Source organism: Mycobacterium syngnathidarum (genome assembly GCF_001942625.1).
Classification (GTDB): Bacteria; Actinomycetota; Actinomycetes; order Mycobacteriales; family Mycobacteriaceae; genus Mycobacterium; species Mycobacterium syngnathidarum.
Map to the genome: position 1 here is coordinate 169,237 of NZ_MLCL01000062.1, position 113,753 is coordinate 282,989.

Annotated in this window: 107 protein-coding genes, 1 tRNA gene and 3 pseudogenes (2 of these 111 only partly in view); 56 read left to right on the top strand and 55 right to left on the bottom strand. The window is 66.3% G+C overall.

Features of this window, described 5'->3' with window-relative positions; all coding sequences use genetic code 11:
* The 3 genes from BKG60_RS16400 to BKG60_RS16410 form a co-directional block, all read left to right on the top strand.
* Nucleotides 1-794, top strand: the 3' portion of a protein-coding gene (locus BKG60_RS16400) for an RNA polymerase sigma-70 factor (protein ID WP_070944566.1). 142 nt of this gene lie to the left of the window's left edge; only the last 794 of its 936 coding nucleotides appear in the window; its start codon lies beyond the left edge, outside the window; it ends in the stop codon at nt 792-794.
* Between the two features lie 90 nt (nt 795-884).
* Nucleotides 885-2,120, top strand: coding sequence for an aminodeoxychorismate synthase component I (locus BKG60_RS16405; protein WP_070944565.1), 1,236 nt, complete (start codon nt 885-887; stop codon nt 2,118-2,120).
* Complete coding sequence (locus BKG60_RS16410) at nt 2,117-2,488, top strand: DUF1330 domain-containing protein (protein ID WP_070944564.1); 372 nt, start codon at nt 2,117-2,119, stop codon at nt 2,486-2,488. The genes BKG60_RS16405 and BKG60_RS16410 overlap by 4 nt, the downstream gene beginning before the upstream one ends.
* On the opposite strand, the gene rsmI is transcribed toward BKG60_RS16410, so the two are convergent.
* Nucleotides 2,478-3,320, bottom strand: a complete 843-nt coding sequence (rsmI, locus tag BKG60_RS16415) for a 16S rRNA (cytidine(1402)-2'-O)-methyltransferase (RefSeq protein ID WP_070944563.1) — start codon at nt 3,318-3,320, stop codon at nt 2,478-2,480. The genes BKG60_RS16410 and rsmI overlap by 11 nt on opposite strands.
* Before the next feature lie 117 nt (nt 3,321-3,437).
* On the opposite strand from rsmI, the gene BKG60_RS16420 reads away from it, so the two are divergent.
* Nucleotides 3,438-4,895, top strand: a complete 1,458-nt coding sequence (locus BKG60_RS16420) for a dolichyl-phosphate-mannose--protein mannosyltransferase (protein ID WP_207549559.1) — start codon at nt 3,438-3,440, stop codon at nt 4,893-4,895.
* Nucleotides 4,896-5,004: 109 nt separating this feature from the next.
* Here BKG60_RS16420 and arcA read toward each other — a convergent pair whose 3' ends face one another.
* Nucleotides 5,005-6,201: an arginine deiminase gene (gene arcA / locus BKG60_RS16425; protein WP_075909798.1), complete on the bottom strand. Its 1,197-nt coding sequence runs from the start codon at nt 6,199-6,201 to the stop codon at nt 5,005-5,007.
* 45 nt (nt 6,202-6,246) lie between these two features.
* Here arcA and soxR point away from each other — a divergent pair, with 45 nt between their 5' ends.
* Nucleotides 6,247-6,678: a redox-sensitive transcriptional activator SoxR gene (gene soxR / locus BKG60_RS16430; RefSeq protein ID WP_070944560.1), complete on the top strand. Its 432-nt coding sequence runs from the start codon at nt 6,247-6,249 to the stop codon at nt 6,676-6,678.
* Between the two features lie 34 nt (nt 6,679-6,712).
* Nucleotides 6,713-7,309, top strand: coding sequence for an alpha-ketoglutarate-dependent dioxygenase AlkB (locus tag BKG60_RS16435; protein ID WP_070184843.1), 597 nt, complete (start codon nt 6,713-6,715; stop codon nt 7,307-7,309).
* Nucleotides 7,310-7,312: 3 nt separating this feature from the next.
* On the opposite strand, the gene BKG60_RS16440 is transcribed toward BKG60_RS16435, so the two are convergent.
* Both BKG60_RS16440 and BKG60_RS16445 read right to left on the bottom strand, forming a co-directional pair.
* Nucleotides 7,313-7,990 (bottom strand): DUF5642 family protein, encoded by a 678-nt coding sequence (locus BKG60_RS16440; protein ID WP_070184844.1) that lies wholly within the window; start codon nt 7,988-7,990, stop codon nt 7,313-7,315.
* A 29-nt stretch (nt 7,991-8,019) separates the two neighbouring features.
* The gene (locus BKG60_RS16445; protein WP_070944559.1) at nt 8,020-8,700 is read right to left on the bottom strand and encodes a DUF5642 family protein; all 681 of its coding nucleotides are present in this window, start codon (nt 8,698-8,700) and stop codon (nt 8,020-8,022) included.
* Between the two features lie 178 nt (nt 8,701-8,878).
* On the opposite strand from BKG60_RS16445, the gene lpqN reads away from it, so the two are divergent.
* Entirely contained in the window at nt 8,879-9,580 is a 702-nt protein-coding gene (lpqN, locus tag BKG60_RS16450; RefSeq protein WP_070944558.1) for an envelope biogenesis lipoprotein LpqN, read from the top strand.
* Here the strand turns inward: lpqN and BKG60_RS16455 are convergent.
* The 6 genes and pseudogenes from BKG60_RS16455 to BKG60_RS31480 form a co-directional block, all read right to left on the bottom strand.
* Nucleotides 9,570-10,436, bottom strand: a complete 867-nt coding sequence (locus BKG60_RS16455; protein WP_083339229.1) for a shikimate 5-dehydrogenase — start codon at nt 10,434-10,436, stop codon at nt 9,570-9,572. The two genes, lpqN and BKG60_RS16455, sit on opposite strands and share 11 nt — an antisense overlap.
* The gene (locus tag BKG60_RS16460) at nt 10,433-11,434 is read right to left on the bottom strand and encodes a GNAT family N-acetyltransferase (protein ID WP_070944556.1); all 1,002 of its coding nucleotides are present in this window, start codon (nt 11,432-11,434) and stop codon (nt 10,433-10,435) included. The genes BKG60_RS16455 and BKG60_RS16460 overlap by 4 nt, the downstream gene beginning before the upstream one ends.
* A 32-nt stretch (nt 11,435-11,466) precedes the next feature.
* Nucleotides 11,467-12,234, bottom strand: coding sequence for a molybdate ABC transporter substrate-binding protein (gene modA / locus BKG60_RS16465; protein WP_070944555.1), 768 nt, complete (start codon nt 12,232-12,234; stop codon nt 11,467-11,469).
* Nucleotides 12,235-12,314: 80 nt separating this feature from the next.
* Nucleotides 12,315-12,869, bottom strand: coding sequence for a hypothetical protein (locus BKG60_RS16470; protein WP_070944554.1), 555 nt, complete (start codon nt 12,867-12,869; stop codon nt 12,315-12,317).
* Nucleotides 12,866-13,081 carry a hypothetical protein gene (locus BKG60_RS16475; protein WP_070944553.1) on the bottom strand — a complete coding sequence of 72 codons (216 nt, stop codon included), beginning with the start codon at nt 13,079-13,081 and terminating at the stop codon, nt 12,866-12,868. Before BKG60_RS16475 ends, BKG60_RS16470 begins: the two co-directional genes overlap by 4 nt.
* Nucleotides 13,082-13,280: 199 nt before the next feature.
* Nucleotides 13,281-13,655: pseudogene (locus BKG60_RS31480) on the bottom strand (SDR family oxidoreductase); the annotation flags it as partial.
* Between the two features lie 144 nt (nt 13,656-13,799).
* Here BKG60_RS31480 and BKG60_RS16490 point away from each other — a divergent pair.
* Nucleotides 13,800-14,612: an enoyl-CoA hydratase/isomerase family protein gene (locus BKG60_RS16490; RefSeq protein WP_070944551.1), complete on the top strand. Its 813-nt coding sequence runs from the start codon at nt 13,800-13,802 to the stop codon at nt 14,610-14,612.
* Here BKG60_RS16490 and BKG60_RS16495 read toward each other — a convergent pair.
* Entirely contained in the window at nt 14,606-15,214 is a 609-nt protein-coding gene (locus BKG60_RS16495) for a TetR/AcrR family transcriptional regulator (RefSeq protein ID WP_070944550.1), read from the bottom strand. The two genes, BKG60_RS16490 and BKG60_RS16495, sit on opposite strands and share 7 nt — an antisense overlap.
* A gap of 48 nt (nt 15,215-15,262) precedes the next feature.
* The gene (locus BKG60_RS16500; RefSeq protein ID WP_448459941.1) at nt 15,263-16,099 is read right to left on the bottom strand and encodes a helix-turn-helix transcriptional regulator; all 837 of its coding nucleotides are present in this window, start codon (nt 16,097-16,099) and stop codon (nt 15,263-15,265) included.
* Nucleotides 16,100-16,186: 87 nt separating this feature from the next.
* On the opposite strand from BKG60_RS16500, the gene BKG60_RS16505 reads away from it, so the two are divergent.
* Together BKG60_RS16505 and BKG60_RS32785 are read left to right on the top strand one after the other, a co-directional pair.
* Nucleotides 16,187-17,128, top strand: a complete 942-nt coding sequence (locus tag BKG60_RS16505; protein ID WP_070944549.1) for an SDR family oxidoreductase — start codon at nt 16,187-16,189, stop codon at nt 17,126-17,128.
* Between the two features lie 36 nt (nt 17,129-17,164).
* Nucleotides 17,165-17,281 (top strand): annotated as a pseudogene (locus tag BKG60_RS32785) (alpha/beta hydrolase); the annotation flags it as partial.
* A 132-nt stretch (nt 17,282-17,413) separates the two neighbouring features.
* Here the strand turns inward: BKG60_RS32785 and BKG60_RS16510 are convergent.
* Nucleotides 17,414-18,073: a TetR/AcrR family transcriptional regulator gene (locus tag BKG60_RS16510; RefSeq protein WP_374243765.1), complete on the bottom strand. Its 660-nt coding sequence runs from the start codon at nt 18,071-18,073 to the stop codon at nt 17,414-17,416.
* A gap of 70 nt (nt 18,074-18,143) precedes the next feature.
* Here BKG60_RS16510 and BKG60_RS16515 point away from each other — a divergent pair, with 70 nt between their 5' ends.
* The 3 genes from BKG60_RS16515 to BKG60_RS16525 are packed head-to-tail and all read left to right on the top strand — an operon-like array spanning nt 18,144 to nt 21,081.
* The gene (locus tag BKG60_RS16515; protein WP_070944548.1) at nt 18,144-18,824 is read left to right on the top strand and encodes a hypothetical protein; all 681 of its coding nucleotides are present in this window, start codon (nt 18,144-18,146) and stop codon (nt 18,822-18,824) included.
* Complete coding sequence (locus tag BKG60_RS16520; protein WP_070944547.1) at nt 18,821-19,630, top strand: SDR family NAD(P)-dependent oxidoreductase; 810 nt, start codon at nt 18,821-18,823, stop codon at nt 19,628-19,630. Before BKG60_RS16515 ends, BKG60_RS16520 begins: the two co-directional genes overlap by 4 nt.
* Entirely contained in the window at nt 19,627-21,081 is a 1,455-nt protein-coding gene (locus BKG60_RS16525; RefSeq protein ID WP_070944546.1) for a cytochrome P450, read from the top strand. Before BKG60_RS16520 ends, BKG60_RS16525 begins: the two co-directional genes overlap by 4 nt.
* 70 nt (nt 21,082-21,151) lie before the next feature.
* Here BKG60_RS16525 and BKG60_RS16530 read toward each other — a convergent pair whose 3' ends face one another.
* The 7 genes from BKG60_RS16530 to BKG60_RS16560 all read right to left on the bottom strand — a co-directional run bounded on the left by BKG60_RS16530 (nt 21,152) and on the right by BKG60_RS16560 (nt 27,814).
* Nucleotides 21,152-21,832, bottom strand: coding sequence for a TetR/AcrR family transcriptional regulator (locus tag BKG60_RS16530; protein WP_070944545.1), 681 nt, complete (start codon nt 21,830-21,832; stop codon nt 21,152-21,154).
* Nucleotides 21,825-23,078, bottom strand: coding sequence for a cytochrome P450 (locus tag BKG60_RS16535; protein WP_070944544.1), 1,254 nt, complete (start codon nt 23,076-23,078; stop codon nt 21,825-21,827). The genes BKG60_RS16530 and BKG60_RS16535 overlap by 8 nt, the downstream gene beginning before the upstream one ends.
* A 263-nt stretch (nt 23,079-23,341) precedes the next feature.
* A tRNA-Ala gene (locus tag BKG60_RS16540) sits at nt 23,342-23,414 on the bottom strand.
* A gap of 55 nt (nt 23,415-23,469) precedes the next feature.
* On the bottom strand, nt 23,470-24,654 hold the full coding sequence (sepX, locus tag BKG60_RS16545; protein ID WP_070944543.1) for a divisome protein SepX/GlpR: 1,185 nt from the start codon (nt 24,652-24,654) through the stop codon (nt 23,470-23,472).
* Nucleotides 24,655-24,892: 238 nt separating this feature from the next.
* On the bottom strand, nt 24,893-25,546 hold the full coding sequence (locus tag BKG60_RS16550; RefSeq protein WP_070944542.1) for a GNAT family N-acetyltransferase: 654 nt from the start codon (nt 25,544-25,546) through the stop codon (nt 24,893-24,895).
* A gap of 46 nt (nt 25,547-25,592) precedes the next feature.
* A complete protein-coding gene (gene glp, locus BKG60_RS16555; protein WP_070187475.1) occupies nt 25,593-26,831 on the bottom strand; it encodes a molybdotransferase-like divisome protein Glp in 1,239 nt (412 codons plus the stop codon).
* Nucleotides 26,832-26,884: 53 nt separating this feature from the next.
* Nucleotides 26,885-27,814, bottom strand: a complete 930-nt coding sequence (locus tag BKG60_RS16560) for a UTP--glucose-1-phosphate uridylyltransferase (RefSeq protein ID WP_070187474.1) — start codon at nt 27,812-27,814, stop codon at nt 26,885-26,887.
* Between the two features lie 27 nt (nt 27,815-27,841).
* Between BKG60_RS16560 and BKG60_RS16565 the strand changes: the two genes are divergently transcribed.
* The 4 genes from BKG60_RS16565 (at nt 27,842) to BKG60_RS16580 (ending at nt 32,526) form a co-directional block, all read left to right on the top strand.
* Nucleotides 27,842-28,441, top strand: a complete 600-nt coding sequence (locus BKG60_RS16565; protein ID WP_120764936.1) for a 5-formyltetrahydrofolate cyclo-ligase — start codon at nt 27,842-27,844, stop codon at nt 28,439-28,441.
* 19 nt (nt 28,442-28,460) lie between these two features.
* A complete protein-coding gene (locus tag BKG60_RS16570; protein WP_070944541.1) occupies nt 28,461-29,684 on the top strand; it encodes a PucR family transcriptional regulator in 1,224 nt (407 codons plus the stop codon).
* 125 nt (nt 29,685-29,809) lie between these two features.
* Nucleotides 29,810-31,642, top strand: a complete 1,833-nt coding sequence (locus BKG60_RS16575; RefSeq protein WP_070944540.1) for an amino acid permease — start codon at nt 29,810-29,812, stop codon at nt 31,640-31,642.
* Nucleotides 31,639-32,526, top strand: coding sequence for a universal stress protein (locus BKG60_RS16580; RefSeq protein WP_070944539.1), 888 nt, complete (start codon nt 31,639-31,641; stop codon nt 32,524-32,526). Before BKG60_RS16575 ends, BKG60_RS16580 begins: the two co-directional genes overlap by 4 nt.
* On the opposite strand, the gene BKG60_RS16585 is transcribed toward BKG60_RS16580, so the two are convergent.
* A complete protein-coding gene (locus BKG60_RS16585) occupies nt 32,523-33,215 on the bottom strand; it encodes an HNH endonuclease family protein (protein ID WP_070944538.1) in 693 nt (230 codons plus the stop codon). The two genes, BKG60_RS16580 and BKG60_RS16585, sit on opposite strands and share 4 nt — an antisense overlap.
* 126 nt (nt 33,216-33,341) lie before the next feature.
* Here BKG60_RS16585 and BKG60_RS16590 point away from each other — a divergent pair, with 126 nt between their 5' ends.
* The 3 genes from BKG60_RS16590 (at nt 33,342) to mscL (ending at nt 34,990) form a co-directional block, all read left to right on the top strand.
* Nucleotides 33,342-33,671 (top strand): FmdB family zinc ribbon protein, encoded by a 330-nt coding sequence (locus tag BKG60_RS16590; protein ID WP_070944537.1) that lies wholly within the window; start codon nt 33,342-33,344, stop codon nt 33,669-33,671.
* Nucleotides 33,672-33,737: 66 nt separating this feature from the next.
* Nucleotides 33,738-34,394 carry an SAF domain-containing protein gene (locus BKG60_RS16595; protein ID WP_070944536.1) on the top strand — a complete coding sequence of 219 codons (657 nt, stop codon included), beginning with the start codon at nt 33,738-33,740 and terminating at the stop codon, nt 34,392-34,394.
* Nucleotides 34,395-34,528: 134 nt separating this feature from the next.
* The gene (mscL, locus tag BKG60_RS16600) at nt 34,529-34,990 is read left to right on the top strand and encodes a large-conductance mechanosensitive channel protein MscL (RefSeq protein ID WP_070944535.1); all 462 of its coding nucleotides are present in this window, start codon (nt 34,529-34,531) and stop codon (nt 34,988-34,990) included.
* Nucleotides 34,991-35,057: 67 nt separating this feature from the next.
* Here the strand turns inward: mscL and mspA are convergent, their stop codons facing one another.
* The 7 genes from mspA to rpmF all read right to left on the bottom strand — a co-directional run bounded on the left by mspA (nt 35,058) and on the right by rpmF (nt 41,023).
* Entirely contained in the window at nt 35,058-35,705 is a 648-nt protein-coding gene (mspA, locus tag BKG60_RS16605) for a porin MspA (protein ID WP_075909782.1), read from the bottom strand.
* A 383-nt stretch (nt 35,706-36,088) separates the two neighbouring features.
* A complete protein-coding gene (locus BKG60_RS31985; protein WP_165617773.1) occupies nt 36,089-36,247 on the bottom strand; it encodes a hypothetical protein in 159 nt (52 codons plus the stop codon).
* A gap of 146 nt (nt 36,248-36,393) precedes the next feature.
* On the bottom strand, nt 36,394-36,888 hold the full coding sequence (locus tag BKG60_RS16610) for a MogA/MoaB family molybdenum cofactor biosynthesis protein (RefSeq protein WP_039324636.1): 495 nt from the start codon (nt 36,886-36,888) through the stop codon (nt 36,394-36,396).
* A gap of 80 nt (nt 36,889-36,968) precedes the next feature.
* Complete coding sequence (locus tag BKG60_RS16615) at nt 36,969-38,309, bottom strand: S1C family serine protease (RefSeq protein ID WP_070944876.1); 1,341 nt, start codon at nt 38,307-38,309, stop codon at nt 36,969-36,971.
* Nucleotides 38,310-38,512: 203 nt separating this feature from the next.
* Nucleotides 38,513-40,012 (bottom strand): HAMP domain-containing sensor histidine kinase, encoded by a 1,500-nt coding sequence (locus tag BKG60_RS16620; protein ID WP_239252892.1) that lies wholly within the window; start codon nt 40,010-40,012, stop codon nt 38,513-38,515.
* Between the two features lie 4 nt (nt 40,013-40,016).
* Entirely contained in the window at nt 40,017-40,703 is a 687-nt protein-coding gene (locus tag BKG60_RS16625) for a response regulator transcription factor (protein ID WP_043370307.1), read from the bottom strand.
* 146 nt (nt 40,704-40,849) lie between these two features.
* A complete protein-coding gene (rpmF, locus tag BKG60_RS16630; RefSeq protein WP_003885704.1) occupies nt 40,850-41,023 on the bottom strand; it encodes a 50S ribosomal protein L32 in 174 nt (57 codons plus the stop codon).
* Between the two features lie 214 nt (nt 41,024-41,237).
* Between rpmF and BKG60_RS16635 the strand changes: the two genes are divergently transcribed.
* From BKG60_RS16635 to BKG60_RS31720, 11 genes are all read left to right on the top strand, one after another.
* A complete protein-coding gene (locus BKG60_RS16635) occupies nt 41,238-42,935 on the top strand; it encodes an acyclic terpene utilization AtuA family protein (protein WP_070944875.1) in 1,698 nt (565 codons plus the stop codon).
* Nucleotides 42,932-44,080 (top strand): acyl-CoA dehydrogenase family protein, encoded by a 1,149-nt coding sequence (locus BKG60_RS16640; protein ID WP_070944874.1) that lies wholly within the window; start codon nt 42,932-42,934, stop codon nt 44,078-44,080. Before BKG60_RS16635 ends, BKG60_RS16640 begins: the two co-directional genes overlap by 4 nt.
* Nucleotides 44,077-45,672 carry an acyl-CoA carboxylase subunit beta gene (locus tag BKG60_RS16645; protein ID WP_070944873.1) on the top strand — a complete coding sequence of 532 codons (1,596 nt, stop codon included), beginning with the start codon at nt 44,077-44,079 and terminating at the stop codon, nt 45,670-45,672. The genes BKG60_RS16640 and BKG60_RS16645 overlap by 4 nt, the downstream gene beginning before the upstream one ends.
* Nucleotides 45,673-45,758: 86 nt before the next feature.
* Nucleotides 45,759-47,696, top strand: coding sequence for an ATP-binding protein (locus tag BKG60_RS16650; protein WP_070944872.1), 1,938 nt, complete (start codon nt 45,759-45,761; stop codon nt 47,694-47,696).
* On the top strand, nt 47,693-48,850 hold the full coding sequence (locus BKG60_RS16655) for an acyl-CoA dehydrogenase family protein (protein WP_070187081.1): 1,158 nt from the start codon (nt 47,693-47,695) through the stop codon (nt 48,848-48,850). Before BKG60_RS16650 ends, BKG60_RS16655 begins: the two co-directional genes overlap by 4 nt.
* 10 nt (nt 48,851-48,860) lie before the next feature.
* A complete protein-coding gene (locus BKG60_RS16660) occupies nt 48,861-49,628 on the top strand; it encodes an enoyl-CoA hydratase family protein (protein WP_070944902.1) in 768 nt (255 codons plus the stop codon).
* Between the two features lie 348 nt (nt 49,629-49,976).
* Nucleotides 49,977-50,420: an ester cyclase gene (locus tag BKG60_RS16665; protein ID WP_070944871.1), complete on the top strand. Its 444-nt coding sequence runs from the start codon at nt 49,977-49,979 to the stop codon at nt 50,418-50,420.
* 400 nt (nt 50,421-50,820) lie between these two features.
* Nucleotides 50,821-52,875, top strand: coding sequence for an alpha/beta hydrolase family protein (locus BKG60_RS16670; protein WP_207549567.1), 2,055 nt, complete (start codon nt 50,821-50,823; stop codon nt 52,873-52,875).
* 40 nt (nt 52,876-52,915) lie between these two features.
* On the top strand, nt 52,916-53,677 hold the full coding sequence (locus BKG60_RS16675; protein WP_070944869.1) for an SDR family oxidoreductase: 762 nt from the start codon (nt 52,916-52,918) through the stop codon (nt 53,675-53,677).
* A 97-nt stretch (nt 53,678-53,774) separates the two neighbouring features.
* On the top strand, nt 53,775-54,356 hold the full coding sequence (locus BKG60_RS16680) for a DUF1707 SHOCT-like domain-containing protein (RefSeq protein WP_070189282.1): 582 nt from the start codon (nt 53,775-53,777) through the stop codon (nt 54,354-54,356).
* A 43-nt stretch (nt 54,357-54,399) separates the two neighbouring features.
* Complete coding sequence (locus tag BKG60_RS31720; RefSeq protein WP_131823381.1) at nt 54,400-54,897, top strand: hypothetical protein; 498 nt, start codon at nt 54,400-54,402, stop codon at nt 54,895-54,897.
* 91 nt (nt 54,898-54,988) lie between these two features.
* Here BKG60_RS31720 and BKG60_RS16685 read toward each other — a convergent pair whose 3' ends face one another.
* The 5 genes from BKG60_RS16685 to BKG60_RS16705 form a co-directional block, all read right to left on the bottom strand.
* A complete protein-coding gene (locus BKG60_RS16685; RefSeq protein WP_075909783.1) occupies nt 54,989-55,417 on the bottom strand; it encodes a hypothetical protein in 429 nt (142 codons plus the stop codon).
* Between the two features lie 713 nt (nt 55,418-56,130).
* The gene (locus tag BKG60_RS16690; RefSeq protein ID WP_083339247.1) at nt 56,131-57,384 is read right to left on the bottom strand and encodes a PE-PPE domain-containing protein; all 1,254 of its coding nucleotides are present in this window, start codon (nt 57,382-57,384) and stop codon (nt 56,131-56,133) included.
* 74 nt (nt 57,385-57,458) lie between these two features.
* Nucleotides 57,459-58,106, bottom strand: a complete 648-nt coding sequence (locus BKG60_RS16695; protein WP_070944865.1) for a hypothetical protein — start codon at nt 58,104-58,106, stop codon at nt 57,459-57,461.
* 99 nt (nt 58,107-58,205) lie between these two features.
* The gene (locus BKG60_RS16700; protein WP_070944864.1) at nt 58,206-60,215 is read right to left on the bottom strand and encodes a vWA domain-containing protein; all 2,010 of its coding nucleotides are present in this window, start codon (nt 60,213-60,215) and stop codon (nt 58,206-58,208) included.
* Complete coding sequence (locus BKG60_RS16705; protein ID WP_070189283.1) at nt 60,208-61,590, bottom strand: sigma 54-interacting transcriptional regulator; 1,383 nt, start codon at nt 61,588-61,590, stop codon at nt 60,208-60,210. The genes BKG60_RS16700 and BKG60_RS16705 overlap by 8 nt, the downstream gene beginning before the upstream one ends.
* A 125-nt stretch (nt 61,591-61,715) precedes the next feature.
* Here BKG60_RS16705 and BKG60_RS16710 point away from each other — a divergent pair, with 125 nt between their 5' ends.
* The 3 genes from BKG60_RS16710 (at nt 61,716) to BKG60_RS16720 (ending at nt 65,772) form a co-directional block, all read left to right on the top strand.
* Complete coding sequence (locus tag BKG60_RS16710; protein ID WP_070944863.1) at nt 61,716-63,575, top strand: LpqN/LpqT family lipoprotein; 1,860 nt, start codon at nt 61,716-61,718, stop codon at nt 63,573-63,575.
* Nucleotides 63,576-63,611: 36 nt separating this feature from the next.
* A complete protein-coding gene (locus BKG60_RS16715) occupies nt 63,612-64,625 on the top strand; it encodes an alpha/beta hydrolase (RefSeq protein WP_070944862.1) in 1,014 nt (337 codons plus the stop codon).
* A 286-nt stretch (nt 64,626-64,911) separates the two neighbouring features.
* A complete protein-coding gene (locus tag BKG60_RS16720; protein ID WP_070944861.1) occupies nt 64,912-65,772 on the top strand; it encodes a hypothetical protein in 861 nt (286 codons plus the stop codon).
* A gap of 145 nt (nt 65,773-65,917) precedes the next feature.
* On the opposite strand, the gene purH is transcribed toward BKG60_RS16720, so the two are convergent.
* From purH to sfnG, 5 genes are all read right to left on the bottom strand, one after another.
* Complete coding sequence (gene purH / locus BKG60_RS16725; protein WP_070944860.1) at nt 65,918-67,486, bottom strand: bifunctional phosphoribosylaminoimidazolecarboxamide formyltransferase/IMP cyclohydrolase; 1,569 nt, start codon at nt 67,484-67,486, stop codon at nt 65,918-65,920.
* Nucleotides 67,483-68,112: a phosphoribosylglycinamide formyltransferase gene (gene purN / locus BKG60_RS16730; protein WP_070944859.1), complete on the bottom strand. Its 630-nt coding sequence runs from the start codon at nt 68,110-68,112 to the stop codon at nt 67,483-67,485. Before purN ends, purH begins: the two co-directional genes overlap by 4 nt.
* Before the next feature lie 9 nt (nt 68,113-68,121).
* Nucleotides 68,122-69,639, bottom strand: a complete 1,518-nt coding sequence (locus BKG60_RS16735) for a cell division protein PerM (protein ID WP_070944858.1) — start codon at nt 69,637-69,639, stop codon at nt 68,122-68,124.
* 60 nt (nt 69,640-69,699) lie between these two features.
* Nucleotides 69,700-70,587: a DUF5336 domain-containing protein gene (locus BKG60_RS16740; RefSeq protein WP_070189169.1), complete on the bottom strand. Its 888-nt coding sequence runs from the start codon at nt 70,585-70,587 to the stop codon at nt 69,700-69,702.
* Nucleotides 70,588-70,721: 134 nt separating this feature from the next.
* On the bottom strand, nt 70,722-71,852 hold the full coding sequence (gene sfnG, locus BKG60_RS16745) for a dimethylsulfone monooxygenase SfnG (RefSeq protein WP_070944857.1): 1,131 nt from the start codon (nt 71,850-71,852) through the stop codon (nt 70,722-70,724).
* A 141-nt stretch (nt 71,853-71,993) separates the two neighbouring features.
* On the opposite strand from sfnG, the gene BKG60_RS16750 reads away from it, so the two are divergent.
* Nucleotides 71,994-72,842, top strand: a complete 849-nt coding sequence (locus BKG60_RS16750; RefSeq protein ID WP_070189171.1) for an LLM class F420-dependent oxidoreductase — start codon at nt 71,994-71,996, stop codon at nt 72,840-72,842.
* 153 nt (nt 72,843-72,995) lie between these two features.
* Nucleotides 72,996-73,892 (top strand): dioxygenase family protein, encoded by an 897-nt coding sequence (locus BKG60_RS16755; protein WP_239252151.1) that lies wholly within the window; start codon nt 72,996-72,998, stop codon nt 73,890-73,892.
* A gap of 25 nt (nt 73,893-73,917) precedes the next feature.
* Here the strand turns inward: BKG60_RS16755 and BKG60_RS16760 are convergent, their stop codons facing one another.
* Entirely contained in the window at nt 73,918-75,444 is a 1,527-nt protein-coding gene (locus BKG60_RS16760; RefSeq protein WP_075909785.1) for an acetyl-CoA acetyltransferase, read from the bottom strand.
* A gap of 306 nt (nt 75,445-75,750) precedes the next feature.
* Between BKG60_RS16760 and BKG60_RS16765 the strand changes: the two genes are divergently transcribed.
* Genes BKG60_RS16765 through BKG60_RS16780 form a run of 4 tightly spaced genes read left to right on the top strand, consistent with a single transcriptional unit; the run spans nt 75,751 to nt 80,523 of the window.
* Nucleotides 75,751-76,863: an ATP-binding protein gene (locus BKG60_RS16765; protein WP_070944900.1), complete on the top strand. Its 1,113-nt coding sequence runs from the start codon at nt 75,751-75,753 to the stop codon at nt 76,861-76,863.
* Between the two features lie 3 nt (nt 76,864-76,866).
* Complete coding sequence (locus BKG60_RS16770; RefSeq protein ID WP_070944856.1) at nt 76,867-77,940, top strand: MarR family transcriptional regulator; 1,074 nt, start codon at nt 76,867-76,869, stop codon at nt 77,938-77,940.
* A gap of 59 nt (nt 77,941-77,999) precedes the next feature.
* Nucleotides 78,000-78,614: a TetR/AcrR family transcriptional regulator gene (locus tag BKG60_RS16775; protein ID WP_120764951.1), complete on the top strand. Its 615-nt coding sequence runs from the start codon at nt 78,000-78,002 to the stop codon at nt 78,612-78,614.
* Between the two features lie 40 nt (nt 78,615-78,654).
* Nucleotides 78,655-80,523: a S9 family peptidase gene (locus tag BKG60_RS16780; protein WP_070944855.1), complete on the top strand. Its 1,869-nt coding sequence runs from the start codon at nt 78,655-78,657 to the stop codon at nt 80,521-80,523.
* Nucleotides 80,524-80,591: 68 nt separating this feature from the next.
* Here BKG60_RS16780 and sucD read toward each other — a convergent pair whose 3' ends face one another.
* Both sucD and sucC read right to left on the bottom strand, forming a co-directional pair.
* Nucleotides 80,592-81,488, bottom strand: coding sequence for a succinate--CoA ligase subunit alpha (gene sucD, locus BKG60_RS16785; RefSeq protein ID WP_070944854.1), 897 nt, complete (start codon nt 81,486-81,488; stop codon nt 80,592-80,594).
* Between the two features lie 14 nt (nt 81,489-81,502).
* The gene (gene sucC / locus BKG60_RS16790; protein WP_070189175.1) at nt 81,503-82,666 is read right to left on the bottom strand and encodes an ADP-forming succinate--CoA ligase subunit beta; all 1,164 of its coding nucleotides are present in this window, start codon (nt 82,664-82,666) and stop codon (nt 81,503-81,505) included.
* A 283-nt stretch (nt 82,667-82,949) separates the two neighbouring features.
* Between sucC and BKG60_RS16795 the strand changes: the two genes are divergently transcribed.
* From BKG60_RS16795 to BKG60_RS16805, 3 genes are read left to right on the top strand one after another with little or no spacing between them, the layout of a single operon-like run.
* Nucleotides 82,950-84,017, top strand: a complete 1,068-nt coding sequence (locus BKG60_RS16795) for a M23 family metallopeptidase (RefSeq protein ID WP_070944853.1) — start codon at nt 82,950-82,952, stop codon at nt 84,015-84,017.
* Nucleotides 84,018-84,701 carry a hypothetical protein gene (locus BKG60_RS16800; RefSeq protein ID WP_070944852.1) on the top strand — a complete coding sequence of 228 codons (684 nt, stop codon included), beginning with the start codon at nt 84,018-84,020 and terminating at the stop codon, nt 84,699-84,701.
* A gap of 40 nt (nt 84,702-84,741) precedes the next feature.
* Complete coding sequence (locus tag BKG60_RS16805; protein WP_131823380.1) at nt 84,742-85,650, top strand: hypothetical protein; 909 nt, start codon at nt 84,742-84,744, stop codon at nt 85,648-85,650.
* A gap of 10 nt (nt 85,651-85,660) precedes the next feature.
* Here BKG60_RS16805 and pcrA read toward each other — a convergent pair whose 3' ends face one another.
* Nucleotides 85,661-88,003 (bottom strand): DNA helicase PcrA, encoded by a 2,343-nt coding sequence (pcrA, locus tag BKG60_RS16810; RefSeq protein ID WP_070189179.1) that lies wholly within the window; start codon nt 88,001-88,003, stop codon nt 85,661-85,663.
* Between pcrA and BKG60_RS16815 the strand changes: the two genes are divergently transcribed.
* On the top strand, nt 87,996-88,316 hold the full coding sequence (locus BKG60_RS16815) for a chorismate mutase (RefSeq protein ID WP_239252149.1): 321 nt from the start codon (nt 87,996-87,998) through the stop codon (nt 88,314-88,316). The genes pcrA and BKG60_RS16815 overlap by 8 nt on opposite strands.
* A gap of 2 nt (nt 88,317-88,318) precedes the next feature.
* Here the strand turns inward: BKG60_RS16815 and BKG60_RS16820 are convergent, their stop codons facing one another.
* Both BKG60_RS16820 and BKG60_RS16825 read right to left on the bottom strand, forming a co-directional pair.
* A complete protein-coding gene (locus BKG60_RS16820; protein WP_207549566.1) occupies nt 88,319-90,376 on the bottom strand; it encodes an SGNH/GDSL hydrolase family protein in 2,058 nt (685 codons plus the stop codon).
* A gap of 32 nt (nt 90,377-90,408) precedes the next feature.
* Complete coding sequence (locus BKG60_RS16825) at nt 90,409-91,857, bottom strand: NAD-dependent succinate-semialdehyde dehydrogenase (RefSeq protein WP_070944849.1); 1,449 nt, start codon at nt 91,855-91,857, stop codon at nt 90,409-90,411.
* A 50-nt stretch (nt 91,858-91,907) separates the two neighbouring features.
* Between BKG60_RS16825 and pgi the strand changes: the two genes are divergently transcribed.
* Nucleotides 91,908-93,566, top strand: a complete 1,659-nt coding sequence (pgi, locus tag BKG60_RS16830; protein ID WP_070944848.1) for a glucose-6-phosphate isomerase — start codon at nt 91,908-91,910, stop codon at nt 93,564-93,566.
* Here the strand turns inward: pgi and BKG60_RS32510 are convergent.
* From BKG60_RS32510 to BKG60_RS32520, 4 genes and pseudogenes are all read right to left on the bottom strand, one after another.
* Nucleotides 93,563-93,877 carry a hypothetical protein gene (locus tag BKG60_RS32510; RefSeq protein ID WP_239252147.1) on the bottom strand — a complete coding sequence of 105 codons (315 nt, stop codon included), beginning with the start codon at nt 93,875-93,877 and terminating at the stop codon, nt 93,563-93,565. The two genes, pgi and BKG60_RS32510, sit on opposite strands and share 4 nt — an antisense overlap.
* A 496-nt stretch (nt 93,878-94,373) precedes the next feature.
* Complete coding sequence (locus BKG60_RS16840) at nt 94,374-95,123, bottom strand: SDR family oxidoreductase (protein WP_070944847.1); 750 nt, start codon at nt 95,121-95,123, stop codon at nt 94,374-94,376.
* 44 nt (nt 95,124-95,167) lie between these two features.
* Complete coding sequence (locus BKG60_RS32515) at nt 95,168-95,641, bottom strand: zinc finger domain-containing protein (RefSeq protein WP_239252154.1); 474 nt, start codon at nt 95,639-95,641, stop codon at nt 95,168-95,170.
* Between the two features lie 138 nt (nt 95,642-95,779).
* A pseudogene (locus tag BKG60_RS32520) lies at nt 95,780-96,037 on the bottom strand (DNA-formamidopyrimidine glycosylase family protein); the annotation flags it as partial.
* A gap of 40 nt (nt 96,038-96,077) precedes the next feature.
* Here BKG60_RS32520 and BKG60_RS16850 point away from each other — a divergent pair.
* A complete protein-coding gene (locus BKG60_RS16850) occupies nt 96,078-97,841 on the top strand; it encodes an FUSC family protein (protein WP_083339246.1) in 1,764 nt (587 codons plus the stop codon).
* Here BKG60_RS16850 and BKG60_RS16855 read toward each other — a convergent pair.
* Both BKG60_RS16855 and cobF read right to left on the bottom strand, forming a co-directional pair.
* Nucleotides 97,812-98,195, bottom strand: a complete 384-nt coding sequence (locus tag BKG60_RS16855) for a phage holin family protein (protein WP_070944844.1) — start codon at nt 98,193-98,195, stop codon at nt 97,812-97,814. The genes BKG60_RS16850 and BKG60_RS16855 overlap by 30 nt on opposite strands.
* Before the next feature lie 6 nt (nt 98,196-98,201).
* Nucleotides 98,202-98,972, bottom strand: coding sequence for a precorrin-6A synthase (deacetylating) (cobF, locus tag BKG60_RS16860; protein WP_070944843.1), 771 nt, complete (start codon nt 98,970-98,972; stop codon nt 98,202-98,204).
* A 124-nt stretch (nt 98,973-99,096) separates the two neighbouring features.
* Between cobF and BKG60_RS16865 the strand changes: the two genes are divergently transcribed.
* Complete coding sequence (locus BKG60_RS16865; protein WP_070944842.1) at nt 99,097-100,377, top strand: diiron oxygenase; 1,281 nt, start codon at nt 99,097-99,099, stop codon at nt 100,375-100,377.
* Here BKG60_RS16865 and BKG60_RS16870 read toward each other — a convergent pair.
* Nucleotides 100,361-101,536: an MFS transporter gene (locus BKG60_RS16870; RefSeq protein WP_070944841.1), complete on the bottom strand. Its 1,176-nt coding sequence runs from the start codon at nt 101,534-101,536 to the stop codon at nt 100,361-100,363. The two genes, BKG60_RS16865 and BKG60_RS16870, sit on opposite strands and share 17 nt — an antisense overlap.
* A gap of 61 nt (nt 101,537-101,597) precedes the next feature.
* Here BKG60_RS16870 and BKG60_RS16875 point away from each other — a divergent pair, with 61 nt between their 5' ends.
* Both BKG60_RS16875 and BKG60_RS16880 read left to right on the top strand, forming a co-directional pair.
* Nucleotides 101,598-102,461, top strand: a complete 864-nt coding sequence (locus tag BKG60_RS16875; protein WP_070944897.1) for an LLM class flavin-dependent oxidoreductase — start codon at nt 101,598-101,600, stop codon at nt 102,459-102,461.
* A gap of 202 nt (nt 102,462-102,663) precedes the next feature.
* A complete protein-coding gene (locus BKG60_RS16880; RefSeq protein WP_070944840.1) occupies nt 102,664-103,899 on the top strand; it encodes an MFS transporter in 1,236 nt (411 codons plus the stop codon).
* Here BKG60_RS16880 and BKG60_RS16885 read toward each other — a convergent pair.
* Nucleotides 103,873-104,277, bottom strand: coding sequence for a DUF5709 domain-containing protein (locus BKG60_RS16885; protein ID WP_070944839.1), 405 nt, complete (start codon nt 104,275-104,277; stop codon nt 103,873-103,875). The two genes, BKG60_RS16880 and BKG60_RS16885, sit on opposite strands and share 27 nt — an antisense overlap.
* Before the next feature lie 255 nt (nt 104,278-104,532).
* On the opposite strand from BKG60_RS16885, the gene BKG60_RS16890 reads away from it, so the two are divergent.
* The 5 genes from BKG60_RS16890 (at nt 104,533) to rnhA (ending at nt 107,996) form a co-directional block, all read left to right on the top strand.
* Nucleotides 104,533-104,826: a hypothetical protein gene (locus BKG60_RS16890; protein WP_070944838.1), complete on the top strand. Its 294-nt coding sequence runs from the start codon at nt 104,533-104,535 to the stop codon at nt 104,824-104,826.
* A 179-nt stretch (nt 104,827-105,005) separates the two neighbouring features.
* The gene (locus tag BKG60_RS16895; RefSeq protein ID WP_070944837.1) at nt 105,006-105,332 is read left to right on the top strand and encodes a hypothetical protein; all 327 of its coding nucleotides are present in this window, start codon (nt 105,006-105,008) and stop codon (nt 105,330-105,332) included.
* A gap of 51 nt (nt 105,333-105,383) precedes the next feature.
* The gene (locus BKG60_RS16900; protein ID WP_070944836.1) at nt 105,384-106,778 is read left to right on the top strand and encodes an acyl-CoA dehydrogenase family protein; all 1,395 of its coding nucleotides are present in this window, start codon (nt 105,384-105,386) and stop codon (nt 106,776-106,778) included.
* A 24-nt stretch (nt 106,779-106,802) separates the two neighbouring features.
* Nucleotides 106,803-107,441, top strand: coding sequence for a VOC family protein (locus BKG60_RS16905; RefSeq protein ID WP_070944835.1), 639 nt, complete (start codon nt 106,803-106,805; stop codon nt 107,439-107,441).
* A gap of 48 nt (nt 107,442-107,489) precedes the next feature.
* Nucleotides 107,490-107,996, top strand: coding sequence for a ribonuclease HI (rnhA, locus tag BKG60_RS16910; RefSeq protein WP_070944834.1), 507 nt, complete (start codon nt 107,490-107,492; stop codon nt 107,994-107,996).
* 25 nt (nt 107,997-108,021) lie between these two features.
* Here the strand turns inward: rnhA and BKG60_RS16915 are convergent, their stop codons facing one another.
* Nucleotides 108,022-109,293 carry an ATP-binding protein gene (locus tag BKG60_RS16915; protein ID WP_070944833.1) on the bottom strand — a complete coding sequence of 424 codons (1,272 nt, stop codon included), beginning with the start codon at nt 109,291-109,293 and terminating at the stop codon, nt 108,022-108,024.
* Nucleotides 109,294-109,374: 81 nt separating this feature from the next.
* Nucleotides 109,375-111,642 carry an ATP-dependent DNA ligase gene (locus tag BKG60_RS16920; protein WP_120764952.1) on the bottom strand — a complete coding sequence of 756 codons (2,268 nt, stop codon included), beginning with the start codon at nt 111,640-111,642 and terminating at the stop codon, nt 109,375-109,377.
* Between the two features lie 126 nt (nt 111,643-111,768).
* Between BKG60_RS16920 and BKG60_RS16925 the strand changes: the two genes are divergently transcribed.
* Nucleotides 111,769-112,386, top strand: a complete 618-nt coding sequence (locus tag BKG60_RS16925) for a cutinase family protein (protein WP_083339249.1) — start codon at nt 111,769-111,771, stop codon at nt 112,384-112,386.
* A gap of 23 nt (nt 112,387-112,409) precedes the next feature.
* On the top strand, nt 112,410-113,330 hold the full coding sequence (locus BKG60_RS16930; protein ID WP_070944832.1) for a carbohydrate kinase family protein: 921 nt from the start codon (nt 112,410-112,412) through the stop codon (nt 113,328-113,330).
* Here BKG60_RS16930 and pdxR read toward each other — a convergent pair.
* Nucleotides 113,321-113,753, bottom strand: partial view of a MocR-like pyridoxine biosynthesis transcription factor PdxR gene (gene pdxR, locus BKG60_RS16935; protein ID WP_070944831.1) — the end only. 995 nt of this gene lie beyond the right edge of the window; only the last 433 of its 1,428 coding nucleotides appear in the window; its start codon lies beyond the right edge, outside the window; it ends in the stop codon at nt 113,321-113,323. The two genes, BKG60_RS16930 and pdxR, sit on opposite strands and share 10 nt — an antisense overlap.

The following is a 113,753-nucleotide window of genomic DNA, read 5'->3' on the forward strand; positions in this document are numbered from 1 at the left end:
GTTACCTGCGCTGGGCCGAGGTGGATCTGGACACTGTCCGCGACACCAAGGCGTTCCTGGCCCAGCTCGTCACCCGCCAGTCGCTCAACGCTCTGCGGGCCCAGTCCCGGCGGCGCGAGGAGTACGTGGGGCCATGGCTGCCCGAACCGCTGCTGTTGACGGAGGGCACCGCCGGCGACCCTTCAATGGATGTGGTTCTGGCCGAATCGGTTTCAATGGCCATGCTGGTAGTGCTGGAGACCCTGACCCCCGACGAACGCGCCGTCTTCGTACTGCGTGAGGTGTTCGGTTTCAGCCACGACGAGATCGCCTCGGCCATCGACAAATCCGCGTCTGCAGTCCGGCAGATGGCACACCGGGCCCGCGAGCACGTGCAGTCCAGGCGCAAGCGGTTCGAGCCCGTCGACCTCGAAGAGTCCAACCGGGTCACCGAGGAATTCCTGACCGCGGCAGCCACCGGCGACATCGACGGGCTGCTGGCCTTGCTGGCGCCCGATGCGGTGTACACCGCTGACAGCGGCGGAAAGGCCACCGCGGCACGGCGGCCTGTCGTGGGCGCACAGAAGGTCGCGGCGATGCTCGTCGGCCTGTTCCGTGCGGGTGAGCGGATTCCGGGGCTGACCTTCGAGCGCATCACGTGCAATGGCGAGCCCGCGGTGATGATCCGCAGCGAGGCGGGGATGGAAGGGGTTTTCACCGTCGAGGTCATCGACGGCAAGATCACCCACTTCTACGCGATGCGCAACCCGGACAAGCTGACCGGCATCGACATCCCGCGGGTGATCAGCCGCTGACGCTTCCCGCCGAGCAGACACAGAATCGCACTATTTCGCCTGGAATAGTGCGATTTTGCGTCTGCTCGCGGGAGGAAGCAAGCTAGCTGCATGCGGATCGAGCGGCTCGGCGCGCTGGGCGACGCCCCGGCGGTGCTGCGCGGTGTCGCCGCGGCCGCCCGGGCCGCGGGGCAGCCGCCGCCGGCCGCGGTGATCGGCGACTGGTTCGGCTCGCGGGCGGTGATCGCGCCGTCGGTGTCGGTGGCGCCGGCGGCGCCGGACGCCTGCTTCGAAGTGCCCCAGGACACCTCGGGACCGCCGGGGTGTGTGGGTGGCGGCTGGTTCGGCTATCTCAGCTACCCGGACCCCGGCGCCGACGGCACTCCCCCGCGCATCCCGGTAGCTGCGGGCGGCTGGTCGGACTGCGTGCTGCGCCAAGCCGCCGACGGTCTGTGGTGGTTCGAAAGCCTCAGTGGCGCAGCACTTCCCGACTGGTTGCGGAACCTGCAGCCGACTGAGCCACATCCCTACAGCCTCAGTTGGACAGCCCCCGATCGCGGCGATCATCGCCGTGGCGTGTCCTCCTGCCTGGAGGCCATCGCGGCCGGTGAGGTGTACCAGGCCTGTGTGTGCACCAGATTCACCGGCCGCATCGCCGGAGGACCGATCGATTTCTTCACCGAGGCGGTGGCCCGGACCGCGCCGGCGCGCGCGGCGTATGTGGCCGGGGACTGGGGCGCGGTGGCCTCGCTGTCACCGGAGCTGTTCCTGCGCCGGGCGGGCAGCACGGTCACCTCCAGCCCCATCAAGGGCACACTGCCTTCCTCGGCCGATCCCGCCGCCCTGCTGGCCTCGGTCAAGGATGTCGCCGAGAACGTCATGATCGTCGACCTGGTGCGCAACGATCTGGGACGAGTGGCGACCACCGGTAGCGTGACGGTGCCCGAACTGCTCGCGGTACATCCGGCGCCCGGAGTCTGGCACCTGGTCTCGACCGTCACCGCCGAGGTACCCGCGCACGTGCCGACGAGCGCACTGCTCGACGCCACCTTCCCACCGGCGTCGGTGACCGGCACCCCCAAGCGCCGGGCCCGGCAACTGCTGCGGCAGTGGGAACCGGCACGACGAGGTATCTATTGCGGCACAGTCGGTTTCGCATCACCAGTGGCGGGCTGCGAGCTCAACGTGGCGATCCGCACCGTTGAGTTCGGTCCCGACGGGTCGGCGGTCCTCGGCGTGGGTGGCGGCATCACCGCCGATTCCGACGTCGACGCGGAATGGGAAGAGTGTCTGCACAAGGCCGCAAGCATTGTCGGAGCCCCGACTGTGGTAGCCAATCAGGTATGACCGAACTCCCCGATATTTCCGGTGCACTGAATGATTTCCCGGCCGACGCGCCGGTCCAGATGGTGAACCTGCTCAAGTTCAAGGAGCCGGACGGACTCGACAGCTATTTGCAGTACGGCGCCGGGGTCGCCCCGCTCCTGGAACGCGCCGGCGCGAAGGTCCGCTATGGCGGGTCCATGCCTGCGGTACTGCTCGGTGAAGAAGCCAAACCTTGGTGGGACGTGATTCTCATCGTCGAGTATCCGACGCCCGCCGCGTTTCTCGAGATGGTGACCAGTGAGGAGTACGCGGCCGTCCACGTGCATCGGGCAGCGGCACTGGAACGTGGTGAACTGATCGCGACGTCCAACTGGCCGCTCACCGCGTAGGTCTGGCCCGCAGCACGGCGTCGTAGAGCTCGCGCCGGGACGGCGCTCCCGGATTCGCCGCGATCACCTGCGCACAGGCGTCCTTGACCCGGGCCCCGTCGGCCACCAGTTCCTCGACCTCGGCCACCAGGGCAGGCAGTTCGACGGTCGGGGTGCCCCCGGCCAACACCACGGTGATCTCCCCCAGCACGCCGTCGGCGGCCCACTCGGCGAGCTCGGCCAGGCTGCCGCGACGGATCTCCTCGTGGGTCTTGGTCAGCTCACGACACACCACGGCGCGTCGCGCCGGACCCAACACGTCCACGGCATCACGCAGCGTCTCGGCCAGCCGGCGCGGGGATTCGAAGAACACGGTGGTGCGCGGTTCGGCAGCCAGGGTCTGCAGCCAGGCCAGCCGCGCGCCGTGCTTACGCGGCGCGAAGCCCTCGAAACAGAACCGGTCCGAGGCCAGTCCGGAGACCGCCAGCGCCGTCGTCACCGCGCTCGGGCCCGGCAGACAGCTGATCGGCCACCCTGCTTCTATGCAGGCCGCCACCAGGCGGTAGCCCGGATCGTTGATCAACGGCATCCCGGCGTCGCTGACCACGAGCACCGTCGCACCCGCCGCGATCTCGTCCACCAGTCCGGGCACGCGGCCCGCCTCGTTCTGGTCGAAGAAGCTCATGATCCGGCCCGCCGGCCGCACACCGAGCGCTTGCGCCAGCGCCCGCACACGCCGGGTGTCTTCGGCCGCGATGATGTCGGCGGTCTGCAGTGCCGTGATGAGGCGCGCAGAGGCATCGGAGGGCAGGCCCAGCGGCGTGGCGCCGATCAGTAGTTTGCCGGGTGTCACGACCGACAGCCTACGATCGCTTGCGTGACCGCCACCGCCACCGAATCGCCGACGGCTGGTCGCTCGGTCCCGTTGATCAGCCCCGCGCCGCTGATCCCGGCCCCCGATTTCGGGCCGATGGACCGGCTGCAGGGCTGGCTGATGACGGCCATCATCACCGCATTGGCAGCGATAAGCCGGTTCCTGAACCTGGGTTCGCCGACCGATGCCGGCACGCCGGTCTTCGACGAGAAGCACTACGCGCCGCAGGCCTGGCAGATGCTGCACAACCACGGTGTCGAGGACAATCCGGGCTACGGCCTCGTGGTGCATCCGCCGGTGGGCAAGCAACTGATCTCGATCGGCGAGGCGTTGTTCGGCTACAACGGACTGGGCTGGCGGTTCTCCGGGGCGCTGTGCGGTGTGGTGACCGTGCTGCTGGTGGTGCGGATCGCGCGCCGGATCAGCCGCTCCACCCTCGTCGGCGGTATCGCCGGGCTGTTGCTGATCGCCGACGGCGTCAGTTTCGTGTCGGCCCGCACGGCGCTGCTGGACGTGTTCCTCGTGATGTTCGTGGTCGCGGCGTTCGCCTGTCTGATGGTGGATCGCGACGACGTCCGCCGGCGCATGCACGTCGCGTTCATGGAGGGCCGCATCGCCGAGACGCCGTGGGGTCCGCGGCTGGGCGTGCGATGGTGGCGCTTCGGTGCGGGCGTGCTGCTCGGTCTGGCCTGTGCCACCAAGTGGTCGGGGTTGTACTTCGTGGCGTTCTTCGGCGTCATGACGCTCGTGCTCGATGCGATCGCGCGCAAGCAGTACCACGTGCCCGGGCCATGGCGAGGCATGCTGCGCCGCGACCTCGGGCCGGCCGCATACGTGTTCGGGTTCATTCCGTTCGCGGTGTACCTGGCGTCGTACGCGCCGTGGTTCGCCTCCGAAACCGGCGTCGACCGCCACGAGGTCGGCCAGTCGATCGGTGAGAACAGCATCATCCCGCTGCCGGACGCCCTGCGGTCGCTGTGGCACTACACCTATGCCGCCTACCGTTTCCATGCCGGGCTGACCAACGCCGACGGCAACCACCATCCGTGGGAATCCAAGCCGTGGACGTGGCCGATGTCGTTGCGTCCCGTGCTCTACGCGATCGACAACCACGATGTGGCCGGCTGCGGCACCCAGTCGTGTGTGAAAGCCGTGATGTTGGTGGGCACTCCGGCGATGTGGTTCATCGCGGTGCCCGTGCTCGGCTGGGCCTTGTGGCGCGCCGTGGTGCGCCGGGACTGGCGCTACGGCGTGGTGTTGGTCGGCTACTCGGCTGGCTACCTGCCCTGGTTCTTCGACATCGACCGGCAGATGTACTTCTTCTACGCCACGGTGATGGCGCCGTTCCTGGTGCTGGCGATCGCGCTGATCCTCGGCGACATCCTGTACCAGCCCAAGCAGAATCCCGAACGCCGAACGCTGGGCCTGCTGGTGGTGTGCTTCTACGTGGCGCTGGTGATCGCGAACTTCGCGTGGCTCTACCCGGTCTTGACGGGAATCCCGATTTCACAGTCCACCTGGAATCTGGAGATCTGGTTGCCCAGCTGGAGATAGGTGGCGGTAGGCCGTCTGGTCTTGACGCCGATTTCTACCGCTGGGCTGTGACTCGCGAAGTCCAGCCACCCTTGAGTAGAAACCGGCGATACACCCGGCCAAGGAATCCCTAAAGCAAGTCTCGTGCCGCCGGGCAGGACATACAGCGTGGCCCGCCACGGCCCGTACCCAACTCCGAGGCCTCGATCGGCAGCACTTCGATGCCCGAATCAGCCAGCCGGGCATTGGTTTCCGAGTTGCGCTCATAAGCCACCACCACACCCGGCGCCACGGCCAGGGTGTTGTTGCCGTCATCCCATTGCTCACGTTCAGCGGTGACCGGATCGAGCCCGGTGTCGATCACCCGGAGCTGCTCGATCCCCATCGCCTCGGCAGCCGCCGCCACGAAAGGCACCTCGTCGTCGATCCGGATGCCGGCCTCGGTGCGATGAATGGTGAACGCCGACAACGAGTCCACGATATTGGGATACATCACCACCGCGTCGACGTCGACCATGGTGCACACGGTGTCCAAGTGCATCTGCGCGCGCTCCTGCCGGATCGGGACCGCCAGCACGGTGTGGGCCAGGTCGTCGTCGAACAGGCTGCGCGCCAACGCCTCTGCTCCGGCCGGCGTGGTCCGCTCCCCCACGCCGACCGCCACCACCCCGGGCCCCAGCAGCAGCACGTCTCCACCTTCGACGGGCGCCGAACGGGATTCGTAGGCGCGCCGGACACCGAGAAACCGTGGATGATGGGCGTAGATCACGTCGGTCAGCGAGGTCTCACGGACCCGGGCCGGCAGCGCGAGCGAGGTGATGGCCACGCGCGGGCCGATCCAGAACGACGAATCGCGGGTGAACAGCAGATTGGGCAGCGGCTCGATCACGAAATCACCGCCGTGGTGCATGAGGCGTACCAGTGAGAGTTCGGCTCCGTGGAACGGCACCTCGTTGAAGGTCATCCCGGCCATCAGGATGTGCGCCAGATCAACCGGCGGTAGGGTGCGCAGGTAGGACGAAAGTTCTTGGGCCAGTGGCACGCCCAGGCGTCGCGCATCGACGGCGGCCGAGATGCCGTGCATTCGCGCGGCCCCACTGTGCGCCAGCGACTCCGTCAGCAGATCGGCCAGGAGCAACACCTCCACGCCACGGGAACGCAACACATCCGCGAACGCGTCGTGCTCACGTTGCGCCTTGGCCACCCACGGCAACCCGTCGAAGAGCAGGGCGTCGTTGTTACGGGGCGTCAACCGCTGCAACTCCGGGCCGGGCCGGTGCAGGATGACGGCGCGCAGGGTGCCGACCTCAGAGTTGGAACCGAACACCGCAGTCTCCACCTCATGACGTTAACTCAACTATGGTTGAGGTGTATGGAGACGCACGAGTTAACTCCTGGCGAGATGTCGCTGCGCAGCGGCGTGGCGGTGTCCGCACTGCACTTCTACGAGCGCGAGGGCTTAATCGCCAGTCGCCGCACCTCAGGAAACCAGCGGCGCTACGCGCGCGAGACACTGCGCCGCGTGGCCTTCATCCGGATGTCGCAGCGCCTGGGCATACCGCTGGCCCGCATCCGCGAGGCACTGTCCAGCCTGCCCGACGACCGGATCCCGACCAGCAAGGACTGGGCCAGGCTCTCGGCCGGTTGGCGTCAGGACCTCGACGACCGCATCCTGCACCTGCAACGGCTGCGCGACAACCTGACCGGATGCATCGGCTGCGGCTGCCTGAGCCTCAAGACCTGCCAGCTGACCAACCCCGGCGACGTCCTCGCCGAGCGCGGGCCGGGCGCCTCCCGCCTCTAACGCACTCGAACGTCTGTGCGATACACTCGCGCGCATGGAGCTGGCGTTGCAAGGCTCACTGTTCGAGCACGCTGAACGTCGTCGACTCGGCAACGGCGCCTGGGTGGAACTGCGGTCGGGCTGGTTGCCCGATGCCGACTCGCTGTTCGAGGAGTTGATGGACGAGATCCCGTGGCGATCCGAGGAACGTGAGATGTATGACCGGGTGGTGGCCGTGCCACGGCTGGTCAGCTTTCACCACCTGATCAACGAGCCGGTGCCGCACCCTCGCCTGAAACAAATCCGACGCAGACTCAATGACACCTTCGGTGGTGAGCTCGGAGAACCGTTCACCACCGCCGGGCTGTGCCTGTACCGCGACGGCAATGACAGTGTCGCCTGGCACGGTGACACCATCGGCCGCAGCCGCACCGAGGACACCATGGTGGCCATCGTCGGGCTCGGGGCGACAAGGGTTTTCGCGTTGCGCCCGCGCGGTGGCGGTCATGCCCTGCGGCTGCAGCACCGCCACGGCGATCTGTTGGTGATGGGCGGATCGTGCCAGCGCACCTGGGAGCATTCGATACCGAAGACCACCAGCCTGGTCGGGCCGCGCATCAGCATCCAGTTCCGTCCGCACGACGTGCGCTGAAGCTCACGAGCCTCTTACATCGGCGACGGCGGCGCTGAGCAGGTCACGAGCCCGCTTGTCATCTACCCGCGACACCGGCTTGCCCGGCTCCACCAACGGGTTGGCGGTGACGATCACCATGAAAGTGTCGAAACTGGCGACGTAGTTGTACAACTCTCCGGTGCGCGCGTGGCCGCCCATCACGGTCTGCACGATGCGGTGTGTCCCGGTGGTGCGCGCCCCTTCGATCTGCGGGGCCTCGACCACGTCCACCTGCCCGCGGACCGCGGGGCCCAGGAACTTCACCTTTTTGCAGGCATCATCGGGGTCGTTCACCGGGACCGGTTCGGAGGTCTCCACGGCCAGCACGATGAACCGGTTGCCCGCGCCTTCGGCCGTGGTCGCGGCCATGTTGCCTTTCAGCCCCTCCGGAAACGACTGCCCTTCGGCGAATTTCGCACAATCGGCAGGGTCAACCTTCACCCCGGGCGGCATCTTGTGCGGCGCCAACATTTTCGGGTCGATCCCGGTGGGCGCCACATCGGTCACCTTGAATTCCGGGCCGAAGGTGGAGCGCACCTTGGCGACGTTGGCGATGTCCGCGTGGGCGGAATCCGACTGGTCCGATTGACCGCAAGCGACCAATCCGGTGGCGCAGGCGAGGACGCCGGCGCAGGCGAGTAACACGTTGCGGTTCCACATCGCACGTCAACTTACCCGGCTCCGCCGACTCAGCCGCGTAACGCCGAAACAGTTTTTACCAGCAGTCCGGTGGCGAACGCGGGCTCGAGCCGAGGATTCGGCGAGCCGGGGTCGGTGACCACGCTGACGAACACGTAATAGCCGTCGGCGAGATCCGCGGTGAACGTGTCGGCGTGGGATCGGGTTTCGGTGCCGCCTTCGACGATCGTGGCGACGGCGGTGGACATGCCGGCGGTTTCGGCATCCTCGATCGGTGGAGCAGCGACGGCGGTGACCGTGCCGACAGAATGGCCACCCGACACACTCCACTGCTCACACGGTGGGTCATCGCGGTCCGCGGGCACACCCGGGCCCAGCTTCGATACGCCCGCGTACACGATGCCGCCCGGCCCGGAGGCCGACCAACCCCGGGTCGGCTCGACTTCGCGGGCCGCCAGCTGCCCGCATTCCTCCGGGTCGGCCGTCCAGTCCCGGCCGAAACCCCACAGCGATATCGGGGTGGCTTCGGGCGCGATGGACACCACCTCATAGCCGGGCGGCAGGTCCTGACGTACCCGTTCGATGCGTGCCGGGTTGACCGTCACGGAGCTGCCCGCGGTCCGGGACGCTGACGATGTCCGCACCGATTCTGGCGCCGGCCGCGGCCCGCACGCCACCCCGCAGACCAGGGTGCACGTCAGCAGGACCGCCGGGACGGCGAAAGGGTGCACGGCGTTTTGATACCACAGTCGGCCAACGGCTGAGGCTGCCCCGCCCGAGCGGCCGGAACATTTCACTGCGCAAGAGTCGCGGCGCCGGACTGCGCCTTCTTCCAGCTATCGGCCGGCGGAGCGCTTATCGTGCCACTCAGTTGCGCCTCACCCGGGCGTTTGAACCGATGGGAGACCGATGAGCACGTCAATGAGGGCCGGTGGACTCGTCGTCGCCGCCGTCGCGCTCGGGGTCATGTTGACCGGCTGCGGCGGCAAGACGGTGTCGGGCACCGCGACCGAGCCGACCGGCAGCAGCCAGACAAGTACCGAGCCGACGAAAACCACGGCGGCCGAAACAGACACGCCGACGGCAGGGCACCAGTACACGATCGTCGACTACGTCCGCGACAACAACATCACCGAAACGCCGGTACACCGCGGCGATCCGGGCACACCCACCCTTGACATGCCGATTCCCGAGGGATGGACGGATGCGGGCTCGTCGATACCCGAATGGGCCTGGGGCGCAATCGTGTCCACCGATCCGGCGTTCGCCGCGGATCCACCGTCGATCATCGCGCTGATGTCCAAGCTGACCGGCGACGTTGACCCGGCCAAGATCCTGGAATACGCCCCGAACGAGATCAGGAACATGCCGGGCTACCAGAACCAGGGCGACGGATCGGCCGACGAACTCAGCGGATTCGACGCGTATCAGATCGGCGGCACCTGGGTGAAAGACGGCGCCACCCGGTTGATCGCTCAGAAAACCGTGGTGATCCCCGCCGACGACGGTCTGTTCGTGCTGCAGTTGAACGCCGATGGCACCGAGGAACAGATGGGCCCGTTGATGGACGCGACCGCGGCCATCGACGATCAGACGGTCATCACGCCGTAGCCGGCCGACGCGAGAAGGCCGACGCGGCGGCCACTTGCTCACGCGTGGGCCGCACACCGGTGTAGCGCTCGAATTGTTCTGCGGCCTGCAGCGCGATCACCTCGGCGCCGGTGATCACCGGCAGGCCCGCGGCCCTGGCCGCGGTGATCATTGGGGTCTCGGCGGGCACGGCCACCACATCGAGCACTGCAGCCGCAGCCTCGATCGTGGCCGGCTCGAAGGCGCTGCGGTCCTCGTCGGGCCCACCGGCCATACCGATCGGGGTGACGTTGACCAGGATCGGTGCCGTCAATGTGCCCACCTCGGTCGCATAGTCGTAGCCGAGTCTCTCGGCCAGTACCCGGCCGGCTCCGGCATTGCGCGCGACAACGGTTCCCCGGAGAAATCCCTTGTCCCGCAAGGCTGCCCCGACCGCCTTGGCCATACCGCCGCTGCCCCGGATCAGCACCGCATCACCCGGATCCAACCGTTCGACGAGTTGTTGCACCGCCAGGTAGTCGGTGTTGGAGGCGACGAGGTGGCCGCCGGGGGTCGACAAGTCGTTGACGATCGTGTTGACCGCGTCGATCGCGAGCGCCGACGGTTCGATCTCGTCGACGAGGGCCATGACGTCCTTCTTGAACGGCATGGATACCGAGCAGCCGCGGATACCCAGAGCCCGCACGCCGCCGATCGCCGCAGCGATATCGGTTGTGGTGAAAGCCTTGTAGAGGTAATCCAAGCCGAGTTCGTCATAGAGATAGTTGTGAAAACGGGTCCCGATGTTGCTGGGCCGGGCGGCCAGCGATATGCACACCCGCGTGTCCTTGTTCAGTGGTGGCCTTCGGCCACGGGCGGTCTCCGGAGGCACACTCACTGGCTCACCGCCCGGATCACCTGACGCGTCGCATCCCGGATCTTCGCAGCCAATTCGGGTTCCAGGCTCAGCGTGTCGACAGGGGGCACCGCGACGTTCGTGAGCACCACGCCCAGATCTTCACGCTCCCACACCGCCCCAAGCCGGTCCAGGATGCGCCTCATGGCGTAGTTGTCGCTGAGCACCCGTGCGGTGAAACGTTGAATACCAAGGTAATTCGCCGCCACCACCAGTGCGTCCATCAGGAAGGTACCGATACCGCGGCCCTGGTAATCGTCGCCGACGGTGAACGCCACCTCCGCCGTGGTCGCATCGTGGCCCTCGCGGACCACGCGCGCGTCGGCCACGACCGGCCCCAGCGCCCCCTCGGTCATCACCCAGACGAAATGGTCCGCATAGTCGACCTCGAACAGATACTCCAACAGCGCCTTGGTCGGCTTACGCACAGATTGGAACCGCCGGTAGAGCGTCTCGCTGGAGAACTCGACCGGCCCGTTCAAGGTGCGCTCGACGTCGCCGGGCAGCACGGGCCGTAGGTAGAGCCAGTCGCCATTGCGCATCTGCACCGGGATGGGCGTGATGAACCCGGCCAGCCGCTGGCGGGCGATGCGGACCAGACGGTCGAACATGCCCGGCAGATGCAGGATGACCTCGAACGCGTCACGGTCACCCACCCACCCGGACACCGGTTCGAGGGCAGTCACCGTGGCGGTGCGCGCCGTATCGCGCAGCAGCGCGATCTCACCGATGATCAGGCCGGGTTCCAGGTCCGCCACCACGGACTGCCCGTCGGGCCCGGCGTGGACCGCCCGGGTTCGCCCGGAGGCGATCAGCATGAACGTCAGGGCCGGATCGCCCTGCCGGATCAGTACCTGCCCGGGCGCTGCCGACATCGGCCGCAGCAGGGCCGTCAGCGGCGCCAGCACGGACGGCCGACATCCGGCGAAGAATTCCAGTGCCGCCAGGTCGTCGGCACTGATCTCGGTCAGATCGGCCACGATCCCAGGCTACGGCGCCGCCGCGGGCTCGGTCAGGGCTTGGCGAATCCGGCCTTGGCGAGTGCTTTTTGGCCCGCAGCACCGGTCACCAGGTCGACGAAACGCTGCGCCAACTGCGTGTCGCCGGACTCTTTCAGCACGGCGATGGGATAGGTGTTGACGGCCTGGGCGGCTTCGGGGACGGCAACACTGGTGACCTTGTCTCCGGCCCCGGCGGCGTCGGTGACGTACACCAGCCCGGCGTCGGCCTGGCCGCTGGTCACCTTGCCCAGCACGTCGGTGACCGAGGTCTCCTCACTCACCGGGTCCAGCGTCACCCCGGTGGCCTTCTCGACCTTCTCGGTCGCGCCACCGCACGGGACGACAGGTGCGCACACCACGACGTTGAGGCCCGGTGTGGCCAGATCGGCGAAGGACTTGATGCCCTTGGGATTTCCCGGTGCGACGACGATGGTCAACGTGTTGGTGGCGAAGTCGACCGGGCCACCCTCGACGAGGCCCGCGGCCACCGCCTTGTCCATGTTCCGGGCGTCGGCCGAGGCGAAGACGTCGGCGTCGGCGCCCTGAGTGAGCTGGGTGACCAGGGCAGAGGACCCCGCGAACGAGAACTCCACCGAGCTGCCGGGGTTGTCGGTCTCGAATTGCTCGCCGATCTCGGTGAACGCCGATTCCAGCGAGGCCGCGGCGAACACCGTGATCGAGCCGCCCTCGGTGGTGGAGGGCGACCCGGTGCCGTCGGACGAGGTGCAGCCGGCGATCACAGTGGCCACGACCACGGCACTGAACGCCGTCGCGAGCATGCGGACTAGGTTCACGATTGTCCCTTCGGGTTTCCGCGGTCACGATCGAGTGCGAGCGTATCGACGCCGGTACGGCCCGGTCACACCGAGAAGCGGATGGTGGCGAGCTCAAGGGCCTTGCCCTCGAGCCGTTGACCCAGATAGATCTCGGCCTGGATCAGCCGCTCGCAGTGCCAGCGGATGTCCTCGGCATGCTCGCGAGACGCCGTGTAGCGCACCGCCATTGTGCTCACGTCGATGCGTCGGGTGTCGCTCACCCGGAGGTTCTCGGACACCCGGAACCCGTCTTCCTCGGCAGCCGTGATGGCCTCAAGCACCTGGCCCACAGCCAACCGGATGTCACGGCATCCGTTCTCGGCGATCTCGGAGGCTTCACGCTGAATGTCGCCCTGCTTGCGGACCACCGCTGCGTCGGCACCGACCTGCTCGCCGGCGACTTCACTGGCGGTACCCGACCATTCCGCCCCGCCGGGTGCACACACGTTCTGCCGATGCCACTCGAACAATTCCTCGGACTCGGCCGCCAACTGCCGCCAGCGCGCGGCAGCGTCCGCGAGATACGTTGTGTCCCAACTCTCCAACTGAGAGCGAGTCAGCGCTCCACCCAACGGACCGGCAGCTGGTACGTCATTCACATCAACTCCGCCAGACCTCCGGCGTGTTGTTCATCGACCGCGCCGTATCGATGTGCGGCCGCCGACAGGTATCCCGCCTGCGTTCTGACGCGACCCGACTGAGAGGCCCGCGCGGTAATCACCGCGTCGTCCATCGCCGCGACACCGGTGCTGCTCGGGTAGCTCCCGGCGTCCGGGCGCGCGGGTGGCACCCCCAATTCGGCAGCGATCACCTCGCTGCTAGTGGCCCCCGCTCGAAGCGCCCCCGGGTCCACTCTCAGATCGTTTGCCATAGCAATCCCCCAACTGGCCAATCTGTTCCCCAAGGCTAACGGAATTGGCTGGGTTGAGCCCAGGGGCTGAGCAAGTATGCCATTGCGAACTGGCGCCGACCAAGAGCGGGTTTGTCGCCGTCCGGCCACCTGGCGGCCATCAACCGGCCGTCCTCAAGCACTCACTGAGACTGAGGACTTGGCCAGTAATGAAGCTGGCACCGTCAGAGGCCGAGAACAGCACCGCTTTGGCGACCTCGTCAGGATCCGCGTCCCGACGGGCCGGGATGACTCAGATCGGCCCGTCGCGCACCTTGGCCGGAAGCGAATCGGACAGCGAGGTGTCGGCCGGTCCAGGGCAAACCCGGTTGACGTTGATCTGATGGCCGGCCACCTCACGCGGGAGCGACCTGATCAAGGCGATCAAGCCACCGTTGGTGCCGACGTAGACCGCCTCTCCCGGACTGCGCACTCGCACCGCATCGCTGGCAATGCCGGCGATCTTTGCCATATCGCCATCGGTGGGGATCATTTCGAGTAGGGCGTGGGTGAATGTCTCGGCGTGTTACCACACACGGACAGATCTGATTTCAACCACTCGGTCGATAATTGACTCAATGGTCGAACACTCATAGGTTCGGTTGAACAGTTATGTGCCCGACAGGAGGGACACTCCCCCATGGATTTCGCTGACTACCAGCAGCTGACGCTGACCCGGCGGGACAACGGCGTCCTCCTGATCACGCTGAACCGGCCGGAGAAGTACAACGCCGCCGACGAGGGCATGCACACCGAGCTCGCCAACATCTGGAAGGACGTCGCGGCCGACCCGCAGACCCGGGTCGCGGTGATCACCGGTGCCGGCAAGGCTTTCAGCGCGGGCGGTGACCTGGCCATGGTGGAACGCATGGCGGGCGACTACGACCGGGTCTCACACATGCTCACCGAGATGAGCGACCTGGTCTACAACATGATCAACTGCGACAAGCCGATCGTGTCCGCGATCAACGGCGTCGCGGTCGGGGCAGGGGCGGTTGCCGCCCTACTGGCCGACATCGCGATCATTGCCGAGGACGCCCGGATCGGCGACGGACACGTCAAGCTCGGTGTGGCCGCCGGCGACCATGCCGCCATCATCTGGCCACTGCTGGCCGGAACGGCCAAGGCCAAGTATTACTTGATGACCGGCGAGATGATCGACGGTGTCGAAGCCGAGCGGATCGGGATGGTCGCCAAAGCCCTTCCGCGCGAGGAGGTTCTGGATGAGGCATTGCGAATCGCCGACAATCTGGCCACCAGCGCCCAACAGGCGGTCCGACTGACCAAGCGTGCGCTCAACAACTGGCTGCGCACTGCGGGGCCGATCTTCGACCAGTCCGCGGCCTACGAGATGTTGACCTTCCTGGGACCCGACGTGATGGAGGGCTACACCGCGCTGCGCGAAAAGCGCACGCCACACTTCCCGTCGGCGCAGCCGGAGAAAGATCAGTAGAACAGGCACAACGCACGGTCGACAATCGCACCACGCAACTCGGCGCGACCGTGCATACCCGGCCCGATCCATACCGAGGACTGGTTGAGGATGCCGTGCAGGCACTGCAACGCGACATTGATGTCAGGACAGGTGAATTCGCCTGCGGCGACGCCGCGTTTCACCACCCTGCGGAACACCGCGTCGTGGCGGCGCCGCATGTCCTTGATCGGCTCGTCGAAGGCCTCGGGCCAGCCGCGGGGCCAGGAGAACAACGTGGCCACTTCAGGCGCGGTTTCGGTGAGGATGCGGATCTGTTCGTCGATCAGGGTCGCGAGGTGCTCACGCGGGCCGACGTCTCCCAGGGCCTCCTCGCGCGCGGTCAGCCGCTGCAGGACTTGCCGGGTGAGAGTCTCCAACGCTGCGGCCACCAGCACGTCCTTCGACGAAAAGTAGTGGTAGAGCGTGGCCTTGGCGATGTCGGTCTGCTCGGCGACCTCTTCGAGGCTCATCCCCTGATAGCCGGACTCGGTCAGGATGCGGGTGGCCGTCTGGACGATCTCGGCCTTACGCCGGTCACGACGGCGCGCCACGCGACTGACGCCCGCGGGCTGATCGACCACGCACCCATCCTAACGAGGTGCGGTCGACTATTCGACCGCATGGACGATTCAGAACGATGGCGCACCGATCACCGAGAGCAGCTGCAGCTTCTCGTAGCTCTCGCTGCCCGGTACCGCGGTGTAGACCAGCAGCGAGTGAGATTGATCGGGGTCCAGCAGGACCTGGCAGTTGAGCTCCAGGCTCCCGACCTCAGGGTGCTGATAACGCTTCGTGTCCCGCGGTCTGATTCCGACCTCGTGCCGGTCCCACAGAAGCCTGAACTCTTCGCTTTGGGCGGTGAGCAGTTCGGCGAATCGAGCGGCCTTGGACCCCGGCCCACGTAGAGCGAGCACTCCACGAAGCCCGGAAACGTACATGCGCGAGTAGAACTCGTGGTCCTCGCGCGGATAGAGGTCGCGCACCGACGGATCGGTGAACCAGCGGTACCCGATGCTGCGTGCCGGGCCGGTGTACCGGCGCAGATCGCCCACGAGGGCCACGCCGAGCGGAGTCTGGCGCAGGGTCTCCCCCAACTCGCTGACGATCTCGGCCGGGGTGTCGGTGAGCCGGTCGAAGATTCGCAGCATGCCGGGGCTGATGTGGCCACTGCTCGACCCGCGCACGGGCGGTTGATGCCCGGCAAGGCGGAAGAGGTGGTCGCGCTCGTCAAGTGACAAATGCAGTCCTTGCGCGATCGAGGCGATCATCTGCTCCGAAGGCTGCGGGCCGCGTTCCCGCTCCAGACGCGAGTAGTAGTCCGTCGACATGTGGCACAGCACGGCGACTTCCTCGCGCCGCAGCCCTCTCGTTCGCCGGCGTTGTCCGCGCGGGAGCCCGACGTCCTCGGGCTGTAAGGCCCCGCGACGGCGGACGAGGAATTCCGCCAGCCCGGCTCGATCGATCACGCCCGCCATTTTCTCCCGGGCCGGATCGCTCAGCCAGGGATCGACAGGCCGTGGATACGGCAGGGTCGGGTGGGCAATCTTGAGCACATGCCACACGATGACAACCTCACGATCGACGACCTGTCTGGAAAACGTGCGGTGGTGACCGGCGCGAGCGACGGTATCGGCCTCGGTATCGCGACGAGGCTGGCCGGAGCGGGCGCTGACGTGGTCATGCCGGTCCGCAATGCCCGCAAGGGCGAGGTGGCCGCCGCCAAGATCCGCGAACAGCATCCGGACGCGAAGCTGACACTGGAGCAGCTCGACCTGTCCTCCCTGGCGTCGGTGGCAGCGCTCGGCCAGAAGCTGTGCGCCGAGGGCGCTGCGATCCACGTACTCGTCAACAACGCCGGGGTGATGACCCCGCCGGATCGGCAGACCACAGCCGACGGGTTCGAATTGCAGTTCGGCACGAACCACCTGGGCCACTTCGCGCTCACGGCCCATCTGCTGCCCCTGCTGCGGGCCGGCCGGGCACGGGTGACGTCGCAGACCAGCGTGGCCGCGCGCAGCGGCACCATCAACTGGGATGACCTGAACTGGGAGCACTCCTACGACGGCATGGCGGCTTACCGGCAGTCCAAGATCGCGGTCGGGTTGTTCGGACTTGAGCTCAGCCGTCGCAGCGCCGCGGCGGGTTGGGGAATCACCAGCAATATCTCCCATCCTGGCGTCGCCCCGACCAACCTGCTGGCGGCGCGTCCGGAAGTGGGCCGGGCCAAGGACACCGTCGGTGTACGTCTGATCCGCTGGTTCTCCGCGCGCGGCCTCCTCGTGGGCACCGTGGACAGCGCGAAACAGCCCGCACTGATGGCGGCAACCTCCGCCCAGGCCAGGGACGGCGCGTTTTACGGGCCCCAATGGCCAGGGCACGTCGGCGGCCCTCCCGGTGAACAGAAACTCTGGAAGCCGCTGCGCGACAACGAGGGCGCCGCGCGTCTGTGGACGGTTTCGGAGAAGCTCACCGGCGCTACTTTCGCGTCGGAGTAGTAGGCGCAGTCCAGCTGGCCATGATGCTCAACGCGCGTCGGCGAGAAGGACCTGCACTGGATCACCGGAACCGACCGGAGATTCGACGGTTACAACTACTTCGGCGTCCACCCCGAGATTCCGATCGAGTGGTTCGACAAATACGTGAAGTGATCTTCCGGCCGCGCCGGAACCACTGCGGGTTCTTTCCAGCGCACTGTGACGAGCATGTCGGCTTCTGTGATGATGTGCCCGCCACATCACGACAGGCTGCACGTTCGTCACAGTGTCCAGATGACCATCCGGCTAGGTCTGCGACATCCGGGCGCGAGCCACCTGCGCCGCCCCGCTACCGGTGATCACCCAAAGGGTTGCAAGTTGCGCGATGAAATCGTCGAGGGACAGGTCGACGCCGCGGTTCACGTATTCCAAGATGGCGTCGGCTGTCCCGCCGACGATGAACGCGGGCGCCACCTTCGCCAGCGGATCGGTCTCCAACTCGACGCCGTGCACAGTGCGACCGTGATCGATGAGCACGTCGGTGAGCCGGTGCATGACGGTGGTGCGATGAGTATCGAGCTCTGGCGACGCCCCGACGCCGCCCAGCAGGACACGTGCGCGTCGGGGGTCGTCAACCAATGACCGGACTGCGGCCGCCACACTCGCCAACGCCTGGGCCTCCAACGGCTGGTCCACGGCGGCGTCCGCAGCCGCTACCGTCACGCTCCGCAAGCCTTCGGCGAGATCGTCGACGACCGCAGCTGCCAGTGCATCGAGATCGGTGAAGCTCTCGTAGAAGTAGCGCTTGTTGAGATTGGCGGCGGTGCAAAGCTTATCGACCGTCGCACCGCGCCACTCGTTGCGCGCCATCACCTCAAGCGCCGCATCGAGCAGCCGTTCGCGCCGCTGCCGCCGGCGGTCGTCCGCCGATTGACCGCCGTACGCGCGATTGGTCGTTGACACCACGCGTGCATTCTGGCACGGTTCTGTACCAGATATTAGGCACGATTCCGTACCAGATTCGAGAGAGGTGCCCATGGCCACCGCAGAAACTCAGGCGCAAGGCGCCAACGACACATCGGACCCGGCCAAGGTGTCGGTGTTGGACGACCTACTCGAGTTGTCACTGACCTCACCGGTGCTGGCGCGCCACCAGGGCTGGGAATACCTGCAGGACCTCGGCAAGGCCGGGCGCCGCGATCAACTCGCCGCACTCTTCGAACGCGGGCAGGCACCCGAAGGGCCACACGGCGCCCTGGAAGGGCTGATCGTCGGCAACCTGTTCGGCATCCCCGAGGCGTACCTGGCCAATCCGCTGCTGAAGATCGACCCGACCTGGCGCGGAAAGACATTCAACACAGACACGGGTTTCAACCGTCTTGCCCCGTTGGCCAAGTACGCGATGCGGGTCATCGCACCCCTGTATCGCGGACTCCGCCGGGCCGGATCCGAGATGGTGGGATTCGAATTCACCCACCGCATCGACACGGCGGCCATCCCGCCGTACATCAAAGTGCGTGCGCTGGACTACAGCCCGGCTGAGTTTCGAAACCCGAGCGTTCGCACGTTCCCGATCAAACGGACCCGCGACGAAGTCGTGGAGCTGCTGCCCGGCCTCTATCTCGGGCGTGCCCTGCTAAAAATGCACAGCGGGGAGGTTCGCCTCATCGCCTACTTCGCGCTGCGCACGTTCACCGACGAGAGCACCGGCCGATGATCGACCTCGCCGGAGCGGTCGCATGTGTCACCGGAGGCGCCCGCGGAATCGGCCGCGCCACTGCGGTGGCATTGATCGAGCGGGGCGCAACGGTGTGGATAGGCGACCTCGACGCCGACGAGGCCACCCGCACTGCGGACGAGATCGGAGCCAACGCGACCTATCTCGACGTCACCGACGCAGAGAGTGTGTCAGCGTTTCACCGGGCGGCCTGCGCGGATGGTCCGGTCGCGATGCTGGTGAACAACGCCGGCATCCAACACATGGGCCCGTTCGTGGAACAGAAGCTCCTCGCATACCACCGTGAGATCGCGGTCAACCTGACCGGTGTCGTCAACGGCATGCACGAATTCCTTCCTGACATGCTCGAGTGCAATCACGGCCACATCGTGAACGTCGCCTCCATGGCCGCCAAGGTGACCACTCCCGGAATGTCGGTGTACTGCGCGACGAAGTACGCGGTGGCGGCGTTGTCGCGGGCTGTCCGTGCCGAAATCGCCCACACCGATGTCACCGTCACTACCGTCATGCCCACGGCAGTCCACACCGACCTGACGGCAGGAGTCACGCTCGACCTGCTTCCCACCCGCCAGCCCGAGCAGATCGGAAACGTCATCGCCGACAGCGCACGGAGCCCCGGACGCGAAGTCACCGTCCCGAAATGGCTGTCGCCGTTCGGGTTACTGGAGGAGGCCACGCCCGAGCCGGTGATGCAGCTGTTCAAGCGACTCGCCACCCGGAACGAACCACCCGGCCATTTCGACGTAGACCGTCGCCGCGACTACCTGAATCGGATCAACCGATGACGACCTCGGCCACCTGTCTCACCTCACCGGTGAACAAACACCGACTCCAATCCTTGGGAGCCGCCGTCACCTCACGGTTTCCCAGCGGTGAGCATCCGCTCGCCCCGCCGCCGGCGGGATCGAACCTCAAGCCGGTGATGGGCAACTACGGCTTCCCGTTCCTCGGCCATGTGTTGAGCTCGCTGGCCGATCCCCTCACCTTCGCCCGAGAGCGCTACGAGCGCTTTGGGCCGGTCTCGTGGGCCGGCGGCGTCGGCTTCCGCGTCGTCGGCCTGATGGGCCCCGACGCCCTGGAAGCCGCGTGGGTCAACCGCGACAAGGTCTTCTCCAGCACTCGCGGCTGGGCACCGGTCATCGGACCGTTCTTCCACCGCGGAATGATGTTGCTGGATTTCGACGAACACCGCGACCACCGGCGCATCATGCAGCAGGCCTTCACCCGTAGCGCGTTGGACGGTTACCTGGACCTCATGCGACCCAGTATCGATCGCACGCTGGGCAATTGGCCCTCGACACAGGGGTTTCCGTTCTACCCGTCGATCAAGCACCTGCTGCTCGAACAGGCCGCGGAGGTGTTCGTCGGCACCCATCTCGGTCCCGAATCCGATCAGCTGTCGGCAGATTTCCACGCCACGGTGCGCGGCGGGCAGGCCCTGGTGCGGGCAGACATACCGGGCGGGGTGTGGGCCAGGGGCCTGCGGGCGCGCGAGCGGCTCGAACGGTATTTCGCCGAGCAGGTGCCCGACCGGCAACGCGGCGACGGCACCGATCTGTTCTCGATGTTGTGCCGCAGTGAGGACGAAGGCGGTGCTCGATTCACCCCGGCCGACATCGTCAACCACATGATCTTCCTGCTGATGGCCGCCCACGACACCACCGCGATCGCCCTGTCCATGCTCACCTACGAGTTGGGCCGAAACCGGCAGTGGCAGCAAGCCCTTCGCGACGAAGCGGTCAACCTGCCCAACGACACACCCACGGTTCTGGACCTGGACGCCTACCCGCTGCTCGACGCCGCGTTCAAAGAGATCCTGCGCATGTATGCGCCCGCGGGTGCGCTCTTCCGCCAGACCGTCCGCGATACCGAGATCCTCGGGCACTTCGTCCCGCGCAAAACCCAGGTGGCCATCAATGTCTATGCCTCCATGCGGCTTTCGGACTGGTGGCCCGACCCCGACACATTCAACCCGGAACGCTTCGTCAACAATGGAGCATCCCGTGCCGCGGTGAGCCGCTACGTGTTCGCGCCGTTCGGCGGCGGTGCACACAAATGCATCGGACAGCAGTTCGCGGACATGACGGTCAAGACCACCATGCACCAGATGCTTCGGCGGTTCGAATGGAGCGTGCCCGAGGACTACCAGCCGCAGCTGACATGGGGCACCGGACCGATGCCGGCCGACGACCTGCCGATCACGCTGCGGTCGCGTGGGTTGACGCAACATCGATGACGAGGCCTGCCCCTCAAATCTGCGGCATCGCCTCACCGACGGGCTGGGGAGTAAGGCCGACCTCGCCCTTTCAGGAGACCGGGAACTGCTGACCACCCTGCTTGACTCGATCAACATCGTCTGACGCCAGTCCGTGGATCGACAGTGACGTCAGCCTCGGATAGAGGATTGCCGGGCCCAGCCAACGACTGATGAAACTGCGCAGCGCGAGCCCGGTGCGCGGTGCCGGTCCAGGATCGGTCAGCATGGACTGCACGGTGCGCAACGTCATCTCGGCGAGTTCGCGCAGTGCGGTGTCGTCGAAGCCGTGCAGCTTCCAATCGACATCGAGGCGATGAAAAACGGACAAGCAGAAAGCGATTGCCGTATCCGAGGTCAGCGAGGTGAGAGCCTCGCCGTTGTCTTGCCGCGTCAGCAAGGTTTCCAGTTGCGGATCACCGGCGAGGTTCTCGGCGCCGAATGAAACGCTTTCAACCACTGCGACGATCGGATCGTTGAGGCCGCTGACATGGTCGGCAACCTGGTCGATGAATCCGTTGACGGCACGCATCGCGCTGGCGATGAGCAGCGCGTCGGCGTTGGGAAAATATCGGTAGACGGTCTGACGGGTGACCCCGAGCCTGCGGGCGACCTCGGCGAGCCGTATCGCCGGTCCGTGTTCGGCGATCTCCTCGTCCACCGCAGTCAGGATGCGCGATATGGCTTCTTCGTCCGACGCGGGCGTCGAACCCGCCCAGCCACGACTACGCATCCGCCGTCACCAGCCTTTCGCTGCTGAACTCGATGGGAAGCGTTGTCGGACCGGTCATTCCCAGCAGGGATTTCCACGGCGCCGGACCGGCGCGATGCGGGGCGGGGAGGCGGCGGGTGAGGACCGTGAGTGCCTCCGCCAGTTCCCGGCGTGCAAGGTTGGCCCCCAGGCAGTAATGCGCGCCACCGCCGAACGTCAGAATTGCGGGAGCGTCCGTGCGCGCAACGTCGAAGCGATCAGCATCGGCATAGATGGCTGGATCTCGATTGGCCGCAAAGGTGTTCGCGAGCACGAAGGTTCCGGCGGGGAACAGATGGCCACCGAACTCGACATCTTCGACGGCAGCTCGCGGCACGATGCAGGCCGCGGGTGAGTGACGCATGCTCTCCTCGACCGCCTGCATCGCAAGCTCAGGATGGTCACGCAGCTTTGCCCATTGATCCGGATGCTCGCAGAGCACCTGAACCGATGCCGCCAGCTGGTTTCGCGTGGTATCCGTTCCCGCCATCAAGAAGCCGGCCACCAGCATGCGGAGTTCGTCGAGATTCAGCCGGTCACCATCGCTTTCAGCGCGGATGAGCTCCGACAGCAGGTCGTCGGTGAGGTTGTCGCGGCGGGCGGCGACCATGCCGTCGACGTAGGCGTCGAGTTCACCCCAGGCGCGCATGATCGCGGACTCGTCGAAGTTGACATCGGGCTGAAAGTTGAGGGCTTTGAAGACCTCCTCCGTCCAATCCGCGAACAACGGCCAATCCTCGCGAGGTGCGCCGAGCAGCGCGCACATGATCGGGGTGGGATAGGGGCGGGCGATGTCGGTCACGACGTCGCACCGTCCCGCGTCGATCACCTGGTCAATCAGGTCGTTGATCACCTCGTGGATGGTGTCCTGGAGTCGTGACGTCGCGCGGGGAGTGAACGCCTTGGAGACCAGCTTGCGCAACCGAACATGGGGTGCACCGTCCAGGCCCAGCAGACTGCTCATCATCTTGTCGAACAGCGGGCCCGATGTGATGCCCTGCGCCGCCACGGTGATGCCGGGCGGCAAGCGGAATCGGTTGTCGCGCAGGATGTCGCGAGCCAGCTCGTAGGACAGGATTTCGGGGCCGAGGGGCCCGATGGCGATAGGTGCTCGCGCTTGCGCCCGTCGGACATCGTCGAGGATGTCGTGCGGCGTGGCAGTCAGGCTGTACGTGAACGTGGGGAGCCCGGCTTCGAAGACGTTGGGAGCGGCGCTGTTCAGGTTCATCGTTACCCGTCCTTCTCCTCGGCCGACCGGAGGTCCCATCCGACATAATTTCTCGAAGCGTATGACCACTGACGTTCCATCGTCAAGATATGAGCGATGCAGTCCAGTTGAACGCACGAGACGCCCCGCCCAGGTCATACAGACAAAGAAAATATGTCTAAACCCGCGCTCGCAGCCCACTCAGCGAAAGCGAACAGTTGGGACCAGGCATGGAGGCCAGATAGCAAAAAGGCAGATCAGTTGCCTGATCTGCCTTTTGAGAGTGGAGCTAAGGGGAATCGAACCCCTGACCTTCTCGATGCGAACGAGACGCGCTACCAACTGCGCTATAGCCCCTGATACCGGAACGAAAGGCTACCAGCCGCCGGCCCAGAACCGGAAACCGGCCGCTCTACTGGCCCGAAGCACGCGGTAGGTCGTATTCGCGCGACACCGATGAGTAGGACGAGTACGCCAGGTGCTCGAAGATCGGATCCTCGTCGTCGATGTCGAGAACCACCGCGCCAGGCCTGCGTAGCCGGGCCGGCACGACGTCGAGCTTGTGATCGTCGGTGTTCTCCACGCCCAGCCGGGACCGGGCCATCCGTTGCGCACGACGACGCCGCAACTGCTCCTCGATCCGCGTCTGGCGGCGCAGGTAGGCCAGGTACAGCACGGTGACCGTGGCGGCACCGCCACACACCCACCAGGCCGACGGCGTGACCAGGAAGGCCGCACCCGCCGAGAACAGCAGCGTGACGGCCAGCACCGCGAGCACGCGCTTGCGGAACCGGAACTTGCGGGCACTGATCTCCGCGGCCTTCTTGGATTCGAACCGACGCTGCCGGGTCGCGCTCAACGACGCGACGGGCGCCTCGGCCCGTTCTTCCTCAACCGGCTCGTCTTCGGCCTCGGGCTCCAGGCCCGACGAGTCATCGATGTATTCGTACTCGTCGGCGATCTCTTCGGCATCGTTTGCCGCGACATCCGCGGAGTCCGCGGCATCATCCTCGGCCTCGTCGAGATGCAGTGAGATGCGCTCGGTTTGGGCCTCCGCTTCGGCAGAGTCGACGTCGGCGAGGGGCTGCTCCACCTCGACCGGCTCGGGTGCAGGCTCAGGCTCCGCTTCGGCCTCGGCCTCAGCTTCGGTCTCGAACTCCAATTCGAGTTCGGGCTCGCCGACTTCCTCAGGTTCGGCCGCCTCCGCCATGGCGCCGACGGGCAGTGCGCCGGAATCCTCGTCGACGATGTCGACGTCGAGGTAGTCGGGTTCGGGGGTCTCGACACTGGCCGCGGCCACCACGACGGTGCGCTGCACCCGCACTTCGGCGGGCGCCTCGTCGTCCCGGAGGTCCTCATCGAGATCCTCGTCGAGGTGGTCGACACTGGGCTGCCAGTGCGGATCGCTGTGGTGCCCCGCGGCAGGGCCGCGTCGTAAGCGTTGCGCGTTGCGGCCGCTGTTGAGCACTCGAGTCGCCAGGGCAACGTCACTGGTACGACGGACCGAGTCGCGCTTGCTGATCAACATCGGAACCAAAACGAAGAGCCAGAGGACGACGAGGGAAATCCACAGCAGTGACTGGGGGATGCTTGGCATGACGCCTGCTCCTTTCCCCTTCAGGCTAGGTCTGTGACCAGCGCATCCATGAGTGGCGCGCCGACACAATTACACACCTGTAATTCGATCGATACAAGCACCAACAGTCACATAAGTCACATTGGTAACAGCCGACGAGGGGTACTTCGCTGAGATTGCTTCCAGGGCTGCGGATCCGGCGAAATCGCAGCCGCGAGCGCGGTCGCGGCACGGCGCGCCGCACACACGGTCAGCCGAATCAGCACCAACTGGCCCGGCCGGCCGACACCAGCGCTTGGGCCGCCGAATGACTGAGCTCTTCCGACGTGACAGCCACCAGTAGATGGTCTCGCCAGGCCCCATCCACCTCGAGGTAACGGCGCAACAGCCCCTCCTCGCGGAATCCCACCCGCGCCAACACCGCCCGGCTCGCCGCGTTCTCGGGACGCACCGTGGCTTCCACCCGATGCAGCTGCACCCCGTTGAAACAGTGGTCGAGCCCCAGGGCCAGCGCCCCGGTCGCCACCCCGCCGCCGGTCTTGCCGCTGGCCACCCAGTAGCCGATCCAGGCCGAGCGCAGCGCGCCGTGCGTGACGTTGCCGATCGTCAGCTGGCCGGCGAACTGCCCGTCGAGTTCGATCACATAGGGCAGCATCCGACCGCGGCGCGCCTCGCTGCGCAGCCCCGAGCAGATCGCCGGCCACGACGAAACAGCATGGCGGACATGCCAATCCACGCCGCTCACCGGCTCCCACGGCTCCAGGTGAGCCTGGTCGGCCAGTCGTGTGCGGCTCCACACCGCGGCATCGCGCAGCCGCACCGGACGTAGCCGCACCACCCCGGCCGGTACCCGCAACGGCCCGACCGGGCCGGGCCAACCCGGGTGAAAAGCGCCGGAGCGAAACAGGCTCATCCGCGTGATCGATTCGTCAGACCGTCATTCATCGACTGAAGTCTTATCAGCCGCGCTGGGCCAGGAATGCCACATCCACGGTTTCGCCGGTGCGAACCTCGTCGACTTCGCTCGGAATCACCACGAGACAGTTCGCCTCGGCAAGAGTGGCCAGCAGATGAGTCGACGCGCCCGGCGCCCCGCCCAGTGCCTGCACCAGGTATTCGCCGGTGTCCTGATCGCGCATCAACTGTCCGCGCAGGTAGCCCGTGCGGCCGGCGACCGAGCTGATCGGCGCCAGCGTGCGGGCCTGAACCATCCGGCGCATCGGCTGGCGCTTGCCCAGCGAGAGCCGGATCAGCGGACGCACCATCACCTCGAACACCACCAGCGCACTCACCGGGTTGGCGGGCAGCAGGAAGACCGGAACCCGATCGCGGCCGAGCTGGCCGAAGCCCTGCACCGAACCGGGGTGCATCGCAATGCGGGCCACCTCCATCTCACCGAGCTCGGAGAGCACGGTGCGCACCGATTCGGCGGCGGCTCCGCCCACCGCGCCGGCAATGACCACGATCTCGTTGCGATTGACTTGGCCCTCAACGGTTTCCCGCAGTTCCCGGGGATCGGTGCTGATGATCCCGACGCGGTTGACCTCGGCGCCCGCGTCGCGGCCCGCCGCCGCCAGCGCATAGGAGTTCACGTCGTACACCTGCCCGGTTCCCGGGCTCCGCGACACGTCGACCAGCTCACCGCCCACACACATCACCGACAACCTCGGCCGCGGGTGCACCAGCACGCGGTCACGGCCGACGGCGGCGAGCAAGCCCACCTGCGCGGGGCCGATGATTGTGCCGGCCCGCACCGCGACGTCACCGGGCTGCACATCGTCGCCCGTGCGCCGTACATAGGCACCTGAGCGCACACTGCGCAGGATCCGAACCCGGCTCTCACCTCCGTCGGTCCATCGCAACGGCAGCACGGCGTCGGCCAGCGTGGGCATCGGTGCACCGGTCTGCACACGCGCGGCCTGCCGCGGCTGCAACCGGCTCGGCGTGCGGGCACCCGCCTCGATCGAGCCCATCACCGGCAGGCTGATCTCACCGGCGCCGTCTCCCACCGACAACACGTCGACACTGCGCACCGCGTAACCGTCGATCGCGGCCTGATCGAATCCCGGCATGGGCCGTTCGGTCACGACCTCCTCGGCACACATCAGACCTTGTGACTCGGCGATGGCCACGCGCACCGGTCGGGGGGCTACCGCGGCAGCCGCCACCCGAGCCTGCTGTTCCTCCACCGAACGCACAACACGCCTTCCTATCTACGGGCCGACATGTGGCTTACCGGGCCAGCTTGTGGCTAGCCCTCCTGTCCGGTCAGACCCAATCGTTCGACCAACCACCGCCGCAAATCGGGGCCGTAGTCTTCACGTTCCAACGCAAAGTCAACCGCAGCCTTCAGGTAGCCGCCGGGATTTCCCAGGTCGTGTCGGGCTCCGCGGTGCACGACGACATGCACCGGATGGCCCTCTTCGATCAGCAAAGCGATGGCGTCGGTCAGTTGGATCTCCCCGCCCACTCCGCGCGAAACCCGGCGCAGCGCATCGAAGATGGCCCGATCGAGCAGGTAGCGGCCGGCGGCGGCATACGGAGACGGCGCATCGTCGGACTTGGGTTTCTCCACCATGCCCTTGACCCGCAGCACGTTCGGGTTGACCGCATCAGGCACGGTCTCGACGTCGAAGACGCCGTAAGCACTGATCTCGTCCGCGGGCACCTCGATGGCGCACAGCACGGTGCCGCCGCGTTTGGCACGCACCTTCGACATGGTCTCCAACACGCCGGTGGGCAACACCAGATCATCAGGCAGCAGCACTGCGATCGCGTCTTCGTCGGGGGCCAGCGCAGCCTCGACACATCCGACGGCATGCCCCAGGCCCAGCGGCTCGGCCTGCACCACAGACTCGACCTTGATCAGTGCGGGCGCGCGGCGGACCTTCTCCAGCATCGTCTGTTTGCCCCGGGCCTCCAGCGTGCCCTCGAGCACCAGATCCTCGACGAAGTGCGCGACGACGCCGTCCTTGCCTTCTGAGGTGATGATGATCAGTCGCTGGGCGCCTGCCTCGGCGGCCTCGGCCGCGACCAACTCGATGCCCGGCGTGTCCACGACCGGCAGCAATTCCTTGGGAACCGTCTTGGTCGCCGGCAGGAATCGCGTACCCAAACCGGCCGCCGGCACCACGGCCGTGTAGGGAATCGGCACCTCAGGCGCCTTTTGAGACGTGCTCATCGTTCACACCCTAACGTCCGTTCTGAAATGGTGGAGGTTGTGACCCCGCCGACAAAGACTGAGTTGAGAGCCGACGTCATTCGTGCCAGACGGGCCGTACCTGACGACCTTCGCGACAGTGAGGCGCAGGCACTCTGCCATTGGCTGCCCTCGTTGGTGTGCGGCGGGCAAACGGTGTGCGCCTATGTCCCGGTGGGCTCCGAACCCGGCTCGCGAATGCTGTTGGACACCCTGGCGGAACTCGGTGTGCGCGTGCTGCTTCCGGTCGCCCGCAAAGACGGCGACGGCCGCCCGATGCCGATGCAGTGGGGCCCGTACGAGGCGGGCACGCTGGTGGCGGGCGAGTTCGGTCTGCGTGAACCGCCGGCACCGTGGTTGCCGCCCGGGCACATCGCGGATGCCGAGCTGGTGCTCGTGCCCGCGCTGGCCGTCGACCGCAAGGGCAACCGGCTCGGCCGCGGCGCCGGGTTCTACGACCGCAGCCTGATCTACGCCGCTCGACACACGCGGCTGGTCGCGGTGGTGCGTGATGACGAATTGGTCGACGACCTGCCGGCCGATCCCCACGACGTGCGGATGACGCATGCGCTGACACCGTCGGGCGGAATCGTGACGTTGCGGCGCTGAGCTGGTCCAGAATCGTCAAGTGCCCGATCCGGTATCTGCTGACTTCAGCGTCCGCATGCAGCTGATCGTCGACGACCTGGCCCACGCCCTGGATCGGGCTGTGCTGCTTGATGACGAGGACCTGACCCCGATCACCCACAGCCGTCAGCTCGGCGAGCTCGACGATGTGCGCGTCCACAGCGTGCTGCAACGCGAGACCCGCGCGGAGGTCAAGGCGGCGCTGTTCGACTTCGGCATCGGCTCGGCGGACTCGGCGCTGTGGATCCCGGCGTTTCCCCAGCACAACCTGATGCCGCGGTTCTGTGTGCCGGTGCGATCGTCCTGCGAGCGGTTCGGCTACCTGTGGATCATCGTCCCCGAGGGCACACTGTCCGAGCGGGGCCGCCGGCTGGCCGAGCAAGCCGGCGCCGACCTGTTGGACATCCTGGACCGCCGCAACGCCGCGCTACGCGCCGAAGAGTCCGCGCAGCAGCGGCTCCTGACGCGGCTCGTCGCCGCCGAAGAGCCCGATCAGGCTCGCGAGGTGGTCGCCGAACTGCACACCAGGGGCATGGCCGAGCCGGACGACGTCGTCCAGGTGTTCCGCTTCGAGCCCGACACCGGCGGCCTGGGCGATCGGAACCTGGCGCTGCGCCTACGGTTGACGGCCACCGACCGCAGCCGCCGCTGGTACACACTGGGCGGGTCTCCGACCACGATCCTGGCGGTGTCACCTTCCGAGGCCGAGCCTGCGAGCACCGCCGAAACCGTGGCCGAGGCGGTGCGGGCCAGCTACGGAACCCACCCGGCGATCGGGGCCTCCGGCGCTCCCCTGCCGATAACCCAAGCCGCCCTTGGGTTTCGACAGGCGCGCCTGGCACTGACTCTGGCCGGCGTCGGCGCGGGCAGCGGGCAGGTGACCGACTGGTCCACCCTGGGCTCATGGCGCACCTTGGCGGTGCTGGGCCAGCACTATGGCGACCGGCTCGGTGAGCTGGTCCACCCGGGCGTCGTCGGCCTGATCGAGCAGGGCCGCGACGACCTCCTGCTCACCCTGGAGACCTACCTGGCCAACGGAGGTGACGTGCGGCGGACCGCCGAGGACATGTTCCTGCACCGATCGACGCTGTACTACCGGCTGGAGAAACTCACCGAGGCCGTCGGCGGCGATCTCAGCGACGGCGAAACCCGCTTCGACCTGATGCTGGGCCTGCGGCTGGCGCGGCTGGCCGGGCGGTATCGCCCCGGTTCGACATCTGCCTGAACGAGCCGGCTGACTTTCCGACAGTTTCGGCCCGATTTCTGCTCCGTCGACCGTGCCCCAGGCATAGCGTTCCCTTCTGGCCGTTTGTGAGCTGGGTCACACAGCACGGAGGAGTCGATACGCACATGGGTGAAGCACCCGGATTGAAAAAGGCGCTCAGTCAGCGTCAGCTGCGGATGATCGCGATCGGCGGCGTCATCGGCGCCGGGCTTTTCGTCGGTTCCGGGGTGGTGATCGGCAAGACCGGTCCCGGCGTCTTCATCACCTATGCACTGGCCGGCGTCCTGGTCATCATGGTGATGCGGATGCTCGCCGAGATGGCGGTGGCCAACCCGTCCACCGGATCGTTCGCCGACTATTCGCGCAATGCCCTGGGCAACTGGGCGGGTTTCTCGGTCGGCTGGCTGTACTGGTACTTCTGGGTGATCGTGGTCGGCTTCGAAGCCATCGCCGGTGCCAAGATCATCCAGTTCTGGATAGACGTCCCCATCTGGTTGACCGCACTGATCCTGTTGATCGCGATGACCGCGACCAACCTGTTCTCGGTGTCATCGTTCGGCGAGTTCGAGTACTGGTTCGCCGGTATCAAGGTGGCCGCGATCCTGGCATTCATCGGGCTGGGTTCGCTGTACGTCATCGGGCTGTGGCCGCACAAGGAGATGGACTTCTCGAACCTGTGGGCCAACGGCGGCTTCTTCCCGCTGGGCGCGACGGCCGTCACCGTCGGTGTGGTGACGGTGATCTTCTCGATGGTCGGCGCCGAGATCGCCACCATCGCGGCCGCGGAATCGTCCGATCCCGAACGTGCCGTGGCGAAGGCGGCCAACTCGGTGATCCTGCGCATCGCGGTGTTCTTCGTCGGCTCGGCATTCCTTCTCGTGACGATCCTGCCGTGGAACAGCGAACAGGTTGCCGCGTCACCGTTCGTGTCGGCATTCACCGAGATCGGCATCCCCTACGCCGACCACATCATGAACGCCGTGGTGCTGACGGCGGTGTTGAGCTGCTTGAACTCAGGCATGTACACCGCGTCGCGAATGCTGTTCGTGCTGGCCGCCCGACGCGAGGCGCCGCCGCAACTGGTGTCGGTGACCCGGCGGGGGGTGCCGGCCGCCGCGATCCTCGCGTCGTCGGTGATCGGCTTCCTCGGCGTGATCGCATCGGCTTTCTCTCCGGACTTCATCTTCAAGTTCCTGCTGGACTCCAGCGGCGCGGTGATCCTGTTCGTCTACCTGCTGATCGCGATCTCGCAGATCGTGCTGCGGTACCGGACGTCGGCCGAGACGCTCAAGGTCAAGATGTGGTTGTTCCCGGTGCTGTCCATCCTCACTGCGACAGCCATCTTCGCGATCCTGGTGCAGATGTTCGTGCAGGGCGGCGACAACCGGAAGGCGCTCACCATGAGCCTGCTGTCGTGGGCTGTGGTGATCGCGCTGTTCCTGGCCAACCGCTGGTTCATCGGACATCGCCCCGAGGTGTCCGGGGTGGCCCCGGCCGCCGAGGCAGCGCATCCGCACCGGGTGCTGGTGCTGGCCAATCAGACCGTGGAATCCGGTGAGCTGCTCGACGAACTACGCCGCATCGGCGCGGACCGCGAGTCGGTCTATCAGGTTGTGGTGCCGGCCAGCCCGATCGACACCGGAGTGGCCGAGACCCATGGCCCGCTCGACATCTCGGAAGCCACCGCCCGCGCGGCGCAGCACCGCCTCGACCAGACGCTGAACACGCTGCGCTCCGAGCAGTTACAGGCCGACGGCGAGCTGGGTGACTACCGACCGCTACGTGCCCTGGCCCATGCCGTCGAGACATTCCGGCCCGATCAGATCGTGATTTCCACCCTGCCCCCGGAGGAATCGATATGGCACCGTTTCGATGTCGTCGACCGGGCCCGCGCTGACTATCAGATCCCGGTGACGCATGTGGTGTCACGAGTACGCACCCAGGAGCACGCCTCGTGACCATCCTGGCCGCGTTCAGCTCCAGCCGGCACAGCAGCGCACCGCTGAATCTGGCCATCCAGATCGCCCGGACCACCGGCGAGCCGGTGATCGCGGCGGCGGTGGCGGAACGGTCATGGCCGCCGCGCGACGACCCGGTGGAGGGAGAGTACCTCGCTTACGTCCGTGCGCAGGCCACACAGGCGTTGCAGCGCGCAGTCGCGGTGCTGCCCGTCGACCTCGACGTGACCTCAGTGGTTCACGAATCCACCTCGATCCCAACCGGTTTGATCGAGCTCGCGGACGCCCACCGAGTAAGCGCGGTGTCGGTCGGCTCGTCGTCGTCGGGGATGATCGGCCGGGTCGCCCTGGGAAGCGTCACCGAGCGCCTGGTGCACACGGCCCGGGTTCCGGTGGTCTTCGCCCCACGTGGGTACGCCCAAACCGATGGCTCGATCCGCCGGCTCACCGCCGCCTACGGCGGGGAAGCCGACGTCAACGGACTCATCCCGGCCACCGCGGAACTCGCCGGGGCATGGAAAGCCGAACTGCGCATCGTCTCATTCACCGTCCGCAACACCGCGGCCTTCGCCGGCACCATCGAATCCTCGGCCGAGGAGTTGGTGATCCAGCAATGGTCACGCCGAACCATCGCCGAGATCACCAAGCAGCTCAACGCCATTCGCGACCAGATAGATGTTCCGGATATCGATGTGGTGGTCGGCACCGGCCATGATTGGAACGCCGCGGTGCAGAGCATCGGATGGGAAGCCGGAGACATGCTGGTCCTCGGCTCGGGCGCTGCCGCCCCGAGCGCACAAGTCTTTCTCGGCTCGGCCGCAGGCAAGATCCTGCGCCGGTCACCAGTGCCGGTGATGATCGCGCCGAGCTATCGCCGCGGCTAGCAGTCTTCCAGCACGGCAGCCATGGCACGCTTCTCTTTCGCCGAGACCCACAGCCCGTAGGCAGTTTTCACCTCGACCTGCCGGGCCACGAATCCACAACGGAATGCCGCATTGGGCGGCAGCCAGCCGGCCGCGTCACGAAAGGCCTTGTCGAAGTTGGGTTGGGCGGCGACAGCGATCAGGTTGCGCGGATCGTTCGCGAAGTCCTTGCGCCGCTGCGGGTCCCACACCCGCGCACCCTTGTACCAGGCGTCTGACAATGACACCACGTGGTCGATCTGCACGGCGCCCGAGGTATCGGGCCCGCGGGTGAACACGATCTCGACGCCGGTGTACGGATCGTGCAACACCCCGGTGGCGGCGTAGCAGGTGCCGGGGCGGACGGTCAGTTGGGCCAAGTCGCGGCGCAGGACGTCGTCGCGGGTGTTGCAGCCGTTGTGGCCGAACTCGACGTTCACGTCATCGCTCCACGCTTCGCCGAAACGGTACCGGGCGTAGTCGGTGTGACGGTCCCAGCCTTTGACCGGCAGCCCCGCCAAGAGCAGGCGGGCGTGGTCGTAGCCAGGGTTCGGCTCCGACGGCGCCGGGGCCGGCCCGGAGGGCAGGGCTGACGGCTGGGACGCCGACCCGTCGTCCCGAGTGCGAGCCACCACGAGCACGGCCGCCACCGCCAGGACTATCGCCACCACGACCAGTACCGCTAACCTTCCTGTGCGCCGGCGCCGGCGGCCCGCGGGAATGACATGGCCCACGTAGCGGTTCTAGCACTTGAGCCGGTAGAGTGCTAACAAGTTTGACCAACTCGGAGGGTTTTCGTGCCTACCTATTCCTACGCATGCACTGAGTGCGGCAATCGGTTCGATGCGGTGCAGGCCTTCAGCGACGACGCGCTGACCACCTGCCCCAAGTGCTCCGGCAAGCTGCGGAAGCTCTTCGGGTCGGTCGGAGTGGTGTTCAAGGGCAGCGGCTTCTACCGCACCGACAACCGCGAGTCAGGCAAGAGCTCGTCGAACGGCTCGTCCGCCAAGAGCTCGGAGGGCTCCTCCTCGAGCACCTCCTCGGACTCGTCGTCCTCCTCGAGCGCCTCATCGTCGGCGTCGTCGAGCAGCAGCGCTGCGCCCGCCGCGGCAGCGTCGTCCAGCTAAAGAAGTTATCCACAGGGCGGCGAAGACGTCGTTCTCCCCAGGCCCTCGCGCACTTACCGTTGCGCCATGGCCGAATCACTCAACGCGCCATCCTGGCGTCGGCTGACTGCTGCCCGTCCCGATTGGACCCGCACGGTCGCAGCCCGGCGCGCAGCCGCAGCCGGCCTGGTCGTGCTGGCCGCCGTCACCGCTCTGCGCTCCGATCCGCATGGCGACTACACCGAGGTCGCGGTCGCAACCCACGACCTGTCCCCCGGCGTCGCGTTGGCCGCCGCGGACGTGCAACTGGACCGCCGTAGCACGGCCACCCTGCCCGAGGGTGCCCAGCGTGACGTGGCGCCGGTGATCGGTGCGACGCTGACCGCGCCGGTGCGACGCGGCGAGGTCCTCACCGATGTGCGGCTGCTCGGTTCACGGATGGCCGAATCGGCAGCGGGCCCGGATGCGAGGTTGGTGCCGGTCAAACTCAGCGACACCGCACTGCTCGATCTGATTCGTCCAGGTGACGTGGTCGACGTGCTGACGGTCACGGCCGAGCAGCATGACAAGCCGGCCCGACCGGTTGTAGTGGCTTCCGGGGCCGTGGTGGTGCTGGTCTCGGAGAAGGCCCGCGGGGCCGGAGTGGGCACCGAGCGCGTGGCTCTGGTGGCCCTGCCTGCGCGTGCAGCCAATGAGGTAGCGGCGGTCAGCCTGGTTCAGGCCGTCACTCTTACGATTCATTGATCTGGAATTGCACTGTCCAACAACACTATTGACGTTCAGCCAAGATGTTGACCAACAACCCCCAGCCGCTCGGCCTACTCGGTTACTGTTTGCTTGTCCCACCCAACACACCAACTGCAGGAAGGGTCCGCAGCATGTTGAAGGGCTTCAAAGAGTTTCTGTCGCGCGGCAATGTCATCGATCTCGCGGTTGCTGTGGTCATCGGCGCCGCCTTCACCGGCTTGGTCACCTCATTCACCGAGAAGGTGATCCAGCCACTGGTCGACCGCGTCGGCGCCGGCGGCGACCGTGAGTACGGCATCCTCAAGATCTCGCTCGGCGGCGATCCCGAGCAGTTCGTCGACTTCAACGCCGTGCTGTCGGCGTTCATCAATTTCGTGATCGTTGCGGCAGTGATCTACTTCGTCGTCGTCGTGCCGTACAAGAAGCTGCGCGAGCGCGGCGAGGTCGAGCAGGCCCAGGACACCGAGCTGAGCCTCCTGACCGAGATCCGCGATCTGCTGGCCGAGAACGGCAACACCGGCAAGCACGTGACCGGTCCTGGCACCGGCCCCAGCCCCGACACCGCCAAGCACACCAGTGCCGACCGCTCGTGATGGCACACAGCTACAAGCAAAAGCAGCCCCTGGAGATTCCAGGGGCTGCTTTTGGTGAAGACCTAGCTCAGTTCATGTTCCAGGGCTCGCCGTAGGTGGTGACGCTGTCACCGGTGGAGGCGATCAGGCGGGCGAACGGCCGCAGCAGCACCCCACCGGCCGCACCGGTCACCGTGCCGTGCGCGTTGGACACCGCCACACCGCCGGCCGGACCGGCCACGTCCACCGAGAAGGTGGCCACTTCCTGGATACCCGGGCCGTTGCCCAGATCCGCGCTGATCGACACACCCGGGAACAGGTTCGGGGTGATCACCGACTCCAGACCAAACGGCGGACCGGTGATGTCACCATCGTCGATCAAGATGTTCGGGGTGGTGTAGGAGAAGTTGATCCCCACACCGAGTGACCAGGGGAAGCCGATCTGATAGCCCAACTCCAAGGTGCCCTCGAAGTCCTCGGCGCCCGGGCCGGCCACGATGTACTTGGCTCGACCGGAATGGAACCACTCACGGGTCAGCCGGTTGCGGTCCAACGGGAACACACCGTTGAGGAAGGTGTCCCACTGCTGAACGGTCAGCGTCCGGTCCTGACCATCGACCAGGCTCAGCTCATTGTCCAGACCCGCATGGGAAGTGCCCGCGCCTATGAACAAGCCCGCGAAGATCCCGGCCAATGCGGTCACCAATGCAACCAGCACTCGACTGAATGCCTTCATGTTCTCCCTTATATCGCCGGCGCTCCCGGAGGCTCACCGTTTGTGGTCGGCTTCCCGGCCCCCGCAGACCGTATCGCCCCGCAAGACCCACATGTGACAGGGATTAGAGACCCCACATGTTGCTCTTACGTAATGCTCATCGTTGACACGAGGAACATAACGGCACCCCATCGGGGCGGCAACGCGAGCACACATCGGCACGGCTTCATACGGTCGATCGATCAAAATTTGCTGGGAACAAGCTGGAAGCTTGCCCACCACGTCACGACGCTGCGAATTGAGCCGCCCGGCAATGCTGTGACGCCGTTCGCCTTGGTGACGAACTGAGGTACAGACCACAACCGAACGGGGAAGTTTCGCACTGCCACAGGCCGTTCACCTATTCATTGGTGATGTGGCGGAATGTTGTTCCTCAGCCACCGGTCACGGTCGGCATCGTCGTCCGGCGAAGCGGTGTCGCGTTCGTCGGGCGCGATGTCTGGGATCGCTTCACCGAAGATCTTGTTAACTGCGTGGCGGGACGCTTTGTTCGCTTCCGGCATCTTCAATTCCCTTTGTGACTAAGATCACAGACCATCCTAGTCGGCGCTACAACAACCGTTAACCTGCTCTTAACCAGCGGCGTCGCTCTGCCCAACGCTCGTCTGGAAACAAAAACGGCGGCCGATGGCCGCCGTTTTGTCGGAGTTCAGATCTCCAAACTTGATAGCTGGCCGATGACTTGCGCAGCCAGTGGACCTAGGGTGGCCATCCCGTCGCGCACCGCGGCGCGTGACCCGGCGATGTTGACCACCAACGTGCTGCCCGAGACACCGCACAAGCCACGTGACAGGCCCGCATCGGGAATCCCGGCCGAAAGACCCGAAGCCCGCAGCGCCTCGGCGATGCCCAGCAGCTCCCGGTCCAGGATGTCGAGGGTGGCCTCCGGCGTCACATCGCGCGGCGTCACCCCCGTCCCGCCGACCGACACCACCAGATCGACGCCACCGATCACCGCGGTATTCAGCGCGTTGCGGATCTCGACCTCGTCAGCGGCCACCACCACAACCCCGTCGACGACGAAACCGGCTTCGCCCAACAATTCCGTGACCAACGGACCGCTGTGGTCTTCCTCGCCATGTGCGGTGCGATCGTCCACGACGACGACGAGCGCCCGGCCCACCAACTCCCCTGGTTGTTCCATGCCTGCAACCGTATATCCGGCGGCAGACAACGGTGTAGCCAGACGGAGTGTGGCCAAGTTGTCGGACCCGATCACCGTGCTCACTGCTCTGCCCTTCCAAGTGTGACCTCGACGGTCTGCGGTTTGCCCCCCTGGTCCAAGAACGTCAGCGTGACCTTGTCACCAGGGGCCTTGGACCGCACCGCGGCCACAAGGGCGTCAGCGCTGCCGATCACCCGGTCATCGACCTTGGTGACCACCACACCGCTGGGCAGCCCGGCCGCCGACGCGGCCCCGCCGTTGGTGACCTCGACGATCTTGGCGCCGTCACTGGTCTTGTCGTTGGCCACCTGCACGCCCAGCGAGGCGTGCGAAGCCGTCCCGTTCTGGATCAGCTCGTCGGCGATGCGCTTGGCTTGATCGACCGGAATGGCGAAGCCCAGCCCGATCGAACCGCTCTGTGCCTGAGCCGAATCGCCCCCCATGGTGGCGATCGCCGAGTTGATGCCGACCAGCTCGCCGTTCATGTTGACCAGCGCGCCACCGGAGTTACCCGGATTGATTGCGGCGTCGGTCTGAATGGCGTCGAGCACCGTGTTCTGGTTGCGGGTGTCGCCGCCGGCCGCGACCGGCCGGTTCAGCGCGCTGACGATGCCGGTGGTGACGGTGCCTTCCAGCCCCAGCGGCGACCCGATCGCGACGACGTCCTGGCCCACCCGCAAGCTGCTCGACGACCCGAGGGTGACGGGGGTCAGACCCGAGACGTCCTGCGCCCGCACGACAGCGATGTCACTGCTGGGATCGGTGCCGACGACGGTGAAGGGCTTGTTGGATCCATCGGAGAACGTGACCTTGGTTCGGGCGCCCACCGGTGCCGCCCCAGGCAAGGGCGACGAGGAAGCGGCGCCCGGCTTGGCAGCCTGCACCACGTGGTTGTTGGTCAGGATGAGGCCGTCGGCGGTGAGGATGATGCCCGAGCCTTCCTCGGACGCGCGGCCCAGATCCGTCTCGAGCTTGACCACACTCGGCACCACCTTGGCCGCGACCTGCTCGACCGAGCCCGGTGGCAGCGCCGCCGCGGGGACGGTCGGTGCGGCACCGAGCCCCTGGGTACCCAACCGAGGGTGGTCGTCCTGCACCAGGGTCGCGACGCCGCCGCCGACGCCGGCGGAGACCACGGCCACCGCGAGCGCCCCGGCGACCAGGCCGGCCTTGGAACGTTTCTTGGCCGGGACGGGCTGTGGGCCGGCCGGAACGCGGTACGGGTCATACGGTGCGCGGTAGGCCTGCTGCTGAGTCTGTTGCGGGTGCTGCTGTTGACGCGCGTATCGCCAGTCATAGGGCTGTGACTGGTAGGGGTCAGGACGCGCACCGGCGTATCCGGGGGCAACGCCGCCGGAGTGCTGCTCCGGCTGGTGGGGGTACCTCGGGTGGTTCGTCATTGTGCTGCGTGCTCTTCTCTTGTAATAAGGTCCGCCGGCCAGTGACGCCAGCCCGGTCCGACCCGTTTGTCCAACCCTCGTGTCTTCGATTCGTCCAATTCGTCAAACGAACTTGTCGTCACTCAGGTTGCCCAGATGGGCTGAGAATCCACTTAGAGATCTCTGACCCATCCATGACCAGTCCCCCGACCGATACAACTGTCTCATCTTTTCTCCGCGCCGACGGTGTACCCACCACCGGCTCCCGGCATGTGTGTCGCCTCGCCGGCTGGGATGGGCTGCCCCGGCAGGACCATGTGGAACGAGGCCCCCGGCGGCGTGCCGCCGGGCACAGTCTCGTCAATCCGCAGTGCCCCACCGTGTTTGAGCACCACTTGCTGGACGATAGCCAATCCGAGGCCGGATCCCGGCATTGCCCTCGCCGCGTCCGATCGGTAGAAGCGCTCGAACACCAGCGCCCGTTCCTGTGGCGGGATACCGGGGCCGTGGTCGGAAACCACCAACTCGGCGTGCGTGGGGTCGACTTGGTGCAATCGCACACCGACGCGTCCGCCGGCCGGGCTCCACTTGGCGGCGTTGTCGAGCAGGTTGAGTACCGCGCGGCCCAGACCGGGCGCGTCGCCGAACACCTGCCACCCGGTGACGTCGACATCGAATTCGATGTCGTTGCGGCGGCGGCGGACCCGTTCCAGGCTGCGGTCGACGACCTCCGACATGTCGACGGGTTCCGGCGTGATGTCGCCGGCGTCGTCGCGGGTCAGATCGACAAGGTCGCCGACCAAGGTGGACAGCTCCTCGATCTGTGCGATCACATCCTGCTGCAGCCCATCCATCTCGTCCCTCGGCAGCGGCGGCGCCCCGGGTGCCTGCGAGGCCATCAACAGCTCGACGTTGGTACGCAATGAGGTCAGCGGTGTACGCAGTTCGTGCCCGGCGTCCGACACCAGCCGGGATTGGCGTTCCCTCGACTCGGCCAGCGCTCGCAGCATCATGTTGAATGCCTCGGTGAGCCGGGCCAGCTCGTCGCTGCCGACCACCGGGATGGGCCGCAGATCGTCGGTGCGGGCCACCCGCTCAGCGGCTTCGGTGAGTCTGCCCACCGGTCTGAGCCCGGCTCTGGCCACCGCACCACCTGCCATGGCGGCCACCGCCACCCCGACGCCGCCGACGATCAGCAGCACCGTGCCCAGCCGTCGGAGCACTTGGACAGTGGGTGCCAGGCTCTTGGAGATCAGCAGCGAGCTGCCGTTGGCCAGATGCACCGCGAGCACCCGTTGGTGGTTGGCAGTGCGTAGCGACATCAGCAGTTCACCCGAGATGACGTCTTTCTCGGCCTTGCCCAGCGGCAGCATCTGGCCCTGTTGATTGGCGGTGTAGATGGAGCGGCCCGGGATCACCAGCATCGCGTTGACGTCGGAGTACGCCGTGCCCTCGATGGCCTTGCCAGGGTCGGCGGCCAGCGATCCGCTCTCGATCAGCAACCGGGCCCGGCTGTGCAGCTGGTTGTCGAGGTCGTCGTAGAGGGCGCGGGACACCACGGCGTAGACCGCGACCGCCATCAGCACCACCACCATGGCCACCATCGACATCGCAAGCATCATCACGCGCCAGCGCAATGACAGAGAGCTGGTGTTCCGGAGGACGGCGGCGGGCCGCCCGATGTTCACGGGGGTGGTTCGACCGTTGTTCTCGTTGAGTGCCATCAAGTCAGGGGGGTGTTTCGCGCAGCACGTAACCGACGCCGCGCACGGTATGGATCAGCCGCGGCTCGCCGTCGGCCTCGGTCTTGCGTCGCAGGTAACCGATGTACACCTCGAGGGCGTTGCCGGAGGTCGGGAAGTCGAACCCCCACACCTCTTCGAGGATGCGGCTACGGGTGAGCACCCGCCGCGGATTGGCGATCAGCATTTCCAGCAGCGAGAACTCGGTGCGGGTGAGGCTGATCTGGCGTTGGCCGCGGGTCACCTCACGGGTCACCGGATCAAGCGTCAGGTCCGTGAACGACATCTTCTGCGAGTCGGCGCCGTCGTCGCTGACGGTCCGCCGCAACAACGCGCGCATCCGGGCCAGAAGTTCTTCGAGCGCGAACGGCTTGGGCAGGTAATCGTCTGCACCGGCATCCAGACCGGCGACCCGCTCGGAGACCGAGTCGCGGGCCGTCAACACCAGGATCGGCAGATCGTCACCTGTGCTGCGAAGCTGCCGGCAGACCTCCAAGCCATCCAGTCGCGGCATCATCACGTCCAGAACCACAGCGTCAGGCCGGTCATTGGCAATCGCTTCGAGCGCTTCGACCCCATCCTGGGCGAGCTCGACCGAGTAACCATTGAAAGAAAGCGACCGGCGCAGGGATTCGCGCACAGCGCGATCGTCGTCAACGACAAGAATGCGCACAGGCACAGTTTCAACCCGCTGTCTGAGAGTGGGCTGAGAGGCGCGCCGCAAATTCGCCGAGCGTTTTTCCAGCCTGGACCAACCCTGAGCACGACAAAAAGCGCTACCACCGAGTGGTAGCGCTTTTTGTAAAGTGTCTGCGGGTTCTAGCGCTTGTCGAGGTCGACAAGGCCGAGACGAGCGGCCTTGAGCAGACGGCGCGGCACCTTGTGCTGCTGACCGGCGACATTGACGCCGACGAGGCCGGTGGCCTCAGCCTTCCACTGCGCGCGCCGGCTACGGGTGTTCGCGCGCGACATTCTGCGCTTGGGCACAGCCATGACGTGCATCTCCTTGCTCTGGGTTGTTGCCGCGCGTATCGAAATCAGCTCACCGCGGGCGACGATTAGGTACAGACTAGCGGTTGACCTGCGTCGGCTCCAAAACGTGGGTGATTTCTGCGCCGAGCACGGGGAGCACCCCTTGACGTGGGACCGGCGGTACCCGTTAACCTACCGGTTGGTTGGGTCCCTTACGGCGTTGACGGGAGTACGTGTGCCACCAGTAGTACGGATCGGCAACTGTTCGGGGTTCTACGGCGACCGGCTCTCCGCGATGCACGACATGCTCACCGGTGGTGAGCTGGACTATCTGACCGGCGACTACCTCGCCGAACTCACCATGCTGATCCTGGCCCGCGACCGGGCCAAGAACCCCGACCGCGGCTACGCCAAAACCTTCCTGACCCAGTTGGAAGGGTCCCTCGGCCTGGCGCTGGAGAACGGCGTGAAGATCGTGGCCAACGCCGGTGGGCTGAACCCGGCTGGGCTGGCCGCCGCGGTCCGGGCTCTGGCCGAGCGGCTGGGCCTCGACGTCAAAGTCGCCCACGTCGAGGGCGACGACCTGGTGGGGCGCGCTTCCGAACTCGGGCTCGGCACACCCCTGGCCGCCAACGCCTACCTGGGCGCGTGGGGCATCGTCGACTGCCTCGATTCCGGCGCCGACGTCGTCGTGACCGGCCGCGTGACCGATGCGTCGGTGATCGTCGGGCCCGCGGCCGCGCACTTCGGCTGGAAGACCACCGACTACGACGCGCTCGCCGGGGCCGTGGCCGCCGGTCACGTGATCGAGTGCGGCACCCAGGCCACCGGCGGCAATTACTCCTTCTTCGGCGAGATCGCCGATCTCGCGCGTCCCGGGTTCCCCATCGCCGAGATCGCCGCCGACGGCTCGTCGGTGATCACCAAACACCCCGGTACCGGCGGGCAGGTCAGCGTCGGCACGGTGACCGCGCAGCTGCTCTACGAGATCACCGGCGCCCGCTACGCCAATCCCGACGTGACGCTGCGGGTGGATTCGCTGCAGTTGAGCCAGGAGGGTCCCGACCGGGTCCGCATCTCCGGGGTGACCGGCGAGGCCCCGCCGCCCACGCTCAAGGTGTCGTGCAACAGCATCGGCGGATTCCGCAACGCCGCCACGTTCGTGCTGACCGGCCTGGACATCGAGGCCAAGGCGGCGCTGATCCGCAGTCAGCTGGAAGCCGGCATCAAAGTCCGCCCGGCTGAACTGGAGTGGACGCTGGCCCGCACGGACCATCCCGACGCCGATACCGAGGAGGCCGCGAGCGCGCTGCTGCATTGGGTGGTCCGCGACCCCGATCCCAACGTGGTCGGACGTCAGTTCTCGGCGGCAGGCGTGGAACTCGCGCTGGCGAGCTATCCCGGCTTCACCACCACCGCCCCGCCGGGCGACGGCCAGATCTACGGCGTGTTCGTACCCGGCTACGTCGACGCCACCGAGGTGCCGCACATCGCCGTGCATGCCGACGGCACCCGGATTGGTATCGCACCGGCGACCGAAACACAGCCGCTGACACCGGTTTCCGATCCTGAACTGCCCGCGGCACTTCCGACTGGCGCCACTCGCCGCGCCCCGCTCGGCACCATCGCCGGCGCCCGCAGCGGCGACAAAGGCGGATCGGCCAATGTCGGCGTGTGGGTACGCACTGACGAGCAGTGGCGCTGGCTGGCCCACACCCTGACCGTCGACAAGCTGCGTGAATTACTGCCCGAGACAGCCGATCTGCCGGTCACCCGGCACCTGCTGCCGAATCTTCGGGCCGTGAACTTTGTGATCGAAGGCATTCTCGGCCAGGGCGTGGCCTATCAAGCCCGGTTCGATCCGCAGGCCAAGGGGCTGGGCGAATGGTTGCGCAGCCGTCATCTCGATATCCCGGAGGAACTCATCAAGTGAGCATCTGGACTTCGCCCGAGCGTGAGGCATTGCGCAAGACCGTGCGCAGTTTCGCCGAGCGTGAGGTGCTGCCCCACGCCGCCGAGTGGGAGCGCACCGGCGAACTGCCGCGCGAACTGCACCGCAAGGCCGGCGAGGCCGGGCTGCTCGGCGCCAACTTCCCCGAGTCCGCCGGAGGTGGCGGCGGCGACGGGGCCGACGCGGTGATCATCTGCGAGGAAATGCATTACGCGGGTGCGCCCGGCGGCGTGTTCGCCTCGCTGTTCACCTGCGGCATCGCGGTGCCGCACATGATCGCCTCGGGCGATGAGCGCCTGATCGAGGCGTACGTCAAGCCCACGCTGCGCGGCGAGAAGATCGGGTCGCTGGCCATCACCGAACCGGGCGGTGGCTCCGACGTCGGGCACCTGACCACGAAGGCCACCCGTGATGGGGACGACTACATCCTCAACGGCGCCAAGACCTACATCACCTCCGGTGTGCGCGCGGACTATGTCGTCACGGCGTCACGCACCGGCGGACCGGGAGCGGCAGGCGTCTCCCTGATCGTGGTGGACAAAGGCACGCCCGGATTTGAGGTCAGCCGCAAGCTCGACAAGATGGGTTGGCGCTCAAGCGATACCGCCGAGCTGTCCTACACCGACGTCCGGGTCCCGGTGACCAACCTGATCGGCGCCGAGAACTCGGGCTTCTTCCAGATCGCCGCCGCGTTCGTATCCGAACGAGTGGGCCTGGCCGTACAGGCCTACGCCAGCGCGCAGCGCTGCCTGGATCTGACCGTCGAGTGGTGCCGCAACCGCGAAACGTTCGGCAAGCCACTGGTTTCCCGCCAGTCGGTGCAGAACACGCTGGCTGAGATGGCCCGCCGGATCGACGTGGCCCGGGTGTACACGCGTCACGTGGTCGAGCGGCAGCTGGCCGGTGAGACCAATTTGATCACCGAGGTGTGTTTCGCCAAGAACACCGCCGTGGAGACCGGTGAGTGGGTGGCCAACCAGGCGGTCCAGCTGTTCGGCGGGATGGGCTACATGGCCGAGTCGGAGGTCGAGCGCCAGTACCGTGACATGCGCATCCTGGGCATCGGCGGCGGCACCACCGAGATCCTGACCTCGTTGGCCGCAAAGACATTGGGGTTCCAGTCATGACCACCCTGAAATCGACGATCGATCCCCGCTCCGATGGGTTCACCGAGGCCGCCGAGGCGATGGCCACCAAGCTGGCCGAACTCGAGGCCGAGCATGCCAAGGCCCTGGCCGGCGGCGGGCCCAAGTACGTGGACCGCCACCACGGCCGCGGCAAGCTCACCGCGCGAGAGCGGGTGGAGCTGCTACTGGACCCCGACTCGCCGTTCCTGGAGCTGAGCCCCTTGGCGGCCTGGGGCAGCGACTTCGTCGTGGGCGCCAGCCTGGTCACCGGCATCGGCGTGGTCGAAGGCGTCGAGTGCTTGATCGTGGCCAACGATCCCACCGTCAAAGGCGGGACCAGCAACCCGTGGACGCTGAAGAAGATATTGCGCGCCAATCAGATTGCGCGCGAGAACCGGTTGCCGGTGATCTCGATGGTCGAGTCGGGCGGCGCGGACCTGCCGACGCAGAAGGAGATCTTCATCCCGGGCGGGGCAATGTTCCGCGACCTGACCAAACTCTCGGCTGCGGGTATTCCGACCATCGCGCTGGTATTCGGTAACTCCACCGCAGGCGGTGCCTACATCCCCGGCATGTCCGATCACGTGGTGATGATCAAGGAACGCTCCAAGGTGTTCCTGGCCGGGCCGCCGCTGGTCAAGATGGCCACCGGTGAGGAGTCGGACGACGAGGCGCTCGGCGGGGCCGAGATGCACGCCCGCACTTCGGGTCTCGGGGACTACCTCGCCAACGACGAACTCGACGCCATCCGGATCGGCCGGCGCATCGTGGCCCGGCTGAACTGGCACAAGAAGGGGCCGGTGCCCGCGCCGGTGGTCGAGCCGCTGTTCGATCCCGAGGAGCTCGTCGGCGTCGTGCCGACCGATCTGCGGATCCCGTTCGACCCGCGAGATGTCATCGCCCGCATTGTGGACGGCTCGGATTTCGACGAGTTCAAGCCGGCGTACGGCTCATCGCTGGTGACCGGGTGGGCCACGCTGTGGGGGTACCCGGTCGGCATCCTGGCCAATGCCCGCGGAGTGCTGTTCAGCGAGGAATCCCAGAAGGCCACCCAGTTCATCCAGCTGGCGAACCGCTCCAACACGCCATTGTTGTTCCTGCACAACACCACCGGCTACATGGTCGGCAAGGCGTACGAGGAAGGCGGGATGATCAAGCACGGCTCGATGATGATCAACGCCGTGTCCAATTCGACGGTGCCGCACATCTCACTGCTGATGGGCGCCTCGTACGGCGCCGGGTACTACGGCATGTGCGGGCGCGCGTTCGATCCCCGGTTCCTGTTCGCCTGGCCCAGTGCCAAGTCCGCCGTGATGGGCGGCACGCAACTGGCCGGGGTGCTCTCGATCGTCAGCCGCGCCGCCGCCGAGGCGCGCGGCCAGCAGGTCGACGAGGCCGCTGATGCCGCTTTGCGTGCTGCGGTCGAGGCACAGATCGAGGCCGAGTCGCTGCCGATGTTCCTGTCCGGCCGGCTCTACGACGACGGGGTGATCGATCCCCGCGACACCCGCACCGTGCTGGGAATGTGCTTGTCCGCCATTGCGAATGGACCGATCGAGGGGACGTCGAACTTCGGCGTCTTCAGGATGTGAGCGCTTATGCCTACCTTGCACGTCGAAACTGAGCTTATGTGCGAGATTTCGACGATTCTTCGACCACAAGCTCAGGTTCGGTGACAATGATTACGAGAGTTCTGGTCGCCAACCGCGGCGAGATCGCCCGCCGGGTGTTCGAGACCTGCCGCCGTCTGGGTATCGGCACCGTCGCGGTGTACACCGACCCTGACGCCGGCTCCCCGCACGTCGCCGAGGCCGACGCCCGGGTACGCCTGGAGGGCAACAACGGCTACCTCGATTCCGCCCAGATCATCGCCGCGGCCAAGGCTTCCGGTGCCGACGCCATCCACCCCGGCTATGGCTTCCTGTCCGAGAACCCGGATTTCGCGGCCGCCGTGATCGAGGCCGGGCTGAGCTGGATCGGTCCTCCGGTCAACGCCGTGCAGGCCATGGGCTCCAAGATCGAGGCCAAGAAGATGATGGCCGCGGCCGGGGTTCCGGTGCTGACCGAGCTCGACCCCGCGACCGTGACGGCTGATCAGCTTCCGGTCCTGGTGAAGGCCTCGGCAGGCGGCGGTGGCCGTGGTATGCGTGTAGTGCGCGAACTGTCGGACCTGGCAAGCGAAGTGGCCGCGGCCCAGCGTGAGGCGCAGTCGGCATTCGGTGATCCGACCGTGTTCTGCGAGCGCTACCTGGCGGCCGGCCATCACGTCGAGGTGCAGGTGCTGGCCGATCAGCACGGCACAGTGTGGGCGGTCGGTGAGCGCGAGTGCTCAATCCAGCGTCGCCATCAGAAGGTCATCGAGGAAGCACCGTCACCTCTCGTCGAGCGCACTCCTGGAATGCGCGAGAAGTTGTTCGACGCCGCCCGGTTGGCCGCCGAGGCGATCGGCTACGCCGGTGCGGGCACGGTCGAGTTCATGGCGGACGAGCAGGGCGATTTCTTCTTCCTGGAGATGAACACCCGCCTGCAGGTCGAACATCCGGTCACCGAGGCCACCACCGGGCTCGACCTCGTCGAGCTGCAGATCCTGGCCGCCGACGGTGGACGCCTCGACGCCGAGCCCCCGGCCTCCCGCGGCTCGTCGATCGAGGTCCGGCTGTACGCCGAGGATCCGGCCAAAGGCTGGCAGCCGCAGGCCGGCACCGTGCATCGGTTCGACGTCCCCGGGCAGGTGCGCGTCGACACCGGCATCGTGGACGGCTCGGTGGTGTCGATCTTCTACGACCCCATGTTGGCCAAGGTCATCTCGTACGCCCCGACCCGCCGCCAGGCAGCCACTGTGCTGGCCGATGCGTTGGCCCGCACCCGGATTCACGGGCTGCGGACCAACCGCGATCTGCTGGTGAATGTGCTGCGGCATCCGGCGTTCCTGGACGGGGCCACCGACACGGCGTTCTTCGACACGCACGGCCTCGATACTCTGGCCGCCCCCCTGGCCGACGTTGGTGTGGTGACACTATCGGCGCTCGCCGCTGCCCTGGCCGACGCCGCGCACAACCGCAGCACCGCACGCGTTTTCGGTGCCGCGCCGAGCGGCTGGCGCAATCTGGCCTCGGGCTATCAGTCGCGGACCTACCGCGATGCCGCGGGCGACGAAGTTCCGGTGCGCTACCGGTTCACCCGCACAGGGGTGGACCTGCCCGACGACGACGGCGTTTCGCTCCTGTCGGCGACACCGGATCGGGTGGTGCTGTCCGTGAACGGGGTTGATCGCACGTTCGATGTGGCGACCTATGGCGATCAGGTGTTCGTCGACTCTCCGCTCGGCCCCGTCCAGCTCACCGCGCTGCCCCGCTTCCCCGATCCGGACGACGCGGTCGCGCACGGCTCACTGCTGGCACCGATGCCCGGTTCGGTGGTGCGGGTCGGTGCCGCGGTCGGCGAAACCGTCACCGCCGGGCAGCCACTCATCTGGCTGGAAGCCATGAAAATGGAACACACCATCGCCGCACCCGAAGACGGGGTTCTGGCCGAACTCAATGTCGCCGCCGGCCAGCAGGTCGAGGTCGGCGCCATCCTTGCCCGAGTAGAGAACCCTGAAGGAGAACAGGCATGAGCTTCATCGAAACCGAGGAACAGAAGGCCCTGCGCCAGGCGGTGGCTGCGATGGTCGCCAACTACGGGCAGGACTATTACCTGGAGAAGGCCCGCGCCGGTGAGCACACCACCGAATTGTGGAATGAGGCAGGCAAACTTGGCTTCATCGGGGTGAACCTGCCCGAGGAGTATGGCGGCGGCGGGGCCGGCATGTACGAACTGTCCCTGGTGATGGAGGAGATGGCGGCCGGCGGTTCGGCGCTGCTGATGATGGTGGTCTCCCCCGCCATCAACGGCACGATCATCTCCAAGTTCGGCACCGAGGAACAGAAGAAGCGCTGGATCCCCGGCATCGCCGACGGGTCGATCACCATGGCCTTCGCGATCACCGAGCCTGACGCGGGTTCCAACAGCCACCGGATCACCACCACCGCCCGTCGCGACGGCAGCGATTGGATCCTCAAGGGCCAGAAGACGTTCATCTCCGGCATCGACCAGGCCCAGGCCGTGCTCGTCGTCGGCCGCACTGAGGACCACAAGACCGGCAATCTCAAGCCCGCACTGTTCGTCATTCCGACGGATACCCCGGGCCTGAGCTGGACCGCGATCGACATGGAGATCATCAGTCCGGAGAGCCAGTTCCAGGTGTTCTTCGACGACGTGCGACTGCCGGCCGATGCGCTGGTCGGTTCGGAGGACGCGGCGATCGCCCAACTGTTCGCGGGCCTGAACCCCGAGCGGATCATGGGTTCGGCCATGGCGGTCGGCACCGGCCGGCTGGCCATCGCGAAGGCGACCGACTATCTGAAGACCCGCCAGGTCTGGAAGGTTCCGATCGGCTCACATCAGGGCCTGTCGCACCCACTGGCACAGATCCACATCGAGGTCGAACTGGCCAAGCTGATGATGCAGAAGGCCGCCACTCTGTACGACGCCGGCGATGACTTCGGCGCTGCGGAAGCGGCCAACATGGCCAAGTACGCCGCAGGCGAGGCCTCGGTGCGTGCGGTGGATCAGGCCGTCCAGTCTCTCGGCGGCAACGGCCTGACCAAGGAATACGGCATCGCCGCAGCCGTCACGGCGTCGCGGCTGGCCCGCATCGCCCCGGTGAGCCGGGAGATGATCCTGAACTTCGTCGCCCAGACGTCACTCGGCCTGCCTCGCTCATACTGACGGGCCGATGATGACGTCTTTGGTTCACCACAACGTCGACGGGGCCGTCGCCCGGTTGACGCTGGACTCCCCGCACAATCGCAACGCACTGTCCACGGCACTGGTCGAGCAATTGCTCCAGGGCTTCTCTGACGCCGCCGCAGAGCCCGGTGTCCGGGTGGTGGTGCTCGGGCACAACGGTGGAACATTCTGCGCCGGAGCCGATCTCAGCGAGGCCGCCGGACAGGATCCCGGGGAGATCGCTGTCGGCCGGGCCCGGGAGATGACCAAGCTGCTGCGGGCGATCTTGGAACTGCCGGTTCCGGTGATCGGTGCGATCGACGGGCATGTGCGGGCCGGCGGGATGGGGCTCGTCGGCGCGTGCGATCTCGTCGTCGCAGGTCCGCAGAGCACGTTCGCGCTGACCGAGGCACGTATCGGCGTTGCGCCGTCGATCATTTCGCTGACGCTGTTGCCGAAGTTGTCGCCCCGGGCGGCGGGACGCTACTTCGTCACCGGTGAGAAGTTCGGCGCCGCCGAGGCGGCCGAGATCGGGTTGATCACGCAGTCCGCTGATGACGTCGAGGCGACGGTGGCCGCGGTGGCGGGTGAGATCGCGAAGGGGTCACCGCAGGGGCTGGCGACGTCGAAGGCGCTGACAACGGCAGCGATCCTGCGTGGGTTCGATCGGGACGCCGAGGATTTGACCCGGCAATCAGCTCAACTGTTCGTCTCCGACGAGGCCCGCGAGGGCATGATGGCCTTCCTGCAGAAGCGTCCGCCGAGCTGGGTGAGCTGACTTTGTCACGCTGGAGTGGCACTCGGGGCCGAGCGCCACTCCAGCGTGACAGTCGCGGGCTCAGTTAACTTTTGCCCGGCGACTCGGGCCTACGCCAGTCGCCTTGTTGCCCAGGCAAGTAGACCGATCCGCACCCTGCCCAACCTCCCTATTCACGAGGCGAATCCGCGCCACCGACTGCTGGCAACGAGCCGCTTGCAGCAGGTCAGCCAGTGTCGGCGGAGTTGACGGTAGTTGCCTGCGACAGCAAACGTCCTGGCGCCCCTGTCACGGAGTTCGTCGCAGTTCTACCGTTTCTTGTGCGGACGTCCTCTGCCGTGCGGTGTATCCCCATGAAAGGCCGGAACCATGGCCGACGATCAGAACAAGGCGATTTCCCGACGGATCTGGGAGGTATTTGCCTCCGGCGACCTCAGCGAGCTGGACGATCTCGTCGCTCCGGGCGCCGCCTTCCACGACACCCAGGATCCATTCGGCGACCAGCGGGGCCCCGAACACATGAAAAGCCTGATGGAGATGTATCGGAAATCGTTCTCCAACATGAGATTTGACATCAAGATGCAACTCGCCGAGGGCGACCACGTGTGCACGATGATCGAAGCGCAAGGCGACAACACCGGCGAGATCATGGGCCAGCCGGCCACCGGCAAGCACAGCCGGATCAACCTGACCGATATCGATCGGATCGAAGACGGCAAGATCGCCGAAAGCTGGGTCACCTGGGACACCCTGGGCATGTTGCAGCAACTCGGCCTGATCCCGGCGGGAGCCCAACAGAAAGCGCCCGCCTAGGACCTGTCAGGCGGGTTCAGGGTCGGCCGCGGCCCTGAACCCGCGACTGGCCATCCCATAGAGTCACCTCACCACTCGATCCGCGCGGCGCCCCGCACGCCCGCGGCAGTTGGCTGCGCGCCGGCAACGCCTGCAACCAAAACGGCCCGCCCACGCGCATCGTGCCGCCACCGCGCCCCGACGGCGACCGCGGCGAATGACAATGCCGTGCAGGCCATGCCCCTCGAGCGACGACCGGTTCCATGGCACATGACCTTGGCCGTTGCGCACAAGATCGCATTCTGGGCAAATTTGCTATTCCGCAAATACTTGTTGCTACAGTATGCAAGCACTTTGTCGGCCAGATCACATATCGAAGGCGGCGCGCTTGATGTCACAGCCCACTCCTCCCCGTCTGTCAATGGCCAAGACCGCTGCCACCACGGCAGCGGTCATTGCTACTACGGCAGCGTTGACCGCAGGCGTCGCGTCCTCCGCACCGGAGGCACTCGCCGCACACAACCGAAGTGTGCAAGCGGAGGTCGAGCTGACGGCGGCGGCGAACCCTGACATCGGCAAGATCCCCGACATCGTCGGGATCTACGGTGTTGGCCCAGTCTTTTGGACCGCACAGGCGCTAGGGATCACGCCCGAGAACGTGATCAAAGCGGCCGGAGGTTTGACCGGCAATACTGCGTTGGCCGACACCGTCATTGGGCTGCTCAACCTGCTCGATGCCATCTCGCCGATCGAAGCCGGCGTCAAGGGCCCGATGCCCAGCGATGTGTACGACGCGGTGAACGGGCTGACTTACACCACTGACGCCCTGGCTCAGCTGCTCGGCGTTCGCGACGGGTCCGTGATGGACAAGATCATCGACTGGCTTGTCGGCAACGCACCCATCCTGAATCAGCGCCGCGCGGTCATCCTGTCCGAGAGCCTGGGTGGACTCACCACGTCGCTGGCGTACCAGGACATGATCAACGCGGTGCAGTCGGACGACCCGAATTGGGGCGTGGGAGTCACCGGTCAGTGGTTGATCTTCGTCAACAACGTCAGCCGCCCCGGCGGGGGGTTATTCGCACTGGCAACACCTTTCACAAACCTCTTCGGCCTGAACCTCACAACGCCCGACGCAGGCAGCTACACCAACCCTGACAAGACCAAGGTCCTCAACACCTCGATCCTCGACATCACCTGGGCCTATAACCCACTGTCGGATGCACCCACCACACTCAATCCGCTGGCATGGGCCAACGCCGCGGCTGCCGGGGTTTTCCTGACCTACCTGCTTCCCGACGAGGACAACAACATCGGCGACCATGTCCTGCCGAAGTTGATCGCCGGCATCGCCGACGGGGTGAAGGTAATGGTCGACCCCACCGGCGGCCAGGGGACTTCGCTCATTCCAGGCCTCGGCAACTTGCTCGAAAGCCTCGGCATCCAGATTCTCGACTTCCCCGGCAACGCCACGTACATCACCTATGACTCAGGCAATCTCCCGTTGCTCGAACCGTTCCGGATGGCTCCGCACCTGCTGAACCTCGTTCCGGGCGTTGACATCCCGACTCCGCTGACCGACAGCGTCGAGGACGCGCTGCGGAAGATGGTGAACATGGGCTATCAGGACGTGAACCCCGCGGACCTGGAGCGCACATTCAACGAAGCCGGTGAGCAGGCCTACCTGTGGCACTCCCCGCTCACTCCGACACAGCAGCTGGAAGCCGTTCAGACGGTCTTCAACGCGCTGGTCGACGGCATCCAGGACAATGCGCTCAACCCGGAGGCCTGGACGCCGGAACTTCCTGGCGCTGACTTCAAGCCGATCGTGCAGAATGCGGTGTCGATGGCGGTGTCCAAGGCGCTGAACGACGCTATCGACGCGATCCAGAAGAATGCCACCGATCCCATGTTCGACGCGGTCGAGAAGGGTCTGGCTCCCGTCACGCACGCGCTCGATGACATCAACGCTCAGATGGAATCCGCCATCGACGGCATGTTGAAGGTCAACGGGTCCACGGCCAACAAGCAATCAACCAAGCAGGCCATCACCGTGGTCCCGTCAGACAACAGCCTGATGAAGACAGTAAGCCTCGAGGCACCCGACAGCGCCGCCACCGCAACTGAAGACGAAGACGCCGACGTGAAGGCTACGCCCGTCAAGGATGTCCTCAAAGGTCTTGGTGTGGACAAGAACTCGCTGCAGACCAAGGCGAAGGCGCGGACCAAGGCCCGCCACGCCGCCGACGCGAGCGACCCCATCAAGAAGTCGGTCAAGGAGACCGTCGCCAAGGTGCGCGGTGCGGTCGATGACGCAGGGAAGGACATCAAGGGCGCCGGCGACGATGCGGGGAAGAAGGTCAAAGACGCCACCAGCGGTCTGAAGAAGGATGCGAAGAAGGCGAAGCCGGCGCAGACCAAGAAGGCCAAGAAGGCCAAGACCGAGAAGAAAGAGAAGTCCAAAGCAGCGGCGTAAACGCTGACAGCCTCGGTGACGCGTCGGTAGCGTGGCCAATATGCCACGCACAGTGCTCGTCACCGGGGCGACCGGCACTCTCGGCCATCATGTAGTTCCTGAGGCGACCGAGGCCGGCCATCATGTCAGGGCGTTGAGCCGTCGGGACCGGGTGGGTTACACGGGCGTGCACTGGCACCAGGCCGACTTGCTCAAGCCTGACTCTCTGGATACCCCGCTCGACGGCGTCGACGTCGTCATCCACTGCGCCACCCAGGCCGCCGGCAGCAAGGACATCAAGGCGGCCCGGAACCTGATCGAGGCGGCGAGACGCAAGGGCGTCGGGCACCTCATCTACATCTCGATCGTCGGGATCGATGACATCCCGCTTCCTTATTACAAGACCAAGCTGCACGTCGAGCAGTCGCTCGAAACGTCGGGCATCGGGTATACGATTCTGCGTGCCACGCAGTTCCACGAGCTAATCGAAAAGATGTTCTCGATCCAACGGTTCTCACCGGTTTTGTGGACTCTGCGCGACGCCCGATTCCAGCCGATCGACACGCGCGACGTGGCGACGCGGCTGGTCAATTTGATCGATTCAGAGCCGGCGAAACGGGTACCTGACATCGGCGGGCCCAGCGTCCACACTCACCCAGAATTGGGAAAGATGTATCTCGCAGCACACAACGGCGTGCGGCGCGTGGCCAGATTCACGATCCCCGGACGCATCGTCGCCGGTTACAGGTCAGGGGCCAACCTAACCCCGGAAAATGCGGTCGACGGCGTATCGTTCCAGGACTATTTGGGTAGCGGCGGATAGCCGGGTTGCGCCGAGAAGCATCGATTCTCGCAACCATGCCGACACAGTTTGGCCATCGGTCTTGCATGTGGCAGCGATCGTCGTAGGCTCGACATCGATGAGCACTTCAGCGCCGCAGGGCAGGTCGATGCGGGCTGCCGACACCGACCGTATCCAGGTGGCGCAGCTGCTCACTGATGCTGCCGCCGCGGGCCGGCTGCCGATGACCGAGTACGAGGACCGGCTAGCAAAGGCTTACGCGGCCGAGACCTACGACGATCTGGCGCGGTTGAGCCGCGACCTTCCCGGCGCGGTGAACTGTTCGGCGGGCCACTGTCGCCCGGCTCCCTCGACGCTGCTGCTGGCGATCATGAGCGGGTTCGAGCGCCGCGGTCGGTGGAACGTGCCGAAGAAATTGACGACGTTCGCACTCTTCGGCGGCGGGGTGGTCGACCTTCGCTACGCCGATTTCACCGCACCCGATGTCGACGTCCGCACCTATTCGATCTTCGGCGGGCAGACCATCCTGGTGCCGCCCGAGGTGAATGTCGATGTTGACGGCGTCGGCGTGATGGGGAACTTCGATCAGAGCGTCGACGGCGACGGCACGGCCGGGGCTCCGCGTGTGCACATCCGCGGTTTCTCGCTCTGGGGCAGCGTCAGCGTCAAACGCAGGAAGCGCCGCAAGAAGACCGACTGAAAGAAATACGCGCGGGCCCGAAGGCCTAGAGCAGAGTATGCGTGTGCGAGGAAACCGTTGGCTGTGGACAGTCGCTGCCGTAGTTGCGATTGCCGGCGCTACAGCGGGTGGTGTCTGGACGTTTCAGCAACGTGACGTTTCTGCCGCGCCGCCCGCCGAAGAATGCGCCGTGGTTGAACGACTCGGACACGAATGGCTGGCGATGACATCATCGGTAAACAACGAGTTGTCAACGGGGCCTGGCGGCCGGGATGCTTTGCTCGCGGCAGCACAACGCGAGGCGATCATGGGAAGTAAGATTCGCTCTGAGGCGCAATCCGTCTCAACTATGAGTCTGAAAGACGAGCTGACCAAATGGGCAGAAGCCGCCGAGCTGGGATCTCAAGTGCAACGCGACTCGGCGAACCGAGATCCACGGCTAGCTCCCTCGGCAGCCGAGGGCAGCGCATTTATCGAATCGTCGGTAAAGACTTACGAGGCCACCGCCGCGCTCCGAGAACAGTGCCCCGATATGCCTGCGCAACCCAAGACCGAGCCATAGATGCTGGCGTAACCTTCGTGTACCACACAGGTGTGGTACACCTCGCCGAACGGGCTGTCGTAAGCTGATCGCGCTCGTCGAAAATCCTCAGCTATGCTCGCTGAATTTCGCTACCTGTGAGCTCGTCGAGCTCGTAGACGGGCGCCCCCTGCAGGTTGTAGTACTGGGCGCCAGGCTCGAGATCGGCAGTCGTGGCACGGGTCCCATCTGCGTTGTAGAGCGGCGTGCCGTTCGCGTCGACAAGGTCTCCCATGCCATCGTCGAATCCCGCGGCAGGTTTGGGGCTTTGGCCCGGGAACCAAAGGCCGCCATAACCCTGAGTAAACGACTGCCACGCACCTTGCAGCGACAGCGCGAGCAGATGGATCTGCTGCTGCGTCAACGTGTTGTGCGCTTCGACCGCAGCCGGAGAGGCAACGGCGACCGTTTTGTGCGGAACGAACAACGCCGGGGCCCCCGCAACGATCGCGCCGGCGCTGACGAGGGCGACGCCAGTGGTGACGAGCGGACGAACTGCCATACGCGTGGCCCCTTTTTCTGAGCGTCAGCGGGTTCCGAAGACCCGTGCCGGCACCGGAGTACAACTTAGAAACTCCTGAGAATGCTAAGTCCGGCTATCGCCTCCCGCAACCTTTATCGACGCAGGACGTTATCCACTTTGCTGCCCTCGCGCAGGCAGTTGAACGAGGCCGTTCGGATGAATTTCTCAATTCAAATGAACTGCTCCAGGTCGGCCAATTTCAGCTACGCCCAACACGTCGCTGGCCATCGGCTTCCTGAGCCCAAATGCGCGGGACACTGAGGCGACAGCTCGTGAAGCCATCGCCAGATTGTTTGCTACAGCACACGTGAACCCAACCCCACCGAGGCATGCCCGCACCCCAGGCCAACCACATTGGAACTACACATAATCCAAGTTCACAACGGCGTGGCGCATCGCTGCCTCGCCGCCCTTGTGCGGACGATCCGCCCACAAATCCCCCGGCGCCCGGGCGCGGATCAGCGATTGCGCGCGGCGACGGCCATCACCGGTCCACTCCGCGAGCCTGACCCAACCATTGTTTGCGAAAAATGAAACCGAGAATACTGCTTGCAATCGCAACCATTAAACGGTCCAACAGCACTCGGACAGGTCACGCCGCGTTAACCAAAGGTGAACAACACGTATCCTAAAAGGTTCGACAAAAGACCACGCCAGCAAATTTTGGCTCTGGGAATCCGCTGAGCTCGCCCTCAGTCGCTGTCGGACGAATCGTCGTCGGCGTCCGGTGTATGCGTCGACGTCGTCGCGCCCGTGCCGCGCAGTTTCTTGACGAATGAACGCACACCGTCGACCACAGGCCCGCCCGCCCGTTGCGGACCCGAAGCCCGATCACGCGCAAGCGTTTTCACGGAGAAATCCAGGCTCTTGCGCAACGACGGGCGCGGCGCCTGGACGCGCGCTCGCTCCGGCTGGCGCGGCGCCGCAGCCGCAGAGCCACCGTCGCGCAGGATGTCCGCACCCTCCTCGACCCCGCCGGTGAAGTCATGGACGAAGCGTTCGGTTTCCGTACGCGTCGGCATCAGCCGGGCCGCGGTGTACTGCTCCGGATTGGCCAGCGGGTCGTTGTCGGGGTAACCGTAATCGACGACGGCCCGCAGCGCGGGGGTGGCCGCATCGGCCAGCAGGTTGCCCGGCTCCCCGAACGCCCGCAGCGGCGAGACCAGCGGCAGGTTCTCGGACTCGTAGCCGACGTAGGTGGTGTCGTCGACCTTGCTGATGCGCACCGTGCCGTCAGCCGTCTGCCGTACGACGGTGCCACCTGAATCCAGGGTCTCGTGGCACACGGCATCGCAATCACGGAAATTGCCCTGCGCGTCGATCGGGAAATCCAGGCTGTCCTGATTCAGCCGACGGTCCAGGTACGCCATCAGCGAATTGGCCATCGCCGGCGCGTTCCACAAGTAGGCCGGGACGTTGGAGTTGATGTCGTACTCGTAAACCACGTTGACCACCGGCACGCCCGGGTCCGTCGGCGCTGGGATCGGATTGACACCGATCAGGGCGAAGAACGGCAGCCTCGTTCCGAATCCGCCGTTCGGGCTGGCCACGTTGTTGTCCAGGACATACAGCGTGGGCTCGGTGACCACCGGATCGTGGGTCAGCTTGCCGTAGGTCAGCAGCAGGCTCGCATTGGCCGCGCCCCAGCCCGAGGACAGCACCACATTGTCGTCGGCATCGCTGTTGCCCCGGATGGCCTGATAAATCCCGGACGGGCCGGTAAAGAAGTTCGCGACCACCGGCTCCTGCTGCCCCTGTCGGTACAGCCCGCCGTAGAAATCCGCGACGCCGTCGCCGCCGGGGTTCGTCGAGCTCGCACCGATGATGAGCGCCGACAGTTGCACCGCGGTCACCGGCTGCGTCGCCCCGAGGGCTGCCACCGTCGCCAACGCCGTCCCGCCCAGAAGAGTCGCCGGCAAAGCGCGTCCACCCCAGCGTCGTGTCATGGCGCCGCCTCTCAGCCCAGTTGGAATGAGCAGAAGCTACCCGACGGCAACCGGCAACGTCAGCAAATGCGGGGTTAGCGAGGCATGGCGATACGCATCCCGGCCAGCATCACCTGAGCATCGGCCATATAAGTCCTGTTGTTGGGCGCGGTGCTCTGCGCGAGCGCCACCACGTTCCATACCTTCGATCCGAGCGGCACCATCACCGTCACCGCCGTCACGTATGCCGTGCTGCCGCCGTCGGGGGTCAGGGCCGTGTAGTTCACCAGCAGCGCCGGGAATCCACAGATCTCGCTGGGAACCTGGGTGACGTTCTGCGCGCCGGCAGCCTGGAATCCCTTGACGGTCTCGTTCAGCAGATCCTGGGGCGGCCGGTCGCCATCGGTGGCATCCGCGGTCGACACCGACAGGGCCGGATTCGTCACGCCATCACTGAGCGACACATTGCGCAGGACCAATTTGACTGGCCCCTTTGCCAACTCGGGCACCGGAACCCAGCCCGCCGGCTGCGCGATGCGGACCCTCGGCTCATCCGGTGTCCCGGGCAGTTCGATCCAGGCATCCGAATGCAACTGCTCGCACGACTGGGCTTTGTACGCGGACGCGCCCTCCGAGCCCACCGATGGCTCGAATCCGGCTTTCGCGGCGCCATCCGTCAACTGAGTGCATCCGGTGAGCAGCAGCCCGGCCGCCAACACCACCACACTCACAACGCGCTTCATCGCTCACAGAGACTACGCGAGCGCGCCTTGCGCGCTAATGCGACGCAGGGGTCGCTCCGCCGCGTTTGCCAGCAACGTGTGCGTCGCACTCGACGCGAACTAGCGGCGCCGCGAGCGCAGATAATCGCCGACCACCGCGGCACCCAGGCCATCGAGATCAGGCACCACGACTCGGCCCTGCACCCGGCGGGCCACCTGGTCGATGAAGCGAGCGAGGCCGGGGTCGGAGCCCAGCCGGAAGATCGTCACCTGCGCGCCGAGCCGGGCCACCTCGTCGAAACCACGCACGGTGTGGGCGATGGTGCGCGGGTGTGGCGGGTAGTCGAAAAAGACTTCCGGTGACGGAGTCGCCGAATTGGGCCCAGCCCCGTGCCCGTATCCCTCCAGATGGGCGGTGGGCTCGCCGTCGGTCACCACGAGCACGACCGGCTGGGCATTGGGATGACGACGCAGATGCCGGGTCGCCAATGCCAGCGCGTGGTGCAGATTGGTGCCCTGCTCGTACACGCCTTCCAGGCCGGTCAGCTCGCCGGCGGTCACCGTGCGCGCATACCGGCCAAAGGCGATGATCTGCAACTCATCTGAGCGGAACCGCGTGCTCACCAGATGGTTGAGCGCCAGCGCCGTGCGCTTCATCGGCAGCCAGCGGTTCTCCATCACCATCGAAAACGACGTGTCCACCAGCAACGCGACACACGCCTGGGTGCGGGTTTCGGTCTCGGAAACCTCCACATCCTCGACCGCGAACCGGATCGGCCGCTCGGCAACCCCGGTCCCGGCCTGGCGCAGCACCGCGTTGGTCACCGTGCGGGTGACGTTCCACGGCTCGGTGTCACCGAATTGCCAGGGCCGGGTCGCCCCGGTCAGCTCCCCGGCCGCGCCGGCCCGACGCGTGTCACGCTCGCCGTGACGACCCGAGAGCTGTTGTGCCACATCACGCAGCGCGGTCTGGCCGAGCTGACGCATCGCTTTAGGGGACAGCCGCCATTGACCGTCGGAGCCACGGTCGATGAAACCCTGGTTCACCAGGGCCTTTTCGAGCTCGGACAGGGTGCGGGCGTCGATCGCGGCGTCGTCGCCGAGCTGGCGGGCCAGCGCTTCCAGGTCGACGTCATCCATCGATGCCCCGGAATAGCTCTGCGACAACGCGTCGGCGAGCTGCTCCAGCTCGCCGATGTCGGACAGAGCTTGGGCGCCCTCCCCCATACCCAGCGGATCGCCACCGGAGAACTGCTCCGAACCACTCCAATCCTCACCCGGGCGTGCGGCCTGCAGGTGGTCGTCGAGCCGGTTCAGCGCATTCATCAACGACGGCGAACCGAAAGCCTGCTGCGCCAACGAATCCAACTGGGCACGCTGCTCGGCCGACAGGCTGTTGCGGAACCGCTGCGCTGCGGCGGCCCGCTTGGCCAAGGAGTCCAGCAGCTCGTCGATGTTCTGCGGGCCCTCCGGGAAGAACTCGCCGTGTTTGTCCATGAAGTCCTGAAAATCTTGCTGCGAGTCCTGTCCGTTCGCGTGCTTGTCCAGCAAGTCGTTGAGGTCGTCGAGCATGTCGTTGACCCGCTGCCGGTCCTCGTCGGTGGCGTTCTCCAACGCCTCCTTCATGCCGGCGAAACGCTGATCCAACATCTCCCGGCCCAGCAGATCCTTGATCTGCTCGTACTTCTGCCGCGCCTCGGGGCTGCGCCAGTCGTAGTCGGCCAGTTCCTGAACCGCCTTGGCCGGTGACGGCGAGAGTGCCTCCATCTGCAGTTCGCCGAATCGCGCGTCGTCGTCGAGGGCGCGGGCCAGCTCCTTGCGTTCGGCCAGCACGGCCTCGTCGAGCAGCTTCTTGATCTCCTGCAGCGTGCCGTCGAGATTGTGCCGCTGCAACAACTCCCGGCGCTTGCGGTTGGCCTCGGCAGCCAGCCGGTCGGTGCCGCGCATGCCTTCGGTGCCGCGACGCATCAACTCCGACAGCGCACGGCGCGGTGAGCTGCCCTCCATGACGCTCTGACCGATCTGCTCGAGCGCGTCGCGCAGATCGATCGGCGGTGCCAGCGGGTCGGGGCCTCCGGTGTACCGCGAATACCGCGAGGTGTGCCCGTGTCCCCGACCGGGATCAGCCATAGACCGTCTCGCCCTCCCCGGTCACCTTGTCCACCCGCTTGGCCAGATACAGCGCTTCCAAAGCCAATTCGATCGCCGCGGCACGCTCACCCACCGACACCGCGTCCAACCGGGACGCGAGCGTGTCGACGACGGCGAGATCCGGCAGTGCGGCCAGGACGTCCTTGGCCGACACTCGCTCGCCCGTCGTCACCGGCGAACCTTCCTCGACCGCGGCCACCAGCGGGGCGACGTCGATGCCGCCCAGCAGCCGCTGCGCGGTGTCGGCGGTGGCACGTCGCAGCAGGTGCTCCAGCACCGCCTGCTCCCGACCTTCCTCGCCCGTCTCGAACTCCAATTTGCCGCGCAGCACGTCGATCACGGTGGCCAGGTCAACCACGCGAGCCACCGGGTCATCCTCACCCAGGATCGCCGAGCGGTGCCGTGCCGAGGCCGCCACCGTCTCGGCCGCGGCGATCGCGAACCGGGCCGACACACCCGACCGCTGGTCGATCGAACTCGATTCACGCAGATTGCGGGCGAATCGGGCCAACACACCGAGCAGGTAATCCGGAACCTCGGCGGCCAACTGGGCCTCCTGGCGGATCACCCCCACCTCGTCGTCGATCTCCAGCGGATAGTGCGTGCGGATCTCGGCGCCGAACCGGTCCTTGAGCGGGGTGATGATCCGGCCGCGGTTCGTGTAGTCCTCTGGGTTGGCGCTCGCCACCACCAGTACGTCCAGCGGCAGCCGCAGCGTGTAACCGCGGACCTGAATGTCGCGCTCCTCCATCACGTTGAGCATCGACACCTGGATCCGCTCGGCCAGATCAGGCAGCTCGTTGACAGCCACGATGCCGCGGTGCGCCCGTGGGATCAGCCCGTAGGCGATCGTTTCCGGGTCACCGAGGCTGCGGCCCTCGGCCACCTTGATCGGATCGATGTCGCCGACGAGGTCGGCCACGCTGGTGTCCGGGGTGGCCAGCTTCTCGGTGTACCGCTCACTACGGTGCCGCCACTCGATGGGCAGATCCTCACCGGAATCGGCGGCCCGGCGGATCGACTCCGGGGTGATCGGGCTGTACGGGTGCTCACCCAACTCGGACCCGGCGATCACCGGCGTCCACTCGTCGAGCAGCCCGGTCAACGCACGCAACAGGCGCGTCTTGCCCTGACCGCGCTCACCGAGCAGCACCACGTCGTGCCCGGCGATCAACGCCCGCTCCAGCTGCGGGATCACCGTGTCGTCAAATCCCAGGATGCCCGGCCACACGTCGCGACGGTCCGCGAGCGCGGCCAGCAGGTTCTCCCGGATTTCGGCTTTGACGCCCCGCTCACGATGGCCGGAGGCACGCAGCTCACCGACAGTACGGGGCACATCCTTGGGTTGGCTCACCACTCCAAGCTACGACTGAACCGGCCCGCGCACACCGCCACCCGTCAGAACTAGCACCCGGCACACGCGAGCCACTCCCCCGGCATAGTCGTTGTCCGAGCGTCGCGACCGGTAGTCTGCGCTCCATGCCGTTGGCTAGCGGTCAGGAATTCGCAGGGTTCACCATCGTGAAGTTGGTGGGCACTGGTGGCATGGGCGAGGTATATCTGGCGTCCCACCCGCGGTTGCCCCGTGAGGACGCGCTGAAAGTGCTGCCCATCAGCGTCAGCTCGGACAACGAATTCCGGCAGCGGTTCATCCGCGAGGCCGACATGGCCGCCACCCTCTGGCATCCACACATCGTCGGCGTGCACGACCGCGGCGAGTTCGAGGGCCGGCTGTGGATCTCGATGGACTACGTCGACGGACACGACGCCGCCAAGCTGCTGCACGACCAGTACCCCAAGGGCATGCCGGCCGAAGACGTCATCGAGGTTGTCACCGCCGTCGGCGACGCACTGGACTACGCGCATCAGCGCAAGCTGCTGCACCGTGATGTCAAGCCCGCCAACATCCTGCTCACCAGCAAACAAGGTGCCAAGCGCCGCATCATGCTGACCGACTTCGGCATCGCGCGCCGCGCCGACGAGGTCAACGGACTCACCTCGACCAACATCACCGTGGGTTCGATGTCCTACACCGCGCCCGAGCAGCTGATGGGCCAGCCCCTCGACGGTCGCGCCGACCAGTACTCGCTGGCCGCCACCGCCTACCGGCTGTTCACCGGCACCCCACCGTTTGCCCACAGCAATCCCGCTGTGGTGATCAGCCACCACCTGAACTCACCGCCACCCAAGCTCGCCGACACGAAACCCGAACTGGCCGTGTTCGATTCGGTGATGGCCAAGGCGCTCTCGAAGGACGCCAAGGACCGGTACGACACCTGCCACGACTTCGCCGTCGCACTCGCCGAAGCAGCCACCGGCACCACGCCCGAGGTGCGCACCCCGGCACCGGCCCACGAGCCGGCTCCGCCGACCACTCCGCTGATCATCCCGAACCCGGCGAACGCACCGACCGCGCCTCCGCCGCCGTCGACCCCGCGGCCCGCGGCCCCGGCGGAGCCTCCGGTGTTCACCTCATCCTGGGCCGGCAACGAAATCTCCTCCCGCCAACCCGTTGCGGCGGGCAACCCCACCGGGATGCAGAACCTAGGTGGGCCGGCCGGCCCGGTCGGGCCGCCGCAGACCAACTTCGGGCCGCCCCCGCTGCCGCACAACCCGATCCCGAAGAAGCCGAACAACCGGCGCAACCTGCTGCTGGTGGCCGGCGTGATCGGCGCAGTGGTTCTGCTGGTCGGCGGCATCACGATGGCCGTGACCTCCGGTGGCGACAACGACACCGCGGGCGGCGGCGAGACCACCTCCGCGGTTGCCACGGATACGTCCGCCGCAGACACCTCGACCACGCCCAAGCCGCCAGGGCACGCCTTCACCATCGCCGACTACATCAAGCAGAGCGGCATCGTCGAAACACCGGTCCACCGCGGCGATCCGGGTGCGCCGGTGTTCACCATGCCGACCCCGCCCGGATGGATCGACGCCGGTCCGCGGACCCCCGCCTGGGCGTATTCGGCGATCGTGAACGACCCGGTCAACCCGACCGAGCCGCCATCCGTCGTCTCTCTGATCTCCAAGCTGACCGGTGACGTCGACCCCGACAAGCTGCTCGAGTACGCCCCCAACGAGTTGCAGAACCTGGCCGACTACAAGCCGACCGGCGAAGTCACCCGCGGGAACATCAGCGGGTTCCCCACGGTGCACCTGGCCGGCACCTACGCCAAGGGCAACCAGCGTCGCGCGATCACCCAGACCACCGTCGTGATCCGGGCACCCGGCACCGCCTATGTGCTGCAGATCAACGCCGATGCCACCGAACGCGACAAGACGGCGTTGACCGACATCAACAAGGCGATCGAGGCCCAGGCCACCATCACCATGCCCTGAGTCAGGCAATTTCAGGTACCCAGTACCCTGAGTACCGTGAATTCGCTCGATTGGCGCAGCCGGCCAACCACCGTGCACTTCGGTCCCGCATCCCTGCAGTCCAGGGCACTCGGCTGGACCACCGCGATCTTCGTCCGCCCATTGCTGGGTCTGCTGACCCTGATCGGGCTGGGCATCAACCGCGTCGCTCCCGCGCTGCTGCAGCGCGCGCATCTCGACGTCATCGACCGGCCCCTGCGGGTTATCAAGCCGCTGCCCGGTACCGACGTGACGCCCGTGGCACTGCCCAACTGCCCGGCCGAATGGGTGGTCGCCCCCGAGGCCCGCGACTCCGATGTGGTGATCGTGTACCTGCACGGTTCGGCCTTGGTGACCCTCGGCCTGAACTCGCACCGCCGCTTCGTGTCGAAACTGTCCGCCAGCACCGGGGCGCGCGTGCTCAACGTCGGCTACCGACTGGCCCCACAGGCCGACATCGACGATGCCGTCGCCGACGGACTCGACGGCTACCGACTGGCATTGTCGCTCGGTTTCGAGCCCGGTCGGATTGTGCTGGCCGGCGATTCGGCCGGCGGACTCATGGCAGCCGGTACCGCACTGGCAGCGCGGGACGCCGGATTACCCGTTCCCGCCGGGCAGGTACTGCTGTCACCGTTGACCTCGTCCGACATGGACCTGAAATACCGTGCGCTGCAAGAACACAAAGACGTGATGTTCCCGTTCATGACGGTGAAATTCATCTACGACGTGTTCGCCACCGTCAACGGAACCCGGCCCGCACCGGTGATGCCACCCGAGGCAGACCTGCACGGCCTCGGCCCGTTTCTGCTCCAAGTCGGCACTCACGAGATGCTGCTCAACGACGCCTTCGCACTCGCCGACAAGCTCCACGCCAGTGGTGTTCCGGCGTGGGTTCAGGTGTGGGACAGGGCAATGCACATGTTCCAGCTGAGTTTCGACATCAACCCCGATGCGCGCCACGCGGTCGACGAGATCACCTCGTTCATCGCATACGCGACCGCCGAGATCGAAGACGAGGCGAGCGCGTAGGGGCTTGCCTCGCGCGGCTTGCCTCGCCCCTAACTCTGCGCCGATTCCTACTTCTGGGTTGTAGTTCGCGTGGTTTAGCGACCCCAGGGTAGAAAGCAGTGCGCCGCCGCCGCGAAGGGCTGCGCCGGTTTCTACCTCAGGGTTGTTGATCGCGTGGAGTCACGACCCAGCGGTAGATAACGGCGACGCGCCGTGCCATCCACAGCACACGGTTCATCCCCAGCCTCGGCTGAATCCCGTGTAGGTGCCGTCAATCCGTCGGCCATGCCGCCGACCATCGGTGACCATGGACGCTCCATTCATCGGACCCGAGGCGATCGCGGCAGGAGTCCTCACCCGAGGGCAGCTGCGATGGCGTTACGCCGCGGCGCATCCACGTGTCTATCTACCGAAGGGCTCGGTCCCGACGCTGGCAGACAACACCATGGCCGCATGGCTGTGGACCGGTCGTCGCGGCATCATCGCCGGACGGGCAGCCGCTGCTCTGCACGGCGCGCTGTGGGTCGACGACGACGCCCCGGTGGAACTGATCACCGAGCACGGCCGTCGCCGGCCCGGCGTCATCGTGCGCGAGGAACGCTTCAAGGACGACGAGATCTGTCGCATGGGCGATTTCAGCGTCACCACGCCCCTGCGCACAGCGCTCGACCTGGCCCGCTTTCTTCCCCGTGACGAGGCGGTCGCCCACCTCGACGCATTGGCCATCGCGACGGGTGTCGAAGCCGAACAAGTACTCGAATTGGCGGCTCGCTATCGCGGGCTACGCGGAATCCGAAGTGCCCGAACAGCCCTCGACCTGATGGATGCGGGCGGGCAATCTCCGCGGGAAACCTGGTTGCGGCTACTCCTCATTGACGCGGGGGTCCGACGCCCGCGCACGCAGATCCGGGTGAGCGACGGATTCAACGAGGCCTTCATCGACATGGGCTATGACGACGTCAAGGTAGGCCTGGACTACGAAGGCAAGCACCATGCCACGGATCGACCGCGGTATGTGCATGACATCGGCCGCAGCGAATTCATCGAATGCGAAGGCTGGATCAACATCCGCGTCGTCGCTGAACACTCCAAGGGATTCATCCTGCACCGGGTTCGCGAGGCATTCGCTCGGCGCGGTGCCTCACCGTTTTCCACCGCGGGGTCGTGATCGCAGGGGTGGCGGCAGCCCACACGTAGAAAGCGCCGAAAACCTGGACGCGGCTGCTCACCGCTTTCTACCCCAGGGTCGTCACACCTCGCGATCGACAACCCTCATGTAGAAAACGGCGCAGCAGCACACGGCCCGGCGAAAATTAGTGTGCGAAATGCCTTGCACCCGTGAGGTACAACGTGATGCCCGCAGACTCGGCGGCGGCCGTCACCTCGGCGTCACGCACCGATCCACCCGGGTGAACGATCGCCTTGACGCCGGCATTGGTCAGCGTCTCCAGGCCGTCGGGGAATGGGAAGAACGCGTCGGAGGCGCCCACCGAGCCGGTCACGCGGTCACCCGCGCGCTGCACGGCCAGCCCGGCCGCGTCGACGCGATTCACCTGTCCCATACCGACACCCACGGTGGCGCCATCCTTGGCGATCACGATCGCGTTGGACTTCACCGCGCGGCAGGCCCGCCAGGCGAACACCAGATCGCTGAGCGTCTGCGGGTCAGCCGGGTCGCCGGTGGCCAGGGTCCAGTTCGCCGGATCGTCGCCCTCGGCATCCAGCGCATCGCGCTGCTGCAGCAGCATCCCGCCGCTGATCTGGCGCAACTCGATGCCACCGACCAGGGGCTCGGAGGCCACCAGGATGCGAATGTTCTTCTTGCGGGCCAGGATCTCGACTGCGCCGGCCTCATACGCGGGGGCGATGATGACCTCGGTGAAGATGTCGGCGACAGTCTCGGCCATCTCGACACTGACCTCGGTGTTGGAGGCGATGACGCCGCCGAACGCGCTCAGCGGGTCGCACTCGTGCGCTTTGCGGTGCGCGTCGGCTACCGATTCCGAGGAGATCGCGATGCCACACGGGTTGGCGTGCTTGATGATCGCCACGCAGATCTCTTCGTGGTCGAACGCCGCCCGCCACGCCGCGTCGGCATCGGTGTAGTTGTTGTACGACATCTCCTTGCCGTGCAACTGCTCGGCCTGGGCCAGTCCGGGCCAGGCCGAGTCGTCGCGATACACCGCGGCCTGCTGGTGCGGATTCTCGCCGTAGCGCAACACCGCGCTGCGGTGCCAGGTCCCGCCGAACCACTGCGGCAAAGACGCGGGCACTGAATCGTCCGAGGGAGCCAGGGTCGAACCCATCCAGGACGCCACAGCGACGTCGTACTCGGCGGTGTGCCGGAATGCCAACGACGCCAACTTCTTCCGCTCGTCCAGGGTGAAGCCGCCGGCCCGGACCGCGGCCAGCACACCGTCATAGCCCAGCGGATCCACCACCACGGCCACACTCGGATGGTTCTTGGCGGCCGCACGCACCATCGACGGCCCGCCGATGTCGATCTGCTCGACACACTCGTCCACCGACGCTCCGGACTCCACGGTCTCGGAGAACGGATACAGATTCACCACCACGAGTTCGAACGCCTCGACCTCGAGCTCGGCCAGCGCGGCGACGTGTTCGGCCTTGCGGGTATCGGCCAAGAGACCGGCATGCACCCGCGGGTGCAGGGTCTTGACCCGCCCGTCGAGCACCTCGGGGAACCCCGTCACATCTTCCACCGGGGTAACCGGAACACCTGCGGCAGCAATGGTTTTGGCGGTCGACCCGGTGGAGACGATGGCCACGCCCGCCTCGTGCAGGCCGCGGGCCAGATCGGCCAGGCCGGTCTTGTCGTAGACACTGATCAGCGCGCGCCGGATCGGTTTCTTCTCGCTCACCCTATGGTCGCCTTTCGTCCAGTCCAGGTCACGCCGCGGGTTGCCAGCGCGGCCAGCACATCCACCAGCAGTCGCCGTTCGACCACTTTGATGCGCTCATGCAATGTCTCTTCGGTGTCATCATCGAGCACCTCGACGGCCTGCTGGGCCAGAATCGGCCCGGTATCCATACCGGAGTCCACGAGGTGCACCGTGCAGCCCGTCACCCGCACGCCATACGCCAACGCCTCGGGCACCGCATGCGCCCCGGGGAACGCGGGCAGCAACGCCGGATGGGTGTTGACGACGCGGCCGGGGAAACCGGAAAGGAACTGGCCGCCCAGAATTTTCATGAACCCGGCCGAGACCACCAGGTCCGGCTCGTGTTCGGCGGTGGCTGCGGTGAGCGCGGCATCCCACGCTTCGCGATCGGGATGATCACCCAGCCGCACGGTGTAGGACGGCACGCCCGCGCTTGCCGCGATGTCCAGGGCGGCACAGTTGCGGTCGGTTCCGACCGCAACCACACGTGCCGGATAGTCGTCACCGGCCGCGGCCAGTAGCGAGGCGAGCAACGACCCTGTCCCCGAAGCCAGCACTACCAGCCGTGCCGGGGCGCTCGGGGGCACATGTAACGGTTGCTGCACGCGAGCAGCCTAGTCGCCCGCGTTGCGGGGGTTGTCGCCGGTCACCGGGTCATCGGAGATGTCGTCGACGATGAAGTGGTCCTCGGGATCGTCGTCGAGGTCGTCGTAGCTCCGGGGGCGGGCCTCTTGGACGGTTTCCTGCATATCGTCGTATTCGACGTACCTGTCGACGTACTCGGCGGGCGCGGCTTCGGTGACCTCGGGCTCATCCGTCGCGGGCTCGTCGGCCGACCATGACACGAGCGGCTGGTCAGGTTCGAGCTCAGGTTCTGGATCCACGTCGACGTACTCGAGCTCGGCGTCCTCGGCTTCTTCTTCCGCCTCGGGTTCAGGTTCAGGTTCAGGTTGTGGCTCGGCAACCGGCTCGGGCGCCGCGACCGGCCGAGGTTTGCGCGTCAGGCCGCCGGACATTGCGACCGTCAGCCCGCCGATGCCTGCGAACCACAGGAACGCGGCCGGCGCGAACGTCGCCTGGTCCACCCCGACATCGCCGAAATTGCCCAGCCGCCCGCCACCTGCGTAGCCGAGCAGAGCCATCGTCAGCGCTGCCAGCATCGAGGCCACCAGCAACTTGCCGGTGGCAGGCCCGATCGGCAGCGGACGCCGCGCACACTGCTGGCCCAACGCGACCGCCGACGCCGCCCCCACGATCAGCAGCGCCACCCAGATCGGCCCCAACGGCGGCGTGGGCACCGCGGCCAGCACCGGCACCGCGGGGATGTCACCGCCGAACACGGTGAATGAGCTGAAGGCGGCCAGCCCGACATGGGCACTGGATCCGACCGCGATCGCCGACGCGCCGACGATCACATTCGGGATGTAGAGGATCGACAACAAGGTCAGACTGAGCTGGCCGAACACGCTGTCGGTGATCGCGAACAGGTCGTGCATCGTCGACCAGTGCACCACCAGCGATACGCCCGTCACCACCCCGGAAAGCCCGAAAAGGGCCAGCACGCCGGCGATCGCAGCCCGCAACGCCTCGGGCAGCCAGGTCGGCAGTGGGGAGGCGGCCCGAGACGTGGTCAAAGCGCGTGGCCCGACCTTCGATCCCACGCCGATGAGCGCACCGATGGCATGCACGACCAGCACGCTGAAGAACGCGCGCAGGGCGCTGGGAGTCTGGAGTTCGCTGATCACCGAAGCGGCGTCATGGATGACGGCCAACAGGATGGCGGCGATCAGGATCGGGCCGCCCAGGGCTGAGCCGACCACCCATCGGGTGACGAGCCAGGAAGAATTGGGGGCGGTGGCCGCTGCCGTGGTGCGCGCAGTGCCCCAGATCATCGCCAGGACGGGCAGCAGGGGCATCACCCCGAGCTCACGCCCGCCGATCGACACCGGCACCTGATGCACGCCCAGCCACATGCTGGCGATCGCACCGAATGCACCGGTCATGTCGCTGTTGGCGATCAGCAGCTGCAACAGCACAACCGCGGCGATGACCACCAACGCGACAACCGACGGCCCGAACGCGACCCGGAGCAACTCACGTGCCTGGCGGGTGCCGACTGGCCGGTTACTCACTTGCTGGGCTGCTCCTCGCAATGATCGGCGCGTGCGCGGGAAGCGCACGCGCCGATCAGCTTACGACGACGCAGGGCCAGATTGCTGTGAAGGCGACTGCTGTGCCTGCTGCTCGGCCGGGAAGGCAGTGGTGGGCGCCGACGAACCCGACTGCTGTTGCTGCTGCGGCTGGCCGTAGGTGGGGTAGCCGGTCGGAGGGGTCGGCGGGCCGCTCGGCTGCTGCCCTTGCTGACCCTGCGCAGCCTGCTGGCCCTGCGGCGCCTGAACGGGAAAGCCACCGGTGTTCGGAGCGCCGGAGTAACCACCGTACTGCGCCGGGTATCCGGGGCGCTGAGCCTGCTGGTAGGGCTGAGGCTGGTGCTGCTGACCGTAGTACTGCGACGGGCCCCCGTACTGGCCGTAGTGGGGCTGCTGATCGAACTGCGGCTTCGGCGCGGGCGGCGTGATGACGCCCGCCTCGAACAGGAGAGCGGTAATCGCGGCACCGGCCTGCACCAGAACCAGGACGAGGATGGCGTAGAAACCCCAGTCGAGCACGGCGCTCAACTCAATCGTGAAGTAGATCGCCGACAGCAAGGAGAACGTCGAGATGACCGCGGCGATTGCGGTCCAGTTCTTCTGCTTGGGCAGCAGCGAGACACCGGCCACCAGCCCGGCCAGCACCGCGGCGTCGATCGTCCAGCCCGTCAGGTCTCCGTTGGAGACGACCTGTCCACCACCGGCGAGTCCGCTCAAGTCCAGCAGCGGGCCGAACCTCAACAGGTAGACGAGCAGGCCGGCAACGGCTACGACGGCCAGCAGGATCTCGGGCAACTTGTTCTCGCCGGGTTCCGCACCGGCCGGTGCGGCGGGCACAGGAGCGGGGGCAGCCTTGGCGAACTGCTGAGTTGCGTCGAACTGCGAACCCGACTGCGGCGGGTATCCGGGATTACTGGGCGGGTAGGTCATGACCTCTCCTGTGCTATCGAGCTTCGCGACGTGTGTTCACGCAGGCATGAATACCGACCACGTGAGCGATTCGAGCTTCCACGCTAGCGCACCCAACCGGGTGCGGGACGCTCGTGTTTGATGTCGGGCAGGTCTCAAGCTGATACCAGCACAGGTGCGTCTGCGGAATCCGTTTCGGCGGACTCGATTTCGCGGACGAGCGGCAGCACCTTGGCGCCGAAGTACTCGATTTCCTCTTGGAAATGTAGGAACCCGCCCAGGATGAGGTCCACGCCACGTTTGCGGTATGCGGCAATGCGTTCGGCGATCTGTTCAGGCGTTCCGATCAGCTGTGTGCGGAAGCCGTCGTTGTACTGCACGAGGTCCTCGAAGCTGGAGTCTGCCCACATGCCCTTCCGGTCCCCGGTGGAGTTACCTGCCTGTTGGACTGCACTGCGGAAGCCTTCGACGGCAGGCTTGTTGGCCTTGGCGACAATCTCGCGCAGGATTTCCTTTGCTTCTTTCTCCGTGTCGCGGGCGATGATGAAGCCGTTCAGCCCCACCTTCACCTCACGGCCGGCGCTGCGGGCGTGGTCGCGCACCTCGATGACCTGTTCGGTGATGCCGTCGAAGTCTTTGCCGTTGGAGAAGTACCAGTCCGCGTAGTTTCCGCCGTTGCGCCGCGCCGCCGTCGAGTTGCCGCCCTGGAACAGCTCGGGGTTGGGGCGTTCCGGCGTGTTGAGCGGCTTGGGCTTGAGGGTGAAGTCGTGGATCCGGTAGAAGTCGCCGCGGAAATCCACGTCGTCCTCGGTCCATATCTTGCGCAGCACCTGCAGGAACTCGGCGCTGCGCCGGTAGCGCTCGTCATGTTCGAGCCAGGGCTCGCCCAGGTGGGTGAACTCGTCTTTGAACCAGCCGGAGACGACGTTGACGGCAAAGCGGCCATTGCTGAGATGGTCGGCGGTGGCCCCGAGCTTGGCCAGCACCGCCGGCTGCCACAGGCCGGGATGGATCGCGGCGATGACTTTGAGCCGTTCGGTGGCCAGCAACAGCGCGAGGCTGAAACTCGTCGACTCGTGCTGATACTCGGCACCGTAACTGGCCTCATAGCGAACCTGGCTCAGCGCGTACTCGAAGCCGTTGTTCTCGGCGGTCTGCGCGAGCTTCTTGTTGTACTCGTAGTTCCAGTCGGTGCGCTGCTCGATGTCGCTGGTGACCAGGCCGCCGCTGACATTGGGCACCCAGTAGGCGAACTTGACGTGGTCGGCGATGCGTTCAGTCGTCATGTCGGAGATCCCAGCAAACGTGTGGACGCCCGTCGCGGGTATCGCTCGCGGTGAAGTTTTCTTTCCCCTTTCCCCGTCCGGACACGTCCAACGAGACGGACCGTCTTGCTACTCGGACTGAAACACGTTCTAATTCTGGTCATGGACTATGGGCTTGTTCTCTTCACCAGTGACCGCGGCATCGCCCCGGCCAAGGCCGCCAAGCTGGCCGACGATCACGGCTTCACCACGTTCTACGTGCCCGAGCACACCCATATCCCGATCAAGCGCGAGGCCGCACACCCCACCACCGGTGACGAGTCACTGCCCGACGACCGCTACATGCGCACCCTCGATCCCTGGGTGTCGCTGGGCACCGCCTGCGCGGTCACCTCACGGGTGCGGCTGTCGACGGCCGTCGCACTGCCCGTCGAGCACGACCCGATCACCCTGGCCAAGTCCATCGCAACCTTGGACCATCTGTCGGGCGGCAGGGTCAGCTTGGGCGTCGGATTCGGTTGGAACACCGACGAACTCGCCGATCACAACGTGCCCCCGGGCCGGCGCCGCACCATGCTGCGCGAATACCTGGAAGCCATGCGTGCGCTGTGGACCGAGGAAGAGGCCTCCTACGAAGGCGAATTCGTGAACTTCGGGCCGTCGTGGGCCTGGCCCAAGCCCGTGCAGTCCCACATCCCCGTGTTGGTCGGCGCCGCCGGCACCGAGAAGAACTTCAAGTGGATCTCCAAGTCCGCTGACGGCTGGATCACCACGCCCCGCGACTTCGACATTGATGAGCCCGTCAAGCTGCTGCAGGACACCTGGGCCGCGGCCGGACGCGACGGTGCACCCCAGATCGTCGCGCTGGATTTCAAGCCCGACCCCGACAAGCTCGCGCACTGGCGCGAACTGGGCGTCACCGAGGTGCTGTTCGGCCTGCCGGACAAGTCCGAGGCCGAGGTGTCGGCGTACGTCGAGCGGCTCGCCGGCAAGTTGGCGTCGCTGGTCTGATCGCGGCCGGTGCGCACCGAGAGCTACGCCAGGGTCGTACTAGCTCGACGGGAACGACCCTGGCCGTAGATCTCGCGGTCGATCCGGAACGCCATAGCTGATTCAAATACGGCACAGAAGCTGGGCATAGCCTGAAGTAGCAGGCTCGGGCAGGTGAAGCACCACATCGAAGAACACGACCTCGGTCTGACCCACGACATCGCGGTGATCTCCCGCCGACGCGCACTACGGATGCTGGGTGCCGGCCTCGGTGTGGGCGCGACAGCCATCGCGGCCGGGTGCAGCTCGCGTTCTGCGGACCCGGCGCAAGACTCGGTGGCCAGCACCACGGTGGTCCAGGCAGCGCCGCAGGAAACCCAGGGCCCCTACCCCGGCGACGGCTCCAACGGGCCCAACGTGCTGATCGAATCCGGCATCGTGCGTCACGACATCACATCCAGCTTCGGGTCTTACAGCGGTACCGCACAAGGAGTTCCGGTGACGTTGTCCATGACGATGCAGGACCTGGTCAAGGACGGCGCCGCCGGGACCGGCATGGCCGTCTACGTATGGCAGTGCGATCGCGAGGGCCGGTATTCGCTGTACTCCGAAGGGGCCACCGAGCAGAACTATCTGCGCGGTGTACAGGTGGCCGACGACAACGGGCGCGTGACGTTCCAGACGATCTTCCCGGCCTGCTATCCGGGACGCTGGCCCCACATTCACTTCGAGGTTTTCGACTCACTCGAGACAGCCGTCGCCGGCTCGGATGCCCGGCTGACGTCTCAGATTGCGCTGCCGGCCGAGACGTGCTCGGCCGTGTTCGACTACGACGACGGTTACGCCGAGAGCATCGCGAACATCGCGCAGCTGTCTTTGGACACCGACGGAGTCTTCGGCGACGGCTGGGACGCCGAGCTGGCCAGCGTCACTGGTTCGCCGCAGACGGGTATGGACGTCGCCATCACCATCGGCGTAGCGGATCGCGAATCAAACATTGCCCAGGACACCGGATTCGGCCGGCCCGCGGTGCCACCTCCAGGTGGGCCGGCTGGACCACCTCCGCGCTGAGAGCCTCAGCCGGGCGCGGTCGCCACTACGCCAGCGTCGCGGTATTCCGCTTCTCGCCGGACTGCACCACGATCGACGCGCCCAATGGCTCGCCGTCGGTGAGCAGTTCCAGCAGCGCCTCGTCGGTGGTCGTCGCAAAGAAACGGCTGCCGTCGGAATCCAGACGGCCGATGACAATGCCGGTTCGCGGTGTCCAGTCGTAGCGGACCGTATATGTCTCGACAGTGGCCGGCCCGTCAGCTTTTTCGGTGATCGCGATGCGCTCTTGGGTGTTGAACTCGTCCTGCAACGCGGCGCTGTTGTCGGCCAGCCAATCGGCGGGCTCGGTCGAGTAGATGCCGACCGAGTACTTGCTCGCGATGCCGCCATTTCCGCCGACAAGTGCGAATTGTCCTGGCTTGTCCCTCATTTCATTGACAGCCTCGGCGATACCGTGCATCGAGTAATTGTTGCCCGGCCTCCCGAAGAACGGCAGACCACCGGTGAGGGTCAGGCCGCGTTCGTCGTCGGTGGCCAAGCCGGTGCCGTCGCAGATGTTGAACACCGGGAACGGGAAGCAGCTGTACAGGTCGAACGCCGCGACGTCGTCGAGAGTGATGCCCGCGACCCGCAGCGCCTCGCTCACCGCGATCACGGCAGCATCGCTGTAGCCGAGTTCAGCCCGCTCCAGCAGCTTGATCTCTTTCATGTCGGCATGCCCACGTAGATACACCCACTTCTCCTCGGGCACACCGAGTTTCCGGGCAGACTCAACCGACATCAGCAGTACCGCCGCACCCTGGTTGACCTGATCGCGCGCCACCATCAGGCGCGGGTACGGATCACAGATCATCCGATTGCTCTCGGTAACCGTGGCCAGTTCCTCGGCCGAACGCTCCGCCGGAGACGACGAATACGGGTTCTTGGCTGCCACTTTGGAGAACGGCGCGAATAGCTCGGCCATCGCCTGTCGATACTCGGCAACGGACAGTTTCTGCCGCGCCCGGCGGGCGTTCTCCAGCAGGCCGTACTGCACCGGAGCGCCGATCAGCCCGTGCTTGACGGTGTACTCGTCGAAGATGCCGTCGTACCCATAGCCGCGGTCCTCGAACTGACCGTCGATGGATTCGGAGTGATCCGGCTTGTCGTCGCGCTTGGAGAAGTGCCGCAGCGTGGAGGTGTTCTCCGAGCCGAACAGCAACACCACCTGGGCCTCGCCGGCCGCGATGGCCGCAGAAAACTCGGTGACGAGATGCTGGGGGCTCTGACCGCCGATCACTTCGAGGATCGCGCGGGCCGGCTCGGCGCCGACGTTGCGCGCCACCGAACGCGGGTAGTTGTTGGATACGCCCAGGGTCGCCGACTGCGGGCCGGAGATCTCGAACTGCCGCGTGCCCGCCACGGTATCGATGGCCTGCGCCACGGCGGCGGTATCGGCGCCGGTGTCGTGCAGGGCCGCCTTGGCCGCCTCCGTGGCCAGCTCGACCGAGGACATACCGCGATATCCCTCGAGGTCGATGCGTTCGGTGAACTGTCCGACGCCGACGATGACGGGGGTGCGCGGATCGACCATGACAATCTCCTTGACGGATGTTAATTCGTGAGGCTAACCGATCGGGGTTTGGCGAGGGAAATCGGTGCATATCGCCCTCATCAGCGGCCGCCTAGCACCACGGTTTCGTGGTCTCACCCCGCGGGAGCCGGGGTCCTAGTGGTGAATGCGCCGCCGTTTCCTACTGCAGGGTCGCCCAGAGCGTGGCGCCGCGACCCTGGTGCAGAAAACGGCGCGCCGACGATAAACGCCCAATCTGACGTACATTTATATTGACGTACATCAACCTAGACGTAGAATTGCTTCATGACCTGGCCGGTCCGCCCAATGTCCCTGGTCGTGGGCGGTATCGTGCCGCCGGCGAACGTCGTCGGCCGGGTCCGCGAGGAGCAGGAGATCCTCGCCAGCCTGCCCGACGGCGGAGCCGCCCTGGTCGGGGACCGACGGCACGGCAAGACATCGCTGGCACGCCTCGTCGCGCATACCGCCCGCCAGCAGGGGCTGACGGTGGTGTCGGTCAGCGCGGAACGCCAGACCTATGCCGAGTTCGTCACCGCACTGGCCGGCGAGCTCGGCCGCATCGACAACGCACTGCGCCAGGAGGTGGAACGCTGGAAGGTCGCCTTCGTCACCGGACCGGTCCGCTTCGAGCGCACCCGGGCCGAGGCCGCCCTCGACGATCTGCTGCAGCGTGCGGTCGCCCGTGCCGAGCGCGGACCGCTGGTGCTGTTCATCGACGAGGTCACCGTGCTGGCCCGCAACTTGGAACGGGAAAACCCCGGCGGCGGTGACGCATTCCTGCATCTGCTGCGACGATTCAGACAGGATCACACCGGTCGCCTCGCCACGGTGCTTTCGGGATCGATTGGCTTTCACCATGTTTCAGAAGACGCGCTGAGCTCCGTGAATGACATCCGCAAAGTCACCGTCGGACCGATCCGCCATGACCACGCCACCTATCTGGCCGAATGCCTGCTACTGGGTGCGCAGGCCGCCACCACCGATCGGCACCTGGTCGCCGAATCCATTGCGACCGCAGCCGAAAACGTGCCGTACTACATCCAGCATCTGGTCGCTGCCTCCATGCAGGCGGTGCCGACGCGTCCCGACCAGATACCCGCATTGCTGCGTGCCGCCATCATCGACCCGCACGACCCGTGGGACCTGCGGCACTACCGGGACCGGTTGCGCAACTACTACGGGGACGACGCCGCAGCCATCGCCAATCTGCTCGACATCTACGCGCACGCCCCGCATCCGTTGAGCGTCGACGCCGCAGCGCACCTCCTCCAGTCCGAGGGCTCCCCGATCCACGACCGCGACCAACTGGTGTCGTTCATCGAACGCCTCGAACAAGATCACTATCTGCGCCGGGCCGGCGACGACGATTGCTTCGCATCGGGTTTGGTGCAATCGGCGTGGCTGGCCATGAGGCGATGAGCGATGAGCATTCCGCTGTTCTCCCCGGCGGCAGTCGATCCCGACGAGCTCGACGCCCACACCGTCGGACGGGCGGCCCTGCTGTCGCGGCTGACCGACCGGATCACCGGCGCGGTCCGCGACGGCTCGCGTCCGCACACGCTGCTGCTCGGACCACATGGCAGCGGTAAGACACACACGCTGCACCTCGTGTTGTACCGCGCACTCTCGGACCGCGAAACAGCGAAACGCACACTGCCACTGATCCTTCCGGAAGACTCCCTGGCCATCGGCAGCTACGGCGATCTTCTGGTCGAGCTCATCCGGCCACACCACCCCAATGCGTCGGACCTGCGCAACGACGTGGTCGCGCTGGAGCGGGCCATTCTCGACCACGCCGACGGCCGGATGATCCTGGTGGCCGCCGAAAACCTGGACCGGGTTTTCGCCGCCATCGGCACAGCCGGCCAGGGCAGCCTGCGAGCGTGGGTCGAAACATCGACAGCCGTCACACTTTTCGCGACCGCACCCGCCCTGTTCCGGACTGTCGCGTCGCGCTCACATCCGTGGTATGGCTCGTTCATCGTCGAGGAGTTGCCGGCCCTGACGGCCAGCGAGGGCGGCGAGATCGTCGCTCGCGCCAACGAGGAGTTGTCTGCCTACGTCCGCTCCCCCGAAGGTCAACACCGGATCGCCGCCATCGACCGACTCATCAGCGGTTCCCCACGGTTGTGGCACATCATCGCCGACACCGCCGACGTCCCTGCGCTGCAGGCGTTGACGCCGGTGGTGGCCGCGCTGATGGACCGGATCGCGCCGTCGTATCAGCAGCGGCTCTGGCAGTTGCCGACCGGCGAGCAACGCCTGGTAGTCGAACTCGCGCGCGGCGACGGTTCCCGCACCGTGTCCGATCTCGCTGCAGCCGTGGGGGTTTCGAACCAGACTGCGTCGGCCGCCCTGGGCCGGCTCGCCAACACCCGGTGGGTGGTAGCTGCGAAATCGGAAGCCGACCGCCGCGTCACCTACTACGACCTGGACGACCCCCTGCTGCGCCACGTCGTACGGTACCGCGAGCGAGGCATCGTTCCCACGCCTTGACGAGGCTGTCACTTAGTGACACATTGGAGCTGTCACTAAGTGACAGGGAGGTGAGGGTAATCAGCGAACGGCAGGACCAGGCGCGTCTGGAGGTGTCACGACACGCCTGCAAGCTGTTCTGGGAGCGCGGCGTCGCCGGCACCAGCGGTGACGACATCGCCTCGGCAGCAGGGCTTTCCACTCGCACCATCTGGCGCTATTTCCGCGCCAAGGAAAGTTGCGTCGAACCGGTGCTGGCCAAATCCGCGGACCGATTCATCGACATCCTCAACCGGTGGACGCACGGGCTGTCATTGGCTGAACACCTTGCCGCCGACGGCATTTCACATCCGTTGACACCACAGGACGTCGAGGACGAGATCAGCGCGATGCGCATCGCCACCATGACTTCGTCCGAGCCCGCTCTGCGGACCTCGTATTTGATGGTGCACGACCGGATGGAGCAGGGCTTCATCCCGGTGATCGCCGACCGGTTGCACCTGCCCGCCGACGACCTCACCGTGCGCCTGTGCGCTGCGGCCGTCACCGGCGCGTTCCGCGTCGTCGACGAAGACGTCAGCCTGGCGGTGATCGTCGAGGGCAGGAAAGTCACCGAAGAACAAGCGCTCGCGCTCATCGACCGCGCGATCCGCGATGCCACCAACGGGCGGCTCGGCGGACCCGTCACCTCCTGAACGGCCGAAAGAGCTTGCCCGCAAACCCGAAAGGATCGCAATGGCGTTACCCGAGCTGATCTCGGTAGAGGAGTTCTTCAGCCCGCCCGAGCGCACAGCCGCCAGAATCTCACCGGACGGCACCAAGATCGCCTACCTGGCGCCGTGGAAGAACCGCCTCAACGTGTGGGTCGAGGATCTCGACGGGGACGCCCCGCCACGCTGTGTCACCGCCGACGAGACCCGCAGCGTCTACATCTACCACTGGACCGACAACCCCCGATGGCTGCTCTACCTGCAGGACAGCGGCGGTGACGAGAACTGGCACGTCTTCCGCGTCGACCTGGACAACCCGGACGCCGCGGCAGTCGACCTCACCCCGTTCCCCGGCACCCGAACCGTACTGGAGCTACCCAAGGGCCGCCCCGGCAAGGCCGTCATCCAGATCAACAACCGCACACCGGAACTGTTCGACGTGTACGAACTCGACATCGCCACCGGCGAGCTCGCGCTGCTCGCCCAGAATCCGGGCAACGTGGTCAGCTGGCTGTCCAGCCGGACCGGCGAACTGTTCAGCTCGACCCTAACGGCTGAGGGCGATGTCGAGGTGTCGCAATGGGATCCGGAGACCAACAATCTGCGGACCATCACCACCTTCGACGGAACCGACTATCCGCTGGGCATCTACCCGATCATCGTCACGCCCGATGGCACCGGTATCTGGTTGGGCGCCAACACTGGCACCGACCGGACCCGTCTGGTCGGCATCGACGTCGCCACGGGCGCGGAGACGGAGGTGGACAGTCACCCGACCTACGATCTGGCCGCCCAGATGGTGTTGCCGTCACCGCTGATCCTCAGTGAGAGCACCGGCGAACTGCTCGGTGCCCGCTACTACGGCGACCGGCAGGTCATTCACGCCCTCGACCCGAATTTCGCTGCGGTGCTGGAGAATCTGACCAAACTGTCCGACGGCGACCTCGGTGGCGTCTCCTCTGACGACAGCGGGCGGCGTTGGGTGGTCAACTTCAGCCACGACCGCGATCCGTGGGTCACCTACTTCTACGACCACGCCACCGGCGAGAGCCGGCTGCTGTTCCGGCCATATCCGAATCTGAATTCAGATTCATTGGCACCGATGACGCCGGTAACCATCACCGCGCGCGACGGACTGGAGCTGCACGCGTACCAGACGCTGCCCGTCGGGGTCGAGCCCACCGACCTGCCGCTGGTGCTGCTGGTACACGGCGGTCCGTGGTCGCGGGATTGCTGGGGCTTTCAGCCCGACGTTCAGATGCTGGCAAACCGCGGATATGCGGTGCTGCAGGTCAACTTTCGCGGCTCGACCGGCTACGGCAAGGCCTTCACCAAGGCCGCGATCGGTGAATTCGCCGGCAAGATGCACGACGACCTGATCGACGCGGTGGACTGGGCCGTCAAACAGGGCTATGCCGACCGCGACAAGGTGGCGATCTTCGGTGGCTCCTACGGGGGATACGCCGCGTTGGTCGGCGTGACGTTCACCCCGGACGTATTTGCCGCGGCCATTGACTACGTGGGCATCTCGAACCTGGCCAACTTCATGCGCACGCTACCGAACGTGGCACGGCCGTTCCTGGCCACCAACTGGCACCTGTACGTGGGGGATCACAACGACCCGGTGCAAGAGGCCGACATGCTGGCCCGCTCCCCCATCACGCGCGTCGATCAGATCCGCACTCCACTGCTGGTGGTCCAGGGCGCCAACGACTCTCGCGTGGTCCAGGCCGAATCAGACAACCTGGTCGAAGCCCTGCGCGAGCGTGGTGTCGAGGTCGAATACCTGGTGAAGGAGGACGAGGGGCACGGATTCCTCAACCCGGACAACCAGATTGACATGTATCACGCGGTCGAGCGGTTCCTCGCCGAGCATCTGGGCGGTCGCGTGTAACTGCCCACCAGACGCAAAACCGCACCTTCTCGCCTGAAAAGGTGCGGTTTTGCGTCTTCTCGCGGGAACTAGCTGAGCAGCTCGCGAGCCAGCTTGGCGGTCTCGGACGGTGTCTTGCCGACCTTCACGCCGGCGGCCTCCAGGGCCTCCTTCTTGGCCGCGGCGGTGCCCGACGAGCCCGACACGATGGCGCCGGCGTGGCCCATGGTCTTGCCCTCCGGAGCCGTGAAGCCCGCGACGTAGCCGACGACCGGCTTGGTGACATTGGCCTTGATGTAGTCGGCGGCACGCTCTTCGGCGTCGCCACCGATCTCACCGATCATCACGATGACCTTGGTCTCGGGGTCCTTCTCGAACGCCTCGATGGCGTCGATGTGGGTGGTGCCGATGACCGGGTCGCCGCCGATGCCGATGGCGGTGGAGAAGCCGAAATCGCGCAGCTCATACATCATCTGGTAGGTCAGCGTGCCCGACTTCGACACCAGGCCGATCGGGCCCTTGCCGGTGATGTTGTTCGGCGTGATGCCGACCAGCGACTCACCGGGGGTGATGATGCCCGGGCAGTTGGGGCCGATGATCCGGGTCTTCTTGCCCTTCTCGACGTTGTAGGCCCACGCATAGGCGCTGTCCTGCACCGGGATCCCCTCGGTGATGACCACCAGCAGCGGGATCTCGGCGTCGATGGCCTCGATGATCGCGTCCTTGGAGAAGGCCGGCGGCACGAAGGCGATCGACACGTCGGCGCCGGTCTCCTTCATGGCCTCGGCCACCGATGCGAACACCGGGAGTTGGATTGCCGCACCATCTTTGTCCACGTGCTCGACCTTGGTGCCGGCCTTGCGCGCGTTGACGCCACCGACGATCTGGGTGCCGGCCTTGAGCATCAGGGCGGTGTGCTTGGTGCCCTCACCGCCGGTGATGCCCTGGACGATGACCTTGGAATCCTTGTTCAGGAAGATAGACATTCTGGTTGGCTCCCTTACTTATTCGCCAGCTCGGCGGCCTTGTCGGCACCGGCGTCCATGGTGTCGGCCTGGATCACCAGCGGGTGGTTGGCCTCGGCCAGGATGCGACGGCCCTCTTCGACGTTGTTGCCGTCCAGGCGGACGACCAGCGGCTTGTTGGCCTCGTCACCGAGGATCTGCAGCGCCTGCACGATGCCGTTGGCCACCGCGTCACACGCGGTGATGCCGCCGAACACGTTGACGAACACGCTCTTGACCTGGCTGTCGTTCAGGATGACGTCCAGACCCGCGGCCATCACGGATGCCGATGCGCCGCCGCCGATGTCGAGGAAGTTGGCCGGCTTCACGCCGCCGTGCTTCTCACCGGCGTAGGCGACCACGTCCAGCGTCGACATGACCAGACCGGCACCGTTACCGATGATGCCGACCGCGCCGTCGAGCTTGACGTAGTTGAGGTCGTTCTCCTTGGCCTTGAGCTCGAGGGGATCGGTGGCGTCCTTGTCCTCGAACTCGGCGTGGCCGGGCTGACGGAAGTCGGCGTTGGCATCGAGGGTGACCTTGCCGTCCAGCGCCAGGATCTGGTCGTCGGGCGTGCGCACCAGCGGGTTGACCTCAACCAGGGTGGCGTCCTCCTTGACGAACACCTCCCACAGCTTCTGGATGGTGACCGCTGCGGCGTCGAGCACCTCGGCGGGCAGGTGACCCTGCTCGGCGATCGACCGGGCGAAGGCAAGGTCGACACCCTTGACCGCGTCGACGGGCACCTTGGCCAGCCGCTCGGGCTTGGTGGCGGCGACTTCCTCGATCTCCACGCCGCCCTCAACCGAGCACATGGCGAGGTAGGTGCGGTTGGCGCGATCGAGCAAGAAGGAGATGTAGTACTCCTCGGCGATGTCGCTCGCTTCGGCCACCAGCAACTTTTTGACGACGTGGCCCTTGATGTCGAGACCGAGGATGTTCTGGGCGTGGGTCAGGGCGTCCTCAGGGGTGGCCGCGTACTTCACGCCGCCGGCCTTGCCGCGGCCGCCGACCTTCACCTGCGCCTTGATCATCACAGGCTTGCCGATTTCGGTGGCGATCGCCTTGGCGTCCTCTGCCGAGTCGGTCACCCGGCCCGGAGTCGTGGGGACGTTGTGCTTGGCGAACAGCTCTTTCGCCTGATATTCGAAGAGATCCATGTGCTTCCTAGATAGGCGTTGTCTGTCTGCTTGGCTTCTAGCGCGCTTCGAAGCTGCCCGGTCCGCTGTACCTGTGACGGGCCCGCAGGCACTTTATCCACGACTCAGTGATGGCTTAGCATCACCTCCGGCTCATGTGGTAGATCTCACCGCCCGCTCGAGGTGATACGGATCACATTCCTACCCGGAATAGACCCATAAGTTGCCACCATCATTGGGATTTGGTTAACGTGCCTCTGGTCCAGATAACGTTCAGGTCACGACGAAGAAGGATTCTCGAGTCTTGCCGCAGCATCGTTCGTCCGCAGCTCCGCGAGGGGTGCCGACGGACGCGCGCCGCCGCCGACCGCGCGTTTCCCCTGATGAGGTGAGCGCCGCCGAGGTCACCGACGTCATCCCCTTCAGCGCTTTCGAGGAGTTCGACGAGCGCGCTGAGGATCACGAATCCGGCGTTATCTATGCCCCGGAACTCGACGATCTAAACGACACCGACGACTTGGTGCCCGTCCGCCTTGCCGTGCCGTCCCGTTTCCGCCCGGATGCAGACGGCGGGCGCAGCTCCCGATACGCGTATCGCGACAGCCACACCGATGTGAGCGACGGCGTCGCCGCGACCGACGTGATCAACCTGTCCGGCCGCCGCGGTGCCCACCGCAAGGAACATGCCGGAGCCGTCAAGAGCCGTCTGATGATCGCCGCCATGGCCGCGGGTGCCACCGCCGCCGGCGCCTACTCCATGGGGAACCCCACCGAGACCCAGGCTGACGACACGATCCTGGCCTCTGAGGGCACCCGGGTCGATGGCGCCTCCGTCACCGGCTCGGTCGACGGCATGCAGATCGTCTCGGTCTCCTCGACCGCCGACACCGCGGTGCATGCCGAGGAGATCACCAAGGCCGCTGCCTTCGCGCAAGAGCGCGCCGAACGCGAGGCCCGGCTGTCCCGCCCCTTGTTCGTGATGCCCACCAAGGGCTACGTGTTCACCTCGAACTACGGCTACCGCTGGGGAGTCCTGCATGCCGGCATCGACCTCGCGAGCCCGATCGGTACCCCGATCGTGGCGGTCTCTGACGGCGTCGTGATCGCCTCGGGCCCCACCGCGGGTTACGGCGCCTGGGTCAAGCTGCGCCACGCCGACGGCACCGTCACCCTGTACGGCCACATCAACACCTGGCTGGTCAGCGAGGGCGACCGGGTGATGGCCGGCGACCAGATCGCCACCGTTGGCAACCGGGGCTATTCCACCGGCCCCCACCTGCATTTCGAGGTTCTGCAGAACGGCACCAGCCGCATCGATCCGGTGCCGTGGCTGAACAAGAGAGGTCTCAGCGTCGGCAGCTATGTTGGCTGAGTGAGCGACGACCGTCAGTCAGCAGCCGATCACCCCGACGAAGACGACGACCGCACCCGCATCATCCGGCGCCAGCCGCAGGACCCGGTTTCCAAACCTGTGCCGGTCGCCGGCGAACCGCACACCAGCATCATCCGGCGCCATCCCACGGGGGCTATCCCCACCGCAGCCGGCGCAGAACCTCAGACCAGCCTGATCTCGGGCACCATCGGCAGCGACGCGCAGACCGGCCTTGTCAGCACCACGAACGACGACGCCAGCACGTCCTACGTGCCGCGGGCCCGGCCGGTGGCCATCCCACGTACCTCGGTGAGCATCAATCCGCGTACGGCGATCGTGGCGGCCACTTTCGCGATCCTCAGCGGTTGGGCCAGCGGCGTCATCGCCACCGACCTGATCGCGGGCTGGTGGCGCACCGACCGATTGTTCTGCGTGGCCGTCGGTTTCCTGGCGGCGATCTCGGCTGCAGCAACCATCGGAGGGCTAATCGCATTGTTGCTGCGACGACGGATGGGCCGGCTGCTGGTCGTCGTCGGCGCGGTCATCGGGCTACTGATCTTCGCCAGTTTGTTCATCGCCGGGGCGAGACTGCATCCCATCGTCTACGCCATGCCGGTGCTTCCGGTTGCCGCCATCGTGTTCACGATGTTGCCCTCGACCCGCCGCTGGAGCTCGAGCCGATAGGCGCCCGGCGAGGCCGGTGATCCGCTGTTAAGTTGGCGTGGTGCGTCCAACTGAGCTGACCACGATTGTCCTTACCTATATAAGTGGCCTCTTGGGGATCGTCGCGACGCTGCGGGCGCTGATCATGGCCTGGTATGCCATCGGCTTCGGGTTCGGTACCGATCCGCTGTTGTTCTGTCACTCGATCCTCAACCTGGTCGCGCTGGGCCTCGTAACAATCGCTTTGTTCGGTGGTGCAGCACTGCTGGGCCGCGGTGACCGTCGCGGCCGCAGACTGGTGATCGGCGGCAGCGTCGCGGTGATCGTGTTGTCTCTGATCGAACTCGCGGCATGGGCCAATCCAGACTTCCCGGTGTGGTCGTCACCGGGCCCCCTCGGTGTGCATCGTTGGGTGTGGTTCGCCCTGTCGATCGTGACGCTTGTGGTAATCCTGGCCGCCGGTGGCCGATCACGCGGCGCTGCAAGCGATCCCGAGATCCCCGCACCCCGTCCGGGCCGTTTCCTCGGTCCGCTCATCGCAGCACTGGCCTTCGCGATGGCTTGTTATCACCTCTGGCGGGCGAAGGAGCAGTTCGATCACAGCCTGCTCTATATCACCGACTTGACGGACCTGCTGCCGACTACGCCCAATGCGACATGGACGTTGGCCATGCTCGAACCCGTGATTGCCTCGGCGATCGCGGCAGTCACGCTGATTCTCGGCGCACTCCTGACCGCAGTCGGATTCACCGCGGGCCGGTACGTCGTGATCGCCGGCTGCACAATCACGGTGGCGCAGGGCATCTTTGGTTGGTTTGACCTGGATCGGCTTTTCTACGAGGTCGGAGCCGCCGAGCTGACGACGGTTTTCGCGTCCCGTTCGGCGTCGGTGGTGGTACTCACACTCACGGTGCCCGTGGTCACCGCAGTGCTGGCGGCAGTCACACCGGCACACGCCGTCAGAACTTGACCGGCGATCCTCAGAGCTTTTGCACCGGTGCGTGATTGTGCATCAGCTTGACGCGCCCGGCACTGCCGAAGTCGATCAAAGACATCGCGGATTCACCCACACCCGAGACCTCTTCGACGCGGCCCAGCCCGTACTTGTCATGGGTGACCCGATCGCCGGGCTCCAGTGTGATGATCGGGCGGTTGCGCGCGGGCGCCGGCCGGGACGGTGACGGCCGCGGGGTGCCGTAGCGGCCGGCGTTTCCGACCGGCGCACTCAGCGACGACGACGGCTGCTCGATGCGCCGCCAGTTGATCAAGTCTTCCGGAATCTCGCGCAGGAACCGCGATTCCGGGTTCAGCATGGGCTGCCCCCACGACGAGCGCACCTTGGCCCGCGACAGATACAGCCGCCTACGGGCACGGGTGATGCCGACGTAGGCCAGCCGGCGCTCCTCCGAGAGCTCGTTGGGATCGCCCAGGGCCCGCATGTGCGGGAACATGCCGTCTTCCCAGCCGGTGACGAACACCGCCGGGAACTCCAGCCCCTTGGCGGTGTGCAGCGTCATCATCGTCACCACGCCGGCCCCGTCCTCGGGGATCTCGTCGGCGTCGGCCACCAGCGACACCCGCTCCAGGAACTGGGCCAGCACCCCGGTGTCAGGGATGTCCTCATCGACCGGCTCGCCCTCGCCCTGCTCGGACAGTGCCCGGGCGTTGGCCAGGTCGGTGCTGAATTCGTGTGCGACGCTGACCAATTCGTTGAGGTTGTCGAGCCGGGCCAGATCTTGCGGGTCACTGGAGGCTTCCAGCTCACGGCGGTAGCCCGTACGCTCCAGCACGGCCTCGACCAGATCCCCCAGCTCGTCATCGAGCTTGGCCCGCAACTGGTCCAGCATCTCCACGAAGCTCGCGATGGCCTTCTCCGAGCGGGTGTTGAGCATCGGCACCCGGCCCTCGGCGGCGGCCTGCAACGCATCGTTGAAGTTCGACCCGGTGTTCTCGGCGTACACCGCGACACAGGCCTCGGCCCGGTCCCCGATGCCGCGGCGCGGGGTGTTGAGGATGCGACGCATGCTCACCGCGTCCCCCGGATTGTCCAGCACCCGCAGGTAGGCCACGATGTCGCGGATCTCACGGCGCTCGTAAAAACGAACTCCGCCTACCACTTTGTAGGGGATGCCGGCGCGGATGAAGACTTCCTCCAGCGCACGCGAGGAGTTGTTGGTGCGGTAGAAGACCGCCACGTCACCGTATTTCAGGCCCTCACTGTCGGCGAGGGCGTCGATCTCCTCGGCCACGAAACGGGCCTCGTCGTGCTCGTTGTCGGCCACGTAGCCGACGATCAGCTCGCCCTCACCTTCCTCGGTCCACAGCCGTTTCTCGCGGCGGCCGGTGTTTCGGGAGATCACCGAGTTGGCCGCATTCAGGATGGTCTGGGTGGAGCGGTAGTTCTGTTCCAGCAGGATCGTCGTCGCGTCGGGATAGTCGCGCTCGAAGTCCTCGATGTTGCGGATCGTCGCTCCGCGGAACGCGTAGATCGACTGATCCGCGTCACCCACCACACACAGCTCGGACGGGCCCACCCCGTCCTTCTCGTCGAGGTGATGGCCCACCAACTCCCGCACGAGCACATACTGCGCGTGGTTGGTGTCCTGGTATTCGTCGACCAGGACGTGGCGGAACCGGCGGCGGTAGTACTGGGCAATCTGCGGGAACGCCTGCAGGATCCCGACCGTCTCCCCGATCAGGTCATCGAAGTCCAGCGCGTTGGCCGCCCGCAGCCGCCGCTGGTACTCGCCGTAGACCTGGGCGATGATGCCGGCCATCTCCTCTGCGGCTTCCGATGCCTCGGCCGCGGCCTGCTCCGGGCCGATCAGCTCGTTCTTCAGGTTGGAGATGCCGTTGGCCAGCAGCCGCGGCGAGTACCGCTTGGTGTCCAACCCCATGTCCTTGCCGATCATCATCAGCAGGCGACGGGAATCGTCGGAGTCGTAGATCGAGAAGTTGGAGTTCAGCCCCGGCAGCAGCGAGGCCTGGTTACGCAGGATCCGCACACAGGTCGAGTGGAACGTGGACACCCACATGTTCCGGGCCCGCGGGCCGACCAGCCCCACCACCCGCTCACGCATCTCGGCGGCAGCCTTGTTGGTGAACGTGATCGCCAGGATCTGGCCCACCCCGACGTCGCGGGCGGCCAGCAGGTAGGCGATCCGCCGTGTCAACACGGCCGTCTTGCCCGAACCCGCACCCGCGACGATCAACAATGGCGACCCTTCATGCAGCACCGCTTGGCGCTGCTGCGGGTTCAAGCCGTCAAGAAGTTCGTCAACGTCTGCATCGGCCGGCGGTGCCATGGGAGAAGTAGTGGTCATCTTGCGTTCAAACTTACCGCTGAGGGGGGACAGTTTTGCGCTGGCACGAGCCGACTGGGACTATCAGCGTGTGCCTGAGATCGATGACCTGCGTCGGGAGATCGACGAACTCGACGCCACCATCCTCGCCGCAGTCCAGCGCCGCGCCGAGGTCTCCAAGCTGATCGGCAAAGCCCGGATGGCCTCGGGCGGCACCCGCCTGGTGCACAGCCGCGAAATGCAGGTCATCGAGCGCTACAGCGTGCTGGGTCCCGAGGGCAAAGACCTCGCCATTCTGTTGCTGCAACTCGGCCGCGGCCGGTTGGGCCACTAGGTCTAACGGCCCGCGGGTTTCGCGGGCATCTTCAGCGAGTCCAGCAGCCACGGAGTCAGCCACTGCACCGCCTCCGATGTCGGATGTACGCCGTCGCTGCGCATCCTGACCCCGTTGATCTTCGCGGTGTACTTGCCGTCGGGGTTGAGCTTGGCATTGAAATCGAGCACCGACACATTCGGCCGCTGCCCGGCCACCGACCGGAGCATGGTGTTCCAGGTCTGCACCCGGCCGGGCTGATCTTCCGGATACAGCGTGCCGTCCGGGCGCTCGCCGCGCCGGCTGTACGGCGCCGTGGTCACGACCACCCGCGCGCCGGTCGAGCTGAGGATGTCCAGGGCGCGCTGTAGCTCACCCTTGAGATAGGCGTCGTAGGCGTCGTTGCCGATGTGCGTCCAACGCCCGCGCCAGGTGCGGTCGACGACCTCCCAGCGCCCGATCATCAACAACACGGTCTCGGGCCGGTCATGTGCGATCCGCTGCGCCCAACGCGCCGGCCAGGAATCGCACTCCGGCTTCTGGTTCAGCGTCTCCCCGGCCGAGCGGTACGGGCCGCCACGCGCGATACCGCAGCCGATTGTCGTGTAGTCGTTGAAGTGAAAACCCGGGGTGGCGGGCAGGTACCGCATCAACGTCCAGGCCACCGAGTCACCGAACACCGCGATCGACCGCGTGCCGGGCGGCAGCGCCTGCGGTGGCCCCACCAGGACGGGCCGTTCCGCGCCGACATCCTGCTCGGACGCGGCGGCTGCCATCACATCCGGACCCGCGGGACGGATCGGGGCCCCAACCGGGACCACCGTCATCGTCACCACCGCCGCGGTGGCCACCGAGGCCGCGGCCAACCGCAGCATCGGTACGTGCTGCGGACGCCAATGCCGGACCGGTTGCTCGATCGCCCACCACGACACCCACGACACCGCGATGGTCACCGCGCACCGCAGCGCCAGCAGCGACCAACCCGCAAGGCCGGTGCGCTCGCCGTTGAGGATCTGGAAGATCGGCCAATGCCAGAGGTAGACACCGTAGGAGATGACGCCCAGGGTGACGAGCGGATACCAGGCCAGGACCCGCGCCACGTAGCCGTCCTGATCCAGTGCGACCGGTGCGACGACGAGCACCGCACCCAAGGCCACCACGATCAGTAGCCCGTGGCGGAACTCCTCGGCACTGCCGGTGGCCAAGTGCGCGGCCGCCGCCAGCATCGCCACCCCGATCACCGGCAGCACCCAGGCGATCCAGCGCCGCCACCGGGCCCGGATCAACGTGCCCGACATCGTCAGCGCCGACCAGTCCCGCACCAGCAGCGCCGCGGCCGCCGCGCCGATCAGCAGCGCCTGCGCGCGGGTGTCGGTGCCGAAGTACACGCGGTTGAGCTGGGCGGCATCGCCGGACATCACGATCGCCAACACGGCCGAGCCGACCAACCCCAGCGTCGCCAGCACGAACACCACGGCGCGGGTCGCATCGGGCGAGCGGCGGCGTACCAGCAGCACAGCGCCCAGCACCAGCAGTGGCCAGATGACGTAATACTGCTCTTCGACCGCCAGTGACCACGTGTGCTGTAAGGGCGACGGCGGACTGCCCTGACTGAAATAGTCGGTGTCCGCGGCGACGAAGACCCAGTTCGCCATCCAGAAGAACGCCGCGACGGCATCCTCCCGAAGCGAGGACACCGCGTCCGACGAGAACAAGGGGCGGGCGATCACCACGGCCAAGGTCATCAGCACCATCGCGGGCAGCAGACGCTTGGCCCGGCGGATCCAGAACGCCTTGAGGTCGATGCGCTCCGTGCGCCGGTACTCGTCGAGCAGCAGCGAGGTGATCAGGAACCCGCTCAGCACGAAGAAGATGTCGACGCCGATGAAGCCACCGGCCACACCCGGTACTCCGCCGTGGCCGGCCAACACCAGGGCCACGGCGATGGCCCGGATGCCGTCGAGTGCGGGGATGTCGCGCCGGATGGAGGCACGCCGACGCCGGCTGGCAGCACGCACTGGCGCCGCGGTCACGTCATGCCCTCCCGTCTTGGCGTCTGAGCCCCAGAGTTTAGGGGGCATCGGGCGCCGAGTCGGGAAGGCGCGACCGAGCGTTAACGGGTTAGCGCAATATATTTCGTGTCGAGGTACTCCTCGATGCCCTCGATGCCGCCCTCACGACCGAAACCGGACTCCTTGATGCCGCCGAACGGCGCGGCCGCATCCGAGATGACACCGCGATTGATGCCGACCATGCCGGACTGGATGCCCTCGGCCACCCGCAGCGCGCGGTCCAGGGACTGCGTGTAAACGTAAGCAGCCAAACCGTATTCGGTGTCGTTGGCGGCGGCCACGCCCTCGTCTTCGGTGTCGAAGCCGGTGATCGGGGCGACCGGGCCGAAGATCTCCTCTTTGAGGATGCGGGAATCGGCAGGCACATCGGCCAGCACCGTGGCCGGGTAAAAGTTGCCCGGCCCGCCCGGAGCGACGCCGCCGACCGCAACCGTTGCACCGCGAGACACCGCATCGGAGACCAACTCGGTGACGGTGGAGACCTGTTTGGAATTGATCAGTGGGCCCAACGTGGACGCTGGGTCGATGCCCTTGCCGAGGGTGAACTCGCTCATCCGTTTGACGAGCTTCTCGGTGAACTCTTCACGCACCGAGTTGGCCACGTGGAACCGGTTGGCGGCCGTGCAGGCCTCGCCACCGTTGCGCATCTTGGCCAGGATCGCCCCGTCGACCGCGGCATCCACATCGGCGTCGTCGAACACGATGAACGGCGCGTTGCCACCCAGCTCCATCGATGTGCGCAGCAGCTTGTCCGCGGACTGCTTCACCAGGGCCCTGCCCACGCCCGTCGAGCCGGTGAAGGTCAGCTTGCGCAAGCGGCCGTCGTCGACCAGCGCGCTGGTCACCGCACCCGGGTTGCTGGTGGGCAGCACCGAGAGCACACCCTTGGGCAGGCCGGCCTCATCCATCAGCTTGGCCAGCAGCAGCATGGTCAGCGGGGTTTCCTGGGCCGGTTTGACGATCATGGTGCAACCCGCGGCGAATGCCGGTCCCATCTTGCGAGTGCCCATGGCCAGCGGGAAGTTCCACGGCGTGATGGCGTAGCACGGGCCGACGGCCTGTTTGGTGACGAGGATGCGGCCGGTGCCCGCCGGAGCCGGTGTGAAGCGGCCGGCGATGCGCACCGCCTCCTCGGAGAACCAGCGGAAGAACTCGGCGCCGTAGGCAACCTCGCCCTTGCTCTCGGCGAGCACCTTGCCCATTTCCAGGGTCATCAGTGCGGCGATGTCGTCGGCTCGTTCGGTGATCGCCTCGAACACCGAACGCAGGATCTCGCCGCGTTTGCGTGGTGCGGTCGCGGCCCACTCGGCCTGAACGGCGCAGGCGGCGTCCAATGCGGCGACAGCGTCGGCGGCGGTCGCGTCGGCCACCGTGGCCAACACCTCATCGTCGCTGGGATCCAGCACATTGAACGTCGATGCGGCCTGGTGTTCCTCACCACCGATCCACAGACCCGTGGGAACGGATGAAATCAAGTCTTCAATGGCCATACATCCATCATGTACACCCTTGAGCCGAGCGCCACACTAAGGTCAGCGGAATGAGTGCTGACATCACCGCAACTCCCGCATGGCAGGCATTGTCGAAGCACTACGACGAGATCGGTGACATCCATCTGACCGAGCTGTTCGCCGAGGACCCGAACCGTGGCACCGAGCTCGTGCTGACCGTCGGCGATCTCTACATCGATTACAGCAAGCACCGGGTCACCCGGCGCACCCTGGAGCTGCTGACGGATCTGGCCCGCACCGCCGGCCTCGAGGCCCGCCGCGATGCGATGTTCGCCGGCGAGCACATCAACACCTCCGAGGACCGCGCCGTACTGCACACCGCGCTGCGGTTGCCCGCCGACGCGGCCCTGACCGTCGACGGCCAGAACGTGGTCGCAGACGTGCACTCTGTTCTGGATCGGATGGGTGATTTCACCGACCGGCTGCGTAGCGGCGAATGGTCCGGCGCCACCGGCGAGCGCATCAAGACCGTGGTGAACATCGGCATCGGTGGTTCGGACCTGGGCCCGGTGATGGTGTATGACGCATTGCGTCACTACGCCGACGCCGGTGTCAGCGCCCGCTTCGTCTCCAACGTCGACCCGGCCGATCTGGTCGCGACGCTGGCAGATTTGGACCCGGCCACAACGCTTTTCATCGTTGCCTCCAAGACGTTCTCCACCCTTGAGACGCTCACCAACGCCACGGCAGCGCGCCGCTGGCTGGTCGACACACTAGGCGAGGACGCGGTGGCCAAGCACTTTGTGGCGGTGTCCACCAACGCGAAGCTGGTGCAGGATTTCGGCATCGACACCGACAACATGTTCGGCTTCTGGGACTGGGTGGGTGGCCGGTACTCGGTGGATTCGGCGATCGGCCTGTCGGTGATGGCCGTGATCGGCCGTGAGCGTTTCGCCGAGTTCCTGTCCGGTTTTCATCTGGTCGACGAGCACTTCCGCACCGCACCGCTGGCCGAGAACGCTCCGGCGCTGCTGGGGCTGATCGGACTGTGGTACTCGAATTTCTTTGGCGCACAATCACGTGCGGTGCTGCCCTACTCCAACGACCTGTCCCGGTTCGCGGCGTACCTGCAGCAGCTGACCATGGAGTCCAATGGAAAGTCGGTGCGGGCGGACGGTTCTGCGGTGAGCACCGATACCGGAGAGATCTTCTGGGGCGAGCCGGGCACCAACGGCCAGCACGCGTTCTACCAATTGCTGCACCAGGGCACCCGGTTGGTTCCCGCCGACTTCATCGGCTTCTCCGAACCCACCGACGATCTGCCGACAGCCGACGGCACGGGCAGCATGCACGACCTGCTGATGAGCAACTTCTTCGCTCAAACCCAGGTGCTGGCTTTCGGGAGAGATGCAGCGGCCATTGCCCGGGATCTTCCAGAAGGGACGCCGGCGTCGGTGGTCCCACACAAGGTGATGCCCGGAAACCGACCGACGACGTCAATCCTGGCAACCAGGTTGACGCCGTCGGTCGTGGGTCAGCTCATCGCCCTCTACGAACACCAGGTGTTCACCGAGGGAGTTGTGTGGGGCATCGACTCCTTCGATCAATGGGGCGTCGAGCTGGGTAAGACCCAGGCAAAGGCACTGCTGCCGGTGATCACGGAGCCGCAATCACCGAGCAGGCAGTCGGATTCATCTACGGATGCGCTGGTGCGCCGGTACCGCGTCGAACGCGGACGTTCGGCTTAGGGCATCCCCGGGACCGTCGCACATCCCACATTCGGGATACAGCCACTGGCCCCGCCAGGACCGGCGGTGCCGCTAGGTCCATACGGGATACCGCCGGTAGCGCCACCGGGGCCTGCGGTCCCGCCCGGACCACCGGGGATCTGGCCACTGGCGCCGCCCGGACCGGCCGTACCGATGTCAGCACAGGGTGTGCCGTCGGCATTGGTGCACGGAGGCGGCGGAGGGGGGTCGGCCACGGCCACTGGAGCCAACGCGACAGCCCCAGCCGCAGCACCTGCAAAGAACATCGAGGCAATCAGTCTTGAGGTCATGATGGTGGTCTACCCAGGTGTGCCCGGTGCCGAAACGCGAGCGGTGGAACACCGCGTCGGGGCGGCCCGGAGCAGTGCCACCTTCTGGACCCGGCGTGTCGCGTGCTCAACTCGGCGTGTCGCGCGTCGGAACGATGTGCCGAGCTGCCCGGCTAATAGCGACTTTTCAGCGACTATCGCCTCACGGCCATCGCGGGCATCGTTCGTCACACACACAATCACTACTCACGTCACTCCAGCTGTCGCCAGCCTCATCCGCACCAGAATCTGGGTTGTCCAGCTACGAGCGACAGTGTCGCTAGTACGCGGGCACTGAACTGGTGAGGCTCACGAGGCTGCAGATGCAGGAGTGGCAAAACCGCCCAGCGACAACGAGTTTGGTGAGGCCAGTGTTATCCAGGTGGCGATTGTCGCTGAAAAGTCGCTAAAAGGCGGGCACATCGACACCCTCCGGGACACCGCCCCGGAAATCCGGGCCGGGTGCGATGGCCCGCGACTAAGCGAAACGTTTGGTGTATTTCGGCGGCAGCAACCGCATCACCTGGGTCAGCGGCGCCCACGGCCAACGCGGCACGACAGCCCGGCCATTCTCCTTCTCGATGGCCTCGACCATCGCGCGCACACCGGTCTCGTTGTCGACCATCAGCATCGTGGTCGCCGACTTGGCGGTCATCTCCGACTCGATGTAGCCCGGCTCGATCACCGTCACCCGGATCGGGCCTTTGTCGTACTCCGCGCGGAGCGACTCGCCCAGCGAGGTCATGCCGGCCTTGGAGGCGCAGTAGGCGGCTTTGCCGCCGGGCACACCGGTGTTACCCAGCACCGACGAGATCAGCACCAGGTGACCACTGCCGGATTTCTTGAACATCTCCAGCGCCGTCTCGATCTGCACCAGCCCGGCGATCAGGTTGGTTTCGATGGTGGCCTTGTTCGCCCACGGCTTGCCCTCGCCGAGCGGCCAGCCCTTGCCGATGCCCGCATTGACGATGACGCGATCGATGCCGCCCAACTCCTCGGACAGCTCACCGAACACCCGCGGTACGGCCTCATGGTCATTGACGTCCAGCGCCGCGACCGCGACCTTGATGTAGGGGTGCCGGTCGGCCAACTCTGCCTTGAGCTCGTCGAGCCGCTCGGTGCGGCGGGCACACAGCGCCAAGTCCCGGCCCTTGGCCGCGAATTGGCGGGCCATGCCCGCTCCCAGTCCGGAGCTGGCACCGGTGATGAGGATCTTCTGACGGGTCATCGCTGCAGGATAACCGAGTTAGACAACTGTCAAAAATGCGGCCGCTACTTGAGTAGCCTGGACATCCGCCGATCGGCCAGCACCTTGCCCCCGGTTTGGCACGTCGGGCAGTACTGAAACGACTTGTCGGCGAAGGAGACCTCGCGCACGGTGTCCCCGCACACCGGGCACGGCAGGCCCGTCCGGGCATGCACGCGCAGTCCAGAGCGCTTCTCCCCCTTGAGCGTTGCCGCTTGCTGGCCCACCGACCGTTCGACCGCATCGGTGAGCACCGAGATCATCGCGTCGTGCAATGCGCCGAGTTGGGCCTCGGAGAGCTTGTCGGCGCTCGCGAACGGCGACAGCTTCGCCACGTGCAGTATCTCGTCGCTGTAGGCGTTGCCGATCCCGGCGATCACTTTCTGGTCGGTGATGACGTTCTTGATCCGACCCGAGTTGCCGGACAAGACCGCGGCCAACGCCGCCGAATCCAGTGACAGTGCGTCCGGCCCCAGCGAGGCGATCTGCGGGACCGCCAGCGGGTCGGCCACAACCCAGACCGCGAGGCGCTTCTGCGTCCCTGCCTCGGTGAGGTCGAAGCCGACGCCCTCCCCCAGGTGCACGCGTAGCGCGATCGGGCCCTTCCCCGACGGTTTGAGCGGCGTCGGCGACAGCTTGTCCGACCAGCGCAGCCAGCCGGCCCGAGACAGATGTGTGATGAGATGGAGTGGGCCCGACTCCCCGGCTAATTCGAGGCCCAGGTACTTGCCCCAGCGGTTCGCGCCGGTCACGGTCTGGCCGTGCAACGCCGTCGTCGGCGGATCGAAGGTCTTGAGCACCGACAACGCCGACACGTCGACCCGGGTGACTTCCCGGCCGGTCGCATGTCGGCGGAGATGGTCGGCCAGCGCCTCGACTTCGGGCAGTTCAGGCATGGGTCCAGTGTGTCAGCGAAACGCCGAGCATGCTGTAGACATGTCCGACCGGCCCGCTCCCCGAGCGACCAATCCGATACGGAACATCTTCGTGATCAACAGCGTGCCGCGGCGGTGGCCGTTCGCGCTGCGCGCGGGAATCTGCATGGCCGTGCCCGTTCTGGTGGGCTGGCTGGCCGGCGACACCACGGCCGGATTGATCGCCACCATCGGCGGATTCACCTCGCTGTACGGCAGTGGCCGGCCCTACCTGAATCGCGGCGTTTACCTCGGGCTGGTCGCGGTATGTTTCGCGGCCGCGGTGGCGCTCGGCGACTGGGCGTCGTCAGCGCCGTGGCTCGGGGTGCTCACCGTAACCGCGATCGCCGTGGCCGCCACCCTGGTCTGCCACGCACTGACCATCGGGCCGCCCGGGGCCTACATGGTGGTGCTGGCCTGCGCGGCCGGCACCGGAACCCCGGCGACACTGCATCTCGGCCCGGGCCATCACGCCGCGCTGGTGCTGGCCGGTGGCGCGTTCGCCTGGCTGGTGCACATGTCCGGGGCGCTGGTCCGGCCCCGCGGGCCGGAGAAGGCTGCGGTGGCTGCGGCTGCCTCAGCCGTCGCGGCCTACATCGAGAACATCGGGGGCGGGCCCGACGCGGAGGCGACCGCACGGCACAAGGCGGCGCTGCTACTGCACACCGCGTGGGTCACGCTGGTCACCTACCAGCCGGTCCAACCCAAGCCTGACCAGGCGCTGTATCGGCTGCGGGTGGTCAACCGCCGGCTGCACGTGCTGTTCGCCGAAGCGATGCGCGCCGCCGATTCCGGTGAGCCGCCGGCTTACGCCGGGGCGGCCCTGGCTCGTCACCTGGCCACCGTGCCGGCCGATGCGGTCACCGATGAGCATGGCGCCGAAGGGATTCCGCTCGGCCGTCCCAGCGCTTCGCGACTACTGCTCCGGGCGCTGACCCCGGGCTCGGTGTCCCTGCAGCTGGCAGCGCGCGTTGGGATCGCGGTCGCGATCTCGGGTGTCATCGCCGTGCTGATCTCGCAGGCCCTGACGATGACGCATGCGTACTGGGCGATGGCCGCGGCGGTGCTGATGCTGCATCAAGGTTTCGACTGGCAGCGCACCGTGGTCCGAGGCGTGGAACGCACGCTGGGCACCTGGCTCGGCCTCGGCGTGGCCGGGGCCATTCTCGCCCTCCACCCGCAGGGCCTGTGGCTGGCGCTGGTGATCGGAACGTTGCAGTTCATCATCGAGATGTACGTGGTGCGCAACTACACGCTCGCCGTCGTGTTCATCACCCCCGCGGCGCTCACCATTGCCTCGGGCGGTCAACGCGTCGACGATCTCGGTGAACTGCTGCTCACCCGCGGCAGCGACACCCTGATCGGCTGCGCGGTGGCGCTGGCCGTCTACTGGGCCACCCAGCGTCTCCGCCACCCGACCGGCCTGTGCACTGCGATCAATGCCACGCTCGACGCGGTGACCGCCACCCTGCCGCACCTGGCCGCCGACGACGCCACCTCCCCCGCGGCCCGTACCGATCGGCGGGATCTGCAGTTGCGCGCCATGGAACTGCTGCCGGCCTATGACGCGGGTATCGGTGGATCGGCCGCGCAACGCCTTGGGGCCGAACGCATGTGGCCGGCCGTCGTCTCTACTGAGCAGCTGGCATACCGCACGTTGGCGGCCTGCTGGGGCGCCGAGCGTGATCGCGACACAGAGTCGGGAGCCGAGGCCGCCGCAGACACCGCAGCGGCGCTCGGCGAACAGGCGCGCGCCCTACGCGAGGGCCTTGACGAAGGACAGTAGCCAGCTGACCAACGACAGCACGATCGCCGCCCAGATGGCCGTCCACCAGAACTGGTCGATGTGCAGGCCCCAGTGGGTGGTGTGGTCGGTGATCCACGACGTGATCATGAGCATCAACGCGTTGATCACGATGTGGATCAGGCCGAGCGTGAGGATGTACAGCGGGATGGACAGGATCTGCACGATCGGCTTGACGAACGCGTTGACCAGACCGAAGATCACGGCGACGACGAAGATGATGCCGACCCGGGCGATGGTCGAATCACCTCCGATGAAGTAGATCCCCGGCACGACGAGAGTGACGACCCAGAGCGCGAACCCGGTTACCGCGGCGCGCAGGAGAAATGAGCTCATGGCGGTCTAGTCTGCCGAGCGCAGGAGGTACGTGTCCATGATCCAGCCGTGGCGAGCTCTCGCTTCGGTACGCGCAGCAACGATTTCGTCGCCGATATCGCCGACCGTTCCCGCATAGAGCAACTCATCAGGCGTCCCCAGATACGCACCCCACCAGATCCGGGTCTGCGGCGGGCACTGCTGGAATGAGCAGTCCGCATCGAGCATCACCACGGCGCTGCCGGTCAGCCCGTGCTCGCGCAATTGGCGCCCGGTGGTGATCAGCACCGGTTCGCCGACGTCGTTGAGTGGGATGCGATGCCGTGCGGTCAGCACCTGGACCGCGGTGATGCCGGGGATGACGTCGTAGTCGAAGTCCACGTACTCGGAGACTTTGTCCAGGATCCGCAGGGTGCTGTCGTAGAGTGACGGATCCCCCCAGGCCAGAAAGGCCCCGACGCCGTCGGGCCCGAGTTCGGTCTCGATGGCGGCCGCCCAGATCCGGGCCCGCTCGGCATGCCAGTCCGCGACGACCTGGCGGTAGCCCGGTACGTCGCCGGCCGCGGCTCGCGGTGGGTCGACCAATTCGACGAATCGGTAGCCGGGTTTGCCCGGTTCGGTGCGGATGAAGCGATCGCAGATCAGCTTGCGTACCGCGACCAGATCGTCTGCCGCACCGCGACGCGGACCCTTGTCCATCGCGAAGAACACCTGCGTGTCGTTGAGCGCGAAAATGGCCTGAGCCGTGACGAAGTCCGGATCACCGGCCCCGATTCCGATGACATGGATGCGACGCACCGTCGAAGGTTAACCGAACCGAAACCGGGTACCCGAAGTACCCGATACCCGGGGTATTGACATCACGCATTGTCGATACCTAACGTCGAGGTGAGAGGGACCACAAACGAAGGGAACGTCAACGGTGACAACTTCGGTCAGACCCGGCGGAAGCTCGGCCAACGCTGCGCGGCGGGACGCATTCTCCGAACGCCTGCTCAAGGGTTCGGTTCGCAAGTCCTACGCGCCGGTGGTCGACATCGACTGGCAGGCGCCGATCGACCCGGACAAGTTCTTCCTGCCGCCAAGGATCGTGTCACTGTACGGAACGCCGTTGTGGGACAACATGTCCCGCGAGCAGCAGATCGATCTTTCGCGCGAGGAGCTGGCCAACACGCTCTCGGCGGGTATCTGGTTCGAGAACATCCTCAACCAGGCGCTGCTGCGCAAGATGATGCATCAGGACCCCACCTCGAACTCCACGCACTACGAGCTGACCGAACTCGGCGACGAGACCCGCCACATGGTGATGTTCGGCAAGGCCATCGACAAGATCGGCACCAAACCGGTTCGGCCGCGGCTGTACCAGCGCATGATCATCAACACGCTGCCGTTCTTCTTCCGCGGCTCGGTGCTGTGGGTGGCCGCACTCATCGGTGAGGAAATCTTCGACTCACTGCAGCGGCAGATGATGGACGACCCCGAATTGCAGCCGATGGTGCAACGCCTCATGCGCATTCACGTCACCGAGGAGGCCCGTCACATCCAGTTCGCCCGCGACGGTTTGCGCCAGCGCACCCCATCGATGCGCTGGTACAAGCGAGCCTGGGTGGCCAACCTCAACGGTGTCGGCGGGTACTTCTTCCGCTATCTGTTCACCAACAAGGTGCAGTACGCACGCGTCGGCCTGAATGCGCGCGCCGCCCGCCGGGTGGCCCGGGCCAGCGCCCACCGTCGCGAGGTGCAGATCTCCGGATTCGCGCCGCTGGCGGCCTTCCTCGAAGAGGTCGGGCTGATGGGACGCATCGGACGCCGCATGTGGCGGCGCTCCGGGTTCCTCCCCGCCAAGGCACCGCAGGCACTGGCTACGTCAGCCGATTCGACCCCCGACTCCGAGGGGAGTGTGACCGAAGAGGTGTACGACGGGTTCGCCATCCTCGACATCGGTGACGGCGATCGCCGCGTGCATGTGCGGCTGGCCGGTCATCTGGATCCGATCGACGGCAAGTACCACTGGCGGGGAACGATTCTCGATGCGCCGAGCACCGTGGCCGCAGGTCCGGTCCGGCTGACCATCGGCGCTCGCACCGTCGACGGCCGCATCACCGAGCGCACATCGCAGGGCACGCACTCGGTCTCCGGGATCGGTGAACCGCCGTTCGAGCTGGACGGCGCCGAGGGCTCCGAGGTCAGCGCGGCCGGGTAGCGACGGAGCGGCCGAGCAATACGACCGCGAACACCGCCCCGGCGATCCCGGAGATCAGCAGCGGCAACTGGCCGGGCTGACCTGGAACCACAGTCCATGCCAGCCCGGCCCATATTCCGGCGCCCAGCACGGCAAATCCGCTGAGCCCCTGGAACACTCCTTGCGCACTACCCTGCAGGTCGGAACCGACCAGTGAGGACACCCAGGCCTTGCCGACCCCATCGGTGCAACCCGTGAACAGTCCGTAGGACCCGATCAGCAGCCAGGCCAGCAGTGGATCGGTGGTCAGCCCCAACCCGGCGTAGCCGATTGCGAAGAACACCAGACCGATACCGAACACCGGCAGCCGCCCGATCCGGTCGGCCAGCAACCCGGCCGGGAAGCTGGAGACGGCGTAGACCGCGTTGTAGGTGACATAGGCCAGGATCACCTCGACCACCGAGAAGCCGATCTCGTTGAGCCGCAACAACAGCAACGCGTCAGGGAAGTTCACCAGACCGAACGCCACCAGCACGGCCGTCACGCGCCAGTACCGCCCGGGCAGGTCGCGTACCCGCGAGAACACCGGTTGACGCTGTTTGCGTGGCTGAGCCTTACGCCCCTCGGAAACCAGGAACACCAGAAGCACGCTGAGGACCGCGGGCACCACCGCCACCCACAACAGCGGTGCAATCTGGTGGTCTAGCAGTTCGTAGCCCGCCAAACCCAGAAGTGGACCGATCACGGCACCGAAAGTGTCCATGGCACGGTGGAATCCGAAGACGCGGCCGCGGGCAGCATCGTCGACGTCGGCGACGAGCAGGGCGTCACGGGGCGCGCCGCGGATACCCTTGCCGAGCCGGTCCACCATGCGGCCGGCGAGCACGCCGGACCACGCACTGGCCGCTGCGACCATCACCTTGCCCAGGGCCGCCATGCCATAGCCCGTGGCGATCAGGGGCCGCTTGGTGAACCGGTCACCGAGCGGGCCTGCCGCCAGCTTGGTCATCGCCGCTGCTCCTTCGGCAGCGCCCTCGACCGCGCCGACCACCGCCGGCGGGGCACCGAGCACTGTCGTCAGATAGATCGGCAGCAGCGGATAGAGAAGTTCGCTCGCGGTGTCCTGCAAGAAGGACACCGCCGACAGCACCCGGACGTTCGGGGTCAGCCAGGCGGGCATGCGGTCATCATGCCCGCCCGATCGGCCCCGCAGAACTAGAACACGTTCTAGTGTGTACGGCATGCGGTTCACCTACGCCGAAGCCATGACCGATCCCACCTACTACATTCCGCTGGCCCAGGCGGCCGAGGCGGCCGGCTATCACGCCATGACAATCGCCGACAGCGTTGCCTACCCCTTCGAATCCGATTCGAAGTACCCGTACACCCCTGACGGCAACCGGGAGTTCCTGGACGGCAAGCCATTCGTCGAGGCCTTCGTGTTGGCCTCGGCCCTGTGTGCGGCCACCACCACGCTCAAGTTCAACTTCTTCGTCCTCAAGCTGCCGATCCGACCGCCGGCCCTGGTTGCCAAGCAGGTCGGGTCGCTCAATGCCCTGTTCGACAACCGGCTGGGCCTCGGTGTGGGCACCAGCCCGTGGCCCGAGGACTACGAGTTGATGGGGGTGCCGTTCGCGCGACGCGGCAAGCGCATGGACGAGTGCATCGACATCATCCGCGGCCTGACCTCCGGTGACTACTTCGAGTACCACGGCGAGTTCTACGACATCCCCAAGACCAAGATGACCCCGGCACCGTCGGAGCCGGTGTCGATCCTGGTCGGCGGGCACGCCGAGGCCGCCCTGCGCCGCGCGGCCCGCAACGACGGCTGGATGCACGGCGGCGGGACCGACGACCTCGACGAGCTGTTGAAGCGGCTCAACCAGATTCGTGAGGACGAAGGTCGCACCGGGCCGTTTGAGGTCCACGTCATCTCGGCCGACGCGTACACGCCCGACGGCATCAAGCGGCTCGAGGACAAAGGTGTCACCGATGTGATCGTCGGCTTCCGCCTGCCCTACATCAAGGGTGACGACCCCGAGCCGCTGGACCGCAAGATCCGGCACCTGGAGAAATTCGCCGAGAACGTCATCGCCAGGGTCTAGCGGGTTTTCTTTGCGCCGGATGTTGCGCGGTTTTCCACACCCGGATCGCGCTGAGTGCCCGCTCAGCAGCCCACGTGTGGAAAGCGGTGGGCACCGAACCATGAATTTGAGGGAACACTCGCCGCGCCGTTAGCGTTGCACCCGCCGTTCTCGCCAACGCTGTCCGAGAGCTCCAATCCGTACCCCCTCGGAAAGCCTGAGAATGACGACATCCCTCGAACGTCCGACCCCAACGGATGGCCCGCCGCCGCGCGCCGTTGTCGCACCTGATCCCACGGTGCGCATGCTCGCGGTGTTCGCCCTGGCCCTCGGCGGCTTCGGCATCGGCACCACCGAGTTCGTCGCGATGGGATTGCTGCCCGATATCGCAGCGGGTTTCGGCATCAGCGAGCCCACCGCCGGTCATGTCATCTCCGCGTATGCGCTGGGCGTGGTGGCCGGGGCGCCGGTCATCGCCGCGCTGACCGCCCGCTGGCCGCGCAAGGCCCTGCTGCTCACCCTGATGACGGTTTTCACCCTCGGCAACCTGGCCAGCATGCTGGCGCCGTCCTACCCGACCCTGGTGATCGCCCGGTTCGTCGCGGGTCTGCCGCACGGCGCGTTCTTCGGGATCGCCGCGTTGGCCGCCGCCCATCTGATGGGCCCACAGAACCGGGCCAAGGCCGCGGCGTACGTGCTGTGCGGGCTCACCATCGCGACCGTCCTGGGTGTGCCGCTGGCCTCCTGGCTGGGCCAAGCCCTCGGTTGGCGCAGCGCGTTCGGCCTCGTGGTCGGCGTCGGCCTGGTCACGTTGGCGGCTCAGTGGCGGTGGCTGCCCAAGCATCTGCGGTCCATGCACGTCACCAGTCCGCTCACCGAACTCGGTGCGCTGCGCCGGCCTCAGGTGTGGCTGGCGGTGCTGGTGGGCATGATCGGCTTCGGCGGCATGTTCGCGGTGTACACCTACATCAGCACCACGATGACCGACGTGACCGGCCTGCCCCGCGCGATGGTTCCCGTAGCGCTGATGGTGTTCGGCCTCGGCATGGTTGTCGGCAACCTGATCGGTGGCCGGCTGGCCGACACCTCGGTGACCCGCGCGCTGTACCTGTCCCTGGGTTCCCTGGCGGTGCTGCTGGCAGCGTTCTCGCTGGGGTCTCACAGCCCCTGGACCGCGCTGCCGCTGCTGTTCGGGGTCGGTGTGGCCGGCTCCGCCGTCGGTCCGGCGCTGCAGACCCGGTTGATGGACGTCGCCCACGATGCCCAGACGCTGGCCGCCGCGCTCAACCACTCCGCACTCAACATCGGTAACGCCACCGGCGCCTGGGTGGGCGGCCTGGTGATCGCGGCCGGCCTCGGCTACACCGCTCCTGCCGCCGCCGGTGCACTCCTGGCCGTCGGCGGGCTGTTGGTGTTCACCATGTCGGTGGCGTCAGAACGTCAGACCGCCATCCGGTGACGACGGCGGGATGATGTGGACCGCGGCTTCCTCGGCGGAGGCCGCGCCACCGTCGATGCCGACGTCCGTCCCGAGCAACTCCGCCTCGTCGTCCACACCGAAGCCCGCGTCGGGCGCCACCAACCGCCCCGAACGCAGGTCCCCGACCTCGTCGTCGCCGGCTTGCTCGTCGGAATGGTCGGAATCATCGAGCTGCATCGCGGGGTCAGGTTCTTCCTCGGCCAACAGCTCGTCGAGGGTCTCGTGGTCCCGAGGCTCCCGCCAGCGATCCGGCGGCGAGTACCCCTCGTCGAGCAAGTCGTCGACACCCCGATCGATCAGGGTGTCCTCCTGAGTCAACTGGTCGTCGTCATCGACGCTGTACCCGTCAGTACTCATGGTTCAACGATGGCACAGATCCGTCACCGTGACCGCTGATGATTTCTCTGCCCGCCTGAGCCGACGTCTGGCCCGGGCACCGAGATGGGAAGAACCGCCTTGCCGCCGCTCATCTTGCGGCACCCCCAACCTGAGAAATTCCGCAATTTCAGCTGAAAATTCTGGAATTTTCGAACCCTGTCGCCAATTAAACGTAATAGGTGGCAACCGGAAGTAGTGGGACTTCCGGTGCGGCCTGCAACGGAGGGTTGGGAAATGAAGTCATATACCATCGCCACATTAGCCGCAGGCGCGTTGGCCGCCGGCACTTACCTCGGGGGCGTCGCCGCTGCCGCCCCGACCGAGCAATCCGCTGAGCAAACCGTAAAGAGCCTTCAGACCAGCGGATACCATGTGATCGTCAACCGCACGGGTGCCGCGCCACTGGCCAACTGCACCGTGCTCGGGGTACGCCAGGGGCAGACATACGCCACCGACGATTCCAGGGGCGGAAGTTCGATCAATACGACCGTAATTTCAAAGACGGCATATGTTGACGTCGCCTGCTGAGTGAGGAATAAAACAGGCAGTGCAATTGTTTGAGCCACCAAACCGAATCTAGCGGTTTGGCGCAATTGCACGTCCGCAATCGGCCGCACAATTGTGCGGCCGATTGTTGTTGCGGCTGGAGTCGCGGAGCGTTTCTGCCTCGGCGTCACTTGTCGGTCGGTCGGCGTACCGTACCGAACATGAGTTCGATATTGGTATCCGAGAGGGATCTCGAGCGGACGATCGTGGGTGAAGCCCTCGATCACCTCAACGCCGCCTGCAAAGAAATAGACGCGCTGTCGGTGCACGCCCTCACGCGCTCGGAGCTCCACGAGGTTTTGAGCCGGCTCGACGCCGGTGAGAAACGGTTGGCGACTGCGCAACAACGGCTGCTCGGCCGGATGGTGGCCACCGAGACCGCATCACCGCCGCGGTTTGATCCGGCCGCTGTCCTGGCCCGAAGGCTTCGGATCTCGCCTGCCGAAGCGCGACAACGAATCGCGGCGGCTGGGCACGCGTCCGACTGAGGGCATGGCCGCAACGTTCGGCCGGCGGCGCAGCGGGGTACCCCCTCCGCTGTGGCATTCGACATCACGCCCACAGCGGCACAACATGAGCTGGCCCGAAGGGCACACGAGTTCGCCGAGCAGGTCATCCGGCCGGTCGCCGCCGAGTATGACCAGCGCCAGGAGTTCCCCTGGCCGGTGCTCGAAGAGGCGGCGGCCCAGGGCTTCTACAGTCCGCTGTTCTATCGCGACCTGATCGGTGACCCCACGGGCTTGTCTCTGCCGATGTTCATGGAGGAGCTGTTCTGGGGCTGTGCCGGTATCGGCTTGGCCATCGTCATGCCGGCATTGGCGCTGTCGGCGATCGGCCAGGCCGCCTCACCAGAACAGATGCTGCAGTGGGCACCCGAGTGTTTCGGCACCCCGGGCGACCTCAAATTGGCGGCCCTGGCGATCTCCGAACCCGAGGGCGGCAGCGACGTACGGAACCTTCGCACGTATGCCACCCGGAGCGGGCCGGCGCCAGATGCGGACTGGATCATCGACGGCCACAAGATGTGGATCGGCAACGGCGGCATCGCCAATGTGCACGTGGTCAACGCGGTCGTCGACAAAGACCTCGGCCACAAGGGACAAGCCCTGTTCGTGGTGGAGGGCGGCACTCCGGGCCTGGAAATGGTGCGGAAACTCGACAAGCTCGGCTGCCGTGCCTCGCACACCGCCGAGCTCAAGTTCAACGGCGTCCGGGTACCGGCCGGCAATCTGCTCGGCGGCCAGGAGAAGCTTGAGTACAAGCTGGCGCGGGCACGTGAAGCCGTTGAGGGCGAGCAGCATTCGGGCTCTGCCACCCTGGGCACCTTTGAACAGACCCGGCCGATGGTCGCCGCACAGGCACTCGGAATTGCCAGGGCCGCACTGGAATACGCCACCGAGTACGCGAACCGCCGCGTCGCGTTCGGCAGCCCGATCATCGACAACCAGGGCGTGGCGTTTCCGCTCGCCGACCTGGCCACCCAGATCGACGCCGCCCGGCTGCTCACCTGGAGAGCCTCGTGGATGGCCGCCAGCGGCGTTCCGTTCGAGCGTGGCGAGGGTTCGATGTCGAAGCTGGCCGCCAGTGAGGTTGCGGTCAGAACCACCGAGCGGGCCATCCAGACGATGGGCGGCTGGGGTTACATAACCGACCACCCCGTCGAGAAGTGGTACCGGGACGCCAAGCTGTACACGATCTTTGAGGGCACCAGCGAGATCCAGCGGATCGTCATCGCGCACGCGCTCGGCGCCGCTGACGGAAAGCCTCCGCTACACGTGGACCTGGAGCCATCCGGTGGGCCGTTGAACCGGTGGTTCGGTCGCGGCACCCCACTGCGCACCCGTGCGGCCAACACGGCACTGTCCGCCAAGGACCGGGTGCCCGATCCGGTCATGCGACTGGCGATGAAGGTGCTACGACCGCCCCACAAGTGAGCCGGCCAGCTAGATTCGACGTCCATGACCGTCACCGTCGACGTGCTCGACGTCGCCGACCCACCGGACGCCTGGGCGCGAGCCGGGTTCAGTGTTGATCCCGACGCGGTCTGCCGGGTGGGCGGCGTTCGCATCCGGCTGGTCGGAAACGATCGCGGTACCGGCATCGTCGGGTGGTCATTGCGCGGTCTGCCACCGCAGGGATCGTTCGACGACGTCGACGGCGTCCCGACATTGCGGTCAACCACAGACATCGCAGATGCGGGCACACACCCGAATGGCGTCAGCGCAATCGACCACGTCGTGCTGTTGTCCCCCGACCTCGGCCGCACCGTCTCATCGCTGGGTGCCATCGGCGTGGAGCCGCGCCGGGAGCGGGACGCCGAACTCGGTGGCCGGCCGATGCGCCAGGTCTTCTTCCGGCTCGGGGAGGTGATCCTCGAGGTGGTCGGATCGCCCGCGACCGCGTCTGACGGTCCGTCGAAGCTGTGGGGGATCACCTACGTCGTCGACGACGTCGACGCGACCGCCGCCTTCTTCGGCAAGCACACCGCCCCGATCAAGGACGCCGTCCAGCCGGGGCGGCGGATCACCACGGTCCGGAACAGGGACCTCGGAATGTCGGTCCGCACGGCCGTGATCTCGGCGACTCCCCGCCGTTGACGTGTGTCGGGGCGCAGACCAACCGACTCCGTTGCCTATCCTCAGCGCATGACCGACGCCGGACTCCTCAGCGACGACGTCGTCGTGATCCACACCGACGGTGGCTGCCGGCCCAACCCAGGCCCCGGCGGATGGGGCGCGGTGCTGCGCCACCGCGAGCGCGTGCGCGAGATGTATGGCGGCGACCCCGGCACCACGAGCAACAACCGGATGGAGCTGACAGCGCCCATCATGGCGCTCGAGGCACTCACCCGACCGGTGGTGGTGCACCTGCACACCGACAGCACCTACGTGCGCAACGGCATCACCAAGTGGGTGCTCGGCTGGGAACGCAACGGCTGGCTGACCGCCGCCAAACAGCCGGTGAAAAACGTCGATCTGTGGCAGCGGCTGCAGGCCGCGTGCGCCCGGCACCAGGTCGAGTGGTTCTGGGTGAAAGGCCACTCGGGCATCGCCGACAACGAGTTGGCCGACGAACTGGCGACGCGGGGTCTGCTCGAAGCGGTCGCGGCGGGCCACCAAGAGACCGCGGCGGCCGGCGCCGCCAACGGCTGAACGGGCTTCCCGTCGATCTGCGGCCTCATGGTCCCAGCAGCGCCAGCGGGACGACCGCGACACCGTCCGGTCTCCGATAGGAGAACTCGCCGGTTGTCACGACGACGCTGTCGACGAGGCGATCTCCGATCTGGCTACGGAGCCAGTGCAGATGCCGCACGTCACGGTCGGTGACGGTGGCCGCCAATTTGATCTCGATCGCGACGACCCGCCGGTCTTCACTCTCCACGACCAGATCGACCTCGTGTTCGGTGTTCTTCGTTCGCAGGTGCCCGACCTGAGCGTTGGAAGCACCTGCGTAAACGCGAATACTCTGTGCTGCAAGGGATTCGAACAACGCCCCGAGCCACGTCCCGGTCGCCTGAGCGACCCTGACGCCATCGCCTTGGAGCAATCCAGCCTTTCCGACACCCACGAGCCGAGCCGCGATCGCGGGGTCGACGAGATGATGCTTGGGGGTCTGCGTGAGCCGCTTGAGAGGACTGAACGTGGGCACCCAAGCCGGCACCGGATCCAGGACGAAGAGACGCTGCAGATGGTTGCGGTAGCTGTCGACGGTTTGTCGGGCAGGCTTGTCGGATTCGCCGGCCGTCGCGGCGTCGAGCAGGGTCGTGAAGGAGGCATCGGTGCTGGTCGCTGCGGCGTACGCGGAGAGCCATGACATGAGCGTGGCCGGCCTTCGTACGACGTAGCCGTTCTCGGGAAGCTCGCGCTCGACAATCCGCGCCACATAGCTGTCGAGCTGGATCTGACGTGCCCGCTCGGGCAGGTCTCGGATACCGGGAAATCCGGAACGCAGGATCTCATCGGCGTACATCGGCAGCGTGACATCGGATCGTCCGGCGACGTCCGGCTTCTCGCCGGACAGGAGCTCCCGCAACGAAACAATTGGATGGGCGGTGCCACGCTCACTGAGCGCCATCGGCCGCATCTGCAGGCTGACGATGCGACCCGCGCCCGAATGGATTCGGACGCCAGGAGCGACGCCAGCTGATCCGGCAAGCAGGAATCGGCCACCCGACGAATCGTCGTCGACCGCCCGCCGAACGCGGTCCCAGACCGACGGCTCCAGCTGCCACTCGTCGACCAACACTGGATGAGGTGCTCGGACGATGTAATCAGGATCGGCTGTAACCACTTCGTGTTGACGGGGATCGTTGAGCGAGACGACAGTCTCGGCGCGCTGGCTTGCAGTGGCAGTCTTCCCGACAGCTTTGGCGCCTTCGAGGGCGATGGCGGGTAGGTGCGAAAACAGCTCGTCGAGCAGCTCATCTACAATGCGCCGACGGTATCCCACCAGCTCAATCTAACAGATGGACGAGTTTCTATTTAACAAATGGACGAGATCCCATCAGGCAAACGGACGGGTTCCGAGCGCCTACTCCCACACCACCTCATCGGGCGTCTTGTCCGGCCGCAGTCCCCGCCAACTGGGCTGCCGCAACCGGTGATCCGAGGTGCGCTCGCTATAGCGGACCTCCCCCACCAGCTCCGGTCGCACGAACGTGACCCCTTTGGCGTCGAGCTTCGGCAACGGCTTGTCGAAGGGCGAGTCCTCGGTGTGCAACGGGGCCAGCATGCGTTTGAGCTTGGCCAGTTCCTTCTCGGTGAACCCGGTGCCGACGCGGCCGGCGAAGTGCAGGCCGTCGGACCTGGGCACCCCGAGCATCAGCGCCCCGATGCCGCTACTGCGGCCGCCCTCCCCCTGCCGCCAGCCACCGATCACCACTTCCTGGGTGTTCCAGATCTTGTCCTTGATCCAGGACGCCGACCGCCGGCCCGGCTGATACGTCGAGTCCCGTTTCTTGGCGACCACGCCCTCGAACCTGTGCTCACGGGCATGGACCATCGCCTCGGGACCGTCGCCGGTCAACTGTTCGGGGACAATCAGTCCGCCACCGACTGCCAACGCGTCCAACAGCTTTCGCCGATCGGAGTACTTGGCCCGCAGCAAGGAACGGCCGTCGAGCCACAGGATGTCGAATGCCCAGAACTCGACCCGGGTGGAGCGGGCCCGATTCTGCATCTCGCCGAAACTGGGCACCCCATGGTCATCGAGTGCCACCACCTCGCCGTCGAGCACCACGTGATGGTCGGCGAGATCGGCTGCCAGCGCCTCCAATTGCGGATACTCCGCGGTGACATCGCGCCCGCGGCGCGACCGCAATTGCAGGCGGCCATGATCGGCCTCGACCAGTAGCCGGTAGCCGTCCCACTTGCCTTCAAACGCCCATTGCGAGGCCTTGAGTTTCTCGACGGACCCCTCGGTGGCCAGCATCGGCGCGAAATCCTGGGGCTCTGGGGTAGCTGATTTCTGGTCCTTCATCCGGTGCGCCAGCCAGTTCTTGCCCTCGGTCTGGATCAGGGCATAGCGGCCTTCGATCTTCTCGCCGCGCAGCGTGATGATGACCTCGCCGTTGCGGTCCTCGGGGTTGTCGGTAACCCGGAACTTCTCCGTTTCGTATGTGCCCGTGTCCCAGATGACCATGTTGCCTGCGCCGTACTCCCCCTTGGGAATCGCGCCGTGGAAGGTGAGGTACTCGATCGGGTGGTCTTCGGTATGCACGGCAAGGTGATTCACCGCGGTGGTCTCGGGCAGGTTCTTTGGCACCGCCCAGCTGACCAGCACGCCGCCGCGTTCCAGTCGCAGGTCATAGTGCAGCCGCCGGGCATGATGCTCCTGGATCACGAAGCGGTCGTTGTTGCCGGTTGCCGGAATGTCCTGGGGCACCGGTTCGGGAGTCTTGGCGGCGTCGCGCATGGTGCGGTAGGTGGTGAGCTTGTCAGCCACGGGGGCATCATCATCCAGTTCGGACAGCAGGTCGCCGTCATCGGAAACCCGTTGCAGCACTTCATCGAATCGCAAGTGGCGCAGGTCGGGATCGCCGATCTCGTCCCAGGTGCGGGGCACCGCGACGGTCGGGTGCTCGCGCCCCCGCAGCGAATACGGGGCGATCGTGGTCTTGGATCCACTGTTCTGGCTCCAGTCCAGGAATATCTTGCCGGAGCGCACGCTGCGGGTCATGGTGGCGGTGACCAGCGTGGGCATCGACTGCTCGAGCTGTTGGGCCACCCGCTTGGCCAGGACCGAGGCGCCCCGGGAACTGATCGGCTCAGCCAGCGGCACATACAGATGCAGGCCCTTGCTGCCGCTGGTGAGCGGAAACGTCGTCAGACCGATATCCCCCATCAGCTCGCGCACCGCTTGGGCCACCTCGCACAGCTGCGGCATCGTGACGCCCTCACCAGGATCGAGGTCGAACACGATTCGGGTGGCCGGCCCCTGACCGCCGCCGGAATCGAACCGCCATTGCGGCACATGCACTTCGAGCGCCGCTTGCTGCGCGATCCAGGCCAGGCCCTCGCGGGTGTTGATGATCGGGTAAGTCGTGGTGCCCGACTTGTGCGCAATGGTGCCGCGTTCAAGCCAACCCGGCGCCGATGACGCCAACTGCTTCTCGAAGAAAGACGCCTCCGCGACCCCGTTCGGCCAACGCTTTCGGGTCACCGGGCGCCCGGCGATGTGCGGCAGCATCACCTCGGCAATGCTCAGGTAATAGTCGAAAACCTCGGCTTTGGTGGTGCCGGTGGCCGGATAGAGCACTTTGTCCGGATTCGTCAGCCGAACCCGCTCATAGCGCTCCATCACGCCCGCCATGAGGCCAACGTATACCCAACATCCGAGACACAGACTCCGTCGCCATGTCAGCATGGCCCGATGGCACTGAATCCCATGGCCAGTTTGCTCCTCCGCTGGGTCGCGGTCATGTTGATGCCCGCAGCGCTCGTTTTCTGCGGTCCGGCGCCTGCCGCGTCGGCCGATCCCTGCTCGGACGTCGAGGTGGTGTTCGCCCGCGGCACCGGTGAGCCGCCCGGGATCGGCCGGGTGGGCCAGGCTCTGGTCGACCAGCTCGGCCCGCGGATCGCACCGCGCAGCCTCGGCGTGTATGCGGTCAACTATCCGGCCGGGATCAATTTCCTGACGACTGCAGACGGGGCCAACGATGCCGCCGGGCACATCGCCTGGCTGGCCGATCAATGCCCCGGCACCCGGGTGGTGCTCGGTGGTTTCTCGCAAGGCGCGGCTGCGGTTTCCATGCTGGCGGGCGTACCTCCGATCGGTGACCGGATCGGCACCATCGGCTCAGCTCCCCCGCTGCCGCCCAACAGTGCCGACCGGGTCGCCGCCGTCGCGGTGTTCGGCAACCCCGGCAATCGGTTCGGCACGCCGTTGTCGGGGGCCGGGCAATTCGCCGGTCGGGCCATCGACCTGTGCAGCCCCGGTGATCCGATCTGCGTGCAGGGTGGGCGTCTCCGCGCCGCGCACAGCGCCTACGAACTCCCGCCGTATCCCGACCAGGCGGCGGGTTTCATCGCCGGACGGGTCTAGCCAGACGCACCTACCATGGAGCCATGAGCCGGGCCCTGGTTATCGGCGAGGCGCTGATCGACGTCGTCGAGAGTGACGGCGCGGTCATCGGCGAGTACGTGGGCGGCAGCCCGCTCAACGTCGCCGTCGGGCTGAGCCGGCTGGGCCGCGGTGTCGACTTTCTCACCCACATCGCCGAGGACGATCACGGCAAGCGCATCATCAAGTACGTGGAAGATTCTGGGGTGCAACTGGTTTCGGGAAGCACGACGGCCAGCCGAACACCAACCGCTCTGGCTGTCCTGGACGCGGCGGGCTCTGCCAACTACACCTTCGACATCGACTGGCAGCTCACCGGCACCCCCGAGGTGGCCACCCCGCAACTGGTCCACACCGGCTCGATCGCCACAGTTCTGGAGCCGGGATGTCGGGCTACTGCCGCGCTGCTGGACGCCTACCGCATGTCGGCGACCATCAGCTTCGATCCGAATGTGCGGCCGGACGTGATCCAGGACGGCGACATCGCCCGCGGCCGCATCGACCGACTCGTCGAACGCGCCGACATCGTCAAAGCATCCGAAGCCGATCTACGCTGGCTGGCCCCCCGCCACTCCCCCGAACAGATCGCGCGGGCCTGGCTGGAATCCGGTCCGTCCGTGGTCACGGTGACCTCCGGCGAGCAGGGCGCCTTCGCGGTCTGCCGAGCCGGATCGGTGTCGGTTCCGGCGCAGCCGGTGCATGTGGTGGACACCGTCGGCGCCGGTGACGCCTTCATGACGGGCCTGCTCGACGCGTTGTGGTCATTGGGATTGCTGGGTGCCGACCGCCGCCGTGACCTGGCCCGGATAAGTGCCGGGGACCTCGAAGGCGTCTTGAGGTGCGCCGCGTTGACCGCGGCGTTGACGGTGGCCCGGCCGGGCGCCGACCTGCCTGACCGCGCCACGCGAGACGGCGCTCAGAGCTGACCGATCGCGCTCACGATGCGCTCGGCAACCGCGTCAGCCTGTGTCTCGGGCAGCCGGGCGTATCCACACACCAGGCCTCGAGCGCCGGGCGGACCGGCAAAGTAGGTGGACAGCGGCGCTGCGGTGACTCCCTGCTCACCGAGCAGCGCGGTGATCGCGAGGTCGTCGCTCTCATCGGGTAGCCGCACCACCACGTGCAGCCCGGCCTCGACCCCCTCCAGCTGGAGTCCCCTGCGCCGCCGGCCGAGCGCGCCGACGAGTGCGGACCGCCGCGCCGAGTACGTGCGCGCCGCCCTGGCAAGGTGGCGGGTCATCGCACCCGAATCGATGAACCGCGCCAACGCCAGAGTGGTTACCCCACAGATGGATTCACCGCTGCGCTCCAGCGCATCGGCGACGTCATCGCGCAGCCCCGGCGGGGGC

What these genes read in the sequence shown, in the direction of transcription:
- BKG60_RS16405 (WP_070944565.1), top strand. Translation starts at nt 885, where the DNA reads ATGCGGATCGAGCGGCTCGGCGCGCTGGGCGACGCCCCGGCGGTGCTG.
- BKG60_RS16410 (WP_070944564.1), top strand. Translation starts at nt 2,117, where the DNA reads ATGACCGAACTCCCCGATATTTCCGGTGCACTGAATGATTTCCCGGCC.
- BKG60_RS16420 (WP_207549559.1), top strand. Translation starts at nt 3,438, where the DNA reads ATGGACCGGCTGCAGGGCTGGCTGATGACGGCCATCATCACCGCATTG.
- soxR (WP_070944560.1), top strand. Translation starts at nt 6,247, where the DNA reads ATGGAGACGCACGAGTTAACTCCTGGCGAGATGTCGCTGCGCAGCGGC.
- BKG60_RS16435 (WP_070184843.1), top strand. Translation starts at nt 6,713, where the DNA reads ATGGAGCTGGCGTTGCAAGGCTCACTGTTCGAGCACGCTGAACGTCGT.
- BKG60_RS16440 (WP_070184844.1), bottom strand. Translation starts at nt 7,990, where the DNA reads ATGTGGAACCGCAACGTGTTACTCGCCTGCGCCGGCGTCCTCGCCTGC.
- lpqN (WP_070944558.1), top strand. Translation starts at nt 8,879, where the DNA reads ATGAGCACGTCAATGAGGGCCGGTGGACTCGTCGTCGCCGCCGTCGCG.
- modA (WP_070944555.1), bottom strand. Translation starts at nt 12,234, where the DNA reads ATGCTCGCGACGGCGTTCAGTGCCGTGGTCGTGGCCACTGTGATCGCC.
- BKG60_RS16490 (WP_070944551.1), top strand. Translation starts at nt 13,800, where the DNA reads ATGGATTTCGCTGACTACCAGCAGCTGACGCTGACCCGGCGGGACAAC.
- BKG60_RS16505 (WP_070944549.1), top strand. Translation starts at nt 16,187, where the DNA reads ATGCCACACGATGACAACCTCACGATCGACGACCTGTCTGGAAAACGT.
- BKG60_RS16515 (WP_070944548.1), top strand. Translation starts at nt 18,144, where the DNA reads ATGGCCACCGCAGAAACTCAGGCGCAAGGCGCCAACGACACATCGGAC.
- BKG60_RS16520 (WP_070944547.1), top strand. Translation starts at nt 18,821, where the DNA reads ATGATCGACCTCGCCGGAGCGGTCGCATGTGTCACCGGAGGCGCCCGC.
- BKG60_RS16525 (WP_070944546.1), top strand. Translation starts at nt 19,627, where the DNA reads ATGACGACCTCGGCCACCTGTCTCACCTCACCGGTGAACAAACACCGA.
- BKG60_RS16530 (WP_070944545.1), bottom strand. Translation starts at nt 21,832, where the DNA reads ATGCGTAGTCGTGGCTGGGCGGGTTCGACGCCCGCGTCGGACGAAGAA.
- BKG60_RS16535 (WP_070944544.1), bottom strand. Translation starts at nt 23,078, where the DNA reads ATGAACCTGAACAGCGCCGCTCCCAACGTCTTCGAAGCCGGGCTCCCC.
- sepX (WP_070944543.1), bottom strand. Translation starts at nt 24,654, where the DNA reads ATGCCAAGCATCCCCCAGTCACTGCTGTGGATTTCCCTCGTCGTCCTC.
- BKG60_RS16550 (WP_070944542.1), bottom strand. Translation starts at nt 25,546, where the DNA reads ATGAGCCTGTTTCGCTCCGGCGCTTTTCACCCGGGTTGGCCCGGCCCG.
- BKG60_RS16560 (WP_070187474.1), bottom strand. Translation starts at nt 27,814, where the DNA reads ATGAGCACGTCTCAAAAGGCGCCTGAGGTGCCGATTCCCTACACGGCC.
- BKG60_RS16565 (WP_120764936.1), top strand. Translation starts at nt 27,842, where the DNA reads ATGGTGGAGGTTGTGACCCCGCCGACAAAGACTGAGTTGAGAGCCGAC.
- BKG60_RS16575 (WP_070944540.1), top strand. Translation starts at nt 29,810, where the DNA reads ATGGGTGAAGCACCCGGATTGAAAAAGGCGCTCAGTCAGCGTCAGCTG.
- BKG60_RS16595 (WP_070944536.1), top strand. Translation starts at nt 33,738, where the DNA reads ATGGCCGAATCACTCAACGCGCCATCCTGGCGTCGGCTGACTGCTGCC.
- mscL (WP_070944535.1), top strand. Translation starts at nt 34,529, where the DNA reads ATGTTGAAGGGCTTCAAAGAGTTTCTGTCGCGCGGCAATGTCATCGAT.
- mspA (WP_075909782.1), bottom strand. Translation starts at nt 35,705, where the DNA reads ATGAAGGCATTCAGTCGAGTGCTGGTTGCATTGGTGACCGCATTGGCC.
- BKG60_RS31985 (WP_165617773.1), bottom strand. Translation starts at nt 36,247, where the DNA reads ATGCCGGAAGCGAACAAAGCGTCCCGCCACGCAGTTAACAAGATCTTC.
- BKG60_RS16610 (WP_039324636.1), bottom strand. Translation starts at nt 36,888, where the DNA reads ATGGAACAACCAGGGGAGTTGGTGGGCCGGGCGCTCGTCGTCGTCGTG.
- BKG60_RS16615 (WP_070944876.1), bottom strand. Translation starts at nt 38,309, where the DNA reads ATGACGAACCACCCGAGGTACCCCCACCAGCCGGAGCAGCACTCCGGC.
- BKG60_RS16620 (WP_239252892.1), bottom strand. Translation starts at nt 40,012, where the DNA reads ATGGCACTCAACGAGAACAACGGTCGAACCACCCCCGTGAACATCGGG.
- rpmF (WP_003885704.1), bottom strand. Translation starts at nt 41,023, where the DNA reads ATGGCTGTGCCCAAGCGCAGAATGTCGCGCGCGAACACCCGTAGCCGG.
- BKG60_RS16645 (WP_070944873.1), top strand. Translation starts at nt 44,077, where the DNA reads ATGACCACCCTGAAATCGACGATCGATCCCCGCTCCGATGGGTTCACC.
- BKG60_RS16650 (WP_070944872.1), top strand. Translation starts at nt 45,759, where the DNA reads ATGATTACGAGAGTTCTGGTCGCCAACCGCGGCGAGATCGCCCGCCGG.
- BKG60_RS16655 (WP_070187081.1), top strand. Translation starts at nt 47,693, where the DNA reads ATGAGCTTCATCGAAACCGAGGAACAGAAGGCCCTGCGCCAGGCGGTG.
- BKG60_RS16660 (WP_070944902.1), top strand. Translation starts at nt 48,861, where the DNA reads ATGACGTCTTTGGTTCACCACAACGTCGACGGGGCCGTCGCCCGGTTG.
- BKG60_RS16665 (WP_070944871.1), top strand. Translation starts at nt 49,977, where the DNA reads ATGGCCGACGATCAGAACAAGGCGATTTCCCGACGGATCTGGGAGGTA.
- BKG60_RS16670 (WP_207549567.1), top strand. Translation starts at nt 50,821, where the DNA reads ATGGCCAAGACCGCTGCCACCACGGCAGCGGTCATTGCTACTACGGCA.
- BKG60_RS16675 (WP_070944869.1), top strand. Translation starts at nt 52,916, where the DNA reads ATGCCACGCACAGTGCTCGTCACCGGGGCGACCGGCACTCTCGGCCAT.
- BKG60_RS16680 (WP_070189282.1), top strand. Translation starts at nt 53,775, where the DNA reads ATGAGCACTTCAGCGCCGCAGGGCAGGTCGATGCGGGCTGCCGACACC.
- BKG60_RS16685 (WP_075909783.1), bottom strand. Translation starts at nt 55,417, where the DNA reads ATGGCAGTTCGTCCGCTCGTCACCACTGGCGTCGCCCTCGTCAGCGCC.
- BKG60_RS16690 (WP_083339247.1), bottom strand. Translation starts at nt 57,384, where the DNA reads ATGACACGACGCTGGGGTGGACGCGCTTTGCCGGCGACTCTTCTGGGC.
- BKG60_RS16695 (WP_070944865.1), bottom strand. Translation starts at nt 58,106, where the DNA reads ATGAAGCGCGTTGTGAGTGTGGTGGTGTTGGCGGCCGGGCTGCTGCTC.
- BKG60_RS16700 (WP_070944864.1), bottom strand. Translation starts at nt 60,215, where the DNA reads ATGGCTGATCCCGGTCGGGGACACGGGCACACCTCGCGGTATTCGCGG.
- BKG60_RS16710 (WP_070944863.1), top strand. Translation starts at nt 61,716, where the DNA reads ATGCCGTTGGCTAGCGGTCAGGAATTCGCAGGGTTCACCATCGTGAAG.
- BKG60_RS16720 (WP_070944861.1), top strand. Translation starts at nt 64,912, where the DNA reads ATGGACGCTCCATTCATCGGACCCGAGGCGATCGCGGCAGGAGTCCTC.
- BKG60_RS16740 (WP_070189169.1), bottom strand. Translation starts at nt 70,587, where the DNA reads ATGACCTACCCGCCCAGTAATCCCGGATACCCGCCGCAGTCGGGTTCG.
- sfnG (WP_070944857.1), bottom strand. Translation starts at nt 71,852, where the DNA reads ATGACGACTGAACGCATCGCCGACCACGTCAAGTTCGCCTACTGGGTG.
- BKG60_RS16750 (WP_070189171.1), top strand. Translation starts at nt 71,994, where the DNA reads ATGGACTATGGGCTTGTTCTCTTCACCAGTGACCGCGGCATCGCCCCG.
- BKG60_RS16760 (WP_075909785.1), bottom strand. Translation starts at nt 75,444, where the DNA reads ATGGTCGATCCGCGCACCCCCGTCATCGTCGGCGTCGGACAGTTCACC.
- BKG60_RS16765 (WP_070944900.1), top strand. Translation starts at nt 75,751, where the DNA reads ATGTCCCTGGTCGTGGGCGGTATCGTGCCGCCGGCGAACGTCGTCGGC.
- BKG60_RS16770 (WP_070944856.1), top strand. Translation starts at nt 76,867, where the DNA reads ATGAGCATTCCGCTGTTCTCCCCGGCGGCAGTCGATCCCGACGAGCTC.
- BKG60_RS16780 (WP_070944855.1), top strand. Translation starts at nt 78,655, where the DNA reads ATGGCGTTACCCGAGCTGATCTCGGTAGAGGAGTTCTTCAGCCCGCCC.
- sucD (WP_070944854.1), bottom strand. Translation starts at nt 81,488, where the DNA reads ATGTCTATCTTCCTGAACAAGGATTCCAAGGTCATCGTCCAGGGCATC.
- sucC (WP_070189175.1), bottom strand. Translation starts at nt 82,666, where the DNA reads ATGGATCTCTTCGAATATCAGGCGAAAGAGCTGTTCGCCAAGCACAAC.
- pcrA (WP_070189179.1), bottom strand. Translation starts at nt 88,003, where the DNA reads ATGACCACTACTTCTCCCATGGCACCGCCGGCCGATGCAGACGTTGAC.
- BKG60_RS16820 (WP_207549566.1), bottom strand. Translation starts at nt 90,376, where the DNA reads ATGCCCCCTAAACTCTGGGGCTCAGACGCCAAGACGGGAGGGCATGAC.
- BKG60_RS16825 (WP_070944849.1), bottom strand. Translation starts at nt 91,857, where the DNA reads ATGGCCATTGAAGACTTGATTTCATCCGTTCCCACGGGTCTGTGGATC.
- pgi (WP_070944848.1), top strand. Translation starts at nt 91,908, where the DNA reads ATGAGTGCTGACATCACCGCAACTCCCGCATGGCAGGCATTGTCGAAG.
- BKG60_RS32510 (WP_239252147.1), bottom strand. Translation starts at nt 93,877, where the DNA reads ATGACCTCAAGACTGATTGCCTCGATGTTCTTTGCAGGTGCTGCGGCT.
- BKG60_RS16840 (WP_070944847.1), bottom strand. Translation starts at nt 95,123, where the DNA reads ATGACCCGTCAGAAGATCCTCATCACCGGTGCCAGCTCCGGACTGGGA.
- BKG60_RS16850 (WP_083339246.1), top strand. Translation starts at nt 96,078, where the DNA reads ATGTCCGACCGGCCCGCTCCCCGAGCGACCAATCCGATACGGAACATC.
- BKG60_RS16855 (WP_070944844.1), bottom strand. Translation starts at nt 98,195, where the DNA reads ATGAGCTCATTTCTCCTGCGCGCCGCGGTAACCGGGTTCGCGCTCTGG.
- BKG60_RS16870 (WP_070944841.1), bottom strand. Translation starts at nt 101,536, where the DNA reads ATGCCCGCCTGGCTGACCCCGAACGTCCGGGTGCTGTCGGCGGTGTCC.
- BKG60_RS16875 (WP_070944897.1), top strand. Translation starts at nt 101,598, where the DNA reads ATGCGGTTCACCTACGCCGAAGCCATGACCGATCCCACCTACTACATT.
- BKG60_RS16880 (WP_070944840.1), top strand. Translation starts at nt 102,664, where the DNA reads ATGACGACATCCCTCGAACGTCCGACCCCAACGGATGGCCCGCCGCCG.
- BKG60_RS16885 (WP_070944839.1), bottom strand. Translation starts at nt 104,277, where the DNA reads ATGAGTACTGACGGGTACAGCGTCGATGACGACGACCAGTTGACTCAG.
- BKG60_RS16890 (WP_070944838.1), top strand. Translation starts at nt 104,533, where the DNA reads ATGAAGTCATATACCATCGCCACATTAGCCGCAGGCGCGTTGGCCGCC.
- BKG60_RS16895 (WP_070944837.1), top strand. Translation starts at nt 105,006, where the DNA reads ATGAGTTCGATATTGGTATCCGAGAGGGATCTCGAGCGGACGATCGTG.
- BKG60_RS16905 (WP_070944835.1), top strand. Translation starts at nt 106,803, where the DNA reads ATGACCGTCACCGTCGACGTGCTCGACGTCGCCGACCCACCGGACGCC.
- rnhA (WP_070944834.1), top strand. Translation starts at nt 107,490, where the DNA reads ATGACCGACGCCGGACTCCTCAGCGACGACGTCGTCGTGATCCACACC.
- BKG60_RS16920 (WP_120764952.1), bottom strand. Translation starts at nt 111,642, where the DNA reads ATGGAGCGCTATGAGCGGGTTCGGCTGACGAATCCGGACAAAGTGCTC.
- BKG60_RS16925 (WP_083339249.1), top strand. Translation starts at nt 111,769, where the DNA reads ATGCCCGCAGCGCTCGTTTTCTGCGGTCCGGCGCCTGCCGCGTCGGCC.
- BKG60_RS16930 (WP_070944832.1), top strand. Translation starts at nt 112,410, where the DNA reads ATGAGCCGGGCCCTGGTTATCGGCGAGGCGCTGATCGACGTCGTCGAG.